The sequence below is a fragment of the Mesorhizobium sp. LjRoot246 genome (genome assembly GCF_964254115.1).
Lineage (GTDB): Bacteria > Pseudomonadota > Alphaproteobacteria > Rhizobiales > Rhizobiaceae > Mesorhizobium.
In genome coordinates this window covers 168,609-281,859 of the sequence record NZ_CAXUSN020000001.1, presented here as the reverse complement: position 1 = coordinate 281,859, position 113,251 = coordinate 168,609, and the positions used below count along the sequence as shown (strand labels likewise).

At 63.2% G+C, this 113,251-nt stretch carries 101 protein-coding genes and 2 pseudogenes (2 of these 103 only partly in view); 48 read left to right on the top strand and 55 right to left on the bottom strand.

The window, feature by feature from the left end; translation table 11 throughout:
• The 5 genes in view from ACSQ3L_RS01290 to ACSQ3L_RS01270 are tightly spaced (at most 39 nt apart) and all read left to right on the top strand, a layout consistent with a single transcriptional unit that may run on beyond the window.
• Positions 1-359: the end of an ABC transporter permease gene (locus tag ACSQ3L_RS01290; RefSeq protein WP_436158291.1), read on the top strand. Its footprint begins 655 nt before the window's first position; the window shows 359 of its 1,014 coding nt (coding positions 656-1,014); the start codon falls outside the window, past its left edge; the stop codon is at positions 357-359.
• The gene (locus ACSQ3L_RS01285; RefSeq protein ID WP_436158290.1) at positions 359-1,201 is read left to right on the top strand and encodes an ABC transporter permease; all 843 of its coding nucleotides are present in this window, start codon (positions 359-361) and stop codon (positions 1,199-1,201) included. Before ACSQ3L_RS01290 ends, ACSQ3L_RS01285 begins: the two co-directional genes overlap by 1 nt.
• 39 nt (positions 1,202-1,240) lie before the next feature.
• Complete coding sequence (locus tag ACSQ3L_RS01280) at positions 1,241-2,281, top strand: ABC transporter ATP-binding protein (RefSeq protein ID WP_436163358.1); 1,041 nt, start codon at positions 1,241-1,243, stop codon at positions 2,279-2,281.
• A 14-nt stretch (positions 2,282-2,295) separates the two neighbouring features.
• On the top strand, positions 2,296-3,306 hold the full coding sequence (locus ACSQ3L_RS01275) for an ABC transporter ATP-binding protein (RefSeq protein WP_436163357.1): 1,011 nt from the start codon (positions 2,296-2,298) through the stop codon (positions 3,304-3,306).
• A gap of 36 nt (positions 3,307-3,342) precedes the next feature.
• Positions 3,343-4,614: a CaiB/BaiF CoA transferase family protein gene (locus ACSQ3L_RS01270; RefSeq protein ID WP_436158289.1), complete on the top strand. Its 1,272-nt coding sequence runs from the start codon at positions 3,343-3,345 to the stop codon at positions 4,612-4,614.
• Positions 4,615-4,764: 150 nt separating this feature from the next.
• On the opposite strand, the gene ACSQ3L_RS01265 is transcribed toward ACSQ3L_RS01270, so the two are convergent.
• The gene (locus ACSQ3L_RS01265) at positions 4,765-5,403 is read right to left on the bottom strand and encodes a class II aldolase/adducin family protein (RefSeq protein ID WP_436163356.1); all 639 of its coding nucleotides are present in this window, start codon (positions 5,401-5,403) and stop codon (positions 4,765-4,767) included.
• Positions 5,403-6,767, bottom strand: coding sequence for a 3-oxo-tetronate kinase (gene otnK, locus ACSQ3L_RS01260; RefSeq protein ID WP_436158288.1), 1,365 nt, complete (start codon positions 6,765-6,767; stop codon positions 5,403-5,405). Before otnK ends, ACSQ3L_RS01265 begins: the two co-directional genes overlap by 1 nt.
• A 116-nt stretch (positions 6,768-6,883) precedes the next feature.
• Between otnK and ACSQ3L_RS01255 the strand changes: the two genes are divergently transcribed.
• Positions 6,884-7,621: a GntR family transcriptional regulator gene (locus ACSQ3L_RS01255; protein ID WP_436158287.1), complete on the top strand. Its 738-nt coding sequence runs from the start codon at positions 6,884-6,886 to the stop codon at positions 7,619-7,621.
• A gap of 34 nt (positions 7,622-7,655) precedes the next feature.
• Here the strand turns inward: ACSQ3L_RS01255 and ACSQ3L_RS01250 are convergent, their stop codons facing one another.
• From ACSQ3L_RS01250 to ACSQ3L_RS01240, 3 genes are all read right to left on the bottom strand, one after another.
• Complete coding sequence (locus ACSQ3L_RS01250; protein ID WP_436158286.1) at positions 7,656-8,885, bottom strand: aminotransferase class III-fold pyridoxal phosphate-dependent enzyme; 1,230 nt, start codon at positions 8,883-8,885, stop codon at positions 7,656-7,658.
• 118 nt (positions 8,886-9,003) lie between these two features.
• The gene (locus ACSQ3L_RS01245) at positions 9,004-10,566 is read right to left on the bottom strand and encodes an ABC transporter substrate-binding protein (RefSeq protein ID WP_436163355.1); all 1,563 of its coding nucleotides are present in this window, start codon (positions 10,564-10,566) and stop codon (positions 9,004-9,006) included.
• 89 nt (positions 10,567-10,655) lie between these two features.
• On the bottom strand, positions 10,656-12,830 hold the full coding sequence (locus ACSQ3L_RS01240) for a dehydrogenase E1 component subunit alpha/beta (RefSeq protein ID WP_436158285.1): 2,175 nt from the start codon (positions 12,828-12,830) through the stop codon (positions 10,656-10,658).
• A gap of 322 nt (positions 12,831-13,152) precedes the next feature.
• Between ACSQ3L_RS01240 and ACSQ3L_RS01235 the strand changes: the two are divergent.
• Both ACSQ3L_RS01235 and ACSQ3L_RS01230 read left to right on the top strand, forming a co-directional pair.
• Positions 13,153-13,447 (top strand): annotated as a pseudogene (locus ACSQ3L_RS01235) (SDR family oxidoreductase); the annotation flags it as partial.
• Between the two features lie 181 nt (positions 13,448-13,628).
• Positions 13,629-14,942 (top strand): O-antigen ligase family protein, encoded by a 1,314-nt coding sequence (locus tag ACSQ3L_RS01230; RefSeq protein WP_436158284.1) that lies wholly within the window; start codon positions 13,629-13,631, stop codon positions 14,940-14,942.
• Between the two features lie 304 nt (positions 14,943-15,246).
• Here the strand turns inward: ACSQ3L_RS01230 and ACSQ3L_RS01225 are convergent, their stop codons facing one another.
• Complete coding sequence (locus ACSQ3L_RS01225; RefSeq protein WP_436158283.1) at positions 15,247-16,512, bottom strand: polysaccharide biosynthesis/export family protein; 1,266 nt, start codon at positions 16,510-16,512, stop codon at positions 15,247-15,249.
• Positions 16,513-16,605: 93 nt separating this feature from the next.
• Positions 16,606-17,283, bottom strand: coding sequence for a sugar transferase (locus ACSQ3L_RS01220; protein WP_436158282.1), 678 nt, complete (start codon positions 17,281-17,283; stop codon positions 16,606-16,608).
• Between the two features lie 601 nt (positions 17,284-17,884).
• On the opposite strand from ACSQ3L_RS01220, the gene ACSQ3L_RS01215 reads away from it, so the two are divergent.
• The gene (locus tag ACSQ3L_RS01215; RefSeq protein ID WP_436158281.1) at positions 17,885-18,157 is read left to right on the top strand and encodes an exopolysaccharide production repressor exox; all 273 of its coding nucleotides are present in this window, start codon (positions 17,885-17,887) and stop codon (positions 18,155-18,157) included.
• A gap of 17 nt (positions 18,158-18,174) precedes the next feature.
• Here the strand turns inward: ACSQ3L_RS01215 and ACSQ3L_RS01210 are convergent, their stop codons facing one another.
• The 6 genes from ACSQ3L_RS01210 to ACSQ3L_RS01185 all read right to left on the bottom strand — a co-directional run bounded on the left by ACSQ3L_RS01210 (position 18,175) and on the right by ACSQ3L_RS01185 (position 24,042).
• Complete coding sequence (locus ACSQ3L_RS01210) at positions 18,175-20,019, bottom strand: ABC transporter ATP-binding protein (RefSeq protein WP_436158280.1); 1,845 nt, start codon at positions 20,017-20,019, stop codon at positions 18,175-18,177.
• An 8-nt stretch (positions 20,020-20,027) separates the two neighbouring features.
• The gene (locus ACSQ3L_RS01205; protein WP_436158279.1) at positions 20,028-21,029 is read right to left on the bottom strand and encodes a serine kinase; all 1,002 of its coding nucleotides are present in this window, start codon (positions 21,027-21,029) and stop codon (positions 20,028-20,030) included.
• Positions 21,026-22,942, bottom strand: a complete 1,917-nt coding sequence (locus ACSQ3L_RS01200) for a lasso peptide isopeptide bond-forming cyclase (RefSeq protein WP_436158278.1) — start codon at positions 22,940-22,942, stop codon at positions 21,026-21,028. The genes ACSQ3L_RS01205 and ACSQ3L_RS01200 overlap by 4 nt, the downstream gene beginning before the upstream one ends.
• Positions 22,939-23,346 carry a lasso peptide biosynthesis B2 protein gene (locus ACSQ3L_RS01195; protein WP_436158277.1) on the bottom strand — a complete coding sequence of 136 codons (408 nt, stop codon included), beginning with the start codon at positions 23,344-23,346 and terminating at the stop codon, positions 22,939-22,941. Before ACSQ3L_RS01195 ends, ACSQ3L_RS01200 begins: the two co-directional genes overlap by 4 nt.
• Before the next feature lie 91 nt (positions 23,347-23,437).
• Positions 23,438-23,752, bottom strand: coding sequence for a PqqD family protein (locus ACSQ3L_RS01190; RefSeq protein ID WP_436158276.1), 315 nt, complete (start codon positions 23,750-23,752; stop codon positions 23,438-23,440).
• Positions 23,753-23,889: 137 nt separating this feature from the next.
• Positions 23,890-24,042, bottom strand: a complete 153-nt coding sequence (locus tag ACSQ3L_RS01185; RefSeq protein ID WP_436158275.1) for a lasso peptide — start codon at positions 24,040-24,042, stop codon at positions 23,890-23,892.
• 518 nt (positions 24,043-24,560) lie between these two features.
• Here ACSQ3L_RS01185 and ACSQ3L_RS01180 point away from each other — a divergent pair.
• The 8 genes from ACSQ3L_RS01180 (at position 24,561) to ACSQ3L_RS01145 (ending at position 33,304) form a co-directional block, all read left to right on the top strand.
• Entirely contained in the window at positions 24,561-25,691 is a 1,131-nt protein-coding gene (locus ACSQ3L_RS01180) for a nucleotidyltransferase family protein (RefSeq protein WP_436158274.1), read from the top strand.
• Between the two features lie 73 nt (positions 25,692-25,764).
• Positions 25,765-26,787: a glycosyltransferase gene (locus ACSQ3L_RS01175; protein WP_436158273.1), complete on the top strand. Its 1,023-nt coding sequence runs from the start codon at positions 25,765-25,767 to the stop codon at positions 26,785-26,787.
• Between the two features lie 556 nt (positions 26,788-27,343).
• Complete coding sequence (locus ACSQ3L_RS01170; RefSeq protein ID WP_436158272.1) at positions 27,344-27,739, top strand: hypothetical protein; 396 nt, start codon at positions 27,344-27,346, stop codon at positions 27,737-27,739.
• A gap of 151 nt (positions 27,740-27,890) precedes the next feature.
• A complete protein-coding gene (locus tag ACSQ3L_RS01165) occupies positions 27,891-28,754 on the top strand; it encodes a family 16 glycosylhydrolase (RefSeq protein ID WP_436158271.1) in 864 nt (287 codons plus the stop codon).
• Between the two features lie 67 nt (positions 28,755-28,821).
• Positions 28,822-30,153 carry a UDP-glucose dehydrogenase family protein gene (locus tag ACSQ3L_RS01160; RefSeq protein ID WP_436158270.1) on the top strand — a complete coding sequence of 444 codons (1,332 nt, stop codon included), beginning with the start codon at positions 28,822-28,824 and terminating at the stop codon, positions 30,151-30,153.
• A gap of 92 nt (positions 30,154-30,245) precedes the next feature.
• Entirely contained in the window at positions 30,246-31,688 is a 1,443-nt protein-coding gene (locus ACSQ3L_RS01155; protein WP_436158269.1) for a GMC oxidoreductase, read from the top strand.
• A gap of 13 nt (positions 31,689-31,701) precedes the next feature.
• The gene (locus tag ACSQ3L_RS01150; RefSeq protein WP_436158268.1) at positions 31,702-32,151 is read left to right on the top strand and encodes a hypothetical protein; all 450 of its coding nucleotides are present in this window, start codon (positions 31,702-31,704) and stop codon (positions 32,149-32,151) included.
• Between the two features lie 73 nt (positions 32,152-32,224).
• Positions 32,225-33,304 carry a glycosyltransferase gene (locus tag ACSQ3L_RS01145; RefSeq protein ID WP_436158267.1) on the top strand — a complete coding sequence of 360 codons (1,080 nt, stop codon included), beginning with the start codon at positions 32,225-32,227 and terminating at the stop codon, positions 33,302-33,304.
• A gap of 18 nt (positions 33,305-33,322) precedes the next feature.
• Here ACSQ3L_RS01145 and ACSQ3L_RS01140 read toward each other — a convergent pair whose 3' ends face one another.
• Entirely contained in the window at positions 33,323-34,345 is a 1,023-nt protein-coding gene (locus tag ACSQ3L_RS01140) for a phosphoribosyltransferase (RefSeq protein WP_436158266.1), read from the bottom strand.
• Positions 34,346-34,397: 52 nt separating this feature from the next.
• Positions 34,398-35,894 (bottom strand): lipopolysaccharide biosynthesis protein, encoded by a 1,497-nt coding sequence (locus ACSQ3L_RS01135; protein ID WP_436158265.1) that lies wholly within the window; start codon positions 35,892-35,894, stop codon positions 34,398-34,400.
• A 185-nt stretch (positions 35,895-36,079) separates the two neighbouring features.
• Here ACSQ3L_RS01135 and ACSQ3L_RS01130 point away from each other — a divergent pair, with 185 nt between their 5' ends.
• The 6 genes from ACSQ3L_RS01130 (at position 36,080) to ACSQ3L_RS01105 (ending at position 43,790) form a co-directional block, all read left to right on the top strand.
• Complete coding sequence (locus ACSQ3L_RS01130) at positions 36,080-37,252, top strand: glycosyltransferase (protein ID WP_436158264.1); 1,173 nt, start codon at positions 36,080-36,082, stop codon at positions 37,250-37,252.
• A 40-nt stretch (positions 37,253-37,292) separates the two neighbouring features.
• Positions 37,293-38,288 (top strand): glycosyltransferase family 2 protein, encoded by a 996-nt coding sequence (locus ACSQ3L_RS01125; RefSeq protein ID WP_436158263.1) that lies wholly within the window; start codon positions 37,293-37,295, stop codon positions 38,286-38,288.
• Positions 38,288-39,238, top strand: a complete 951-nt coding sequence (locus ACSQ3L_RS01120) for a glycosyltransferase (RefSeq protein ID WP_436158262.1) — start codon at positions 38,288-38,290, stop codon at positions 39,236-39,238. The genes ACSQ3L_RS01125 and ACSQ3L_RS01120 overlap by 1 nt, the downstream gene beginning before the upstream one ends.
• Complete coding sequence (locus tag ACSQ3L_RS01115) at positions 39,228-40,196, top strand: glycosyltransferase family 2 protein (protein WP_436158261.1); 969 nt, start codon at positions 39,228-39,230, stop codon at positions 40,194-40,196. Before ACSQ3L_RS01120 ends, ACSQ3L_RS01115 begins: the two co-directional genes overlap by 11 nt.
• A 74-nt stretch (positions 40,197-40,270) precedes the next feature.
• Positions 40,271-41,167 (top strand): UTP--glucose-1-phosphate uridylyltransferase, encoded by an 897-nt coding sequence (locus ACSQ3L_RS01110; RefSeq protein ID WP_436158260.1) that lies wholly within the window; start codon positions 40,271-40,273, stop codon positions 41,165-41,167.
• 235 nt (positions 41,168-41,402) lie between these two features.
• Complete coding sequence (locus ACSQ3L_RS01105) at positions 41,403-43,790, top strand: polysaccharide biosynthesis tyrosine autokinase (RefSeq protein ID WP_436158259.1); 2,388 nt, start codon at positions 41,403-41,405, stop codon at positions 43,788-43,790.
• 103 nt (positions 43,791-43,893) lie between these two features.
• On the opposite strand, the gene ACSQ3L_RS01100 is transcribed toward ACSQ3L_RS01105, so the two are convergent.
• From ACSQ3L_RS01100 to ACSQ3L_RS01090, 3 genes are all read right to left on the bottom strand, one after another.
• Complete coding sequence (locus ACSQ3L_RS01100) at positions 43,894-44,214, bottom strand: putative quinol monooxygenase (protein WP_436158258.1); 321 nt, start codon at positions 44,212-44,214, stop codon at positions 43,894-43,896.
• A gap of 90 nt (positions 44,215-44,304) precedes the next feature.
• A complete protein-coding gene (locus ACSQ3L_RS01095; protein WP_436158257.1) occupies positions 44,305-45,387 on the bottom strand; it encodes an acyltransferase family protein in 1,083 nt (360 codons plus the stop codon).
• A 260-nt stretch (positions 45,388-45,647) separates the two neighbouring features.
• On the bottom strand, positions 45,648-47,555 hold the full coding sequence (locus ACSQ3L_RS01090; protein WP_436158256.1) for a propionyl-CoA synthetase: 1,908 nt from the start codon (positions 47,553-47,555) through the stop codon (positions 45,648-45,650).
• Between the two features lie 145 nt (positions 47,556-47,700).
• Here ACSQ3L_RS01090 and ACSQ3L_RS01085 point away from each other — a divergent pair, with 145 nt between their 5' ends.
• Positions 47,701-48,549, top strand: a complete 849-nt coding sequence (locus tag ACSQ3L_RS01085) for a DUF2259 domain-containing protein (RefSeq protein WP_436163354.1) — start codon at positions 47,701-47,703, stop codon at positions 48,547-48,549.
• A 401-nt stretch (positions 48,550-48,950) separates the two neighbouring features.
• Here ACSQ3L_RS01085 and dhaK read toward each other — a convergent pair whose 3' ends face one another.
• The 14 genes from dhaK to ACSQ3L_RS01015 form a co-directional block, all read right to left on the bottom strand.
• Entirely contained in the window at positions 48,951-49,937 is a 987-nt protein-coding gene (dhaK, locus tag ACSQ3L_RS01080) for a dihydroxyacetone kinase subunit DhaK (RefSeq protein WP_436158255.1), read from the bottom strand.
• A 93-nt stretch (positions 49,938-50,030) separates the two neighbouring features.
• Positions 50,031-50,453, bottom strand: coding sequence for a hypothetical protein (locus tag ACSQ3L_RS01075; protein ID WP_436158254.1), 423 nt, complete (start codon positions 50,451-50,453; stop codon positions 50,031-50,033).
• An 11-nt stretch (positions 50,454-50,464) separates the two neighbouring features.
• Positions 50,465-52,051: a phosphoenolpyruvate--protein phosphotransferase gene (gene ptsP, locus ACSQ3L_RS01070; protein ID WP_436158253.1), complete on the bottom strand. Its 1,587-nt coding sequence runs from the start codon at positions 52,049-52,051 to the stop codon at positions 50,465-50,467.
• The gene (locus ACSQ3L_RS01065; protein WP_436158252.1) at positions 52,035-52,337 is read right to left on the bottom strand and encodes an HPr family phosphocarrier protein; all 303 of its coding nucleotides are present in this window, start codon (positions 52,335-52,337) and stop codon (positions 52,035-52,037) included. The genes ptsP and ACSQ3L_RS01065 overlap by 17 nt, the downstream gene beginning before the upstream one ends.
• Positions 52,338-52,359: 22 nt before the next feature.
• Entirely contained in the window at positions 52,360-52,749 is a 390-nt protein-coding gene (gene dhaM / locus ACSQ3L_RS01060; RefSeq protein WP_436158251.1) for a dihydroxyacetone kinase phosphoryl donor subunit DhaM, read from the bottom strand.
• Entirely contained in the window at positions 52,746-53,348 is a 603-nt protein-coding gene (gene dhaL / locus ACSQ3L_RS01055; RefSeq protein ID WP_436158250.1) for a dihydroxyacetone kinase subunit DhaL, read from the bottom strand. The genes dhaM and dhaL overlap by 4 nt, the downstream gene beginning before the upstream one ends.
• Before the next feature lie 72 nt (positions 53,349-53,420).
• Complete coding sequence (locus tag ACSQ3L_RS01050) at positions 53,421-55,064, bottom strand: dihydroxyacetone kinase subunit DhaK (RefSeq protein WP_436158249.1); 1,644 nt, start codon at positions 55,062-55,064, stop codon at positions 53,421-53,423.
• A 73-nt stretch (positions 55,065-55,137) separates the two neighbouring features.
• Positions 55,138-56,151, bottom strand: a complete 1,014-nt coding sequence (locus ACSQ3L_RS01045; protein WP_436158248.1) for an ABC transporter ATP-binding protein — start codon at positions 56,149-56,151, stop codon at positions 55,138-55,140.
• On the bottom strand, positions 56,144-57,256 hold the full coding sequence (locus tag ACSQ3L_RS01040) for an ABC transporter ATP-binding protein (protein WP_436158247.1): 1,113 nt from the start codon (positions 57,254-57,256) through the stop codon (positions 56,144-56,146). The genes ACSQ3L_RS01045 and ACSQ3L_RS01040 overlap by 8 nt, the downstream gene beginning before the upstream one ends.
• A 2-nt stretch (positions 57,257-57,258) precedes the next feature.
• Positions 57,259-57,462 (bottom strand): hypothetical protein, encoded by a 204-nt coding sequence (locus ACSQ3L_RS01035; protein ID WP_436158246.1) that lies wholly within the window; start codon positions 57,460-57,462, stop codon positions 57,259-57,261.
• A gap of 346 nt (positions 57,463-57,808) precedes the next feature.
• Complete coding sequence (locus tag ACSQ3L_RS01030) at positions 57,809-58,759, bottom strand: carbohydrate ABC transporter permease (RefSeq protein WP_352551118.1); 951 nt, start codon at positions 58,757-58,759, stop codon at positions 57,809-57,811.
• Positions 58,756-59,703: a carbohydrate ABC transporter permease gene (locus ACSQ3L_RS01025; protein ID WP_436158245.1), complete on the bottom strand. Its 948-nt coding sequence runs from the start codon at positions 59,701-59,703 to the stop codon at positions 58,756-58,758. The genes ACSQ3L_RS01030 and ACSQ3L_RS01025 overlap by 4 nt, the downstream gene beginning before the upstream one ends.
• Positions 59,704-59,831: 128 nt before the next feature.
• Complete coding sequence (locus tag ACSQ3L_RS01020) at positions 59,832-61,163, bottom strand: ABC transporter substrate-binding protein (protein WP_436158244.1); 1,332 nt, start codon at positions 61,161-61,163, stop codon at positions 59,832-59,834.
• A gap of 538 nt (positions 61,164-61,701) precedes the next feature.
• Positions 61,702-62,391, bottom strand: a complete 690-nt coding sequence (locus ACSQ3L_RS01015) for a PIG-L deacetylase family protein (RefSeq protein WP_436158243.1) — start codon at positions 62,389-62,391, stop codon at positions 61,702-61,704.
• A 29-nt stretch (positions 62,392-62,420) separates the two neighbouring features.
• Here ACSQ3L_RS01015 and ACSQ3L_RS01010 point away from each other — a divergent pair, with 29 nt between their 5' ends.
• The 5 genes from ACSQ3L_RS01010 (at position 62,421) to nhaA (ending at position 69,370) form a co-directional block, all read left to right on the top strand.
• Positions 62,421-63,311, top strand: coding sequence for a DMT family transporter (locus tag ACSQ3L_RS01010; protein ID WP_436158242.1), 891 nt, complete (start codon positions 62,421-62,423; stop codon positions 63,309-63,311).
• A gap of 94 nt (positions 63,312-63,405) precedes the next feature.
• Entirely contained in the window at positions 63,406-65,985 is a 2,580-nt protein-coding gene (hrpB, locus tag ACSQ3L_RS01005) for an ATP-dependent helicase HrpB (RefSeq protein ID WP_436158241.1), read from the top strand.
• A 32-nt stretch (positions 65,986-66,017) separates the two neighbouring features.
• Positions 66,018-67,343, top strand: a complete 1,326-nt coding sequence (locus tag ACSQ3L_RS01000; protein WP_436158240.1) for an ActS/PrrB/RegB family redox-sensitive histidine kinase — start codon at positions 66,018-66,020, stop codon at positions 67,341-67,343.
• An 85-nt stretch (positions 67,344-67,428) separates the two neighbouring features.
• Positions 67,429-67,992, top strand: a complete 564-nt coding sequence (locus tag ACSQ3L_RS00995) for an ActR/PrrA/RegA family redox response regulator transcription factor (protein ID WP_183445738.1) — start codon at positions 67,429-67,431, stop codon at positions 67,990-67,992.
• Between the two features lie 184 nt (positions 67,993-68,176).
• Positions 68,177-69,370, top strand: a complete 1,194-nt coding sequence (gene nhaA, locus ACSQ3L_RS00990; RefSeq protein WP_436158239.1) for a Na+/H+ antiporter NhaA — start codon at positions 68,177-68,179, stop codon at positions 69,368-69,370.
• 9 nt (positions 69,371-69,379) lie between these two features.
• Here nhaA and ACSQ3L_RS00985 read toward each other — a convergent pair whose 3' ends face one another.
• The 4 genes from ACSQ3L_RS00985 to cueR all read right to left on the bottom strand — a co-directional run bounded on the left by ACSQ3L_RS00985 (position 69,380) and on the right by cueR (position 72,088).
• Positions 69,380-69,880 carry an MmcB family DNA repair protein gene (locus ACSQ3L_RS00985; RefSeq protein ID WP_436158238.1) on the bottom strand — a complete coding sequence of 167 codons (501 nt, stop codon included), beginning with the start codon at positions 69,878-69,880 and terminating at the stop codon, positions 69,380-69,382.
• A 313-nt stretch (positions 69,881-70,193) separates the two neighbouring features.
• Entirely contained in the window at positions 70,194-70,433 is a 240-nt protein-coding gene (locus ACSQ3L_RS00980) for a hypothetical protein (protein WP_436158237.1), read from the bottom strand.
• Positions 70,434-71,193: 760 nt separating this feature from the next.
• Positions 71,194-71,517 (bottom strand): protamine-2 (modular protein), encoded by a 324-nt coding sequence (locus ACSQ3L_RS00975; protein ID WP_436158236.1) that lies wholly within the window; start codon positions 71,515-71,517, stop codon positions 71,194-71,196.
• 148 nt (positions 71,518-71,665) lie between these two features.
• Positions 71,666-72,088, bottom strand: a complete 423-nt coding sequence (cueR, locus tag ACSQ3L_RS00970) for a Cu(I)-responsive transcriptional regulator (RefSeq protein ID WP_436158235.1) — start codon at positions 72,086-72,088, stop codon at positions 71,666-71,668.
• Positions 72,089-72,316: 228 nt separating this feature from the next.
• On the opposite strand from cueR, the gene ACSQ3L_RS00965 reads away from it, so the two are divergent.
• A complete protein-coding gene (locus ACSQ3L_RS00965; RefSeq protein WP_436158234.1) occupies positions 72,317-72,934 on the top strand; it encodes a L,D-transpeptidase in 618 nt (205 codons plus the stop codon).
• Positions 72,935-73,097: 163 nt separating this feature from the next.
• Here ACSQ3L_RS00965 and ACSQ3L_RS00960 read toward each other — a convergent pair whose 3' ends face one another.
• From ACSQ3L_RS00960 to trpS, 4 genes are all read right to left on the bottom strand, one after another.
• Positions 73,098-73,424 (bottom strand): NIPSNAP family protein, encoded by a 327-nt coding sequence (locus tag ACSQ3L_RS00960; RefSeq protein ID WP_027039720.1) that lies wholly within the window; start codon positions 73,422-73,424, stop codon positions 73,098-73,100.
• Positions 73,425-73,490: 66 nt separating this feature from the next.
• Positions 73,491-74,060, bottom strand: coding sequence for a NifU family protein (locus tag ACSQ3L_RS00955; protein ID WP_436158233.1), 570 nt, complete (start codon positions 74,058-74,060; stop codon positions 73,491-73,493).
• A 132-nt stretch (positions 74,061-74,192) separates the two neighbouring features.
• Positions 74,193-74,684, bottom strand: coding sequence for a universal stress protein (locus tag ACSQ3L_RS00950; protein ID WP_056590042.1), 492 nt, complete (start codon positions 74,682-74,684; stop codon positions 74,193-74,195).
• 108 nt (positions 74,685-74,792) lie between these two features.
• On the bottom strand, positions 74,793-75,860 hold the full coding sequence (trpS, locus tag ACSQ3L_RS00945; RefSeq protein WP_436158232.1) for a tryptophan--tRNA ligase: 1,068 nt from the start codon (positions 75,858-75,860) through the stop codon (positions 74,793-74,795).
• Positions 75,861-76,049: 189 nt separating this feature from the next.
• Between trpS and ACSQ3L_RS00940 the strand changes: the two genes are divergently transcribed.
• Positions 76,050-76,295 carry a type II toxin-antitoxin system VapB family antitoxin gene (locus tag ACSQ3L_RS00940; protein WP_127411347.1) on the top strand — a complete coding sequence of 82 codons (246 nt, stop codon included), beginning with the start codon at positions 76,050-76,052 and terminating at the stop codon, positions 76,293-76,295.
• On the top strand, positions 76,295-76,699 hold the full coding sequence (locus ACSQ3L_RS00935) for a type II toxin-antitoxin system VapC family toxin (RefSeq protein ID WP_436158231.1): 405 nt from the start codon (positions 76,295-76,297) through the stop codon (positions 76,697-76,699). The genes ACSQ3L_RS00940 and ACSQ3L_RS00935 overlap by 1 nt, the downstream gene beginning before the upstream one ends.
• Here ACSQ3L_RS00935 and murJ read toward each other — a convergent pair.
• On the bottom strand, positions 76,674-78,272 hold the full coding sequence (gene murJ / locus ACSQ3L_RS00930; protein ID WP_436158230.1) for a murein biosynthesis integral membrane protein MurJ: 1,599 nt from the start codon (positions 78,270-78,272) through the stop codon (positions 76,674-76,676). The two genes, ACSQ3L_RS00935 and murJ, sit on opposite strands and share 26 nt — an antisense overlap.
• A gap of 46 nt (positions 78,273-78,318) precedes the next feature.
• On the bottom strand, positions 78,319-81,123 hold the full coding sequence (locus tag ACSQ3L_RS00925) for a [protein-PII] uridylyltransferase (RefSeq protein ID WP_436158229.1): 2,805 nt from the start codon (positions 81,121-81,123) through the stop codon (positions 78,319-78,321).
• Between the two features lie 216 nt (positions 81,124-81,339).
• Here ACSQ3L_RS00925 and ACSQ3L_RS00920 point away from each other — a divergent pair, with 216 nt between their 5' ends.
• The 3 genes from ACSQ3L_RS00920 to ACSQ3L_RS00910 all read left to right on the top strand — a co-directional run bounded on the left by ACSQ3L_RS00920 (position 81,340) and on the right by ACSQ3L_RS00910 (position 85,211).
• Positions 81,340-83,844, top strand: coding sequence for a heavy metal translocating P-type ATPase (locus tag ACSQ3L_RS00920; protein WP_436158228.1), 2,505 nt, complete (start codon positions 81,340-81,342; stop codon positions 83,842-83,844).
• Positions 83,845-83,886: 42 nt separating this feature from the next.
• On the top strand, positions 83,887-84,279 hold the full coding sequence (copM, locus tag ACSQ3L_RS00915) for a CopM family metallochaperone (protein WP_436158227.1): 393 nt from the start codon (positions 83,887-83,889) through the stop codon (positions 84,277-84,279).
• A gap of 86 nt (positions 84,280-84,365) precedes the next feature.
• Positions 84,366-85,211 (top strand): aldo/keto reductase, encoded by an 846-nt coding sequence (locus ACSQ3L_RS00910; protein WP_436158226.1) that lies wholly within the window; start codon positions 84,366-84,368, stop codon positions 85,209-85,211.
• 216 nt (positions 85,212-85,427) lie between these two features.
• Here ACSQ3L_RS00910 and mutS read toward each other — a convergent pair whose 3' ends face one another.
• A complete protein-coding gene (mutS, locus tag ACSQ3L_RS00905) occupies positions 85,428-88,151 on the bottom strand; it encodes a DNA mismatch repair protein MutS (protein WP_436158225.1) in 2,724 nt (907 codons plus the stop codon).
• 214 nt (positions 88,152-88,365) lie between these two features.
• Here mutS and ACSQ3L_RS00900 point away from each other — a divergent pair, with 214 nt between their 5' ends.
• On the top strand, positions 88,366-90,645 hold the full coding sequence (locus ACSQ3L_RS00900; protein ID WP_436158224.1) for an NADP-dependent malic enzyme: 2,280 nt from the start codon (positions 88,366-88,368) through the stop codon (positions 90,643-90,645).
• Between the two features lie 71 nt (positions 90,646-90,716).
• Here the strand turns inward: ACSQ3L_RS00900 and ACSQ3L_RS00895 are convergent, their stop codons facing one another.
• Entirely contained in the window at positions 90,717-91,424 is a 708-nt protein-coding gene (locus ACSQ3L_RS00895; protein ID WP_436158223.1) for an antitoxin Xre/MbcA/ParS-like domain-containing protein, read from the bottom strand.
• Positions 91,425-91,871: 447 nt separating this feature from the next.
• Positions 91,872-92,864, bottom strand: coding sequence for an adenosine kinase (locus ACSQ3L_RS00890; protein WP_436158222.1), 993 nt, complete (start codon positions 92,862-92,864; stop codon positions 91,872-91,874).
• 271 nt (positions 92,865-93,135) lie between these two features.
• Here ACSQ3L_RS00890 and ACSQ3L_RS00885 point away from each other — a divergent pair, with 271 nt between their 5' ends.
• Entirely contained in the window at positions 93,136-94,038 is a 903-nt protein-coding gene (locus ACSQ3L_RS00885; RefSeq protein ID WP_436158221.1) for a DMT family transporter, read from the top strand.
• Positions 94,039-94,135: 97 nt separating this feature from the next.
• Positions 94,136-94,852, top strand: a complete 717-nt coding sequence (locus ACSQ3L_RS00880; protein WP_436158220.1) for a sulfate transporter family protein — start codon at positions 94,136-94,138, stop codon at positions 94,850-94,852.
• On the opposite strand, the gene ACSQ3L_RS00875 is transcribed toward ACSQ3L_RS00880, so the two are convergent.
• The 6 genes from ACSQ3L_RS00875 to dut all read right to left on the bottom strand — a co-directional run bounded on the left by ACSQ3L_RS00875 (position 94,849) and on the right by dut (position 98,823).
• Positions 94,849-95,847, bottom strand: a complete 999-nt coding sequence (locus tag ACSQ3L_RS00875; RefSeq protein ID WP_436158219.1) for a proline racemase family protein — start codon at positions 95,845-95,847, stop codon at positions 94,849-94,851. The two genes, ACSQ3L_RS00880 and ACSQ3L_RS00875, sit on opposite strands and share 4 nt — an antisense overlap.
• A gap of 14 nt (positions 95,848-95,861) precedes the next feature.
• A complete protein-coding gene (locus tag ACSQ3L_RS00870; protein ID WP_436158218.1) occupies positions 95,862-96,665 on the bottom strand; it encodes an isocitrate lyase/PEP mutase family protein in 804 nt (267 codons plus the stop codon).
• Positions 96,666-96,745: 80 nt separating this feature from the next.
• Positions 96,746-97,102 carry a hypothetical protein gene (locus ACSQ3L_RS00865; protein WP_436158217.1) on the bottom strand — a complete coding sequence of 119 codons (357 nt, stop codon included), beginning with the start codon at positions 97,100-97,102 and terminating at the stop codon, positions 96,746-96,748.
• A complete protein-coding gene (locus ACSQ3L_RS00860; RefSeq protein WP_436158216.1) occupies positions 97,099-97,599 on the bottom strand; it encodes a hypothetical protein in 501 nt (166 codons plus the stop codon). The genes ACSQ3L_RS00865 and ACSQ3L_RS00860 overlap by 4 nt, the downstream gene beginning before the upstream one ends.
• 73 nt (positions 97,600-97,672) lie before the next feature.
• A complete protein-coding gene (locus tag ACSQ3L_RS00855; protein WP_436158215.1) occupies positions 97,673-98,338 on the bottom strand; it encodes an HAD family hydrolase in 666 nt (221 codons plus the stop codon).
• On the bottom strand, positions 98,338-98,823 hold the full coding sequence (gene dut / locus ACSQ3L_RS00850) for a dUTP diphosphatase (RefSeq protein WP_436158214.1): 486 nt from the start codon (positions 98,821-98,823) through the stop codon (positions 98,338-98,340). The genes ACSQ3L_RS00855 and dut overlap by 1 nt, the downstream gene beginning before the upstream one ends.
• A gap of 291 nt (positions 98,824-99,114) precedes the next feature.
• Here dut and ACSQ3L_RS00845 point away from each other — a divergent pair, with 291 nt between their 5' ends.
• Entirely contained in the window at positions 99,115-100,137 is a 1,023-nt protein-coding gene (locus ACSQ3L_RS00845; RefSeq protein WP_436158213.1) for an IS110 family transposase, read from the top strand.
• Between the two features lie 353 nt (positions 100,138-100,490).
• On the opposite strand, the gene ACSQ3L_RS00840 is transcribed toward ACSQ3L_RS00845, so the two are convergent.
• Positions 100,491-100,961 (bottom strand): Lrp/AsnC family transcriptional regulator, encoded by a 471-nt coding sequence (locus tag ACSQ3L_RS00840; protein WP_436158212.1) that lies wholly within the window; start codon positions 100,959-100,961, stop codon positions 100,491-100,493.
• A 115-nt stretch (positions 100,962-101,076) separates the two neighbouring features.
• Here ACSQ3L_RS00840 and ACSQ3L_RS00835 point away from each other — a divergent pair, with 115 nt between their 5' ends.
• From ACSQ3L_RS00835 to ACSQ3L_RS00825, 3 genes are all read left to right on the top strand, one after another.
• Positions 101,077-101,325 carry a DUF6356 family protein gene (locus tag ACSQ3L_RS00835; protein ID WP_436158211.1) on the top strand — a complete coding sequence of 83 codons (249 nt, stop codon included), beginning with the start codon at positions 101,077-101,079 and terminating at the stop codon, positions 101,323-101,325.
• A 15-nt stretch (positions 101,326-101,340) separates the two neighbouring features.
• Complete coding sequence (locus ACSQ3L_RS00830; RefSeq protein WP_436158210.1) at positions 101,341-102,141, top strand: class II glutamine amidotransferase; 801 nt, start codon at positions 101,341-101,343, stop codon at positions 102,139-102,141.
• A 336-nt stretch (positions 102,142-102,477) separates the two neighbouring features.
• Entirely contained in the window at positions 102,478-103,851 is a 1,374-nt protein-coding gene (locus ACSQ3L_RS00825; RefSeq protein ID WP_436158209.1) for an amidase, read from the top strand.
• Here the strand turns inward: ACSQ3L_RS00825 and ACSQ3L_RS00820 are convergent.
• Positions 103,845-104,003: pseudogene (locus ACSQ3L_RS00820) on the bottom strand (NAD(P)/FAD-dependent oxidoreductase); the annotation flags it as partial. The gene ACSQ3L_RS00825 and the pseudogene ACSQ3L_RS00820 overlap by 7 nt on opposite strands.
• 189 nt (positions 104,004-104,192) lie before the next feature.
• Here ACSQ3L_RS00820 and ACSQ3L_RS00815 point away from each other — a divergent pair.
• The 3 genes from ACSQ3L_RS00815 to ACSQ3L_RS00805 all read left to right on the top strand — a co-directional run bounded on the left by ACSQ3L_RS00815 (position 104,193) and on the right by ACSQ3L_RS00805 (position 107,407).
• Entirely contained in the window at positions 104,193-104,816 is a 624-nt protein-coding gene (locus tag ACSQ3L_RS00815) for a TetR family transcriptional regulator C-terminal domain-containing protein (RefSeq protein ID WP_436158208.1), read from the top strand.
• On the top strand, positions 104,785-105,714 hold the full coding sequence (locus ACSQ3L_RS00810; RefSeq protein WP_436158207.1) for a haloalkane dehalogenase: 930 nt from the start codon (positions 104,785-104,787) through the stop codon (positions 105,712-105,714). Before ACSQ3L_RS00815 ends, ACSQ3L_RS00810 begins: the two co-directional genes overlap by 32 nt.
• A gap of 100 nt (positions 105,715-105,814) precedes the next feature.
• Positions 105,815-107,407, top strand: a complete 1,593-nt coding sequence (locus ACSQ3L_RS00805; protein WP_436158206.1) for a peptide chain release factor 3 — start codon at positions 105,815-105,817, stop codon at positions 107,405-107,407.
• A gap of 249 nt (positions 107,408-107,656) precedes the next feature.
• Here ACSQ3L_RS00805 and ACSQ3L_RS00800 read toward each other — a convergent pair whose 3' ends face one another.
• A complete protein-coding gene (locus ACSQ3L_RS00800; protein WP_436158205.1) occupies positions 107,657-108,124 on the bottom strand; it encodes a VOC family protein in 468 nt (155 codons plus the stop codon).
• Between the two features lie 271 nt (positions 108,125-108,395).
• Between ACSQ3L_RS00800 and ilvD the strand changes: the two genes are divergently transcribed.
• The 3 genes from ilvD (at position 108,396) to ACSQ3L_RS00785 (ending at position 112,756) form a co-directional block, all read left to right on the top strand.
• A complete protein-coding gene (ilvD, locus tag ACSQ3L_RS00795; protein ID WP_436158204.1) occupies positions 108,396-110,240 on the top strand; it encodes a dihydroxy-acid dehydratase in 1,845 nt (614 codons plus the stop codon).
• A gap of 203 nt (positions 110,241-110,443) precedes the next feature.
• On the top strand, positions 110,444-111,724 hold the full coding sequence (locus tag ACSQ3L_RS00790) for an amidohydrolase family protein (protein WP_436158203.1): 1,281 nt from the start codon (positions 110,444-110,446) through the stop codon (positions 111,722-111,724).
• Positions 111,725-111,832: 108 nt separating this feature from the next.
• Positions 111,833-112,756 carry a DMT family transporter gene (locus ACSQ3L_RS00785; protein WP_436158202.1) on the top strand — a complete coding sequence of 308 codons (924 nt, stop codon included), beginning with the start codon at positions 111,833-111,835 and terminating at the stop codon, positions 112,754-112,756.
• Positions 112,757-112,763: 7 nt separating this feature from the next.
• Here ACSQ3L_RS00785 and ACSQ3L_RS00780 read toward each other — a convergent pair whose 3' ends face one another.
• On the bottom strand, positions 112,764-113,251 hold the 3' portion of the coding sequence (locus ACSQ3L_RS00780) for a phosphotransferase (protein WP_436158201.1). 415 nt of this gene lie beyond the right edge of the window; the window shows 488 of its 903 coding nt (coding positions 416-903); its start codon lies beyond the right edge, outside the window; the stop codon is at positions 112,764-112,766.

The following is a 113,251-nucleotide window of genomic DNA, read 5'->3' as shown; positions in this document are numbered from 1 at the left end:
TATCGCGGCTGGTGCGCGCCAACATGCTGGATGTGATGAGCCGCGAGTTCGTGCTCACCGCGCGCGCCAAGGGGGCGAGCGAGTTCCGTGTCGTCATCGTGCACGCTCTGCGCAACACCATGGTGCCGACCTTGACCGTCATCGGCTATTCCTTTGCCTATCTGATCACCGGCGCGGTGCTGACCGAAACCATCTTTTCGTGGCCCGGCATGGGCTCCTACGCCGTCGAGGCGGCCCGCGCGCTCGACTTCCCGGCCATCATCGGCGTCACCATCGTCGGCGGCCTCGCCTTCCTGGTCACCAACCTCATCACCGACATACTCTACGTCGTGGCCAATCCGCGCGTGAGATTGAGCTGATGTTGGCGGTCGAAACCAAATCCCGTTCCGCCGCTGTTCCCGAATGGCTGACCGCGCCATTGGTCATCGGCACGGTCGTCATCCTGTTCTGGCTGTTCATGACCGTGTTCGCCAATCTTGTCGTGCAGTTCGATCCGCTCGAAATGGTGGCGCGCCGGTTGCAGCCGCCGAGCTGGGCGCACTGGCTGGGCACCGATGCGCTCGGCCGCGATGTCTTGAGCCGCACCTTGCACGGGGCGGCGCATTCGCTGCCGATCGCGGTTCTGGTCGTCGCCTCTGCCGTGATCATCGGTTCGCTGCTCGGCGCCATTTCGGGCTTTGTCGGCGGCCTGGCCGGTGCGGCGATCATGCGGCTTGTCGACGTGACATTGTCGTTCCCGCCGATGCTGCTGGCCATGGCCGTCGCGGCGTCGCTCGGGCCGGGGCTCGGCAATGCGGCCGTCGCCATGGTGCTGGTCTGGTGGCCCGTTTACGCCCGGCTGATGCGGGCGCAGGTGCTGGAGGTCAAGGAGCGCGAGCATGTCGAGGCGGCAATCGCCGCCGGCGCCAGGCCGCGCCGCGTGCTGTTCACACACATATTGCCGCTTTGCTGGACCCCGGTGCTGATCAGCGCGACGATGGATTTGGGCCAGGTCGTGCTGCTTGCCGCATCGCTCAGCTTCATTGGTCTCGGCGCCACGCCGCCGACGCCCGAATGGGGGTCGATGATCTCCGATGGCGCCGTCCATTTCTATCAGTGGTGGATCGCCTTCGGTCCCGGCGTCGCCATCCTCACCATCGTGCTCGGCTTCAACTTCATCGGTGACGGCCTACGCGACATTCTCGATCCAAGGTCGGACTAGGCGATGAGCGCACAGGCATCTTCAGCACGCTCCGGCGCAATCGATAAGGCAAGCGAGCGCAAGCCGCTGCTGTCCATACGCGGCCTGCGGGTCGGGTTCCGGCGGGCGGGCGATCAGTTCGAAGCGGTGCGCGGCATCGACCTCGACGTCGCCAAGGGCGAGGTGGTCGGCATTGTCGGCGAGTCCGGCTCAGGCAAATCCGTCGGCATGCTTGCCGCGCTCGGCCTCACGTCAAAGAACGCGGTGGTCACTGGTTCGGTTCGGTTCAACGGCGACGAACTGGTCGGCAAATCGGCGCGCGAGATGCGCAAGATCAGGGGCGCGCGCATCGCCATGATTTTTCAGGACCCGCTGTCCTCGCTGAACCCGGTGATGACCGTCGGCGCCCAGATCGCCGAAGCGGTCAGGCTGCATCAGCGCGTCACCCGCAAGCAGGCCATGGCCCGTGCGGTGGAATTGCTCCATCTGGTGGCGATCCCGCAGCCCGAACGCCGGGTCAATCAGTATCCGCACGAATTCTCCGGCGGCATGCGCCAACGCGCGGTCATCGCCATGGCAGTCGCCAACGATCCCGATCTGTTGATCGCCGACGAGCCGACCACGGCGCTCGACGTCACGGTACAGGCGCAGATCCTTTCGGTGTTGCGCTCGCTGCAGGAACGGCTCGGCCTGGGCCTAGTGCTGATCACCCATGACTTAGGCGTCGTCGCCGGCCATGCCGACCGTGTCGCGGTCGTCTATTCCGGCCGTGTCGTCGAACAAGCTGGCGTGTCCGAGCTGTTCGCCGACCCGCGCCATCCCTACACGCGCGGCCTCATCGCCTCGATCCCCAACCTCGCAGAAAGCCGCGAGCGGCTGTTCTCGATCGATGGTTCGCCGCCGGCACTTGGCCGCTTGCCAGGCGGCTGCGCCTTCCATCCGCGCTGCATCTACTCAGAGGCGCGCTGCCGGACCGAGGATCCGCCGCTGCATGACATTGGCGGCCGCTTCTCGGCCTGCCATTTCGCGACGACCTTGCCGCCCTTCCACAGCGCCGCGTTGGCGGCGGCAAGTCTGGACAGCGGAAGCGTGGCCCCATGAGCGTAGCGGAGCAAATTCAAGTCGAAACCAAGCCGGCAGCGCTTTCGGTACGCCATCTCGTCAAGGATTTTCCGGTTCGCGGCGGCCTCGTCTTCGACCGTGCTGTTGCCCATGTCCGTGCGGTCGCCGATGTTTCATTCGACGTAGCACCCGGCGAGACCCTGGGGTTGGTCGGCGAATCCGGTTGCGGCAAGTCGACCCTCGGGCGCTGCCTGATGCGGCTGATCGAGCCGACCAGCGGCGAAAGCTGGTTCCGTGGCCAGAACCTGCTCGCGCTCAATCACGAAGACATGCGCCTGATGCGGCGCTACATCCAGCTCGTCTTCCAGGACCCCTACGGGTCGCTGCATCCGCGCATGCGCATTGCCGACAACATCGCCGAGCCGCTGCGCATGAGCGACATGTCGGCGGCCGACCGCCGCGCACGGGTCGCCGAATTGCTCGAACTCGTCAGGCTCAATCCCGAGCATGGCAAGCGCTATCCGCACGAACTGTCCGGCGGCCAGCGCCAGCGTGTGGTTATCGCCCGCGCGCTTGCGCTGAACCCGCAAGTGGTGATCCTCGACGAGCCGGTGTCGGCACTCGACGTCTCGGTGCAGGCCGGCGTGCTCAATTTGCTCAAGGATATCCAACAGTCCTTCGGTGCATCCTATCTGTTCATCGCCCATGATCTGTCCGTCGTGCGTCACATCTCGCATCAGGTCGCGGTGATGTATCTCGGCAAGATCGTCGAGATCGCGCCGGCGGCCGAGCTCTATTCCCGGGCACTGCATCCCTACACCCAGGCGCTGCTGTCGGCGGTGCCGCTCGCCAATCCCGAGAAGGAGCGCAAGCGCGAGCGCATCGTGCTGACCGGCGATGTGCCGAGCCCGCTCAACCCGCCATCCGGCTGCCGCTTTCGCACGCGCTGCTTCAAGGCGCAGGCGATCTGCGCTGCCGTCGAACCGCCGCTCGATCCCGCTGGCGGTTCGCATCGGGTCGCCTGTCATTTCCCGGAGCCGGTCAACACTTTCAAGGCTGTCTGACAAGCCTGCCGAATCCACCGCGAAGGAATTTTGATCGTGACTGAGGACCATTCCGAAGATGCCGGCGCGGCAGGACCCACGCGCTTGCCGCTCGAAGGCATCAAGGTTCTCGATCTCTCGCGTGTGCTGGCCGGGCCGTGGGCGACGATGAGCCTGGCCGACCTCGGCGCAGAAGTCTGGAAGATCGAGAACATCGATGGAGGCGACGACACCAGGGCATGGTCGGTACCGAGCTACAAGGGTGTCTCGACCTATTATCTCTGCGCCAATCGCGGCAAGCAGAGCATCGCACTCGACATGAAGAGCCCCGAGGGCTTGGCGATCGTGCGCGAGCTGGCGGCGAAGGCCGACATCGTCGTCGAGAATTTCCGCTCCGGCACCGCCGACCGCCTTGGCGTTGGCTTCAAAGAGCTGAGCGCATCCAACCCGCGCCTGATCTACTGTTCGATCTCCGGCTACGGCCAGACCGGCCCCGATGCCGGACGGCCAGGCTACGATTTCGTCATGCAGGCCGAAAGCGGCCTGATGGCCATCACCGGCGAGAGCAATGGCGAACCGATGCGTGTCGGCGTCGCCATCACCGATATCGTCTGCGGCATGGTCGCCACGCAGTCGATCCTGGCAGCGCTTTTTGAACGCGCGACGACGGGCCAGGGACAGTTCCTCGACCTGTCGCTGATCGACTGCGCGCTCAGCCTGCTGATCAATGTCGGTAGCGGTTACCTCAACACCGGCCGCGAGGTCGCCCGCTACGGCAATGCGCATCCGACGGTTGTTCCCTATCAGATATTCGAGGCCGCCGATGGCGGCTTCGCACTGGCCGTCGGCAATGACCGCCAGTTCGCTGCGCTATGCGAGCAAGTCGTTCACTTACCGCATCTGGCCAGCGACGCGCGTTTCATCAAGGCAGGGGCGCGCGCCACCAACCGCGAGGCGCTGCTCCCGCAGCTTGCCGCGGTCTTCAAGACGCGGACGCGCGATCACTGGATGGCCGCCTGCGCCGCGGCCAGCGTGCCGGCCGGCACTGTGAAGTCGATACCGGAAGTCTTCGACAGCCCCAATGTGCGCGAGCGCGGCCTCGTCCACACCCTGCCGCATCCGCATCTTGGCACTGTCAGCATGGTGCGCCCGGCGCAAGGTCTGGCCGCACAACTGACGGCCGACTTCACCGCACCGCCGATGCTCGGCCAGGACACAGCTGCCGTGCTGGCTGGCGTTCTAGGCTACAGCACCGAGACCATCGGCCAGCTGATCGGCACCGGCGCCATAGGCGTCTATGCGCCGGCCACCGAGCCCGTTCCCGCCTGATCTTCCACGGAGCCTGTACAAGAACGTGCTGGTTCTTCGCTTCAAAAGCGCGAAGAGCCGTTCCTTGTTTTGGCGCAATTCCCAAGGGAAAGCGCTGTGCGTTTTTCCTGGGAAAACCGTTTCACACTTTTCCTGAAATTGCTCGGCCGGTTATTTCTGCTGGCCGTAATTCTTGTAGCGCCCGCGAATGGCGGCGAGCTCAGTGTCCTCGATCAGAACCGGCGTGCCGGCGCTGCGCGCCAAAAGATACTGCCGCGCCAGGGTTTCCAGCTTGATGGTTCGGATGAGCGCCGTGTCGAGATCGCCGCCGAAGGCGATCATGCCATGATTGGCGAGGAGGCAGGCCGTGCGATCCTTCAGCGCCGCCACGGCAACCCTGGCCAGTTCGCTTGACGCGAACAGCGCGTAGTCCGAGCAGCGCACATCGTCGCCGCCGAAGCCCGCCACCATGTAGTGGAACAGCGGCAGTCCTTCGCGCAGGCAGGACAGCGCCACGCAATGATCGGGATGGGCATGCACCACGGCGCCTGCTTCGGAGAAGGCCTTGTAGATTTCGGCGTGCATTTCCCATTCGCTCGACGGCCGGAATGCGCCCTCCCAGCTGCCATCGAGTTGCATCGGCACCATCTGCTCTGGCCGCAGGGCGCGTGTAGCTACTCCCGTCGGCGTGATCAGCATGCCGCTTGTCGTGCGCACGCTGATGTTGCCGGTGGTGCCGACATTCATCCCGCTCGCGTCCAGCGTCTGCGTCGCGGCGATCAAACTGGCGCGTGCGGTCTCGGTATTCATCACGATGCTTTCCCTGTCGTGGCCTTTGCCGGGGGCCATGTGTCGATTGCCGGCGCAATAGTGCTCGGCCGTGTCATATCTTGCAGGACGTCGGCGAAAATATCAGGGCCGCCGAGCTTTCCCGACTTCAGCATCAGCGCCAGTGGGGAGGGCTGACCGGGGAGGTAGGCGATGGCACGCGACAGGCCGGGGCCTTCATAGGCGCCCATGGCGATGCGGTCGATGTCGAGCGCCTTGACCACCGAACCGGCGGTCTCGCCGCCGGCGACAACGAGCCGCCGCACACCGAGATCGCGCACCAGAATCTGTGCAATCCCGGCCAGGAGTTCTTCTGCCTTTGCCGCCACCGCGTCGCGGCCGTGCGCCTGCTGCAGCGCCTCGACCGTCTCTTGCGAGGCCGTGGTGGCGATGGCGATCACTGTGTCTGGCAGATGGCGCTCGGCAAAGGCGCGCGCCTCGGCCATGACATCGGCGCCGGCGAAGGCGCTGGCCAAATCGATCGTCAGCAGCGGGTTATTCTCAGCGAAGCGTTCGAGCTGTTCGATGGTGCGATCGGCGACACTGCCGGCCAGTACCGCTGCCGGCCCTTCGACGGCCGGCAGGCTGGCGGCAACGAGGTCGTCTTCCTTCACCAGCCCATGCGCCAGCCAAGCCTGCGGCAGATGCGCCGCAACCGAGGAATTACCGGTCATCAGCGGCAGGTCGAAGGTCGCTTCCGCGATCGCCGCCAGGTCACGCTCGCGGATCGTGTCTGTGACCAGCAGCGTCTCGCCGCGCGCGCAGTGCTCTCGTATGGCGCTGCGGATGGCTTCAGCACCGGCATCGACAATGAGATAGGGCACCAATCCGACCTTGCCCTTGCCCTTGCTCTGCGCCTGCAGCACGCGAACCAGATTGGAATCGGTCATCGGCGTCAGCGGATCGAAACGCTTGGGCGATTCACCCAGCAACTGGGCGCCGCCGAACATATGCCCCTGATAGACGGTGCGACCGGTTTCACAGAGCGCCGGGGTGAACAGCGTCACGCCGCCGCCAAGCCTGTCGAGCAGCGCCTCGGCGCAAGGGCCGATATTGCCGGCGGGTGTGGAATCGAAGGTGGCGCAGTATTTGAAGAAGATCTGCCGTGCGCCTGCCTCGACCAGCCGGTCCGCGGCCTCCAGCACCTGGCGCACCGCATCGCTGGCCGCGATGACGCGGGTCTTCAGCAGGATCACATGGGCAAGATTGCCTGATGGGATCGGCGCGTTCAGTCCGACCGTACATCCCGTTGGAATGCCGCGCGCCACCAGCATCGACGCCAGTTCGGTGCCGCCGGTCAGATCGTCGGCTATGGCGCCGAACAGGAGCGAAGGCGACGCGGTCATGTGGCCCGTTTCTTGTCTACTTGTCTCATGTCGATGGTCACTTTGCCTGTGGTATCATATACACGGCGCGGCTGATGCGGATGCGGCATGCGGGACTTTAGAAACGGAGAGCGGATGTGACTGCTTCTATCGCGCCGATCGCGCGCGACAATCTGACGACGCGCGTCTACGAGGAGCTCCGCCGCGCTATGATGGAAGGCCGTTTCTGGCCGGGCCACCGCTTCAAGATCCGCGATCTCGCCGCCAGCCTTCAGGTCTCCGAAACGCCGGTGCGCGAGGCGCTGATGCAGCTGGTCCGCGAAAAGGGCTTGGAGATGGAGGCCGGCCGCTCGATCACCGTCGCTCAGCTTTCGCTGGCCCAGTATCTCGAACTGCGCAGCATCCGTCTGCATCTCGAAGGCATGGCGGGTGCGGCGGCAACGACGCGCATCGAGCCGCGCGAGATCGACCGTCTGGCGGCGGTGCATGAAAAGCTGATCGCCAATGAGGACGATGGCCACTGGTTCGAAGCTGTCCGCGACAATTGGGAATTCCACCATTCGATTTATCAGGCGGCCGGCATGCCGGAACTGCTGGCGATCATCGAGGGCATCTGGCTGCGCAACGGGCCGCTGGTGAACTATCAATACCCACACGCGAGGCCGACCTATGATGGCCGCCACCGGCACCTCGATATTCTCGACGCGCTGCGTGCACGCGACGAGAACGGCGTTCGCAAGGGCATTCAGCAGGACATGATCGAAGGCGGCCGCTTGCTGGTCAAGGTTCTCGAACGGCTGAACGACGGCGCGGTGACGCCCGAGGAACTGCGCCGAGCGGCGCAGAACGGGCGCCTGGTCTCGGCCGCCGGCTGAGCGATCTTTTCTTCTACGCCGCATCGGCGCCGGTTCACGCCACCTGCGCCGCGGCGGCCATACCGGCATCGGCAGCCTGCAGGGCAAGATCTATGTCTTTTGCGGTATGCGCGGCACTCAGGAACATGTTGTGCCGGGGGTGGAAATAGGCACCTTCGCGCAAGGCGGCCGAGCAGAAGGCATTGGCCAGCTTAAATTCGGCATCGTCGTCGAACAGCACCATTGGCATCGACACCGGGCCGGTCTGGCGCAGTGACAGGCCATGCTTCTTCGCTGCCGCATCGAGGCCTGAGCGCAGCCTGTCGCCCGCCGCAGTCATCCGGGCAATCGCATCGGTATCGCGCAGCGTGTTGATGGTGGCGATCGCGGCGGCCATGGCGACGGCGCCATACCAGAACGAACCCGTCACATAGACCTTGGTTGCGGCTTCGCGGAACCGGTCGGTACCCGTGATCGCGGCAAGCGGGTAGCCATTGGCGATCGCCTTCGAGAAGGCGGACAGGTCCGGCCGCACGCCGAGCGGCTCCCAACTGCCGGCGAGGTCGATGCGGAACCCGGCCCTGACATCGTCGACGATCAGTGCCGCGTCGGCGGCCGTGGTGAGCTCGCGCGCCCTTCTGGCAAAGGCGGCGGTCGGCAGTTCCTGGTCGCGGGCGATGTCGTGGCGGAAGGCGGTGACGATGACAGCGGCAAGATCGTTGCCAGCCTGCTCGACGGCTGCCTCAAGGCTGGCAACATCATTGTAGTCGAAATGGATCAGATGGGCGCGGTCCTCTGAGGTGACGCCGGCGAGCGAAGGCGTGCACCACGGCACGGCGCCGTGATAGGAGCCGCGCGCGACCAGCACCTTGCGCCTGCCGGTGCCGGCACGCGCGATCGTCACGCAGGCCGTGGTGGCGTCGGTGCCGTTCTTCTGCAGCATCGCCCAATCGGCATGCGCAACCGTTTTGACCAACAGCTCGGCCAGCTCGACCAGCACCTCGCCGGGGCCGTTCATCGCATCGCCGAGGCGACGCTGCCGCTCGGCCGCCGCCTCGACCGCCCGATGATGATGGCCGAGGATGTTGGGACCCCAGCTGCACATCAGATCGATGTATTCGCGCCCGTCGACGTCCCAGACCCGGCAGCCGTCGGCGCGCTCGAAGAACTGCGGATAGGCGGAGCCGAGATAGCGCGTCGCCATGTGTCCCCACATACCGCCCGGAATGACCGAGGCCGCACGCTCGCGCAGCAACTGGTCCTTGGAGTTGATCAGGGAAGGCATCGCGAAATCTCCGCTTATTGATATATCATATATTAGATTTACTGAAAGGACAGGATCTGCTGGTCTTCCACGGTGGAGAACAGGGGAGGCGGCTGTCCGCCTCCCTGGTATCTCCAGCTCAGTGGCTGAGTTCCGCCAGCGGCAGGTTGCAGCAGGCGCTGTAGCGCACGCCCTTGACGTCCGACTTGTAGGCCAGGATCAGGTTCGGGCTGATCAACGGCAGGATGATCCTGTCCTTGATCATTTCCTCGCCGGCCTGGTGCCACAGCTTGGCGGCCTCGTCGCCGCTTGCCGCAAGGGCTGCCTTGTAGATATCCGCCTCTTTCGGATTGAGCACCGACGGGTCGCGCTCCGCGCCGGCGCGGCGCGACCACGGGCTGCCCTTGGTCATGGCGAAATAGTCGACATATTGCGATGTGCCATAATAGTCCGGCGCGTAGAACACCGCCGTCATCGGGATGCCGTCGCCATTGACGCGCTCGCGCCAGTTGGCGAAGGGGATCGGCTGCAAATCGAGCTTGATGTTGATCTTGGCCAGATCCTGCTGAACCTTCTGCATCAAGAGCGAGAGATCCACGCCGTAGACGTTCATGCCCGGGAATGCCGCTTCCATCTCGAAGCCGTCGGCATGGCCGGCCTTGGCCAGAAGCTCCTTTGCCTTGGCAACGTCATAAGGCTGCGCCTCGAAGCCCGAACCGCCGGGGAAGCCGAGCGGGATCGGCGCGCTGATCAGCTGGCCCTCCGCGCCGATGGTGAAATCGAGGATACCAGGACGGTCGAGGCCGAGCGAGATGGCCTCGCGCACCTCGGGCGTCAGCGGAACCTTGTTGGCTTTGGCGCCCGGCGACAGCGCCACATAGATGAAGTTGTAGGACGGCACGGTCTCGATCTTCACGTCGCTGCCGGTCATCGTCTTGGCTGTGTCTGGGTCGATCTGCATGGCGATGTCGGCGGTGCCGCTCTGCAGCATCTGCGCCTGCGCCACCGCATCCTTTGTCTGGCGGATGACGACTTCGCTCAGCGCCGGCGCCGTGCGCCAGTACTTGTCGTTGCGCGCCAGCCGCAGTTCCGAATTGGGCTCATAGGATTTCAGCACGAACGGCGCGCTGCCCGCCGAATGCGCCAGGAACCAGGCCTCGGCATTGTCTGTCGTCGAGGCGTCCGCATCGGCCTTGGCGCCGGCTTCGGAAGCGACCTTGCTGTTGACGACCGCTGCGTAGGGCGCCGCCGCGATGTTGAGGAATTCGGAGCTCGGCGCGACCATCTTGACGACGACCGTATGCGCGTCCGGCGTCTCGATCGAGGCGACATTGTCCATCAGGAACGAGGCGCTGCCCTTGAGGTTCTTCAGCCGCTCCCAGGACCATTTCACGTCCTTGGCTTCGACCGGCGAACCGTCCGAGAATTTGGCGGCCGGGTCGAGCGTGAAGGTGAAGCTGGTCTGGTCGGCATTGCCTTCCCACTTCGAGGCAAGCAGCGGGATCAGCTTGTTGTCCTTGTCGAGCGTCAGCAGCGATTCATAGACGCTGGAATTGTAGATCTGGCAGGTGTCGCAGAAAGCGCGGTGCGGATCGAGCGAGTTGAGGTCGATGTTGCGCGCGATGACCAGCGGCTTGCTGTCCTGCGCGAACGTGGCCGGCGCCCAGAAGGCGCTGGTGGCCAGCAGCGCGGCCGCCAGCATCGTTGCTCTGGTCTTGGCTCTTGGTAGGATCGTCATGTTCATTTCATTCTCCCATTTTCTTGTCGGATCTTTGTGGCAATGCGTTCGCTCTATCCACCCACGGCAGCGAGGGATTGAAGCGCGGCCTTGAGCTTTTCAGCGCCGCCCAGTGCGGCGCGGTTGAGCGGGGCCGATACGACGGGAGCCGAGAGGCTTCCCGTCACATGCAGGATCTCGTGATCGAGATAATCGAACACGCGATCCTGAATCTCTTGTGTCAGTCGTCCGCCAAGCGACAGCCCACGCTGCACCTGTTCGACGACGGCCACCCGGTTGGTCTTGCGGATCGAGGCTTCCACCAGCGGCCAGTCGAGCCCGGTCGGATCGAGGCTGCGCAGGTCGATGATCTCGGCATCGACGCCGGTCTCCTCGACCACCTGGTTGGCGACGGCAACCATGCTGGCGCTGGCAAGCAAGGTGCAGGCGCGGCCCGGCCTGACGATCTTCGCCTTGCCGAGCCGCACGCAATAGTCGCGGTCATCGGTCGGAACAGGCCCTTCGCTGGGGAACAGTTCGACATGCTCGATGACGACGACCGGGTCGTCGCATTTCAAGGCGGAATTCATCAGTCCGATATAGTCGAAGGGCGTCGTTGGCGCGACGATGCGCCAGCCGGGAAACAGGGCGAACAGGCCGGAAGGATCGCCCGAATGCTGCGAGCCGTAGCCGGTGTGCGGCGAGACGCGCACCCTGACCACGATCGGCACCGGAAAGCCGCCGCCGAACATGTGGCGCACCTTGCTGACCGCGTTGAACAACTGGTCGGCCGCAACCAGGCAGAAGTCGCCGAACATGATCTCGACGATCGGCCGCAAGCCGCAAAGCGCTGCACCCAGCGCCACGCCGACAAAACCATTCTCGGCGATCGGCATCGCCAGCACGCGCTCCGGCCAGCGTTCCAGCGCACCCTTTGTAGCGCCCGAAACGCCGCCGCGCAGCCGGTGCACATCCTCGCCCATGATGATGATACGCGCATCCCTTTCCATGGCGCGTGCAATCACCTCGGAGGCGGCAACCATGAATTTGACCGGCTTGGTCCCGGCCGGCGGCACGTCCTCGATCTCGAGGAAACGCTCGTCCTTGAGTTCAGAAAGATCGCCGCGGATCTGATTGTCGACATCGTCTGGGTGCGGCCACAGATGGTCGGGAATGCGCAGCGCGTTGCCGCTCATCTCGGTCAGGGAATCGGCAGCGGTGTTGATGACCTCCATGACCCGTTCGTCGAGCGTGTCGAGATCGGAATCCTTGAGAATGCCCATCGTCTTCAGGCGTGCCGCCATCGTGGCCAGCGGATCACGCGCTTTCCAGACATCCTCTTCGGCGCGCGTGCGGTAGCCGAACTCGCTGCCCGGGCGGGCGCCACTCTGGTGCAGGAAGCGGTAGCAAAGCGCCTCGACCAGCACCGGGCCGCCATCTTCCTCGATCGTCCGGCGCGCTTCGCGCATGGCATGATGGACCGCCACCACATCCATTCCGTCGCATTCGATGCCACGAAAGCCAAGCATAGGCCCACGCGAGGCCAGCCGCGTCTCGCGCGTCTGCTCATTGATGTGCGTCGAGACGGCGTAAAGATTATTTTCGGCGAAGAAGATCACCGGCAGCCGGTAGAGCGCGGCGATGTTCATCGCTTCATACGCCGGCCCCGCCATCATCGTGCCGTCGCCGAAGAAGGCGACCGAAATATTGCCGGTGCCGAGCAGCTTGTCGGCCAGCGCGTAGCCGGCCGCATGCGGCAGGTTGCCGCCAATGATGGCGCTGGTGCCGGGTATGCCGGAAGCATCGTCGCGCATATGCATCGAGCCGCCATGGCCGCCGCAATAGCCGGCATTGAGGCCCATGACCTCGGCCATCAGGCCGCGCACCGATCCCTGCATGCCCGGGTTGAAAGCGTCGCGCAGCGGGTCGAAACCGCCGGGCGTCTGCGCGTTGACCAGCTTGGCCAGCACCTGGTGATGGGCGCGATGGGTGCCATTGATGCGGTCGCCGGTGCCGAGCACGGACATCGCGCCGACCGCCGTCGCCTCCTGGCCGATGCTGGCATGCGCCGGACCATGCACCAGCCCGGCATTGGCGAGATCGAGCACCTTTTCCTCGAAACGGCGGATGAGCAGCATCTGGTGATACCAGCGCACCAGGCTCGAAACCTCTGCGTCGTTCCAGTCCGAATCGTCGACCTCTAGCCGTAGCCAGGGCGCCGATGGCTGGATCGATGTCTGCTGGACCATGTCAGCTATTTCCGTTCTGGTAGATGATATATCAAATATTTTCGCAGTCGATTGGGCGGTTTATTTTCCTTGGCACGACGCTGGCTAGAAGGGCTCGCACGCAAATGGAATTAAATTTCATTTTTCGTGGCAATGCCGAGACTAAGCCGGGACGGCGCGGTTCCGCAAGAGGAATATGTCCGCCACCGAAAAACGCACCTTCAGCCCTGCCAGCAGAGCAGGCTGCTTTCATCGACCATCTCGTGAAATCGGGAACCTATGCGACCAGCAGTGAAGTGATCCGCGCCACCTTCACGCCCTACAGGGGCGACGCAGCCGTAGAGCGCTGCCAAGCGGCCTTCTCGGCCTCACCCGCTGCGTGGCGCTGGAAGGGGCAGCACACGGCGTCACCTGCGTCATGATCAGCCCGACCTGGGTCGAAACCGAATTGATGCGCCGCAATGTGGCGCAAGGGGTGCGCGGCGGAAGAGGCGATGGCCGAGATCGCTAGGGGCAACCCACAGCGGCGCATGCTGCAGCCGCAGGAAATCGCGGCACTAACGGTCTTCCGGTGTTCCGATCTGGCCAAGGGCATCACCATGGAAAACATACAAATCACCGGCGGAGCACTTTGGTAGCGCCACTCTCTGCGTTCGCTTGGCTGTAAGACAAGGTGACCGGATTTGCCATTGAGCGCAGGGCGCGATAGGTTATATTGCACTGCACAATGGAGACGCCGTTTATTGCACGCCCATGTTTGCGAAGATTCCGGCCGGCTCATGGCTTGCCGGCCTTGGGTGGTGTCGGCGGGACTCTGAGATGAAGATCCCAAAGTCCCTGCTGATCGATCCAGAAAAGAATTCGGTCTATGGCGCCTTTGCCGTAGCCGTCTCGATCTGGGCGTTTTCCTACTCCGTCATTTTCGGCCAGGTGCTGATCCTCGCCTACTACGCGGTTTGGCTTCCGCTTGTCCTGGTCGATTACCGGAGGTTCCTGCGCCAACTGTCCAGCGCCTGGCTGCCGCTGCTGTTTGCGGCTTATGTCTGCTTCTCCGTCGTCTGGTCGCAGGCGCCCGGCGTCACGGCGAGAACGGCGGTCCAGTACTTTTCCCACATTGCCTGCGCCTACGTCGCAGCGCGCACCGTCAGCGTACGCACGTTGACCATAGGGGCGCTGATCGGGATATTCGTCGTCCTTCTCTATTCGCTGAAGGTCGCGAACTATTCCGAGGACGTTCTCGACGGCACCGTCAACTTTGTCGGCGCCTTCGCTTCCAAGAACCAGATCGGCTTTGTCGGCTCACTCGGCATCTATTTCTGCGTCGTCTTCCTCGCCTTTTACAGGCGCGGCCGGCTGAGCCTCATTCTGACGGTGCCCATCGTGCTGCTATCGGCCTATGTGCTGGTCGTCTCGCATTCGGCGACCTCAATGGCCTCGATACCAGCGGTTCTGGCGCTGGTGGCGCTTCTTGCCATGAGCAAACTTTTGTCACGGCGCTATCGCCGCGTAATCTTCCTGATTGGCGCAGGCCTGCTGGTCGTGACTGCCTTCGTCGCCCTGAATCTCGGACTGATGGACTTCGTCCTCGGCTTCTTCGGCAAGGATTCGACGCTCACCGGGCGAACCTATCTGTGGGAGCAGGGCTGGAACACCGTGCAGAAATCGCCAATTCTCGGTGTTGGCTATGCCGCCTATTGGGTGCAGGGCTTCGCCGAAGCCGAGCGGCTGTGGAACGAATTCTACATCACCACCCGCACCGGATTCCACTTCCACAACACCTATATCGAAGCCCTCGTCGAGCTTGGCTTCGTCGGAGCGACGCTGGTCTCGTTGATCATGTTGCGCACGCTCTATGGCCACGTTGCGGCGGTAATCTTCCGGACATGGCAGGCGGATTCGGTGATCCTGGTCGGTGTGATGGTGCTGCTGCTGATCCGCTCTTTCGTCGAGGTCGAGATCCTCAATCCCTACATCATGGGTTCTTTCCTGCTGTATTTCAGCTTCTTCAAGCTGGCGCGGGTGCCGGTTACCCGCACGCGGCGGTCGCAGGCCCTGGCGCAGGCGGAGGCGGCGAAAAGAGAGGCTGACTGGCCTCGGCATCCCGGTCGTCCGGCGGTCGCCGACCCGTCATGAGCGGCTCGCAAGTCTGAAGGTGAGGCCCTCGCTCCAGCGGGACGTGCCTCAGACGGGGAAACCAATCCCTAGAGCATGATGCCGAAAAGTGCGAAGCAGTTTTCGGACGACATCATGCTCTATCTCTTTGTTCTAGAGGCAGATTCAGATTTCAGGTCGATTCGACCTGAAATCATGCGGCTCTAGCGGGATGGCGCACGATTCCGAAAGGGGTAGCGGCTTCCGCAGGATGCAAAAAAGCCTCATCCCGATTTCATCGGAATGAGGCTCTAGAATCGAAGCACCGGACCGTTGAAAGCCGGGCCTACTGGCTGGCCAGCGGCGCCAGCTTGACCTTGATCACGTCGCCGGGCAGCACCGGGGTTTCTTCCTTGGCGGCGATTTCGCTGGTCTTGCCGTCGAGGTTGCGCACCAGCGAATAGAGCAGGGTAGGTTGCTGATCATTTGTTATAGCGGCCGTCGTTGCGGGATCGCTGGCCTGCGCTATCAGGCCTTTCTGCATACTCGCCTTCAGCGCGGCCTCGTTCAGGTCGGCTTCGGTCTGCTGCCGGTCGGTGGCGAGCCTTGAACTCAAGGTGTTCTGGGCATCGATGGCGTCCTGCGTCGCTTTGCTGATCGCCTGCTTGGCGGTGAGGATGGCCGTTTCGTAGTCCAGGATCTTGCCCTGCAGGTCGGCGACGGATTGCCGCGAATCCAGCAGTCGGGCGTTGGCGATCAGGCCTTTTTGGGCCAGCGGGCCGATGCTGGTGAGCTGCTGCTGTGCCAGGTCGACCTGCTGCTGCTGGTTGACGATCTTCTTTTGTAGCGATTCGATCTCGGACTGCAAAACCCCTTTCAGATCGTTGAGCGCTTCGAGCTTCAGCTTCAGCGCCTTTTGGTCGGCCGTCAGGATCGTCATCTCATCCGCGACGATGGCCGGCAGTCTCGGATCGCCCTCGACCTCCTTCGGCACGTCGAAACTCGTCTTGCCGGCCATATCCGCGTCGATACGGGCACGCTTGACGATCAGCCGGATGCGCAGATCGTCAGAGATGTCGAAATTACCTTTGGCGGTGACAAGGTCCTTGCCGAGCTGAGGGCCGTAATCAGCGGTTCGCCTGATGCCACCGGCGACGCTGATCGCCTTCAGCACGGTCAGGTCGGGCACATAGGGAAATTGGCCGGGGTTCTGGACTTCGCCCGAAATGTAGAATGGCCGGAACTGCGCCATCTCTACCGAGGCTTCCGGTCTGTCCGACAAAGCGAGCTTTTTCTGCAGCGCCTCGCCGATCGCCGTAGCGACTTCGGACGTGGTCTTGCCGGACGCCGGCAGCTCGCCGACGAACGGCACCGACAGCGTGCCGGACGGGCCGACAGTGTACTCGCCATTCACCGCCGACCAGTCACGAAATGTGCCTTCGACGGTCTGCCATTCCGCGACGCGGATGGTGAGCTTGTCTTGCGATCCGAGGCGGTAGTCGCCGGCGGCGGCGATGTGGGGGATGACGAGCGACACGGCTAGGCATGTGGCCAGCAAACGCGCCCGCCGCAGCCGGCCGGAAACCGGGCCGCCGCGAAAGGCTTCGAACATATCTGTCTTCAATTGAACCTTCCGATCCGCTTTAGCCCCCATCGCCCGATGAGCTTGCCGTCGAATGCTTGGCCCAATGTCTGGCCCGGCCTGTCAGTAGGAGCCGCGCGACATCCAGACGGCCGGGACGGTCTTGATGATGATGCGAACGTCCTCGAACAGCGACCAGTTCTCGACATAGTGGCGGTCGAAGGCGACGCGGCTGTCGTAGGACACGTCGTTGCGGCCGCTGACCTGCCACAGGCCGGTCAGGCCCGGGCGGGATTTCAGGTAGTAGACGGCGGACGTGCCATAAATCTCCAGTTCGTCGCGCACGACTGGACGAGGGCCGACAAGGCTCATGTCGCCCTGCAGGATGTTGATGATCTGCGGCAGCTCATCGAGGCTGAGTTTCCTCAGCACCGCTCCGACACGCGTGACGCGCGGGTCGTTCTTCAGCTTGCGCGTCGCTATCCATTCGGCGTTGGCCTCCGGGTTGGTGGCGAGATAGGCAGCCAGCACCTTGTCGCCGTCCGGAACCATGGTGCGGAATTTCAGGCAAGGAAAAATCCGTCCGCCGCGCCCGATTCGCCTGTGGCCGTAGAAAATCGATCCGCCGTCGGAAAACTTGACGAGCAGCGCTATCATGACAAACAGCGGGCTGAGAGCGATCAAGCCAATCAGTGAACCGGTGATATCGAAGCTGCGTTTGAGCAGGCCGCCGATCGGCGGCGGAAAATCGATGTCAGCCTGCGAAAAGCTCGCGGTGGCCGACTTGGCAGCGTCCCTCATGCCGTAACTCCATGCGTTGAACGAATGGTTCGCCGCACGATACCAAAAAAATGTTGCAGCGCAACACACAATTTCCTACCCCGTTGAAATAGTCACGTCATGAATTGACTAAATAATAAGCTAGACATGCACAAATTTCGGTATGTTTAGCACATTTGTGACAATAAACGGGCAGCGTCGAAAAAATAAGGACCTTTTTGGGGCGGTTTTTAGGCAGGCCTACCTATCTGCCGGAATACGGCTCACGTTAGTGCTTTATCATGCCATGATGCTTGGGAAAAACCACATAAAATACTACTTAATATTGCCCATTCTACTGAAAATCGCGGATGACAGGAGATCGGCTTGAATCCGGTAGCGTGCATTGCACCATGGCAGAGTCGATCGCAAAAGCTCAATCAAAAATATCCGCGGTTGCCCTTGCCGCCTACTGCTCGCCTTAATAGAATTGCAAATTATACCTGTCAGAGTAGCGACAGGTAGAAAAGGCCGGAAGCAACCGGCCGAAAGTGGGCGACCTTAACAAGCCCACATGACAAGGGACGGCGCTCGGGTGGGGCAATCGTTATAAATACCCGAGCCGGTTTATGGGCTGTTGGGTATGGCACTTCCAAAATTCATCCTCGGGATGATTTTCGCTTTGGCGATCGTCGTCGGCTGGTCCTGGCTGGGCGGCGCGTCGATCGGCACAATACTGCTGCGCGTCATCATCTGCGCCGTGGTCATTCAGGCCGGCTATTTCGTGCTCGTCTATGCCATGGTCGCCAGGAGCCCGCCGACGCCGGCCGACATGGCTCGTGACGCCGAGCGAAAACTGAACGCGCCCGAGGTCGAAGGCGAGAAGCTGGGCAGCGCCAGGCGTAGCCTCCACTAGCCAGAAGCTTGCCGGCCTTACGCCACGTTGGCGGGTTCGGTCTCCGACTGCTCTCCTGACAGCATCCGCGACAACCGGCTGCCGGTTTTTTCCTTCAGCCGTTGATACTGGCCGACCTCGACGACACGGCCGTTTTCCATCGCCACCACCCAGTCGGCGAAGGCGATCATCGACGGCCGGTGTGCAATGGTCAGGATCGTCATCGTGCCGCGCAATCCGTCGATCGACCTGGCGATCAGCGACTGGTTCTGCCAGTCGAGCGCGCTGGTGGCCTCGTCCAGGATGAGCAGGGACGGCTTGCGCAGCAGCGCGCGTGCAAGCGCAATGCGCTGGCGTTCGCCGCCCGAGAGCCGCACGCCGCGGTCGCCGACCACCGTCTCGAGCCTGAGGTCGAGCCGTTCGACGAACTCTGCGGCATGCGCCGAGCGCAGCGCGGTCCACAGATCGTCATCGCTGGCCCGCGGCGCGGCAAGGCGCAGGTTCGCCGCGATCGTGTCATGCAGCAGGAACACGTCCTGCGGCACATAGGCCACCTGATCGCGCCAACGGCGGCGATTGCCGGCATCGATCTCGACGCCGTCGACGAGCATTTTGCCGGCGGTCGGTTCGAGCAGGCCAAGCAGCATGTCGGCGATTGTGCTCTTGCCCGATCCGGAGGGGCCGATCAGCGCGGTGACCTTACCGGCCGGCAGACCGAAGGTGATGCCGGCGACCACGGCCTTGGCAGCGTCGTCGCCATATCCGAACCAAACGTCCCTGATGTTGAGCCCGGTGGCAAGCGACAGCTTACCGGCTTCCCCAACGCCACCGTCATCCGGCTCGCGCTCGGCGTCGAACCGCGCCTGCAGGCTGCGCATCGCCGTATAGGCGGGCAGATTGATCAGCACCTGTTGAGCCTGCGTCTGCATGTCCATGAAGCGCGGTGCGATGCGCATGAAAACCAGGAGCAGGACGACGATCTCGGCCAGAGACAGGTTGAAGCGGACCAGCGCCACATAGATGAACAGGCTCAATCCAACGACGCTCGCCACCTGGAACACCGCGGTGCCGATCGTGCTGTTGCGCACATAATCGATGTTGTCGGCCTTCATCTTTTCAAGCGTCGACTGCAATTGCGCGAAATAGCTGGCTTCAACGTTCAGGCTCTTGGCCACCTTGATGCCGCCGAGAAACTCCGAGACGGTCCGGTACTGATCCTGGCGATTGGCGGTCAGCACCCGGCCAAAGGCCGTGGCTCGCGTCCGGAACGGCTGCAGCGCCAAGAACATCAGGATGCCGATGACGACGGCAAACAGCGTCATGACCGGCGAAATGAACATGGAAATCAGGAGATAACCGGCCAGAAGCACGGCGATCTGCACCAGCATCAACAGCGAGAAGGCAGCACCCTGGACGCGGTCGATGTCGCCGGTCAGGGCATGATCGAGGTCGGAACTCCGCATGCGCGTAAAAACGCCCCAGCGCGCCTTGCCGATGCTTTCGAACAGGTTCATGCGCACGCGGTTGATGAAATCGAACAGCAGTTTGGCCATGTAGACCGACTTGAAGCGGTTGAACGCGGCCTGCACGGCAACGAGTCCGACCAGCGCACAGAGCACCGTCGTCAGTTGCAGCGTACCGTCCGGCACCAGCCAGCGCACATATTCATTGTTCGGCAGCCTGACCGCGAAATCCTGGTCCGAGCGTCCGACCAGGTGCAGCAGCGGGATGAGCAGCAGGATGGAGATGCCTTCGGTCAGACTGCCGAGGATCAGGAAGAGCAGCGCCGTCCATGTTCGCCGACCGCCGATGTGGGCAATGGCGGCGCCGAATGCGGCAATTTCTCGAAAAAGCGACAGGCGAAGGATTGAGGACTTCGACATGGTTGCGCTCACGGCTGCCGGCTGTCGTCGGCCAGATCCCGGGTGATCAGTTCCACGGCCTCGCCGATCCTGCCGAGGCCCGTCGGAACTTCCAGCCGGCACACGCCGACATGGTTAGCAATCGCTGAACATTGGCGCAGGTGCATCGCCGCGAAATCCCCCGACAGGGCCGCGCGACCGAAACGCGCCACATAGGAGAATTTGATGATGGCCGGCAGGGCGGCGATGGCGGGCAACGGCGTGATATCGGCCTTTTCGCCACGCTCGAGGATATAGATCCTGGTCGCCGGCACCTTGTCGCCGGAAAAGTCACCGTTCAGGCGATGCTGCGTCTTGTCGATCGCCGGATGCACTTGCGGCCGCACTTCCGCTTGCCCGAGCGAGATCGCCGCCGCCGCGTCGGCCGCCAGCTTGATCTGCGGAAAGCCCGGAACGATCATCGGCTCGTTCGGATCGGCGAGGCCCAGCGCCACCACGTCGTCGGTAAGCAGTTGATGTCCGGCCCGGATCATCGCGCTTGCCGTCGTCGACTTGCCGGCGCCCTTGTCACCCATGAAGATGGCGCCTGTGAATGTGGCACTCGTGCCGGCGACGGCAATGGCGCTGGCATGCAGGACGAGCAGGCCGCGCCGGTGCAAGAGCAGCGCCATGACCGGACCCAACAGCGGAAACGCGATCAGCGCGTCGTCGACGCCGGGCGCAGGTTCGATGTCGATGCGGCATCCATCGCTGATCAGGAACGCGCCGACGGCATGCCAGGCCAGATATTGCCGGTCCGGCTCGAAGCGGAAGTCGGTCGCGGCCTGGGGCGAGGGCTTTGGAAGGTCGATCGCGCCGACGGCGATCACGATATCCGCAGCCCCCGGCGCCGCCGGCTCCAGCTCGGGCAACATCACCTCGGACGCGATGGTCAGGCCATAGGCCCGGTAGAAACGTCGTTTTTGCATGGACCGGTCATGCGGACGGGGGTGATCATCGTATGCGGCGAGCGGCTCGTTGCGAGGCATCATGCGGGGCTCCCGCCGTGCTGGAGTTGCCGCAGCCAGAGCGACAGCGAGGCCGAGCGCCAGACATACTGGACGTCCAGGGGCGCTGCCTGATCGGGCTGGCGCAGCAGCCGCGCATAGGCAGCACTCGCCTGAGGCAGATTGACGTAGGGCGCGATGCGGCTCGCATCCGAGACCAGCAGCTGTTCCAGGAGGTCGCGATGGTTGCGCAGCATGCCGTTGACGAGATTGGCGGTGAAATCGATCTTGTCACGCCGCCATTGCACCGCCGCTGGCAGGACGCCTTGCATGGCGCGGCGCAGCACATAGCGGCCAAAGCCGTGGCTCAGCTTCTCCTCACCCGGCAGTGCCAGGCAGAACTCGACCAGCGGCTTGTCCCAGAACGGGTAGCGCGGCTCGACGCCGAAATTGGCCGCGGCCTTGTCGAGAACCTCGAAAGCATGCGGGACATAGCCGTTCGACAGGATCCAGCGATGGCTCAAGGCGTCGCTGGCCTGGACGCCGGGCGGCATATAGCCGGCCCGGTGAAACCGGTCGACAAGCTCGGTGCGCCTGGCCAGATCCGGATTGATCAGGTCGCGCCAGCTTCGGCCGCGCGGTACCTGCTTGCGAAACCTGTTCAGCGCACGGTTCGCCAGATGTCGCAGCTTGGCGATGCGCCAGGCCGGCCCGTAGAGGGTCAGGAACTGGAAATACAGGCCAAGCGTGCTGTCGCCATAGGTGTTGGAGGCGCTGCGGATCTCGCGCCACAGATCCGTCCATCTGCCGGCATTGGCAAGCTCGTGCAGATGGCCGTGGCCTTGGGAAACGACCTCGTCGCCGCCATGACCGTCCAGCAGCACCTTGATGCCCTTGGCGCCGGCAGTCCGGTAGATGCCGCGGGTGAGCGTCAGGCCCGGCGCCAGGAACGTTCCTTCCTGTTCTTCCAGCACGCGTTCGAATTCAGCGAATGGCGCATAGTCGCCAACCGGGATCAGCGTCGCGTCGACGTTCTGCTGGTCGAGAACGGCATCGATGAAGAACCGCTCATCCATCGGCGAGCCTTTCTCGAAAATCAGCGAGAAGGTCGGCAGCTTCGGCCTGCGCGCGGCGGCGTTCTGCAGGCCGGCGACACAGGCGATCGACGAGGAATCGAGGCCGCCGCTCAGCATTGCGCCGACCGCCTGACTTCCCCTCATGCGGTTGCGCACCGATTGCGAGAACAGATGGGCGAATTCCTCCGATGCATCCGACCGCAAGGGCCGCGCCGATGGCTCGATCTGCCAGTACCGGCGCAGCACCACCTGTTGTGCGGTGACGGTGAGGCTGTGGCGGGCCGGCAGGCTGAAGATATCGCTGTAAGGCGTAGATTGCGGGTCGTCGGGAAGTCCGGCCAGAAAACCGGAAATCCGGTGCTCGCTGATACCTGTGCCGACCCCTTCGACGCCCAGGATCGGCCCGATCTCCGAAGCAAAGGAAAAACGCCGGTCCGCCGCATGGTAGTAGAATGGCTTGACCCCGAAATGATCGCGCGCGCAAAACAGCGATTGCCGTTCGCCATCCCAGATGGCGAACGCGAAATCGCCCTGCAGATGCTCCGGGCAGGCTTCGCCCCAGCGCAGATAGGCCCGCATCACCACGATCGCGTCGGCGACCGACTGGTCGCGGATGCCGAGCCTGGCCAGCAGCTCATCGCGGTTGTCCAGCCGGCAATCGGCGGTGATGGCGAGCTTGCCGCCAGCCATCGTCAGCGGACCGGGACCGGCTTCGTCTGTTGTGTTCAGCCAAGCGTGGCCAAGGACGATGTTGGCATCCAGCCACCACGAACTGCCGTCGGGACCACGATGGCGCATGCGCGCCAGCATTTGCTGAATGTCGGCCGCCGCGACCGCCCGTGCGGATTCTCCGCGCAGCAGAATCCCGGCGACGCCGCTCATCGGCTGCCGTGATCGACGAGATGGGCAAAACCGTCGATCGATCCGCCAAGCACGATATGGTTGTCGCTGACCAGCCAGGCATGTGCCTTTAGCTCGCCCGTGCCGCGCTCGATGCCGATGCGTATTGTCGATTCATTGCCCTGGCGGGCGAGAATGTACTGGCCCGAGAGCGCCTGGGTCAGGCAGGTGGCGTAAGGGACGAAACGGGCCGCGGCGGCAACGCCCCAGGCGACACGCCGCAACTCGCCCATTGAGGCACACCGACGCGTGTCGAGCCGTGTCACCGGGCTGCGGACACGGTTATAGGACAAGAGCGTCAGCCCCAGCCGAACCGCCGCGACCACCAGCAGGCAGCGGCCAAGGAAGATCATGTCCGAGCCGCTCAGCGAGAAAACCCTGACCAACCCGCGCCGGCTCCCCCGACGCCTCGTCGGCTTCGGCCTTCTTTCCGTCGCGGATTCCTGCCGCAAAACCATGGTCTTTTGCGGAACCGGCTTAGACAAGTGCCTCATGATGCAGCCTCGCAAGCCCGTTATCGGCCAGGCCTTTCAGCAATGCGTCGACGTCGGCCCGGCAGCGCTCCGGGTCGACATTGTAGCGCGCAAGCACGGCGCTGCGGATGTCGGCGATCGACCTGGGTTCCTGGATCAGCTCCCAGATGAAGGCGCCGACGCCATTCAGGCTGTAGTAGACGTTCGATTTGAGGTTGAGCAGCGCCAGGCCATTGCCGAACTCGCAAGCCACGGCATCCTTGGTCGCGCTCACCAAATCGTGGTCGGCCAAATCATGGCCGGATAGCTTCCAATTCATCCCAAAACCTCGCTAACAAAACGCTTCGACAGTTCCAGGTGGCAGAGGGGGAGTCGGAGGTTTTTGGCCCCCGACCCTCTTATATCTTTCGAATCCAGAGTCCCAACGCGTCACTCCGGACTGGAAATTGCTATAGCTCAGGAGAACGTCAGGTCGCCAATCGGCGTGTGCGCGGGGAACGATGCGTCGATCGCCGTGCTGCCGCCGCCGCCCTGGGTGATGGTTTCAATCGAACCATGCACCGTCAGGCTTGGTGTGTCATATTCATGCTTTTCAACATTCTGTTCCATTTTACTCTCCGATAAGGACTGGAAACGGCTTGTCGAGTGCCGTCAGCAATTAATGCTGCAATGCAATAGCTGCATAGCAGCATTTATGAGTCAAGCCTGATTTACCAAGCATTAATCAATTACGGGTTGCGGGCGTCACTATATGTGTGAGTCATGCCTAAAAGCCGACTTCTTTTGAGCCGATTTCCATGGGCACAAGGTCTATGGTGGTGTTGATTCTTTAAGCATTTGATTTTGCTTGCATAAAGTGTTCGCCGCGATGTCTGTTCTTTAGGTGGTGCTAATGGGATGAATTCTCTCCGCAAATCCACGCTCGGAGGCTGCTGAAACGCCTTGATGAGAGGCCGTTTGAACCGCGTTTTCCCACCGCCTTTTCACCGATATCGGTAATCGCAATGGTTGCAAAATTTCGCACGCAAAAGGAAAAGCTTTACGACATCGAGGTTTTTGGTGATGCTTGCTTCGCACTTGCAGCATAAGCATCGCGCAAATCGCTTTTTTTGGAGACTATGCGCTAAATGGCCTTGCCGGATGGTTCATTCGACCGATTGCGCGCCGCCGACTGTGCCGATGAGGTGGCCTATGTGCAGGCCTGCCTGCGGTTGTATTTCGCGGGGCCGCTCGCCGCCGCGGGCGACGTGTCGATGCGCGGTCTTGATGATGCCAAAATTGCCGACATTGCCAGGCTGAACAAGGTCGCCACCTTTGTCCTCAAGGCCCTTTCGCGCGCACCCGCGCAGGAGAGGCCGACTGAGCTTTTCCAATGGCTCGACACCTACCGCAGGAGAACGGTTTCGATGAACGCGTCCTGCATCATGGATTCGATGGCGATCCATGAGGTGCTGTGCGCAAGCGAGATCGATTTCGTTTTTCTGAAGGGTCCGTTCCAGCAGCATCTGCTTTATGGCGACTACTTCATGAAACCCTCGGGCGATGTCGACATTCTGGTTTCGCCGCTTGGATTTTTCAGGGCGCGCGACGCGCTTCGCACGATCGGCTACGAGGTATCAGGCAAGTCGCGCTCCGTCTGGTGGATACGCTTCCTCGGTGAACAGCACATGACCCGCGGCGACGGGCCAAAATCGTCCACGGTCGATCTTCACTACCGCCTCCAGCAGCCTGGCTCACCGAGCCCGCGCGACGCGGACGGCTTTCTGCGGCGTAAGCGACAGGTCGAAATCGCCGGTGCGACGGTGCCGTTCACCTCGGCTGCCGATACCTTGCTTTTGTCGTGCATCAGCGTCGCCAAGGCGCTTTTCAACCGGGAACCCTGTGCGGGTTACGTCTGCGATATCAGAGCCAGCGCCAGCGGCCTCGACGAGGAGGATCAGCAGCGTGTGCTCGATGCCGCAACCGCGCAAGGATTGGATGACACGCTGCTGCTCGGCCTGCGCGCCGCCGATGTGCTGCTCGGCGGCGGCGGCACGCTGCTGTCGGAGCGAGCGACCCGGATCCTGTCGCGCATCGGCAATGAGGATCTGCTGAACATGGTCATCGCGCCGTGGCTGCCGTCGCTGCGGTGGCCGCAGCGGCGAACGGTGCTATGGGAACTGTGTGGCCGCGCGCCGGTCCGCTATCTGGCCGAAGCCGGCTGGGCGGCGTCCGCCGACATCAGCCGCCGCATCTTTGAGCGGCCGGGCAGTCATTGATGGCGGTTCTGCCGGGCATCGAACGAGTACGGGGCGAGGGCAAATCGATATCACCTGTACGAGAGGTTAATCCATGTCGATGACGAAATCCGAGGTCTGCGTGATCATCGCGGCAAAAAACGCTGCGGCGACAATCGCCATCGCCATCGCGTCCGCGTTGCGCGAACCCGAAGTGGCGGAAGTCGTCGTCGTCGATGACGCTTCCACCGACGACACCGCCGATATCGCGCGATCCGCCGACGACGGCAGCGGGCGGCTCGCGGTGATGCGCCTCGACGTCAATCGCGGTCCGTCCTTTGCTCGCAACGCAGCGATCGCCGGCTCGAAATCGCCGTTCATCAGCATTCTCGACGCCGACGATTTCTTCCTCGAAGGCCGATTTCGCAACCTGTTTGCCGGCGCCGATTGGGATTTCGCGGCCGACAACATCATGCTGATCAGGGATGATGCGACCGGCGATGCGACGAAAATCGTCGCGCCGCAATTTGCCGCCGATCCGGAATTCCTCGACTTCGAGCGCTTCGTCGAAGGCAACATCTCCAGGCGCCGCGTGCAAAGGGGCGAGCTGGGCTTTTTGAAGCCGGTGATCAGCCGTGCCTTCCTCGACCGCCATGGGTTGCGGTACGACGAGAGCTTGCGGCTCGGCGAGGATTACGAGCTCTACGCCCGCGCGGTCGCTTGCGGGGCGCGGTTCAAGGTCATTCGCTCTTGCGGTTATGGCGCTATCGTCCGCGCCGATTCGCTGAGCGGCCGCCACAAGACGCAGGACCTGAAGCGTTTGGCCGATGCGGATCTGGCATTGCTGGCGATCGATAGCCTGCCGGAAGGCTCGAAAGCGGTGCTGCGGCGGCATGAGCGGCACGTGCGCGACAAGTATCGGCTGCGCAATTTCCTCGACGTCAAGGCCGAGCGGGGGCTGGCATCGGCTGCGGCTTACGCTTTCGCCAGCCAATCCAACCTCGTCCCCATCGTCCAGGGCGTGGCTTCCGACAAGCTGGAGGCGCTGTTTCGCCGTGTCGGCCTTGTGTCCAGGCAAAAGCATGTGCCACCGCTGCGTTTTCTGATGACCGGAACCAATACGGGCAGGGAGCGGTAAGAGGGTTGTCCGACGCCTGCGATTTGTCCGCCCGGGACACGCGGGGCTACGAACTCGGGTTAACGGTTCCTTCGGAGCCTTCGCCGGCGCGTTGGCTGACGGAGCATTACACGAAAAACCCGCCTGTGCGGCGGGTCACTGGCGCAAATCAGCACCATAGGCAAATATGTACTATAGCTGACGGCAGGGAGTCAAGAAAAAATTCCTATCGCGGGAAAGCTTCCGGCACAAAAGCTACCGGTACCGCCGAACTGGCTGTCGTCAGGTCTTTTGTTAGCCTAAGTTCGGAGCCCTATTGGGACACGTCCATCACGCAAACCATTTCGGCCGGATTTATGAGTTTACGAATTGGGTAGTTGCCTCGCGGCCCCGACGATGGCAGTCTATGTTGCGGTGCAGCATATTAGACGACCAGCCGAACTGGCCCCCGATCGGATTGGTCTGATGTCTCTGCTTCAAAGGAGCAGGACAATGCGACATGAGTTTTTAAGCCCCGGCTGCGGGGATCGGCCAGAAGCCCCGGCCCATAAGCCGGCGATGACAGGGACCTGAGTTCATGGCCTCGATATTCGGTTTCAGATCAAGGGATCCGGCCCGCGACCGGCAGACCGATGTGTCGCGTCTTGATCGTCTGGCAAAGCTGTTCGAGCAGATCGCGGCCGAGATCGAGGCCGAGAGAGCCGGGCTTGAGAATCGCTACCGGACGACGGCGACCAACGCCGCCTTCCTGGTCGAGGCGATGGAGAACGGCTCGGCCTCCGACAAACGGTCTTCGGAAGTTAGCGCACTGACGCAGTCGATCCTGAATTGCGAACGCCGCATCGCGGCGCTGTCGCGCCAGGACGGCATGATGAAAGAACTCCGTCATTCCCTGGATATGATCTTCGACGGGAATGCCGATTCGGCCGCCGCGGCGGAATTCGCCAGGCCGGCGGGCACCGGCAGAGGTTGAAAGTGAAGGCTCGGAACGGTTGCAACAGATTTGATACGAGGCAGGAAAAGCAATTCGAGAGGGTCACGAAGGAGGTCAAGGTTGGCCCGTGCAGGAGCGGTTCGAATGTCGACTTTGGGTTGGGGACGCGCAGCGCAAAGGTGAGTTTGGTATGAATTCGAATCCGAAACCTACGTCCACGACAGCAATTGATGCACTGCCGTTCGCGCACCGGGCCGGGCAAGCCGGCCGGCGGCGGTTGGGTTCGCTCAGTGCGCTGCTGCTGGCCGCTCTTGGCAGTTTCCTGGCAGCCCCTTCCTATGCCCAGGACATTCCGACATCGCCATCCTTTGTCGACGATTTCAAAAGCTTCGATCGCACACGCTGGTATGTTTCCGACGGCTGGAACAATGGCAGCCATCAGAATTGCACCTGGTCGAAAGGCATGGTCGAACTGTCGGACAGTGTGTTGTCGCTCGGCTTCGAAAAGCAGACGCTGAAGGATCGCGACTACGTCTGCGGCGAAATCCAGACCAAGCAGCGCTTCGGCTACGGCACCTATGAGGCGCGGCTGAAGACCGACACCGGCTCCGGCCTCAACGCGGCGTTCTTCAGCTATATCGGCCCCAGCGACAAGCAGCCCTGGGACGAGATCGACTTCGAGATACTCACCAAAGACACCTCCAAGGTGCAGGTCAATGCCTATATCGCCGGCAAGGGCAAGAACGAGAAGCTGGTCGACGTGCCGGGCGGCACCGAGAATGCCTTCAACGACTATGCCTTCGTCTGGCAGAAAGACAGCTTGCGCTGGTACGTCAACGGCCAACTGGTCAACACGATCACCGATCCGTCGAAGCTGCCAAGCCATGCACAGAAGATATTCTTCAGCTTTTGGGGCAGCGATACGATGACGGGTTGGCTGGGAGCGTTCGCCGATCCGGGCCGCAAGCTTTCGCTGCAGGTCGAGCGCGTTGCCTTCACCGCGCTCGGCGAACCCTGTCAGTTTCCGGAATCGCTGGCATGCAGCGTAAAGTAGTTGGGGAAGTCGAATTGAACTGGCCGGGCCGAAAGCGGTCCGCTGCCTTGCATGGGAATGAAACCGAATGAATTTGACGGTGTTTGGAATTGGTTATGTCGGCCTCGTGCAGGCGGCGGTGCTTGCCGAAGTCGGGCACCAGGTGGTGTGCGTCGACATCGACACCGCCAAGGTCGAGCGGCTCAATCAAGGCCTGGTTCCCATTTTCGAACCCGGACTGGAAAATCTCGTCAAGGAGAACCATGCCGCCGGCCGCATCAAGTTCACCACCGATGCCGCCGCCGCCGTCAGGCATGGCGAGATCCAGATGATCGCGGTCGGCACGCCGCCCGGCGAGGACGGCTCGGCCGACCTCAAATATGTGCTGGCCGTCGCCGAAACCATCGGCCGCGAGATGGACAAACCCAAGATCATCGTCGGCAAGTCGACTGTGCCGGTCGGCACCTGCGAAAAGGTCAAGGCCAGGATCGCCGAGACGTTGAAGAAAAGAGGCCGCGAGGACCTGAGCTTCGACGTCGCTTCCAATCCGGAGTTCCTCAAGGAAGGGTCCGCGGTCGCCGACTGCATGAAGCCGGACCGCATCATCGTCGGCACCGACAGCGAGGGCACCGAGGCGGTGATGCGCGAACTCTACGCGCCGTTCAACCGCAACCACGAGAAGATGATCGTGATGGACGTGCGCAGCGCCGAATTCACCAAATATGCCGCCAATTGCATGCTGGCGACCAAGATCAGCTTCATGAACGAGATGGCCAACCTGGCCGAGCAGCTCGGCGCCGACATCGAGGAGGTCCGCAAGGGCATCGGCAGCGATCCGCGCATCGGCTACCATTTCATTTATCCGGGCCTCGGGTATGGCGGCTCGTGCTTCCCGAAGGATGTGCGGGCGCTGATCAAGACCGCCGAAAGCGTCAAGTTCGACGCCAAGCTGTTGCGCGCCGTCGAGGAGCGCAATAATGCCCAGAAATCGGTGCTCTTCGACAAGGTGGACCGCTATTTCAAGGGCAATCTCAAAGGCAAGACCTTTGCGCTGTGGGGTCTCGCCTTCAAGCCCAACACCGACGACATGCGAGAGGCGCCGGCACGCGTCCTGATGGAAGCTCTGTGGAAGGCTGGTGCCAACGTGCAGGCCTATGATCCCGAGGCGATGCAGGAATGCCAGTCCATATATGGGCTGCGCGACGACCTGCTTCTGTGCGGCACCAAGGAGGCGGCGCTGCGCGGCGCCGATGCGCTGCTGATCGCCACCGAATGGAAGAATTTTCGCGCGCCGTCCTTCGATGCGGTGAAGGATGCGCTGACCACACCGGTCATCTTTGACGGCCGCAACCTCTATGACCCCAAGGTCATCGCCCGCCACGGCATCGAATATCACTCGATCGGCAGGATGGCGGCGTGAGAGCGGGCCGCGACAGACCGATGCAAGAACGGTCCGGACACGGCCTGCGAGCGCTGCGATTGAGCGTGTATTTCTGTGTGGAGTTGTAGCTGATGGTGCTGGACGTAAAGCCGGAGCAAATCACCAAGGATCATTTCGATCTCGTCGCGATCGGTTCCGGCTTCGGTTCGGCCTTCTTCCTGCATGAGTTCGCCAAGCGGCGAAAGGCACGTATTCTGGTGCTGGAGTGGGGGCGCCACAACACCCATGAATGGCAACTCGAACAGAACCTCAACACCGACATCGAAGACGAGACGACCTACAAGACCAATTCCGACAAGCCGTGGAACTATACGATCGGACTGGGCGGCGGAACGAACTGCTGGTTCGCGCAGACGCCAAGGTTCCACCCCAACGACTTCAGGCTGAAAAGCACCTACGGCATCGGCAATGACTGGCCGATCAGCTATGATGACGTCGAGCCGTTCTACTGCGACGCCGAAGACATCATGTCGATCTCCGGCGACCCCGACATGGCGGCGATGCTGCCGCGCTCGAAGCCGTTTCCGCAACCGCCGCATCGCATGTCGACACCGGACCGGATGATGAAGGCGGCGCAACCCGGCCAGCATTTCGTCATGCCCACGGCGCGCGCCCGCTTGCCGACCGCGCAACGCACCTCGTGCTGTGCCAATCTGCGCTGCTGGTTGTGTCCGGTCGACGCCAAATTCACCGTCAACAACGGGTTGATGCATGTCTTCGAGCATCCCGATATCTCGGTCTGCCTGGGTGCGGAAGTGCGGCGGCTCGATCATGTCGGCGGCGCCGTCCGTTCGGTCAATTTCATGCATGCCGGCAAGGAATACCAGGTCAGCGGCGATCTCTTCATCCTCGGCGCCAATGCCATCCAGAGCGCGGCGATCATGCTGCGATCCGGCCTGGGCGGCGAATTCGTCGGCCGCGGCTTGCACGAATCCTACGGCTGGAATTTCGAGGTCTATCTCGACGGCGTCGACAATTTCGACGGCAGCACCATCACCACCGGCCTGAATTTCGGCCTCTATGACGGCCCGCACCGATCGGAGCACGCGGCGGCGCTGGTCTATTTCGAGAACCGCTGGCAGCACGGAATGCGTGCTGAAAAGGGGCGGCTGCGCCAGGCGCTGCCGCTTGTCGTGGTCACCGAAAACCTGCTCGACCCCGAGAATTTCGTCACGCTTGACGAGGATGACAATGCCTTTGTCAGCTTCAAGGCGCCATCGGACTACGCGGTGAAGGGCATGGCTCGCGCGCTGGAGAAATTGCCCGACCTGCTGGCGCCGCTGCCGGTCGAAAAGCTCTTCGATCGTGGCATCCGGCCGACCGAATCGCATGTCCAGGGCACGCTGAGGATGGGTTCCGGCCCGGCCGATTCGGTGATCGACAGCGGCATGATCCACCACCAGCTCAGAAACCTGGTCGTCGTCGGCACCAGCACCTATCCGAGCTGCTCTTGCGCCAACCCAAGCCTGACCGCGGCGGCGCTGTCCTTGCGGGCGGCGGGCCGGATCGCGTGAAAGGAGGTATCGGATGATCGAGATTTCCAGACGTTCGGCCCTGGCCGTCATGGCTGGCGGGGTGGTTTCGACAGGGGTCGCCTACGCCGCTGTTTCCTCATTCTCGGACGAGGATCTGGTGCGCGTCACGCTCGAAAAATACCTCGGCAGGCTGAACATGCGCATCGAGCATCTGCAGCAGTTCGTGCTGGAGTTCCGCAACCGGAATCCGTGGATATTTCCGAGCCAGAAGCTGAGCGATGCCGTCACTCTGGTGGAGGAGCTCAAATTGGGTGCTGCGCGCCGCTTGCTGCCCCAGCAGAAGCGGGACGATCTGGTGCATTTCGACCGCTGGGTCATTGCTGAGTTCCATATGCTGACGGACTACGCATGGCGCAGTTCGCCCAACGACCCGATCCGGTTTACCGGCTGGCAATCCTGCACCAATCCCTTTGCGAATCTAGAGCCGCCGAAACTTGCCTGACGTCGAAAGCGGGGCGGCGGGCTTTGCCTGTTGCCTCTGAGCGAAGATACGAGATGCGACAAGGAGCCCGATCATGAAAGTTCTTTTTGCAGGCGGCAATGGCTACACGCCCGAGTTCAGTGGCGGCGTGCAGTCGAGCACGCATCATCTGGCCGAACAGCTGATCGAACATGGGCATGAAGCCGCGGTGCTCGCCGCTTTGTTCGGCGATGGTGTCTTCGGCTTCAAGGCGCGCGCCAAGATGAAGCTGTTGCGGCAGCCGGCGGTCATCGACAGCTATCCTGGCTATCCGGTGGTGCGGGCCTGGTTTCCCTGGGAAGCGGCGACCTTTGCCGTCGACAGGTTGAAGCCGGATGTGGCCGTGGTCCAGTGTCACAAATCGGTTCCGATCGGCAAGGCATTGCAGGCGGAGGGCGTGCCTCTGGTCGTCTATCTCAGGAATGTCGAGTTCCACGAACTGGGCGGCGATCTGCGCGAATTGCATTCGGCGCTTTACATTGCCAATTCGGAATTCACCGCGCGTACCTACAAAAAAGAGTTCGGCATCGAGGCGGCGGTGATCCCGCCGACCATCAACCCGGCGCATTACTCGACGCCGACGACGGGCCAATTTGTCACGCTGATCAATCCTTATGAGGAAAAGGGTTTTGAGCTTGCGGTGCGCATCGCCGGCGCTTGCCGCGAAATCCCATTCCTGTTCGTCGAAAGCTGGAAGCTGGAGGACGATCATCGGGCACGGATCGAACAGACGATCGCGCCTTTGGGCAATGTCGTGCTGGAAAGCCGCACCAGCGACATGAAGACGGTCTATGGCCGCACCAAGATACTGCTCGCTCCCAGCAAGTGGGAAGAGGCCTGGGGCCGCGTCGCGTCGGAGGCCCATTGCAGCGGGATTCCCGTTGTCGGCTCCCGGCGCGGTGGTCTGCCCGAGGCGATCGGCTCGGGTGGCGTTGTGCTCGATTACGATGCCCCGCTTGCCGACTGGGCCGCGGCCGTCAGGCGGCTGTGGAACGACAACCAGGAATATGACCGTCTCTCAAGCCTCGCGCGCAGCTCCGCCGTGCGCCCGGAACTCGATCCCGATCGCCAGTTCATGACCTTCTTCTCGATACTGGACAGGGCCATGCAGCAGCGGGCGCGGCAAGCGGCGTAAAGACGCCGCCGGAGCAGGTCAGGCCAGGCGTTTGACCCGGCTTTTCAACGTCTCGTAGCCGCGGGCGCCAAGCAGGGCGCGGGCAATGGTCTTGGCGGCGCTCTTGCGGCCCTCTTGCGACTTGATCTGCCGCAGCCTTGCGGGCAGGTTGCGGGCTGCATGGCCAAGTGCCGGCAGCGACAGCGCGCCGGGAAAGCTGACCATATGCGTTTCGACGCACAGCACCGGCTTGCCGGACAGTTCGGTGATCCTCAGCGCCTGTTCGTGTTCGCTCTCGATGAACAGGATGGCATCGGACTTGCGATAGAAATCAGCCTTGAAACTGCCATGCGCGCCAAGCCGCTGCCGTTCCGCCTTGCTTGGCAGGTCGAGCATGATCAGCTGGTCGTATTTGATCTCGTGCTTGGCGAGCCATGCCTCGGTAAGCGCACGGTATTTCTCCAGCCGGCTGGTGACCAGCCAGCCGATCTTGTGGGTCGCAACATGGAGCGGCCGGGCTTCGCTGAGGAATTTCTCATAGGCCGGGCCGTCGTCGTTTTCCGCCTCGGTCGGATCGAGGCACAGCACGCCGTCGATGTCGACGCAGCATTGCGCCAGGAATTTGTGGTGCATGAAGTTCCACTGGAACATGCGCGGATGCGGCACGACTTCGAAGACGAGGTCGGTTTCCTGGTGCTGCGGCTCAAGGCCGAACACCGCGGCGAAGGTGAAATCCGCCTCGATGCCGGCAGCCTGGATGCGGGCGCGTGCGTCGCGCATGGCGTTGCCGCCGGAAACGCTGTCGTCGATCACCAGCACCTTGCGCATCTCGGAGACCTTGCGGTCGAGAGCGGCCCGGCGCTTGGTGATGCCAGATGTGTAGATCCGCCCGGTCAGGAAGCTGTCGAGATCGGTCATCGGGATGTTCGCCGACAGGCTCACCAGCGTCGCCGCCAATATGCCGCTTCTGGGCACGCCGACGACCAGGTCGATGTCGCGCGGCAGCCGGTGAAGGTTCCTGACGATGGCGTCGTTCATGTCGGAGATCGAGCGGTAGTGCATGGTTCAGACCTGGTCCTGTAGGAGATGTCAGTAGCTGTCGAAAGCGCCTAAATTATTGCGCTTCGCGCGGCGCAGCCGTTGGCAGCCTTGCCGGCAGCATCTTGAGAGCCTCGCGCAAGGCTTCGCGGCCGGAAGCGAATGCCAGTGCGATGACGATGGTGATGAGGTAAGCGAGCACAGCGCCGCTGGCCAGGGCAACGACATGCTGTTGCGGCAGCAACGGCTTGATGAACCAGATGGCGGCCAACGCCAGATGGGCGCCAAGCACGAACGGCGCTGCCGCGCGAAGCACATGGTGCGCCTGCAGCGGTCCGCTCTTGCCGACATAGAGCCACAGGAACGGCGTTCTCAGATACTCGCTGATCGCATAGGCAATAGCGACGCCCAGTGCGCCATAGGGCAGGCCGAGCATGAAGGCCAGCACCGATGTCACGGCCGTTATGATACCCCAGCGCATGAAGTCGCCAGAGCGGCCCTGGCTGACGAAAAGCCACCCCGCCGGGTTGTTGAGCGGCTGCAGCAGCCCGGCAAAGCCGAGCGCCAGGAAAATCGAGGCGCTTGCGCGCCATTGCTCCCCGAGCACGAAGGGGATGAGCACATCCGACATCGCGGTGGCGAAGGCGACGCCGGGAAGCGCCACCAGCAGGATCAGCGGCATGACACGCAAATAGGCGCTGCGGTAGCGATCCGGCTCGTCCTTCAGCCTGGAAAGCGCTGGAACCATCACCTTCGACAGTGGGTTGGTGATCTGGCTCAGCGGAAACAGAAGCAGCTTGTAGGCGCGGTCATAGAGGCCGAGTTGCGCCTCGCCCCAATATTTGCCGATCAGCACATTGTCGAGGTTGCGGGCAAAGAAATTGGCGAAATTGAAGCCGGTGATGCCGGCGCCGAAATTGATCAGCTCGCTGATACCGGCTACCTTGCGCGGCAGGCCCGGACGCCAGCGCGAACTCGCCCAGTAGCAGAGCGTCGGCAGCACGGCACCGGTCAGCGTGCCGGCAAACAGAGCCCAGTACGAGCGGTCGATGAAGGTCCAGGCGATCGAGACGGTGAGCCCGGCGATAGCGCTGGCGACGTCGATGACGGCGAGGCGGCCGAACTGCATGCGGCGCGTCAAAAGCGCCAGATGCTGCGCGCCCAGCCCATAGGCCATGATCTGCAAGCCGAATGCGGCCACCAGACCGGTCACGCGCGGCTCGCCGTAGAAGGCAGCGACCAACGGGGCTGCGCCAGCAAGCACGCAAGCCAGGATCGCGCTGACGGCGACATTAATCCAGAAGAGGTAGTTCACCTCCTCATGCCGGATGCCTGATTTCTGGATCGTCGCCTGGGTCAGGCCGAAATCCTGGAACAGCGCGATGAAGGCCAGCACCGGCGCGCACATCGCCACGACACCGAAATCCTGTGGCGACAACAGCCGCGACAAGACGATGACGGACAGGATCTGTGTCGCGACCCGCACCGATTGCGCCATGGCGGTAACGATCGCGCCGCGGCCGACCGATTTGCGCAAGGAGCCTTCTGGCGGATCGAATGCATTGGCTTCCAAATTCAGGATTCCTGATTTTTTACGCGGATTTCCAAGCCCGAAAATCCACGACCGCCGCCAACGACAAACTACGGCAATAATTTTGCAGTGCAACAGAAAACGTCGGTCGCCGCACCAAAAATGTTGCGATGCAGCAAGACCTGTACTAGGATTCCCATGGGTGGGCCAACAGCGGTCGAGTTTTCATGCTGCATGTCTTGTACCTTGTGCACGACGTTTCCGACCCGGCCGTGCGCCGGCGGATCACGATGCTCAGGGCAGGTGGAGCCCAGGTCACCCTGGTCGGTTTCCGCCGCACAGCCGTTCCGATTGCGGACATCGAGGGATTGCGGCCGATCGACCTCGGTGCGACGCGTGACGGGCGATTCGGCCAACGCCTTGCTGCGGTCGCCAAGGCTGCCCTATCGATAGGCTCGAAGCTTGGCGGCGTGCCAAGGCCCGACCTCGTCATCGCGCGCAACCTGGAAATGTTGGCGCTTGCCCGCCGCGCCAGGTCAGCCTTCGCCGCATCGGTTCCGATCGTGTACGAGTGCCTCGACATTCATCGCCTTGTGCTGCGCAACGATGTCCTGGGCAAGGCGCTGCGCGCCACCGAGCGCTTTCTGGCCAGGGACGTGAAGCTGCTGGTGACCAGTTCGCCGGCCTTCATCGCCAATTACTTCGAGCCGTTCGGCCAGGTCTCGGCACCCATCGAACTGGTCGAGAACAAATATTTCGAAGCGGCGGCGATCTTGCCCAGCGCCTCCGCGGCGATGGACAGTCCGGCCGGCCCACCATGGCGAATCGGCTGGTTCGGCGCGTTGCGCTGCCGCCGCTCGCTCGAGTTGCTGGCCGATTTCTCCCGCCGCATGGAGGGACGTTTCGAGATCGTGCTGCGCGGCCGTCCGGCTTTGTCCGAATTCCCTGACTTTCACGGCTTCGTCGAAGCCGAACCATGGCTGTCGTTTCGCGGCCCCTACCGCAACCCAGAAGACATGGCGGCGATCTACAACGACGTCCATTTTTCCTGGGCGATCGACTTCTTCGAGGCGGGGCAGAACTCCGAATGGCTTCTGCCCAACCGGCTCTATGAAGGCTGCCGTTTCGGCGCGGTGCCGATCTCGATGGGCAATACAGAGACCGGGCGGTTCCTCAAGCAGCAGGATATTGGCGTCCTGTTGCCGCAAGCTTCCCCCGAGGCGCTCGAAGCCGCGCTCGGCAAGATGGAAGAGCATCGCTTCGCCAGGCTGAAGGGGCGTGTTCTGGCCCGCAACCCGAGGACCTGGAGCTACGATCGCAGCGATTGCCGGGCGCTTGTCGAGCGGCTGCGCAGCCTGACTGCGGTGCCCGGCTCCTTCACAGCCGAGGCATTGGCATAGGATGGCCAGAGATGGACAGAGGCAAGATGGACAGAGGCTGATGACGCAGACCGAAAAACCCTCATCCAGCCTGATCGTCATTCCGTGCCTGAACGAAGCCGCTCATATCGGCGCACTGCTCGATCAATTGCGACCAGCGGCCGCCAGGCTTGGCGCCAGGATCATCATTGCCGACGGCGGCAGCACCGATGGCACGCTGGCCATCGTCGAGGGCATCGTGGCGAAAGACCAGCGCGTTATCCTGCTGCACAACGAGCGGCGCATCCAGAGCGCGGCGATCAATCTCGCCGTCGGCACCTTCGGCGAGGGTACCGACTATCTCATCCGCATCGACGCGCATGGCGGCTATCCCGACGACTATTGCGACCGGCTGGTCGAGGAGGCATTGGCCACCGGGGCCGATTCGGTTGTCGTTTCGATGCTGACCAGCGGCAGCGGCACTGTGCAGAAGGCCGCCGCCGCGGCACAGAACTCCAAGCTCGGCACCGGCGGCTCGAAGCATCGGCACCTTTCGGGAGGAGAGTGGATCGACCACGGCCATCATGCGCTGATGCGGATATCGGCCTTCGGGGCAGTCGGTGGCTATGACGAGACGTTCAGCCACAACGAGGATGCCGAACTCGATTACCGGCTGAGAAAAGCCGGCTACAAGATCTGGATGAGTGGCAAGACTCAGATGGTCTACTATCCGCGCGCCTCGCTCAGCGGCCTCTATTTCCAATATCTCGGCTACGGTCGCGGTCGCGCCAAGAATGTGCTGAAACACCGCGTCATCCCGAAGATCCGGCAGATGGTGCCGCTGCTGGTGTTTCCGGTCGTGCTGCTAGCGGCTTTCTCTTTCGTGCTTTGGCTGGCGGCGGTGCCGCTTCTGCTGTGGGCGTCGGTGTGCCTGGGTTATGGCCTGTGGACGGCCATCCGCCAGCGCAATGCCGACATCGCGCTTGCCGGCGTGTCGGCGATGGTCATGCATCTTGGCTGGTCGGTGGGCTTCTGGCTGCAGCTTCTCGGCCTTGGGTCGCGGCGCGGGGTGGCGTGATGGCGGCGCAGGCCAAGAACCGCAGCATCGACATCGGTGTCTGCACGTTCCGCCGGCCGGAACTGGCCGACACCCTGCGTTCGCTCGACACCATGCAGCTGCCTGCGGGTTTCGATGTCCGCATCATCGTCGCCGACAATGACGACACCCCGACCGCCCGCGACCTGGTGACGGCACTGTCGCGGGAATTGACGGTGCCGATCCACTATCAGCATGCCCCGGCGCGCAACATTTCGATCGCCCGCAACGCCTGCCTCGACGCCAGCACGGCGGATTTCGTCGCCTTCATCGACGATGACGAGACGGCCACACCCTCATGGCTCGCCGAGCTGGTTGCGATGGCGCAGCAAAGCGGTGCGGCCGCCGTGCTCGGCCCGGTCAGGGCTCGCTATCGCCCGGATGCGCCGGACTGGATGCGGCGCGGCGATTTTCACTCGACCTTGCCCGTCTGGGTGCGCGGCGAAATCCAGACCGGCTACACCTGCAACGTTCTGCTGCGGATGGGGTCGGACAGCCTGCGCGGCCGTCGTTTCAGCCTGGCGCGCGGCCAGACAGGCGGCGAGGACACCGAGTTCTTCGACCAGATGCACAAAACGGGCGGCCGTATCGCTTTTGCACCAGAAGCCTGGGTGGACGAGGTGGTGCCGCGCTCCAGGGCGGCATTCGATTGGCTCGGCCGCCGCCGCTTCCGCGTCGGACAGACGCATGGCCATCTTCTGGGCAGTAGCACCAGCGGCATCGGCCTGATCAAGCAGGTCGGCCTGGCCTCGGCAAAGGCGATCTATTGCTTCGCCTCGGTGCTTCCGGTGGTCATCAGTCCGGTTCGCAGGAACCGAAGCGTGCTGCGCGGCATTATGCATGTCGGCGTCGTCAGCGGCCTCGTCGGCATCCGCGAAATCCGCCTCTACGGCCAGCCTTCGCCACGGGAGGGAGATAAGCGTGCGGCCTGACGTCGGCTTTGTCCCTGATGTTTCCTTTGTCATTGCCGCCTACAACGCCGAGGCGACTCTCGACCGGGCGATCGCCAGCGCCATGGCCCAGAAAGACATCAGCGTCGAAATCGTTGTCGTCGATGACAAGTCACGCGACGCGACGCTCGACGTGGCGCGGGCCTACCCCAGGGATATCGTCCGCGTCGTCGCCCTGGCCAGCAACCGCGGCCCTGGCGGCGCCAGGAATGCGGGCTTCGACGCCGCCCGCGGCAGATGGATCGCGGTTCTCGATTCCGACGACGCGGTCTTTCCCAACCGGCTCGCCAAGATGATCGCCCGTGCCGAAGCGGCCGATGCCCAGATCGCCGTCGACAATCTGCAGGTCATTCGCGAGGACGGTGTCGTCGAGGACGCGATGTTCCCGCGGCAGTATCTGGAAGGCTTGCGCGAGATTTCGCTGGCCACCTACATTGCCGGCAACGTCGTCTTCGAATCGAAGTTCAACCTCGGTTATCTCAAACCAATCTTCCAGCGCGAATTCCTGAACGAAAACAGGCTTCGCTATGACGAGAAACTGAGGATCGGCGAAGACTACATCCTGTTTGCCGACGCCCTGGCCAAGGGCGGCAAATGCGTTGTCGAGCCTGATATCGGCTATGCCTACCATATCCGCAGCGGCTCCATCTCGCGCGTGCTCGAGCTTCACCACGTCGAAGCGATGCGCAAGGCGGATGCGGTGTTCGCTCAAACCCATCGGATGGATGACGCAGCCCTGGCGGCGTTCGCCCGGCGCGGTCGCAGCCTGCGCAAGGCCGCCTCGTTCCTGTCGATGGTTCAGCACATCAAGGCGCGGTCCCCGCTCAAGGCGATCTGGACAGCGCTCGGCGACCCGGCGGCGGTCAGGCATATGGGCATGCCGATCGCCGTGCGGTTGCGAAGAATGGCGGCGCAGTTTGCCGTTGGGGTGGGGAGGTGAAGATGCAGGCACATGAAGGGATTTTTCGTGGCCTGTGAATGGACTGAAGTCGATCTCCTCAGAAGGAATTTGCGATGAAGAAAATCAGGAAGGCCGTAATACCGGTGGCGGGTCTTGGAACACGGTTCCTGCCGGCGACCAAGTCGATGCCGAAGGAGATGCTTCCCGTCGTCGACAGGCCTGTCGTGCAATATGCGGTGGACGAGGCCTTCGAAGCCGGCATCGAGCACATCGTGTTCGTGACCGGCCGCAACAAGGCAGTGATCGAGGACTATTTCGACCTCCATCCGGAACTGATCGGAACCCTGGAGCAGACCGGCAAGAAGGCGCAATTGCAGTCGCTGGAAAGCCTCTTGCCGGTGGCCGGTGCCACCAGCTTCATCCGCCAGCAATCGCCGCAAGGCCTCGGCCATGCCGTTTGGTGCGCACGCGAAGTCATCGGCAACGAGCCCTTTGCCTTGCTGCTGCCGGACATGGTGTCGTTCGGCGGGCGGGGATGCCTGGCCGAAACCGTCGACCTCTATGAGCGCACTGGCGGCAATGTCATCGCTGTCGAGCGTTGTGAACCGACCGAGACCAACAAATACGGCATCGTTGGCCGCGGCGCCGAGATCGGCGGCGGCTTCGAGGTGACCGCCATGGTCGAAAAGCCGGCGCCGGCCAATGCGCCATCGAACTTCTACATCAACGGCCGCTACATCCTGCAGCCCGAGATCTTCGCGCTTCTGGGCAATCAGCAGCGCGGCGCCGGCAACGAGATCCAGCTCACGGACGCCATGGTCCGTCTGTCGAAGGATCAGCCGTTCTTTGCCCAACCTTTCAAGGGCCGCATGTTCGACTGTGGTTCCAAGGAAGGGTTCATCCAGGCCAACATTGCCTTCGCGCTGGCGCGCGAGGACATGAAGGGTCCGGTTTTCGAAATGCTTCAGGAGTTCGTGCGGTCGCATGAACGCCAGGAAGAAGCCGCATAATGCCCATGTTTCGGGGGCATTTTCGAATGGCCGAGGGCGCGGGGCGGTAGCCCCGCGCTGTCTGGCACGAAGCTTGCGTCGTTTGCGCAAATGCCCCCGATCCTGGCGACGCCTGCAAGCCAAAGCATGATCCCGGAAAGTGGATCCCGGTTTCCGGAAAAGATCATGTTCGAACAGTGAGATAGAGCCCATTGCGATCGATCGGAATGGGACAGGCTCAAGAATTGGACCGAAGATGAATTATGCCAACTTTCCTCTCGACAAGAGGATGCCATTGCCGAATTCGGACGCGGGAGACGGCGAAGACTTCATCGATATCGAGCGGCTGCTTGGCATGGCTGCGCGGCAGGCCAAGGTCGTTGCCGTGTGCGCTGTCATCGGTCTCTTTCTGGGGCTGCTCTATTTGCAGACGACGCCGCCCAAATATCAATCGGTCGCCAGCGTGCTGATCGACGAAGGTTTGAACAAGATCGTCGACGACATCTCGGCGGCGTCGACAACCATGCAGACCGATTCCGCGATCCTGAGCCAGATCGAGATCCTGACCTCGACACGGCTTGCCTCTGTGGTCGTCGACAAGCTGAAGCTCGACCAGAACGATACGTTCATGAATCCGCCCCAATCGGCGCTTGCCCAAGGCATAGGCCTCATCCGCGGCCTGATCCAGTATGTCCGCCCCAGCTCTTCCGTGCCGGGTGGCGCTGACTTCAGCAAGCTCGACCCGGCCGCCCGCGATGCGCTTATCGCCACGTCGCGCCGCGACTACGCGATCCTCAAGCTGCAGAACGAGATCCGGGCGGAACGCATCGGCCGAAGCTATGTCATCGCGCTCGGCTATCAGGCGACGGATCCGGCCTTGGCAAACGCCATCACCAAGGCCTATGCCGATGCCTATCTCGCCGATCAGCTCGATGCCAGCTTCGATGCCACCGAGCGGGCTGCGGTCTGGCTGCAGGGCCGGTTGACGGAGCTGCGCCAGAGCTCGCAGGCAGCTTCGCTCGCGGTCGAGAAATTCAGGGCCGAACATGGGCTGGCCGCCAACAGCGATGGCCAGCTGATGAGCGACAAGCAGCTTTCCGATCTCAACGCCCAGCTCATCGTGGCGCAGGCCGACACCGCACGCGCCAGCGCCCGCTACCAGCAGTACAAGGCGATTGTCGACAGCGGCTCCGACAACGCCTTCAAGGATGCTGCCATATCGAGCGACCAGCCGAGCAGTTCGGTCATCTCGGCACTCAAGACCCGCTACCTCACGGTCGCCAAGCGGCTGCAGGACGTCGAGGCGAATTTCGGCGCCGAACATCCGCAGGCGGTGGCGCTTGCCAAGGAGAAGGCCGACATATCGACCCAGATTTTCGGCGAACTGAAGCAACTGACCGAAAGCTATCGCAACGAATATGAAGTTGCGCAGGCGCGTGAGACCGCGCTCCGGGCCAATGTCGCCGCCGCGCAAGGCAAGAGTTCCGTCGACAACCAGACGCAGGTCAAGCTGCGTGAACTCGATCAGCAGGCGACGGCGCTCACCACGCTCTATCAGACATTCCTCGGCCGCTACGAGGAAGCCGCTCAGCAGCAGTCCTTCCCGGTCGGCAAGATTCGCATCATCTCGGACGCCTCGATGCCGCTTACCGCGTCAAGCCCGCGCACAATCATCGTGCTTGGACTTTCGCTGGTGCTTGGCATGCTGATGGGTGCCGGCTTTGGCGGCTTGAACGAGTTCAACGAACGCTTCTTCAGGACCGGCGAAGATGTGCGCGATCGCGTCGGCCTGAAATTCCTTGGCTATCTGCCGAGGATCGGCGGCAAGCTCGGCAAGGAAGAAAAGCCGGGCGAGGCCCAGGTGGATGCCAAGGCCGGCCAATCGCTGTCGGCGGCGGAAAAACGGGCACGCATGCGGGTGAGCATCGATTCGCCAGCGTCGATGTTCGCCGAAACGCTGCGCAGCGCCAAGATCGCCTTCGACGTCGTCCTGGAAGGGCAAGGCAGCCGCGTCATCGGCGTCATCTCGGTGCTTCCCGGCGAGGGCAAGTCGACGGTGGCGGCCAATCTCGCCGGCTTGCTTGCCGCCAACGGCGCCAAGACGCTGCTGATCGACGGCGATCTGCGCAATCCCGGGCTCAGCCGTGGCCTTGGCATGGAAGCCGAGCAAGGCCTGATGGAAGCCGTGGTCAACGGCCAGACCTGGCAGTCCGTCGGCAAGATCGACCGGCAGACGAAGCTGGCAATCATCCCGGCGGTGCTGCGCGGTCACTTCTCGCATACCAGCGAACTTCTCTCCTCGGCCGGCATGCGGCGCTTCATCGAGAACGCCAAGGAGACGTTCGAATACATCGTCGTCGATCTGCCGCCGCTCGGACCGGTGGTCGACGCCAAGGCCTTCGCGCCGCTGGTCGACGGTTTTGTGCTCGTCACCGAATGGGGGCGCACGCCGCGCGCGATGGTCAGGTCGATGCTGGAATCCGAACCCTATGTCGCCAACAAGATCGTCGGCGCGGTGCTGAACAAGGTCGAATTGAAGAAGCTGGCCAAATACGGATCGCTCGGCGGCTCGGAGAAGTTTTTCGATAAATACTCGAGCTACTATTTGGAAAAGTCGGAGGTGCGCGGCAAGGCGCCCGTCTGATATCGGCCCTTGCTCGGGCAGGTTCTTTCGAAAACGCATCGCGTTGAGACGGAGTCGACCGCTCTGGATGAACGGCGGTGTCGAGCCGGGTCTCGGTGGTGGGTCAGTTTGAAATCTGGCCGGGTTTCGCTGCCAGTGTGATCGGGTCGGTTTCGATGAGCCGAAGTGACCGCACCATATGCGCCGTTTGCGTCTTGTATTTGAGAAAATGCGGCGTGGTCAGATGGGCTTCGTAGGCCGCCTGATCAGCGTAGCATTCGATCACGCGCACCTTTTCAGCTGCGCCTTTTTCCGACACGGCATGAAGGAAAAGCACACCCGGCTCGATTCGCACGGAGGCCTCGATCTCTTCGGCAAGCAGGGTTTTATAGCTGTCGATCTGGTCAGGATCGATTTCCAGTTCCGCCATCCTGACAATCAGCATCAATCGGTCTCTTGCTTTTTGTACCGGCCGCGAACCATCGGCGTCCGGCTCCTGCGCAAACTGGGCACACCGAGGTGCCCACTGGCTAATTTACGCTGCCTTGAGCCGATAGCGGAAGACGGTGTGATCGAGCAGTAGCCGGATGCGCGGCTCGGCCTCGGTCGCCACCAGCCAGCTTGCCGCGATCATCGTCGTGCCGACGACCACCATTGACAAGAGATGCGGCAGCCCGGCGCGGACCAGGACGCCGAGCAGGGCCGCCCCGACGACGTCGTGGAGCAGGTAGAGCGGATAGGTCATCAGTCCGATTCGTCGCCAGCCGCTCCAGGACAGGTCGAGCCGTAGCGACCATGCCATGAAGGCGATGGCGATGAGGAAGATGAGGATCGGCGGCGCGAACGGCATCTCCCGCCCGACCTTCAGGATATGGACGTCGACCGAACTGGCGATCTGCAGCACGCCGCCGCCCAGGAACAGGGCGCAGAAGGCAAGGCGGGCGGCTGTCACCGCCTTGAAGCGCATCAGCCACAGCATGACGCCGGTCGCGAAGAAAACGCCGTGATGCACCAGCAGCAGGTCGAGCGTGCGTGTTTCGGCAAGATCGGCCCAGTCGAGCGGGTAATACAGGCACCAGAACAGAGTGCTGACCAGACCGATGGCGATGGCCACCATTTCCATCTGATGGAAGCGGCTAAGCCGCAGCAAGGTCCAGACGACGGCATAGAAGGCGATCTCGATGCCCAGCGTCCAGTAGACGCTGTCCACCCAAGGGCCATAGGGACCGAACAGGCCGGTGCGAACCAGCCGGACGACCGCGTCGGTCGGCCAACTAAGCCCGACGGCCAAAAGCACGGCAGCGGTGACGGGTGCACAGATCCAGACCGCCGGCGCCAGCCGTTTCACTCGTGCTTCGAAAAACCGCAAGGGCGTCGACCTTTCGGCGCTGAAGGCGATGACGAAGCCGCTGATGACGAAGAAGATCTGGACGCCGACCCAGCCGGATTCGACCCAGGCGCCTATTGCCGACTGCGGGGGAACGCCGCCCGTGGCGCGCGCCGAAACACCATCCGGATACGCCCACACCCAGAAGCCATAGTGGTAGACCATGACCATGACGGCGGCGAGGAAGCGCAGTATATCGACGCCGCCAAATGTAATCTTCTGCTGAGCCATGCGACCCCTGTCGATGGCCCCCCTGCAAAGCACTGTAAGGAGGATTGCTGCGTTGCACAATAAAAGATTGACTGCCACTCGACAAACATGCCGGCGCGAGACATGCACAACCAGGTGAGTAAGAAAACTCAGGCAAGCGGTAGTCAGGCGGAAGCATTGCTTCGATGAAAGATCGACCCCACTCCGTCGAGCTTCGCTCGACACCTCTCCCTCGATCGACGAGGGAGAGGAAAGGCGCTGCCATACGCGATTGGCCGCCGCTAAACCCCGATTCCACGCTCCGTCAGCGCCACGGTGATCTCGTCGAGGATCACCGGATCGTCGATCGTCGCCGGCATGATCCATTCTTCCTTGTCGGCGATCTTCTGCATGGTGCCGCGCAAGATCTTGCCCGACCGTGTCTTGGGCAGGCGCTTGATCGTCACCACCGTCTTGAAAGCTGCGACCGGGCCGATGCGTTCGCGCACCAGGCCGACCACTTCGCTCTCGATCAAGCCGGCGTCGCGCGTCACACCTGCGTTCAGCACCACGAAGCCAAGCGGAACCTGGCCCTTCATGGCGTCGGCAATGCCGATGACCGCGCATTCGGCGACATCGGGATGGGCCGAGAGCACCTCCTCCATGGCACCGGTCGACAGCCGGTGGCCGGCCACATTGATGATGTCGTCGGTGCGGGCCATGACATAGAGATAGCCGTCCTCATCGACCATGCCGGCATCCGCCGTCTTGTAGAAGCCGGGAAACTCATCGAGATAGGCTTGGCGGAACCGCGCGTCGGCATTCCACAGCGTCGGCAGGCAGCCGGCCGGCAGCGGCAGCTTGACCACCACATTGCCCAGCGTGCCGCGCTTCACCTCATGGCCACCATCGTCGAGCACGCGGATGTCGTAACCGGGCATCGGCACGCCCGGCGAGCCGTATTTCACCGGCAGCAGGCCAAGGCCGGCAGGATTGATCGTCATCGGCGAGCCGGTCTCGGTCTGCCACCAATGGTCGACCACCGGCACATTGAGCTTCTGCTCCGCCCATTTGATGGTTTCCGGGTCGGCGCGCTCGCCGGCAAGGAACAGCGTGCGGAATTTCGAGAGGTCGTGTTTCGCGATGAACTCGCCCTTCGGGTCCTGCCCCTTGATGGCGCGGAACGCGGTCGGCGCGGTGAACAGCGCTACGACGCCATGCTCCGATATCACCCGCCAGTAGGTGCCGGCATCGGGCGTGCCGACAGGCTTGCCCTCGAACAGGATGCTGGTGCAGCCATGCAGCAGCGGCCCGTAGACGATATAGGAATGGCCGACCACCCAGCCGACATCCGATGCCGCCCAGAACACCTCGCCCGGCTTGACGCCGAACTCGTTTTCCATCGTCCATTTCAGCGCGACCATGTGGCCGCCATTGTCGCGCACGATGCCCTTGGGCTGGCCGGTCGTGCCGGATGTGTAGATGATGTAGAGCGGGTCGGTGGCAAGCACCGGCACGCAATCGACATTGGCGCCGGCCGCCCGTTCGCGGGCAACAGCATCGGCGTAGTCGATGTCGAAATGCTCCTTCAGTTCGCAGCGCAATTGGTCGCGCTGCAGGATCAGGCAGGCGTCCGGCTTATGGCGGGAGATCTCGATCGCCTTGTCGAGCAGCGGCTTGTAGGCGACGACGCGGCCCGGCTCCAGGCCGCAGGACGCGGAAATGATCAACTTCGGCTTGGCATCGTCGATGCGGGTGGCAAGCTCATGCGAGGCAAAACCGCCGAAGACCACCGAATGCACGGCGCCGATACGGGCGCAGGCCAGCATGGCGATGGCCGCCTCGGCTACCATCGGCATGTAGATGATGACGCGGTCGCCCTTGCCGATGCCGCGGTTCTTCAGCACCGAGGTCAGCGCGACGACCTCGCGCTTCAACTCGGCATAGGTGAATTTTTTCACAGTTCCGGCAATCGCGCTGTCATGGATCAGCGCGATCTGATCGGCGCGGCCGCCGGCGACGTGGCGATCGATGGCATTGTAGCAGGTGTTGCAGGTGGCGCCCGTGAACCAGCGGCCATAGACGCCGGCATTGGCGTCGAACACCTTGTCCCAGGGCGAATACCAGTCGATGGCGCCGGCCGCATCCGCCCAGAATTGTTCCGGGTCGCGTTTCCAGCCCTCATAGACCTCATGATAGCGTGAAGTCATCCGTACCCTCCCCAGGAACGATTTTCTTCCTTCCAGATAGCGCGCTCTACCCTTGGCCGCAAATGCGCGCCATTGTGCTGATCACATCGACCTGGCGCCTTGGGGGCCAGCAGTTATGAAATTGCGATACGGGATTGGGGTGGTGATGTTTGCTGCTGGGCGGATCATCGGGCGCTTTGTGCTCCCATCGGTTGTGGGCGCGGCGCTTGCGATCTCCACAGGAATCGCCCAGGCCGGCGATGCCGCGGCACGGCGTATCATCGGCTTTTCGCCCGATGGAGCCTATTTCGCCTTCGAGCAATATGGAACGCTCGACGCCGGCGCCTCGGATTCCGGCTGGTCGCAGATCGACATCATCGACACTCGCACCGATGAATTTGTCGGCGGCAAGCCGATTCTCGTCGTCGACGCAACGGAGGAAGCGACACTGACGCTGGAGCAGGCGAGGGCGCAGGCCGGCGTCAGGGCGGCGCCCATTCTTGCCAGATATGCCATCGCATCACTGGGCGAGCAGACAGCCTCCGACAAGTTCACCTTTCCGGGTGAAATGGTTGCCTACAACGACATTTCCCGCCTCGAGCAAGTGTCGCAGAAATGGCTATCTCCGCTCTATGACGAAACGGGCATTTCGACCATCCAGCTCGACCAGATCCTGGCAGCCAGCACGGGCGATTGTTCGGCGAGTTTCGATGCGACGCAGCAAGGCGACCAGGCACTTCAAAGTGAGAAGACACTTCAAGGTGAGAAGGCCGGCAAGGCGCTCGGCTTCCGCCTGACGCTGCAAGGGCAGGACGGCAAGCCGTTCAAGATATTGCACGAGGACAAGACCGTGCCGGGCTCGAGAAACTGCCCGACCTCCTACAGCCTGTCGGAATCCTACGAATACACCCCGGCCGGCAAACCGGCGGTAATCGTCGTGCTGGTGCAGCGTTTCAGCCAAGGTTTTGAGGGGCGCGACCGGCGCTTCCTTGCCGTCACCGGGCAGCCGCGCTGACTGGGTCACGCCAGGCGCCCTGACAGCCTGCATCGGTTCGATCTGCAGCTTGTTTAGATCGGCAGGGCCACAAGCATGAGGCCAATGCCGCCAGCGATCAAAATAGCCGTCGCCAGCGCTTTTCTGTGACGTTCGAAGCTCGTCGGAGCCCGCTCCCAATTGTAACGCATACGCTATCTCCCCAACTCCCAGGCGGGTTTTTACCTTACTTAGGGGAAGAAATGCAATGTCTCCAGCCGGCTGCTCCGCTGCTTGTCACGTCGTGATGACGACTATTTCTGGGACGATTCCGGCCGGGAACAGGCAACCGAACCGTTTTTCGAGCCTGTCGGAGCGCAGCGTCGTGCGGGACGGCGCGCGGTTCCTCAAGGGATGGCAGCATCAACGTGGTGGAATCCAGGTTACATACCCCAGCGCAGCGCTGCCGTGCGCACCGGCGCATCCCAGAATGCGGTCGTCTCGTCGTCGAGCATGGTCAGCGTGATCGAGCAGCCGGCCATGTCGAGCGAGGTGACATAGGAGCCGACCAGTGAACGGGTCACCGTCACGCCGTGCTTCTCGAAGATCGCCCGCGCGCTGTTGTACATCAGATAGAGTTCCATCAGCGGCGTGCCGCCGAAGCCGTTGACGAACAGCAGCGCCGGGCCGTTCGCCCTGTCGCCGAGATCGCCCAGGATCGCGGCGCAAATCTCCTGCGCAATCGCATCGGCGCTTTTCAGCGTGTCGCGCCGGCGGCCGGGCTCGCCATGGATGCCGACGCCGAACTCCATCTCGCCATCGCCGATGTCGAAAGTCGGCTTGCCCGCCGCCGGCACGGTGCAACTGGTCAGCGCCACGCCCATCGAGCGGGTAGCAGCGTTGACCCGGTCGCCCAGCGCCTTCAGCGGCGCCAGCGCCAGGCCATGTTCGGCAGCGGCGCCGACGATCTTCTCCACCACCAGCGTGCCGGCGACGCCGCGCCGGCCCGTCGTATAGGAGGAATTCTCGACGGCGACGTCGTCATTGGTCACGATCTGCAGGATGCCTTCCGACATTTCGGCCGCCATCTCGAAGTTCATGACGTCGCCTTCATAGTTCTTGACGATGAACAGGCAACCGGCGCCGGTGTCGACGGCCTCCGCTGCCGCCAGCATCTGGTCCGGCGTCGGCGAGGTGAACACCTGGCCGGGGCAGGCGGCGTCGAGCATGCCGTGCCCGACAAAGCCGCCATGCAGTGGCTCATGGCCGGAACCGCCGCCGGAGATCAACGCCACTTTGCCCGGCCGCAAGGCCTTGCGGCGGATGAATTTGTGCTCTTCGCCAAGCACGAGGATGTCGGCATGGGCGGCGACGAAGCCGTCGAGGCTTTCGGTCAGCACCGTGTCCACCGAATTGATAAATTTCTTCACGGCCGTCTCCTTCCGAAATAGGCCTTCCAAAGCAATTCCAGGAAAAGTGTGTCGCGGTTTTCCGTCCGGAATTGCGTAAAACAAAGAGTTCGATCAGCCACCCTTGCCGGTGATGCTGGTGATCTTCTGGATAAAATCGTTCACCGCTCTGTCGAGCGCGGCGTTCTGCTTGTCGTCGCCGAAATCCGGCACGACAAGCGAGACATGGCGCGTCTTGCGCATGCCTGCCGCGACAGTCATTTTTCCGGGATGCGCCTGATGGTAGGCGGCGAGAAACTGATCGCGCTCGGCCGGACTGAAATGGCAGACCGAAAATATAGCCGGCAAATGTTTTGACGGAATCGGGATCGAATAGACTGGGCTCGAAATCTGCGTGACGAAGCTGCGGTGCTTGCCAAGCGCGTCGGCGAGGCGCTGGCGCATGCCGGACGGGCGCTGGTCGATGACGTGCGACAGGATCGTCTTGTAGGCGCGGATCGCCTCTTCGGAACCAGGTTCGGGTGTCTTCTCGACCATGCCAGCCGCGCCTAGACAGAAACGTCCGCGATGGCCGCCTTGGCCATGGCGAGTTGCGCCGGAGCGACGGAAAGATCGCGCAGGCCAGCCTTGAGCAGCGCCGGGATCGAGGCTGGATCGCCGCCGGCATCGCCGCACAGGCTGACCGGGGTTCTTTCACGTTCGCCAAACGCGGTCACGGCAGCGATCAGCCGCAGCACGACCGGATGACGGACCGAATTGAGATGGGCCACGGCGGCGTTGTCGCGGGCCGCCGCCATGACATATTGGGTGAGGTCGTTGGAGCCGATCGAGAAGAAGGCGGCCTCGGCAAAGGCTTCCGGTGCGATCGCCACTGACGGAACTTCGACCATGATGCCGAGCGGCGGCATCTTGTGCGCGATGCCGCGCGTAGCAAGCGTCGCCTGTTCCTCGGCGAACATCGCCGCTGCCTGCCTGTACTCCTCGACAACGGCGATCATCGGAAACATCACTTTCAGGCTGCCGTGGACGGCGGCGCGCAGCAGCGCCCGGATCTGTACACGAAACACCTCCGGTCTTGCCAGTGACAGCCTGATTCCGCGCAGGCCGAGGAACGGATTGCTCTCCTCGACCGTGAAGCCTGGCACCGGCTTGTCGCCGCCGGCATCGACGGTGCGGATCGTTACCGGTTTCTCGCCGGCCCATTCCAGCACTTTGCGGTAAGCACGATACTGCGTCTCCTCATCCGGCAATGTCTTGCCGAACAGGAATTCGGTGCGCATCAGCCCGACGCCGTCGCAGGTCGCGATGTCGATGCCGTCGACCTCGGACGGATCGGCGATGTTGACCTGCACTCGCACCGCCGTGCCGGCCTTGGTGACCGCCGGCCGCGCGAGGAAAGATCCGGCCCGCTTGCGGCGCGCCGAGAACGATGCTGAGGATTGCCTAAAAGCAGCGATTTCGGTCTTGGACGGCGACAGCACGATGCCGCCATGTTCGGCGTCGATCAGGGCGATGCCGGCAAGATGAGCCGGCAAAGCACCCAGGCCGACGACCATGGGTACGCCGCGCGACCGCGCCAGCATGGCGACATGGCTGGCAGTGCTGCCCGCCTTCAACGCGATGCCGCCGCCACAACTCCAGTCGGTTTCGAGAAAACGCGTCGGTGCGATGTCCTGGCCGTAGAGGATGGCGCCGGCCGGTGCTTGGACGTCGCCATCCTCGGTCAGCGCCCGCAGCACCTGGTCCCTAATGTCTCGGATGTCGGCGGCCCGCGCGCGAAAGTAATCCTGGTCGGAAGCATCATAGCCGGCGATTTCGGCGTCGAGCGCCTGCCGCCAGGCCTTGTCAGCCGGCAGGCCGGCGCGGATCGCGGCAAAGGCCGGGCTGCTTAGCGCATCGTCCCCCAGCATGGCGATCTGGAACTCGAGAATGTCGGCGGCGTCACCGTCGGCCGTCTCGAACAATGCAGAGAGACGGCCCGCCGCAATGGCGATTGCGGTATCGAGCGCGGCCTTTTCGTCGGCGACACTTGCCTTACCGACATAGGATGCGGCAATCCGGTCGAGATCGAACAACGGCCCTTCGGCATAACCGGCCGAGGCCGAAATGCCTTGCAACCTAAGCGGTCCGGACATGGTCCGCGCCTTCGTCGAAATCGCGCCGTACCAGTTCGACCAGCGCGTCGACGGCATCATTGGCGCCGTCGCCGCTGGCCCTGATGTGCAGCACGGTACCTTTCGGCGCCTTGGCCGCCATTACCTTGACGATGCTCTTGGCGTCGAACCATGGCCCGTTGGCGGCAAGCGCGATTTCCACCTCGGCGGCAAAGCTCTTGGCCAGCTTGGTGAACTTCACCGAAGGACGCGCGTGCAGGCCCACATCGTGGGTGATCACAACGGTCGCTTCGGCGAATGCGGACATGTCTTTCAAGCTTCCCGTTCGTTCACGACGGCGACAATTCATGCGCCGTCGCCACCACTTCCCTAAGCGTAGCGCCGCCGGAGGCTTCGGTCGCCGCCATCACCGCGCCTTCGACGATCGGCGCGTTGCAGACGATGATCTTTTGCGACCGCGGCTCGCCGATCATCTCCACCGCCATTTCCGAATTGGTCTCGGCGCCGCCGAGATCGACCAGGATGGCGACACCGGCTTCCGACCAGGCCTTTTCGATGGCGCCCATGATCGCCTCGACATTGGTGCCGAGCCCGCCATGGCCGTTTCCGCCGCACCATGCAAGTGGCACTTCATCGCCCACCATCTGGCGCACCATGTCGGCTGTGCCCTCGGCGACCAGCGGCGAATGCGAGACGATGACAATGCCGACATTGCTCATGCACTTTCCCCGACGGTTTGCGCCACAGTCCGCACCAGCAGGGCGGTCGAGCGCGCGCCGGCATCCATATGGCCGATCGATCGGTCGCCAAGGAACGAGGCGCGGCCGCGCAGGGCCTTCATAGGCACGGTCGCTTCGGCGGCCGCGTCGGCGGCATCGGCTACTTCCGCCCCGGTCTTTCCCTCGGTCAATGCGTCATGCACCGGCTGCAGCACGTCGAGCATGGTTTTTTGGCCGACCTGCGATTTGCCGCGTGCGGCCACGGCTTCGATGGCCTTGCCGAAGGCCGCCGTCAGATTGGCGCGATCGGGCTCCGCCGAAATCTCCTTGCCGAGCGCCATGAACAGGGTGCCGAACAGCGGACCGGAGGCGCCACCAACCGTCATCACCAGCTTGGTGCCGATCGCCTTCAGGGCCTCGGGCAGCGGCTTGGCAGCAAACGCCTCGGCCTCACTACGCACGGCCTCAAAACCGCGCTTCATGTTCAGTCCATGGTCGCCATCGCCGATCGCCTGGTCGAGCGCGGTCAATTCCTCGGCGTGCGCGGCAATCGTATCCGCAGCGGCCGCGATCAGCCTGGCAAGGTTCAACGCTGCCATGTCACCCGCATTCCCGGTTTCCATGTCGCCCGCAGTATCGAAAGAACGGTCATTCGACAACTCAGGCATGCGTCAGGCCGCTTCGTGCAGTGCGACTGCGGCCGCGAAGACCTCGGCCACCGCATAGGCACCGGGGTCGACCACGCCTTGCAGCTTGCTGCCGACATAGGCCGACCGTCCGGCCTTTGCCTTGTCCATGGCGGACGTGGCCTCGGCACCACGTAGGGCCGCGATAGCCGCTTCGTCCAGGCCCTTGGCATCGAGCGCCTTGAGCGCCGGCTCCAGGGCATCGACCATGGTGCGATCCCCCATCCCGGCACCGCCGTAAAAAGTCATTCGTTCGAGGCCGGCAAGCAGCGCCTTGGCCAGGCTCGCGCCGCCGTCCAGAGCCTGCGCCGCGGCCGTGAAGAAGATCGACAGCAGCACACCGCTGGAGCCGCCCATTGACGCGCTCAGAATGTCGCCTATCGCGCCAAGGGCCGCTGAGGACTCGGCAAGCGGCAGCGTGTCAAGCCTCTCCAGCACACTGCGCGCGCCGGTCGCCACCGTCGAGCCGGTGTCGCCGTCGCCCGCCTTGGCATCCAGTCCGTTCAAAGTGGCTTCGAGCGCGATCAGCCTTTCGCAGACCGTGACGACAAGACGCCTGGTACGAGCATCCTGACTGGGTTTGCGTGCCGCGCTCTGTCCTGCCGCTTTCGCCATAGGAACGACGGCAGGCGGCACAACGGGCTTTGCCGGCATCCACGCATGCGGCCCGACCGGCGCCAGCAATGCGGTTTCGCGCGCTGCGTCGAGCCGGACCAGCGACAGCGAGAAGCCATTCATGTTGAGCGCCGTCATCAGCGGTCCGGGGCCGATCGTCAGCTTGATCGTCTTGGCGAGCGGCGACGCCAGCACCGCGTTGGCGATAACGGACATTTCGAGCGGCGGCACCGAGCCGAGATTGTTGATCAGCAAGGCGTGGCTGGCTGCCGGATCGAGCTGTCCGGAGAGGCGCTCCGCCATGATCGCGACCAGCCGGTCGGCGCTTTGCACGGCAATCCGCTCGACGCCCGGCTCGCCATGAATGCCGAGGCCGAGTTCACCGTCATTTTCGCCAAACCTGTCCTCATGCGGCTGGCCGGGGATCGAGCAGGACGACAGCGACATGCCGAGCGAAACAATATCCTTCGCCGCCGCGCGAGCGGCTGCCGCAACGGCTGCCAGATCATGGCCGGTCTCCGACAAATGGCCTGCGATCTTGTGCACGAACAGCGTGCCGGCAACGCCGCGCGGCTGGTTGATATCAGGCAAAGCGATATCGTCGGCGACGATCACCATCTCGACGCGGAAACCCTCGGCGCGCGCCTTCTCAGCTGCCAGGCCGAAATTGAGACGGTCGCCTGTGTAGTTCTTGACGATCAGCAGACAGCCGGCCGGACCGGTGACGGCCCGGATGGCCGCCAGCACGGCCTCGACGCTTGGCGAGGCAAAGATCTCGCCCGAAACCGCCGCTGTCAGCATGCCCTTGCCGACGAAGCCGGCATGCGAAGGCTCGTGCCCGGCGCCGCCGCCGGAAACGACGCTGACTTTCGTCTTGTCCCAGTCGGCGCGCAGGATGACCTTGATCTCGGGATAGCCGTCGAGGCGCGCGAGATCGCCTGATCCAACGGTCCGCAACAGGCCGTCCAGCGCCTCGGTGACGATCGTTTCCCTGCGATTGAAAAAGTGCTTCATCGAATTCGTCCCGTACTCGCAATCGTCAATCAATAGCCGGCGTTGAACCCTGTGATGGAAACGCCGTCACCCGTTACATCAGCCTTTGTCCATCGGCGCCGAAATAGAGCGGCGACCGGTAGCGGATCATCACCCTGTCGCCCTGCGCCAGATCCGTGTCGGGATCGGTCAGTGTCACCAGTTTCTTGGTCCCCACCGTCACATGCAAATGGTTCTGGTCGCCAAGATGCTCGACCCAGTCGACGACGCCGTCGGCATGGCCGTTCGCTGCTTTCGCGATCGTCAGATGCTCGGTGCGTGCGCCGATGGTCTTGGTCCCGGTCGGCGCGCCGCCATCGGGCAGCAGCCCGGTCGGCAGAAGATTGATCGCCGGCTGGCCGAGCCTTGCCGCGACATGCAGGTTTGCCGGCTCCGAATAGATCGTCCGTGGCGAGCCGATCTGCACCAGCACGCCGTCGGCAAGGATGCCGATGCGGTCGGCCATCGTCATCGCCTCGATCTGATCGTGGGTGACATAAAGCATGGTGGCGCCAAGCTCGGTCTGGATGCGCTTCAGCTCGAGCCTGAGATCCGCCCGCAGCTTGGCGTCGAGCGACGACAGCGGCTCGTCCATCAGATAGATCGAAGGCTTGCGCACCAGCGCGCGGCCGATGGCAACGCGCTGCATTTCGCCGCCCGAAAGCTTGGTCGAGCGGTTGGCGAGCTTGTGATGGATGCGCACCATCCTGGCCACCTCCTCGACCCGGCGGCGGATCTGGTCTTCCGGCATTTTCCGCGCCGGCGAGCGCAGCGGGAAGGCGAGATTGTCGAACACCGACAGATGCGGGTAGAGCGAATATTGCTGGAAGACGAAGGCCGTGTCGCGTTCGGCGGGCGACAGCGTCGTGGCATTGTGACCGCCGATTTCGATCGTGCCGGAATCCGGTCGCTCCAGCCCGGCGATGAGCCGCAGCGTCGTCGTCTTGCCGGCTCCCGTCGGCCCGAGCAGCACGACGAATTCGCTATCTGATATATGCAGGTCGAGGCCGTTGACGGCGACATGGTCGCTGAAACTCTTGGTCACGTTCTTGATGTGCACGTCAGCCATGCTGGGTCCTCCGCTCGGAGGCGACATCGTGGATCGCGGTTCTCACCGCGCGGCCGGATCCTTTCTCGAACAGCGACAGGCGCGCGCTGCTCAGCGTCAGCCCGACATGGTCGCCGGTGGAGAGCCGGATTTCGGCCGGCACGCGTGCCTTGATGATGCCGTCCGCCGTCTGCACAGCGACGATCTGGGTGGTGCCGAGATATTCGGTGCCGTAGACGGCGCCGCGCAGCTTCGAATTGTCATCGAAGCGGATGTGTTCCGGGCGGATGCCCAGCGCCATGTCGGCCGGCGCGATGTCCTCGCGCACTTCCGGCACCGCCACTTTCGCGCCTTGCACGACGATCTCCCTGGCGCCCTTGGCGAGACCGCCGCCAAAGCCCAAAAAATTCATCGGCGGCGAGCCGATGAAGTCGGCGACGAACATGGTCGCCGGGCGGTCGTAGATTTCGCGTGGGCTACCGAACTGTTCGATGACGCCATGGTTCATCACGGCGATCTTGTCGGCCATCGACATCGCTTCCATCTGGTCGTGCGTGACATAGACCGTCGTGGCGTGGATGCGGTTGTGCAGTTCGCGCAGCTCATGGACCATCAAATCGCGGAATTCCGTGTCGAGCGTGCCGAGCGGCTCATCCATCAGGAAGCATTTGGGCCGCCGCACGATGGCGCGGCCGAGCGCCACCCGCTGGCGGTCGCCACCGGCAAGGCCGGAGACGGATTTGTTGAGCAGATGGTCGATGCGCAGAAGCTTTGCCGTTTCCTCGACGCGCGTGCGGATTTCGGCCGACGGCATGCCTTGCGCCAACAGCGGAAAGCCGATGTTCTTGCGCACATTCATGTGCGGATAGAGCGCGAAGAGCTGGAAGACGAAGGCGATGTCGCGCTCGCGTGCCCGCAGCATGGTGACATCGTCGCCCCCAAGCAGGATCTGGCCTCCGGTCGGCAACTCAAGCCCGGCGATCATGCGCAAGGTCGTCGTCTTGCCGCAGCCCGACGGCCCGAGCATGACGAAGAACTCGCCATCCTCGACGACGAAGTTGGAATCCTGCACGGCGACGAAATCGCCGAAGGCCTTTCTCAGGTGCTGGACGCGGATTTCGGCCATGATTATTCCGGGAACTTCGAGACGATGATGAACATCACGGTGCCGGCGAGCATGGTGATGAAGGAATAGGTGTAGAGCGACAGCGCGAAGGGCTGGAACAGCATCAGGAAGCCGATCGCGATCAGTGCCGTCGCGATGTTTTCCATCAACCCGCGCCTGGCCCAGACCGGCCATGATGATTTCTTGGAGACGGCTGGGCGCGTCATGGGTAGCTCCCTTCCTTCTCCCTGTTCACGGGGAGAGATGGTTGCCAGGTGGTTCCCCCACTCCGCCGCTGCTTCGCAGCGCCACCTCTCCCCCCTCCGGAGGGAGAGGTGGGGAGTCTGGCTGAATTAAGTTCGCGCCCTTCCTCTACCCCGTCGATCGGGGGAGAGGTGTCGAGCGAAGCTCGACGGAGTGGGGGTCGACCCGGCGCGGCGCGAGACGATGCATGCGCCTGCTTGCCATGCACGCTATCGCTAAACGCTAAGCGTTCGCAAATGTGTCGATCCCGTAGCCGTGAACGAGGAGAAGGGAAACGGTGGCATCGTCGGTTTCTTATTCCCACATCAATCATTTGCGCACCGCGCCGAAGGTGATGCCGCGCAGCAACTGCTTGCGAAGCAGGATGGTGAAGACCAGGATCGGCACCAGGAAGATCGTCGTTCCGGCCGCGACCGCCGGCCAGTCCTGGCCGCCTTCGCCGATGATGGTCGGGATGAAGGGCGGCGCGGTCTGCGCCGTGCCGGAGGTCAGGAGTGCCGCGAACGCATATTCGTTCCAGGCGAAGATCAGGCAAAAAATCGCGGTCGCGGCAATGCCTGTGGTCGCCTGCGGCAGCACGGTGCGCCAGAAGGCTTGCAGCCGCGTATAGCCGTCAATCATCGCTGCTTCTTCATATTCACGCGGGATCTCGTCGATGAAGCCTTTCAGCAGCCACACCGCCAGCGACACATTGACCGCCGTGTAGAGCAGGATCATGCCGAGCGCCGTGTCCGACAGGCCAAGCTCGCGGTACATCAGGTAGATCGGAATGGCGACGGCGATCGGCGGCATGAAGCGCGTCGACAGGATGAAGAACAAAAGGTCGTCGGCGAGCGGCACCTTGAAGCGCGAGAAGCCGTAGGCCGACAGCGTGCCGAGGAAGACCGCGCAGAAGGTCGAACCGAAGGCGATGATCAGCGAATTAACGAAGCGCGGCAGGAAGTTGGATGGACCGGCAATCACCATGTTGCGCTTGCGCGTGGTCTCGTCGCAGAAGCCCGTCGCCGGTCCCAGCGAGTTGATGTATTCCGGCGTCTGTCGCGTCCGCGTCGTGAACAGATTGCAGTAGCCTTCGAGACTGGGCTGGAACAGGATCTTGGGCGGATAGGCGATCGAGTCCGGCGGCGTCTTGAAGCTGGTGGCGAAGATCCACAGCAGCGGCACGATCGAGATCAGCGCATAGGCAATGATGATCGCGCCGGCGATGCGCTTCGAGTTGCTGCTCGGTGCTACGACCGAATGGGCTGTGGTCAGGCTCATCTCTGCTTCACCTTGTTGAGCGCCTTGACGTAGATGTTGGCGAGGCCGAACACCGCGACGAACAGGATGATGGCGAAGGCCGAGGAATAGCCGGTGCGCCAGCTCTCAAAAGCCTGCCGTTTCAGCGTGATCGAGGCGACCTCGGTGGTCGAGCCCGGCCCGCCGCCGGTCAACAGATTGACCATGTCGAACATCTTGAAGTTCTCGATGCCGCGAAACAGCACCGCCAGCATGATGAAGGGCAGCGCCATCGGCAGCGTGATCGACCAGAACTGCCGCCAGGTGGAGGCGCGGTCGACCTCGGCCGCCTCATAGATGTATTCGGGGATCGAGCGTAAGCCCGCGAGGCAGATCAGCATCACGTAGGGCGTCCACATCCAGGTATCGACGATGATGATCGACCATGGCGCCAGCGACACGTTGGAGAGCATCTGGATATCCGTTGGCGGGATCCGGGTGACGAAGGAGATGGCATAGGCGAACAGGCCGATCTGTGGCTCGTAGAGGAAGCGCCAGAAATTGCCGACCACCGCCGGCGACAGCATCATCGGCACCAGGATCAGCGTCGTCCAGAAGGCATGGCCGCGGAACTTGCGGTCGATCAGCCAGGCCAGCGTGAAGCCGATCAGCGTCTGCAAAAGGATGGTCCAGAACACGAAATGCGCCGTGGTTTGCATGGCGATCCAGATATCCTTGTCGCCAAGGATGCGCTGGTAGTTGGCGAGCCCGAGATTCTTCACCACCTCGTTCGGCCGGTTGGCGCGGTAGTTGGTGAACGACAGATAGATCGCCCAGAACAGCGGGAAGATGTTGATGGCCAACAGCAACAGGATCGTCGGCGAGATGAACAGCCAGGCGAGGCCCTTGTCGCTGATGCCCCGGACCTTGCGGGCCAACGGTTCCGGGGTCGCCCGGGCAACGTTCTCCGCGGTCCGATTGAGCATGGTGAGTCCTGCTTCGGTCACTTTAAGCCGTCTCTGTCATGGAATTTATCTGAACCGCGTCCCGTGCCAAGGGCGGCACGGGACGCGTCGGGCCTAGCTCGGGAGGAGCTGGTTACATCTTGCCCCAGTTACATCTTGCCGTCGTCCTGGAAGACCTGCGTCCAGTCCTTGACCAGGCCGTCCAGCGCATCCTTGGCCGAGCCCTGGCCGGCGACGACATAGTCATGGAAGCGCTTCTGCGAGGCCTGCAGCAGCGGCGCGTAGCTCGGCTCGGCCCAGAAGTCCTTCACGACGGCCATCGAGTCGAGGAAGGTCTGCGCGTAGGGCTGGCTGGCCGGGAAGGCCGGATCCTTGACCACCGCGTTAAGGCAGGAATAGCCGCCGAGCGACCACCATTTGGCCTGCACGTCCTTGTTGGCGAACCATTTGATGTATTTCAGCGCCGCTTCCTGCTTGTCGGAATAGGACACCACCGAAATACCCTGGCCGCCGAGTTGGGCGAACTGCTCGCCGTCCGGACCCTTGGGATTGACGAAGTAGCCGATCTTGTCGCCGCCGACATTCTCGTCCTTCTGCAAGCCGGGCCATGTGAAGGCAAAGTTCATGTGCATCGCCACCTGGCCAGATTTGAAGGCATCGACGCCTTCGCCCATGTAGCTGTTCGACGCTCCAGGCGGCGTGCAGCAATCATAGAGCGCCTTGTAGAACTCCAGGCCCTTCACCGATTTGTCGGAATTGACGAAGCCTTCCATCTCGTAGGGCTTCTTGGGGTTCTCGTACTGGAAGCCGTAGCTGTAGAGCACGTCCATGGCGCCCATGGTGATGCCTTCAGAGCCGCGCTCGGTGTAGATCGAGGCGCCATAGACGGTCTTGCCGTCGATCTCGCGCTTCTGGAAGAATTCGGCGACCTGCTTCAACTGGTCGAAGGTGGTCGGCGGGCCGAGATCCCAGCCATACTTCTCCTTGAACTCTTTCTGCAGCTCCGGCTTGGAGAACCAGTCCTTGCGATAGGTCCAGCCGACGACGTCGCCCATGGCCGGCAGCGCCCAGTAGTTCGGCGTGTTCTTCGGCCATTCCGAATAGCCGACGACGGTTGCCGGCACGAAATCGTCCATGCTGATCTTCTCCTTGTCGAAGAAGTCGTTCAGCTTGACATAGTGGCCGTTCTCGGCGGCGCCGCCGATCCACTGGCTGTCGCCGATGATCAGGTCGCACAATTTGCCGTGCGAGTTGAGCTCGTTGAGGAAACGGTCGGCATAGTTGGTCCACGGCACGAACTCGAATTTCATGCCGATGCCGGTTTCCTTGGTAAAATCCTTGGACAGTTCGACAAGCGCGTTGGCCGGGTCCCAGGCGGCCCAGCACAGCGTCAGGTCTTCAGCGTGCGCGACGTTCGAGACGGCTGTCGACGCTGTGATCGCCGAGGTCAGTCCCAACGCCAGTTTCAAGCTCGATTTCATGACTTCCTCCCATTTGCGAAACGCGCCCGGATGACGGTTTCAAGAGCCCTCAACCCCTCTCCTCAGGGGGCCTAAACATGGCGGCGCGGCGGCGCCGCAGATGTTTAGTAATTTGTTTAGTGATGCAATTTTTACTAAACAAGGCAAGCGAATTCGTTGCTGCGCCGCAGCATGCCGGGGGTGGGCTCTGAAAACGTTGGGAAAAAGCATCGGCTGTTACGCGCATGGGCACGGATCTATGAAACGAATTGGTGAACGGGTGCTTTGAGTGCCAGTGGGCTGTGTCGCCGCCATCGTGGCTTGTCGACCCCCACTCCGTCGCCGCTCCGCGGCGCCACCTCTCCCCCGATCGACGGGGTAGAGGAAGGGCAAGAGCTCGCCGTCCTTGGCTCCTTCCTCTCCCTCCGGAGGGGGGAGAGGTGGCGCCGCGAAGCGGCGACGGAGTGGGGGAAGCCATTGCCCAGGCGCGATGGCGTTGCCCAGGAAAAATCAATATGGCTCACTGGGCATCAGGAACATTCACAGGACGTCTCTCGGTTCAGCCGACGCGTTTGGTGCTCACCATGACCTTCCGGATCGGCGGCGCCGGAGGCAGCAGTTCGCGGATGTCGGCGAAGGGGAATGTCGGTTCGAAGCGGAAGGCTTCGGCCAATGACCCCTGAGCGCCGTTGCACTGGCCGGCGCGAAAAAGGTTCTGCGTTCGCGCGCCTTCGACAAAGCGGTCGGGATCCTGCGACTGGTGCATGCGGATCGCCTTCGCCTTGATGTCGGCATGGGCGGAAATGTCGACATAGTGCGTCGGCGAAAAACCAGTGCCGCCCATCGTGTCGGCATGCAGCACCGGTACCGCGAACGACGCCGCGATGCGCACGCCGTCCGACAGCGCGCGGTGGTCGGCGTGATAGTCGTTGGGTGCATGCGTGATCGCCAGGTCCGGTCCGATCTCGCGAATCAGCGTTTTCAGCGCCCCGATCAGCGCTGCATCGGCCACCAGTTCGCCGTCGGGAAAATCGAGGAAACGTAGCGTCGCCCCGAGCAGCGCGGCCGCGGCCGTCGCTTCCTCGCGACGGAAACGAGCGAGAACAACGGGATCACTCTTGCCGCCCTTGGCACCATCCGTGGCTATGGCAAAAGTGAGTTCTGCGCCTTGCGCGGCATAGGCGGCCATCGTACCGAACATGAAGATCTCGATGTCGTCCGGATGCGCACCGAGCGCTAGGATTTTCAAACCACTCTCTCCCCCGGAAATGGAACAACGTGACGAACGGAATCCTGCTCGCCCTGATCGCCTATGCAAGCTATTCGGGCAGCGATGCCGTTGTCAAAAGCCTGGGCGGTCAGCTCACGATCTTCGAGATCGGCTTTTTCATAACCTTGTTTGCCGGCTTCTTCCTCTTCTTCACGCGGCCGGCGGGCGAGCGCTGGCGCGATTTCTGGCGCGCCAAAAGGCCTTGGGCAGTGCAGGCGCGGGCTTGGGCGGGTATCGCTTCCGGCGTGCTCAGCGTCTATGCCTTCACCACCATTCCGCTGGCCGAGGTCTATGCGCTGATCTTCCTGGCGCCGCTCTGCGTCACCATCCTCTCCACGCTGATCCTCAAGGAGAAGGTCGGCCCCTGGCGCTGGCTGGCGGTGGTCGCCGGTTTTGCCGGGGTCATGCTGGTGGTGCGGCCAGGGTTTCGCGAACTCAGTCTTGGTCACCTTGCCGCCTTCGGCGTTGCCTTCCTCGCCGCCACCAGCGTCATCCTGATGCGTTCGCTGGCGAAGCAGGAAAAACGCACCACGATGCTCGGCGTGCTGGTCGGCTACGGCCTGTTGTTCAACGGCGTCGGTGCCGCCGCCACCTCATTCACCGTTCCGGACGGTAAGCAACTGATGTGGCTGGCGATGGCCGGTGCCTTCACGGCAGCAGGACAATTCCTGCAGCTTCTGGCCATGAAATACGCGCCCGCCAACCGGGTCGCGCCGACGCATTATTCGCAGATCGTCTGGGCGGTGATCCTCGGCGCCTTGTTCTTCCAGGAATATCCGGACGGCCTGTCGCTGATTGGCCTGGCGGTCGTCGGTGGCGCCGGCCTGCTGACCATGGTGCGCGAGGAAGCCCGGCTGGGCACGGTACGCTGGAATCCGTTTTCCCGCACCCGGCTTTGAATGGCTTCAGCCCATAAGTTGCATGGCCCCCGCGACCACTGATATGCGGACGTAAGCGCGCTTGCCACGATTGGACGAACGCATTCCTGGACCGATGATCACAAACCCCCTGCCGGAGCTTCCGGTATCCGCCGTGCTGCCGGCGCTGGGCGACGCGCTCGGCCATGGCAACAGCGCCGTGCTGGTGGCGCCGCCCGGTGCCGGCAAGACGACGCTGGTGCCGCTGGCGCTGCTTGACGCGTCCTGGCTTGGTGCCGGCAAGATCGTGCTCCTCGAGCCGCGCCGGCTCGCCGCCCGAGCCGCCGCCCGCCGCATGGCGCAATTGCTTGATGAGGAACCCGGCGCCACCGTCGGCTATGCCATGCGCATGGAAAACCGCATTTCGGCAAAGACAAGGATATTGGTCGTCACCGAAGGCGTGCTGGCGCGCATGATCCTCGACGATCCCGAATTGCCCGGTGTCTCGGCTGTCATTTTCGATGAATTCCACGAGCGTTCGCTCGACGGCGATTTCGGTCTCGCTCTGGCGCTCGACGTGCAAGGGGCGCTGCGGCCGGACCTGCGTTTGCTGGTGATGTCGGCGACGCTTGACGGTGCGCGTGTCGCGAAACTGCTGTCGGGCGCGCCGGTCATCGAGAGCGAAGGCCGCGCCTTCCCTGTCGACATCCGCTATGACGAGCGCCCCGCCGGCACCACCATCGAGGACGCCATGGCCAAGTCGATCCGCGCCACCCTTGCCGACGAAAGCGGCAGCGTGCTCGCCTTCCTGCCCGGCCAGCGCGAGATCGAGCGCACCGCCGAGCGGCTGGCCGGCAAGGTCGGCGCCGATACCGACATCGTGCCGCTTTACGGCATGCTCGACGGCAAGGCGCAGGACGCGGCGATCAAGCCGCCGCCGGCCGGTCGCCGCAAGGTGGTGCTGGCCACCTCGATTGCCGAAACGTCGATCACCATCGACGGCGTGCGCGTCGTCATCGATTCCGGCCTGTCGCGGCTGCCGCGCTATGAGCCGGCCAGTGGCTTGACCCGACTGGAGACCGTGCGCGTCAGCAAGGCTTCCGCCGACCAGCGCGCCGGCCGTGCCGGACGCACGCAGCCTGGCGTCGCCATCCGGCTGTGGCGAGCCGAGCAGACGGCTGCACTTCCTGCCTTCACGCCGCCGGAAATCCTTGAGGCCGACCTGTCGGGCATGCTGCTCGATTGCGCCGCCTTCGGCGTTGCCGATCCGACAGGGCTCGCCTTTCTCGATCCGCCGCCCGGGCCGGCCCTCAATGAGGCAAGAGCGCTGCTGCGCGCGCTGGATGCCATCGACGAGGCTGGGCGCCTGACGGATGCGGGTGCTGCGATGCGCAAGCTCGCTCTCCCGGTGCGGTTGGCGCATATGGTCGCCGAGGCAGCGAAGAGCGGCCATGCCTTCGAGGCAGCGATGCTTGCCGTGCTGCTCACCGAGCGCGGCCTTGGTGGCGACGGCGCCGATCTGGAACGACGGTTGATGCGCTTTCGCTCCGATCGATCGCCGCGCGCGACGGCTGCGCGGCAGCTAGCCGAACGGCTGGCGCGGCAGGCTGGCACCTCTTCACCCTCCCCCTTGTGGGGAGGGTCGATCCGCGAAGCGGAGCGGGGTGGGGGTAGGCCGGGCGCGGCTCCCCCACCCCGTCTCCCTCGCCTTGCTGCGCAAGGCGCGCTCGCCGACCCTCCCCACAAGGGGGAGGGTGCCGGCGCTCTTCTGATCCACGCCTGGCCTGACCGCGTCGCCAAGGCGCGCGGCGAGCGCGGCCGTTTCGTGCTGGCCAATGGCTCGGGCGCGATGGTGGACGCGGCCGACTCGCTGGCCGGCGAGCCGTTTCTGGTCGTCGCCGACCTGCAGGGCAAGGCACAGAATGCGCGCATCACATCGGCAGCGGCCATCAGCGAGGACGATGTCCGTGCCACGCTCGCCGACAGGATCGAGACTCGCCGTGAAACGAGCTTCGACCGCGACAAACGCGCCGTGCGCGTGCGCGAAACCGTGCGCCTGGGCGCCATCACGCTTGCCGAGCGCATGCTGCCGCCGCCAACCGGCGCTGACGCCGACCACGCCATAACAGATGCGGTGCGTGAGCATGGCCTGTCGCTGCTGAGCTGGAGCAAGGAGGCGCAAACGCTGCGCCAGCGGCTTGGCTGGCTGCATCGCGGCCTTGGTGCGCCATGGCCCGATATGGCGGATGCCGCCCTCATCGAGCGCCTCGACGACTGGCTGCTGCCTTACCTGTCCGGCGCGGCATCGTTTGCCGCCATCGATGCGGGCGTTGTCTCGGCGGGACTGGCCAGCCTCGTGCCGCACGATCTGCAGCGCAGGATCGATACGCTGGCGCCGACCCATTTCGATGCTCCGTCGGGCAGCCATGTGCCGATCCGCTATGACGGCGAATGGCCGGTGCTGGCGGTTCGCGTGCAGGAGCTGTTTGGCCTCGACCGCCATCCTTCGATCGCCAATGGCACTGTGCCGCTGACGCTCGAACTCCTGTCGCCGGCGCATCGGCCGATCCAGACGACGCGCGACCTGCCCGGCTTCTGGCGCGGTTCCTGGGCCGATGTCCGCGCCGACATGCGCGGCCGCTACCCCAAGCATGTCTGGCCGGAAAACCCGCTGCTCGCCACCGCCACCGCCCGGGCCAAACCCAGAGGTACCTAGCCTTCGCGGCCGCACGGCTGTAATCCATTGCGATGATCAACGTTTTGCGTTCGCCCGATTTCCAGCAGAGCCAGAGACTGCGCCTCAACACGCTGATCCGGTTGCGCTGGCTTGCCATCGTCGGTCAGAGCGTTGCGGTTCTCGTCGTTGCCTATGGCCTGAAGTTTCCGCTGCCGGTCAGCCTCTGCTTCGCCCTGATCGCCTGTTCGGCCTGGATGAACCTGTTTCTCGCCTTCCGGTTTCCGGCGGCGCACCGGCTCACGCCGCTGGCAGCCTTCGGCATCCTCATCTTCGACAGCTTGCAGCTGGCAGGCCTGCTCTACATGACCGGCGGCCTGACCAACCCGTTCTCGCTGCTGATGACCGTGCCTGTCGTCATTTCGGCGACATCGCTGCCCCTGCGCCTGACCGCCATCCTCGGCGGGCTGGTGATGTCTGCGGCGACCTTGCTGGTCTTTGTCCATCTGCCGCTGCCCTGGCATGAGGATGCGCCGCTGGCGATGCCCTTCATCTATGTCGCCGGCATGTGGATGGCGTTGCTATCCTCGATCGCCTTCACCGCCATATATGCCTTCCGGGTGGCCGCCGAAGCCCGGCTTCTGGCCAATGCGCTTGCCGCCACCGAACTGGTGCTGCAGCGCGAGCAGCATCTTTCGGCGCTCGACGGGCTGGCCGCCGCGGCCGCGCACGAGCTTGGCACGCCGCTCGCCACCATCGCGCTTGTCGCCAAGGAGATGGAAAAGGCGCTCGGCAAGGATCCGAAATACGGGGAAGACGTGACGCTGTTGCGCTCGCAGAGCGAGCGTTGCCGCGAGATCCTCAAGCGGCTGACCAGCCTGTCCTCCGAGGGCGAGGCGCATCTTTCGCGGCTGCCGCTGACCTCGCTGGTCGAAGAAGTCACCGCCCCGCACCGCGATTTCGGCATCTCGATCAAGCTTCGGCCCGGCGAACGCATCGGCCCCGAGCCGGTCGGGCGACGCAATCCGGGCGTCATCTACGGCCTCGGCAACCTGGTCGAGAACGCCGTCGATTTCGCCCGCAAAAGCGTCACCGTGCGCTGGAGCTGGGACGACGCCACCGTCACCTTCTCGATCATCGATGACGGCCCCGGCTTTCCGGCCGAGATCATCGACCGCATCGGCGAGCCCTATATGTCGACGCGCCAGGGCAATGAAACCGGCGGCGGGCTGGGGCTTGGCCTGTTCATCGCCAAGACCCTGCTCGAACGCTCGGGTGCCACGCTCGATTTCCGCAATTCGAGCGGCCTGGGCGAAGGCGCCGTGGTACGGATATCGTGGCCGCGCGGTGTGTTCCTCAACCCGGAAATCACTTCGGCCAGCATGTTCGACACCGCCTGAGAGCCTTGAAGCAGCTCTAAAAATTGGACAATGAGGCTCAGGAACTATATCTGCGTAAAATTAAGGCAGCAGGAATTTTGAGACTATGACAGGCGACGAAAATATTGGCGCAATGGTTGAAGGCGAGGACACCTCGCTGCTCATCGTCGACGACGACAAGCCGTTTCTCACGCGTCTGGCCCGCGCCATGGAAACCAGGGGCTTCGTGGTCGAGACGGCCGAGAGTGTCGAGGAGGCGGTTGCCAAGGCGCGCGCCAATCCACCCGCCTATGCCGTGGTCGATATGCGGCTCGGCGACGGCAACGGCCTCGACGTGGTCGCGGCGATCCGCGAAAAGCGTCAGGATTCCCGCACCATCATCCTGACCGGCTATGGCAACATCGCCACCGCGGTGACCGCGGTGAAGCTCGGCGCCGTCGACTACCTCTCCAAGCCCGCCGATGCCGACGATATCTTCGCGGCACTCACCCGCACCGCCGGCGAGCGCGCGGCGCCGCCGGAAAACCCGATGTCGGCCGACCGCGTCCGCTGGGAACATATCCAGCGCGTCTACGAAATGTGCGAGCGCAATGTCTCCGAGACCGCGCGCCGGCTCAACATGCATCGCCGCACCTTGCAGCGGATACTGGCCAAGCGCGCGCCGCGTTAACCAGAGCTTCGTCATCCTATGGTCTGCGCCGCGTCGCTTCGCTCCTTGCTCCGCCATAGGATGACGAAGCGATGGGCGTTTCGGCCAATCTCCGAGGTATGCGATCTTAGGCGTCTTGCATAGTCGGCAACGGCTGCGCATCATTCATAGGAGCCTGGCACCCAGACCCGGCGACGGAGGCAACATGGACTTGAAGCAGCGGCCGGTTTCCGTCTTCCGCGAATTTCTCGATAGCGAAGCGGCCGGCGGCATCGTCCTGATGGCGGCGGCGGCGCTTGCCCTGATCGTCGCCAATTCGCCGCTCGCCGAAACCTACTTTTCCGCGCTCCACGCCTATCTCGGCCCGCTCAGCCTGTCGCATTGGGTCAATGACGGACTGATGGCGGTGTTCTTCCTGCTCGTCGGGCTGGAGATCAAGCGCGAGATGCTGGACGGCCAGCTTTCCACCTGGCCCCGGCGCATGCTGCCCGGCATCGCCGCAGCCGGTGGCATGCTGGTTCCGGCACTCGTCTATGTCGCCATCAACCGCAACAATGCGGCGGCACTCTCCGGCTGGGCGATTCCGACCGCCACCGACATCGCTTTCGCCCTCGGCGTGCTGTCGCTGCTCGGCAGCCGCGTGCCGGCCTCGCTGAAGGTGTTCCTCACCGCGCTTGCCATCATCGACGATCTCGGTGCCGTCATCATCATCGCCATCTTCTACACCAGCGGCCTGTCGCTGGCTTATCTGGGTGCTGCCTTCGCCGTCATTGCCGCGCTTGTCGTGCTCAACCGCATGCGGGTGATGACGCTGCTGCCCTATCTTGTGCTGGGCGTCATCCTGTGGGTGCTGGTGCTGAAGTCCGGCGTCCATGCCACGCTTGCCGGCGTCGCGTTGGCGCTGACCATCCCGCTTGAACGCTCCGCCGGGATCGGCCATGATCTCGACCATTCGCCGCTGCACCGGCTCGAGCATGGCTTGCACAAGATAGTGGCCTTCGTCGTCATCCCGATCTTCGGCTTTGCCAATGCTGGCGTCTCGCTCGCTGGGCTGAGTTTTGGCGCGCTGATCGAGCCGTTGACGCTGGGTGTCGCCGCCGGCCTGGTGGTCGGCAAACTGGTCGGTGTGTTCGGCTCCTCGGCACTTGCCATCCGGTTCGGCCTTGCCGACCTGCCCGCCAATGCCGGCTGGACGCACATGATCGGCATCTCGCTGCTGTGCGGCATCGGCTTCACCATGAGCCTGTTCATCGGCCTGCTCGCCTTTGCCAGCGACGTGGCGCTGCAGGACGCGGTCAAGGTCGGCATCCTCGCCGGCTCCTTCATCGCGGCCATCCTGGGTGCCGCCGTGCTGCTCATGGCGCCGGCGGTTGGTGGGGTGCAAGAGAGCGAAGAGTAAGGCGAAAACCTACTCGCTCTCACCCTCCAGCGCCGGCACCGGCACGCCGGCAAGTTCCGCCGCCAGCAGCCGCGAAGCCCCGGCTCGCGCGATCCGCAGCATCAGCGCCTTGCGTGTGGCCGCCGCCATGCGGTGTTCGGGCGCATCGCGCAGGATTTCTGCGCCATAGCCATCGGAGAGGATGAAACCACACTCCTCGGGAAAGATCTCCGAAGGCACGCCGGGATGGGTGGCGAAGAAGAAGCGGTCGGAGTGCAGCCGGTAATCGGGCCATTTGCGGTCGACCCTGAAATCCTCGATCGAGGATTTGATCTCGATGATCCAGATGTCGCCCTGCCGGGTCAGCGCGACGAGGTCGGCCCGGCGGCCGGTGGCCAGCGACAATTCGGGCAGCACATGCGCGCCCATTTCCATCAGCAGCCGCTGCACGCCGCGCCGCACCAGCATGGCGCGTTCGGACTGGCGACCGTCGATGAGAGGGTTGATTGGGATGGGAGAGATGATTGGCATGGCGGCACCATGCCAGATTTTGTTCACGGTTTGAACATGTTTTATGCGGGCGATTTGACAAACCCGCCCTCATAAAAGGTTCATGAACGACAGCTAACATGCTCCCTTGAGGGAGGGTATTTTTGTTGTTGGATGATGAAAATCCGGGGCGCCGTTACGCCTTTCGCCTTGAGCGCGTCGAAGAGGGGCATACCCTAACAATTGTAATTTTCTACTCGCCGACCGAGGCAAAGACCCTGATAAACCATTTGGATGGGCGCTATCGCTTGATGCTTGGCGATATACAAGTATGGCCCAACAGGGCATCAATCCACTAGCGGCTCTCGACCAATTCGAGTTTAGACCGAATTGCATTGATGGCGTTTATGATGGCATCGGCTGTCTGGCGGTCGAGCGCGACATCAACGCGGCCCTCCGTTGTCTGGAGGGAAAGAATTCCAAAAGCGCCGCGCTTGTCCGTGACCGTGCAAACGTGAATTTCGGTCGGCACGAAAGGCGCTTTTCCCATCCGGTCCATCAGATTGCTCGCGTCACATTGGCGGAGCTGGGACAATCGCGCAATCCGGCAGCGCGTTCAAGCGGGCTTAGGTTGTACCGGCCCTGTCCCTTTCCACCGGATGCACTGCGCATCCTTTGGCGGGCGCTACCCAGCCGTAGATGGCTAGAAGATCGCCCCGGCTGGCGGCTCGATATTCGGCCATTGGTAAAGCGATAGCGCTGCAAGCGGCCTTCATAGTGGCACTCGTTTGCCACCTCGGCCACGAACATTGAATTGCGGTGATCGCCATTAAATTAGCTAAAGCTCATATAAGGTGGTATTTTGGAAAGCAGCCGGAGCTCCCCCACTACACCCCGCTCCGGTCAGGCCCGATAGCAGTCCACCCAAGGGAAAGGCTACCGGGCCGCCCCTTCTATCAAGTCTGCTTGCTCATTGCAGGCAGCGCCCGTCAACGGGACGACAACTCGGCCTCGCGCCTCAAACATATAATCGCTGCCAAAATGGCCGACGCGGCTGCCGGTGAGGCAACGTTGCCCAAGTCGCGTCGGCCATCTGCGGCGAATTTGCCGCTCGCCAAATTTAGCGCTCCGCAAGGGGTGGACAACGTATCCTGGCGGGTTGGTCAGAAACGTACAGTTGGCTCGGTATTCTGCTTGCAACCAACCCCTGGCTCACCCGTTGACCCAATGCTGGGTTGATCCCCCGGCACTCCAGAGCCTGCCCGCTGCCCGACGGCGGCGGGCCTTTTTTGCCCGGTTGCAATCTAGAGGGAAGGCTCCGCCGACGCCGAGCCTTCGCGTTTTGCCGGATCTCCTCAGAAGCGGATCCAGAAGGATCTGCGGAAACATCTGCGGCGCCAGTAGCCGTTGCGCCAATAGCGGCGGCAAACCCGTCTCCACCCGCGACGGCGGCGGTGCCACCCGCGATGCCACCTGCGATGCCGCACGAACTCGATGCCGTCTTGGACATCAGGACCATCCTGGTCGAGGACAGCGTCGGACGGTTTGTCGAGTTCATCGAGAATGCCGGGTCCCGTATTCGGGATGCCGGCCAATGCGGTGGCAGGACGCGCAAGTGCGATCACGGTCGTAGCCCCGGCCAGCCCAAGCATTCCAGTCAGAAACAATCGCCGATCCATGCCAACCTCCATCGTTGATCATTGCGACAACAAAGACATAGAGCGTCAGGTTAACGCGGCCAGACGCCGAAGAAAATTGGTTCAGTCGAACCTGCGTGCCGCATCCGTTTCGACGCTCACCGGCACGCCCTGGCGCAGGGGACGGTCGTTATGCGGGCGCCGAGGCGCCCTTGTCTCTGGGTAACGCAGCTCCCGCCATGTCATCAAGGATCGGACAATCAGGTCTCTCGTCGCCATGGCAGGCGTGGATCAGTTTCTGCAGGGTCGAGCGCATCGACTGCAGTTCGCGGACCTTCTCTTCGATCGCCGTGACATGGGAAGCGGCGATCTCACGCACGTCATGGCTGGCGCGGCTGCGATCGCGGTAAAGCGCCATCAGCTGGCGGCAATCGTCGATGGAAAAACCGAGGTTGCGCGCGCGGCGCAGAAAGGCCAGCCGGTGGACATCGTCTCCGGAATAATCGCGGTAGCCGTTGGCGGCGCGCGCCGGGGCGATCAGGCCGATCTCTTCATAGTAGCGGATAGTCTTGGCGGGCAGGCCGGAGCGGTGGGCGGCGTCACCGACGTTCATGACCGATTCTCCTCGATTTCCGGGAGCCCGCGGGGATGGCCCCTTGAATTTGCTTCACAATCCTGTGGGTGCTGTTGCCGAAATGCCATAGTGATACGCTTACCAGCACGTCAGCACAGGCATATAGGCATCGCGCGCTTGGCAAGCAAAGCAAATGCCAGCATGAATGATTTTGAGAAAGCGGCCGACTCGTGCCGCCGAAGTTGGGGCGGGGCACCGGATCACCTGATGCGCATGAAGTCGTTTGCAATCGTCGCCGCCTTGGCGCTGTCTTCTGCCGTCGCCGGTTGCAGCAGCATCGGCATGCAGGTGTTCTCCAACGATTACGGTGGCGTGACCGACGCCGGCTACCAGCTGCCGCGCATCCCGATCGAGAAGGTGCCGATGAAGTACCATCGGCAGGAAGTGAACTACGACAGCCCGGAAAAGCCGGGCACCATCATCGTCGATACGCAGAACAAGTTCCTGTATTTCATCGAAGGCGACGGCAGGGCGATTCGCTACGGCATCGGCGTCGGCCGCGAAGGCTTCGAGTGGCACGGCACCGCCCACATTGCGCTGAAGCGCGAATGGCCGACCTGGACGCCGCCGAGGCAGATGATCCAGCGCCAGCCGGAACTGGCCAAGTTCGCCAGCGGCATGGAGCCGGGACTAAAGAACCCGCTCGGCGCCCGCGCCATGTACTTGTTCAACAAGGGCGGTGACTCAGGCTATCGCCTGCATGGCAGCCCGGAATGGAATTCGATCGGCAAGGCAATGTCATCAGGCTGCATTCGCTTGATGAATCAGGACATTATCGACCTCTATGACCGCGCCTCGGTCGGCGCCAAGGTCATTGTTCTTTAGGTCATGATCCCGATAAACCGGTATCGGTTTTCGGAAAAGTCATGATCGATAGAGGCAGTTTTCGTAAGCGGACCGTCTAGGCAACAACGGACGTCCCAAACAGAAAACCGGGCAATTCGGCCCGGTTTTTTGTTGTTTGCGCGATGCGACGCCTGCTCGGCGGTCAGGACACCGCCGAGAACGAGGTGGGAACCAAAATTTGGTTGGTGATTGTCTCGGTGATCTGGCCATCACGCTCGGAATCTTCCCGCGCCTGCGTCCAGGCAGGGTCCTTCACGAACGCCGTCCAGCGCTCTTCGCGTTCGGCCAGCGATTCCCATGCCAGCATGTAGGTCAGTTCGTTGTTCGAAGCACCGATCAGCGTGGTAAAAAAACCCGCTTGGCGGATACCGTGCTTTTCCCATAATTTGAGGGTGATCTTGTCGAAGCGATCAAGAAGCGCCGGCAAGCGTCCCGGCAAAGCCCGGTAAACCCGAAGTTCGTAGATCATTTTGGAGTTCCGGAAGCGAAGAAAATCGGACCAGATGGTCAGCAGGGTAGAATTATCAAAGGGACGTCAGGAGACCTGCTCGACCTGCTGCACCTCCGGCACGAAATGGCGCAGAAGGTTCTGGATGCCATGCTTCAGCGTCGCCGTCGATGACGGGCAGCCGGCGCAGGCGCCCTTCATGTGCAGGAACACCGTGCCGTTCTCGAAGCCGCGGAAGGTGATATCGCCGCCATCCTGGGCGACCGCCGGGCGCACCCGCGTGTCGAGCAGTTCCTTGATGGTGATGACCAGCTCCTCGTCGGCCTTGTCATAGAACTCGCCGGTTTGGCTGGTCTCGGCAGCCGGACCGGCCTTGGCCATGACAGGCACACCGGACATGAAATGTTCCATGATGGCGCCAAGGATCGCCGGCTTCAAATGCTGCCAGTCGGGGCCATCCTTGGTCACGGTGATGAAGTCATAACCGAAGAAAACACCGGTGACGCCGGCAATTTCGAACAGTCGGCCAGCCAGCGGCGAGGCGACTGCGGCGCTGTCGGCATCGCGGAAATCGGCGGTGCCTTCCAGGAGCACTTCCTTGCCGGGCAGGAATTTCAGCGTCGTCGGGTTTGGCGTCGATTCGGTCTGGATGAACATGGCCATCTCCGTGCCCGTCTCGGGCAGCTAGTTTGGAACAATTCTAAATAGGCTCTATTGGCTGGACATTCAAGCGAAACGCATCGCCGGAACGGCTGGCTGGCGGAATGTTTTTTCGGCGCTCAACACATCTCACGCGAGGCTGTCGATTTCCTCGTCCGACAGATTCTGAGGCACGACGGTCACCGGGATCGGGAAGGCGGCACCCTTGCCGGCCACGGCGCCGACCAGCGGTCCGGGACCTTCCTTGCCGGCGCCGGCGGCCAGCACCAGGATGGCGATGTCCTGATCCTCCTCGATCAGCTTGTGGATCTCTTCTGTCGGCTTGCCTTCGCGCACCACCATTTCAGGCTCGATACCGAGCTTCTGGCGCACCTTGTTGGCATAAGTATCGAGTGCCGCGCGCGCCGTGGCGGTCGCCTCCTCGCGCATGATCTTCTCGACACCCAGCCAGTGCTGGAAATCGTCCGGCTCGATGACATAGAGCAGCACCAGCGTGCCGCTGGTGCTCTGCGCCCGCTTCGAGGCATAGGCGACGGCGCGCTCACACTCCGGCGTGTCATCGATGATCGCCAGGAATTTCCTGCGATGGCCGGCTTCGCGGCTGAGGCGTTTGGAGACCATGTTTATCTATCTACTCGGTGTCATTTCGGGCGCAATCTGCCACTGCCATCGACCGGCGGCAAGCCGCCGGCCTTGGACCAGTATGGTGCGGTGCACCCGAACCTGGGATCAGCCCTGCAGCAGCCCGATAATGTCGCGCACCGTCTTCATCGTTGCTTCAGCCAGCACGCCGGCGCGCTCGCCGCCATCCTTGAGCACCGCGTCGACATAGGCGCGGTCGTCGGAAATACGGCGCATCTCGCTGGCGATCGGCGCCAGTCTTTCCACGGCAAGGTCGGCCAGCGCCGGCTTGAACACGGAGAACTGCTGGCCGGCGAATTCCTTCAGCACCTCTGCCTTCGACATCTCGGCGAGACCCGCATAGATGCCGACCAGGTTTTCCGCCTCGGGCCGGCCGGCCAGGCCGTCCAACTCGCTCGGCAACGCTTCCGGGTCGGTCTTGGCCTTGCGGATCTTCTTCGAGATGGCGTCGGCGTCGTCGGTCAGATTGATGCGCGACAGATCCGACGGGTCCGACTTCGACATCTTCTTGGAACCGTCGCGCAACGACATGATGCGCGCCGCCGGCCCGCCGATCACCGGCTCGGTCAGCGGGAAATAGCCGTTCACGGTCTCTTCGCCGACCTGCATCTCGACGCCTACGCCAAGGGCGGCGATGCGGTCGGAGAAGTCGTTGTTGAACTTCTGCGCGATGTCGCGGGTCAGCTCCAGATGCTGCTTCTGGTCCTCCCCCACCGGCACGTGCGTGGCGCGATAGAGCAGAATGTCGGCGGCCATCAGGGAGGGATAGGCCAGCAGGCCGAGCGACGCGTTCTCACGGTCCTTGCCGGCCTTGTCCTTGAACTGCGTCATGCGGTTCATCCAGCCGATGCGCGCCACGCAATTGAAGATCCAGGCGAGCTCTGCGTGCTGCATGACCCGCGACTGGTTGAAGACGATGTGCTTTTTCGGGTCGATGCCCGAAGCGAGGAAGGCAGCCGTGATCGACCGCGTCTGGTCGGCGAGGTCTTCATAGACGAGTTGGGCTGTCAGCGAATGCAGGTCGACGACGCAATAGATGCAGTCGGAGGTATCCTGCAGGGCGACGAATTTCTTGATGGCGCCGAGATAGTTGCCGAGATGCAGATTGCCGGTCGGCTGGACACCGGAAAAGACAAGTGGCTTGAAGGCGGTCATGATTGTCCTCATGGCTTGTGGAGGGCCGTTTCGCGCGCGGCGAAAGTCTTGCGACGGCGCGCTTATGGACGAAGGCGTTGAGAGGATCAAGAGGCTGCTGGGAGCGCCGAAAAAAGCCACCATCATGTTGACATAGTCATGTAGATTACTACATACATGTTGCTATATTTTTCGGTAGGCAGGGCTGTGATGACGATCAACATCAACAACAAGGAGGCCGACAGCTTGACGCGCGCCTTCGCGAAGGTCGAGGGCGTCGGCATAACCGAGGCGATTGTGATCGCGATGCGTGAGGCACTCGAGCGCCGGCGCAACCGCGAGACGCCGCTGGAGACAGCGGCACGGCTCCGCGCCGAGTTCGGAATCGAGCTTAGCGACCGGGCGCGCAACCCGCTGCCGCGCTCGATCTATGATGAATTGTCGGGCGAAGACTGATGTTTGTCGACGCCGCCGCTATTGTTGCGATGCTGAGCCAAGAGGCCGAAGCTGAGCGCTGTGCGCAAGCGATTATCGAAGCATCGGCTCCGTTCACCTCGGCGATCGCTGTCTGGGAGGCCGCGATGGCGCTCTCACGATCGGAAAAGCTGGCCATACCGGTCGACGTAAGCCTGAAGATAGTCAGTCGTTTTCTCGAAGAGCGGGCAATTGCCTTGCGGGAGCTTCCGCCAGCTTCAGACGCAACATCGTTGTCCGTTGAGGCCGCGTCGCGGTTTCGCAACAACGCTATCCGCCTGAACTTGGCTGACTGTTTTCACTACGCTTGCGCGCGCTACTACGGCGTTCCGATGCTTTCGACTGCGGACGAATTCCGTCTCACGGATCTGGAGACTGTTCCTTAGTCGGCGGAGATCCTTTCCGTCCAACATTGCGCCTGATCATGCCGAAATCCGCGCCGCCGGTGACAAACGCGGTGATGAAGTAGAGCAGCGCTCCACCGGCAACGAGCGCCAGGAGCGTCGTCGCCTTGACGACCAGCGGCGAACCCGGGCCGAGCCTTACGGCGAACCAGTGTTCGGCAAAATAGAGCGCCGCTCCCATCACCACCGCCGACAGCACCAGACGTGGGATGCGCTTCATCAGCGGCACGTCGCGACCCCAATGACCGCGCCGGATCAGGACGCCGAGCAGCATCAGCGCATTGACCCACCCAGCGACGGCCGAGGCCACCGCAATGCCGGGCGCGCCCATCCGTGGAAACAGTGTCAGCGCGGTGGTTACGTTGACCGCCACTGAGATGGCGGCAAAGATCATCGGCGTGCGGGTGTCCTCGCGGGCAAAATAGCCTGGCGTGAACGCCTTGATCAGCACGAAGGCCGGCAAGCCGAGGCCGAATATGGCCAGGATCGCCGCCACTGTCGGCGTCGATCCATTGGCGGCGAACGCACCTCGCTCATAGACCAGCCGCACGATCGGCTCCGACATGATCCAGAGTGCTGCTGCTGCCGGCAGCGTCAGGAACAACGTGAACTCGACCGAGCGGTTCTGCAGATTGGCCGCTTCGATCAGATTGCCCGACTTCAGCGCCCGCGACAGTTCGGGCAAAAGCACGATCGCCACCGCGACGCCGACCACGCCGAGCGGCAGCTGGTAGATGCGGTCGGCATAGGCGAGCGAGGATACCGCGCTGTTTTGCGCCGAGGCGATCGCCGTGCCGATCAGCTGGTTGATCTGGGTGATGCCGCCGGTGATTGCCGCCGGCAGCGCCAGGATCAGCAGCCGCTTGACGGCTGGCGTCATCTTCGGACGGCGGAAGCCGATCGAGATGCCTGCATGGCGCACCGCCACCCAGACGATTGCCAGTTGCACCAATCCGGCGGCAAGCACGCCCCAGGATAGCCCGTAGCCGACCGTGAGTGCGTCGGATCCCTTGTACCAGGCATAGGCGAGCACGCCGATCAGGATGATGTTGAGGAACACCGGGGCCACGGCGGCGGCGAAGTAGCGGCGCAGCGAATTCAGCATGCCCGCCATCATGGCGCCCAGCGACATGCAGATCAGATAGGGGAACATGATCGTCGCCAGCGTCACCGTGGTGTCGAATTTCCCCGGTATGCTGGCAAAACCCGGCGCCACCAGATAGCGCACGATCAGTGGCATCGACAGTTCCATGACGATGGTCAGCGCCAGCAGCGCCGTGAACAGCACGCCGAACACTTCCTCGGAAAAGCGCTTGGCGCCATCGGTGCCGTGGGTCTCGATCTCCTTGGCGAACAGCGGCACGAAAGCGGCGTTGAACGCGCCTTCGGCAAACAGCCGGCGAAAGGTGTTGGGAAACTGGAAGGCGGCGTTGAAGGCGTCGGCGACCGGTCCGGTGCCGAGTGCTGCCGCCATCAGCATCTCGCGGCCGAAGCCGAGCGCGCGGCTCATCAGCGTGCCGGAAGCAACCGTTGCGAATTTCTTGACGAGGCTCATGCGTTTGGAGACTGCCTACAGGATGAGGACAAAGTGATGGTGGCGGTCACTCGGCGGCCGCCGCCCTGGCCTTGCCGCCGCGTTCGGGCACGATGCCTTCGAGCGTTGCCATCAGCCGGTTGCGAATGGTGGTGATGCGGGCCGGGCTGTCGATCTTCTGGCCGGTGAGATCGGTGACATAGAAGGTGTCGATGACCTTTTCGCCGAAGGTGGTGATGTGGGCCGATGCGATGTCGAGCGAAAGGTCGGACAGTGTTCCGGTGATCTCCGACAGCAGACCTGGCCGATCCAGACCCTCGACCTCGATGACCGAAAAACGGTTCGACAGCGTGTTGCGGATCTCGGCGCGTGGCGGGATTTTGAACACCTTGGAGCCGCGCCGTGGCTTGGTGCGCTTCTCGATCATCTCCGGCAGCCAGCTCTTGCCCGACAGCACATCCTCGATCAGCCGGCCGACACGCTCGGCGCGCCGGCGCTCGTCTTCGTCGCGGTCGAATTCCCGCGAGATCAGGATGGTGTCGAGGGCGCGGCCGTCCGACGTTGTGAAGATCTGTGCGTCGACGATGTTGCCGCCGGCTCCAGCACAGGCCCCGGCGATGACCGAGAGCAGGCGCGGATGGTCCTGCGCCAGCACGGTGATTTCGGTCACTGCCTCGAACTGGTGGGTCTTGACCATGGTGGCGAGCTTGTTGCCCGACGCGTCCGCTTCGCGGATGAACTCGGCGTGGCGCAACTGGTCGGCGAGATCCACGGTCAAAAGGTAATTCTCGTAGTGCTGGCCGACATAGCGCTTGCGGGCCTTGTCCGGCCAGTCGGCAAGCGCCTCGGCCAGAAGCTCGCGCGCCGCCGCCGTGCGCTGGGCGCGCGATACTTCCGAAAACCCGCCGGTCAACAGCAATTCGGTCTCGTAATAGAGCGTGCGCAGCAACTGGCCCTTCCAGCCGTTCCAGACACCGGGTCCAACGCCCCTGATGTCGCAGACGGTCAGGATCAAAAGCAGCTTCAGCCGCTCGACCGATTGCACGATCGCGGCGAAATCCTCGATGGTCTTGCGGTCGTTGAGGTCGCGGGTCTGCGCCGTCATCGACATCACGAGGTGGTTCTCGACCAGCCAGGCAACGGTTTCGGTGTCGGCTGGCGACAGCCCCATATGCGGGCAGATACGGCGCGCGATCCTGGCGCCGGCTTCCGAATGGTCCTCGGGCCTGCCCTTGGCGATGTCGTGCAGCAGCACGGCGACATAGAGCGCCTCGCGGCTCTTCTTCAGGCCCGGCATCAGCGTGTGCGACAGGGGATGGAGTTTTTCGCCGTCGCCGCGCTCTATCTCGGCCAGCACGCCGATGCAGCGGATCAGGTGTTCGTCCACCGTGTAGTGGTGGTACATCGAGAACTGCATCATGGCGACGATCTTGCCGAAATCCGGGATCAGTCTGCCGAGCAGCCCGGCCTCGTTCATGCGCCGCAGGTTGAGTTCGGCATTGCGGTCCGAAGTCAGAATGTCGAGGAACAGCCGGTTGGCCTCCTCGTCGCGCCGCAGCGACTTGTTGACCAGGCCGAGCGAGCGGGTCAGCAGCTTCAGCGCATCGGGGTGGAATTCCAGGCCGTGCTTGTCGGCGAACCAGAACAGCCGCAGCAGGTTGACCGGATCGCGCTCGAACACCTGGTCGTCGGCGATGTTGATGCGGTGGTTGTCGACAATGAAGTCGGAGGTGCCGGCCAGCTTGCGCTTGCGCCGCGAGAAGGTCAGGAAGATGCGGTTGAAGCCCGGCACGTGCTTGGCCTGCTCTTCCTCGAGCGCGGCGCAGAAGATGCGGGTCAGGTCGCCGACATCCTTGGCGACCAGGAAATAGTGCTTCATGAAGCGCTCGACCGCCGACAGGCCGGGGTGCGTGGTGTAGCCGAGCCGTTCGGCGATCTCACGCTGGATGTCGAAATGCAGCCGTTCCTCGGCCTTGCCGGTGAGGAAATGCATGTGGCAGCGTACCGCCCACAGGAAGTCTTCGGCTTTCTGGAACTCGCGGTATTCGCCCTCCGTGAAGACGCCCTTGTCGACCAGCTCCTCGCCGGTACGCACGCGGTAGAAATATTTGCCGATCCAGAACAGCGTCTGCAGGTCGCGCAGGCCGCCCTTGCCATCCTTGACGTTGGGTTCGACGAGATAGCGGCTTTCGCCCGCCTTGGCATGGCGGTCGTCGCGTTCGGCAAGCTTGGCCTGGACATATTCGGGGCCGGTCGTGCGTACCACCTCATGGTCGAAGCGCAGCATCAGTTCGTCATAGAGCTTTTCCTCGCCCCACAGGAAACGTGCTTCGAGGATCGATGTGCGGATGGTGACGTCGGTGCGTGACAGGCGCAGGCATTCATCGATGTTGCGGGTGGCGTGGCCGACCTTCAGCCCCAAATCCCACAGCATGTAGAGCATGTATTCGACGGTCTGTTCGCCCCACGGCGTCTGTTTGTAGGGCAGCAGGAACAACAGGTCGATATCGGACCCCGGCGCCAGCGTGCCGCGGCCATAGCCGCCGACGGCGACGACGGCCATGCGCTCCGCCGAAGACGGGTTCTTAACCCGGTAGACATGGGTGACGGCGAAATCGTAAAGCGCCCGGATGATCTCATCCATGAGATGCGACAGCCGCGCCGCGCAGGCGCTGCCGCTGCCGTCGTCCCTCAGCATGCGTTCGGCAATGGCGCGCCCCTCTGTGAGCCGCCCCTTGAGCAGCTGGAGCACGCCGCTGCGCGCGGCCTGTCCGGAGCCGTCACCTGCCGTAGCCGCGGTCAGCGCGGTCATTTCGCGGCGCAAGGCTTCGCCGTCGATGAGTTCGTCGAGCTTCAGGGAGATTCTTGCCATATTTCCAGGTCGGCCTTGCCGTTTCGGCGGCGTCTATAGCGCGTTTTCGCGGCGCTGGGTATGGGGCGGGCTGACACGTTCCCCACAAGTGCCTGACAGTCGCTGCCAACAAGAAAAGTCGAAACCAGCTCTTGACCTTCCAGTAACTGGAAGCCCTACCTCCGCTTTGGAATTCAGACACCAAGGCATTTTTGCCAGACATCAAGGCTTTTTCGAATGACGCATTCCGATCACGATCATCACGCGCATGGCAGCTGCTGTTCGGCGAAGGGCGCCGCGCCTGCCGCGAAGAGCGTCGTCCGCGACCCGGTTTGCGGCATGATCGTCGATCCCGCCGCCGGCAAGCCCACGGCCGGGCATGATGGCCATCTCTATCATTTCTGCAGCCAGGGCTGCCGCACGAAATTCGCCGCCGAGCCGGAAAGATTCCTGACGGCCACCGATCCCGTCTGCGGCATGAGTGTCGACCGCGCAACCGCAAAGCATTTTGTCCGCCACGAAGGTCAGGGCTTCTATTTCTGCTCCGCCGCTTGCCAGGCGAAATTCGAGGCCGAGCCGCAAAAATATCTCGGCGACGGGCCGGCATCGCAGCCGATGCCCAAGGGCACGCAATACACCTGCCCGATGCATCCCGAAATCATCCGAGACAAGCCAGGATCCTGCCCGAAATGCGGCATGGCGCTTGAGCCAATGGGCGTACCCACCGGTGACGAAGGACCGAACCCGGAATTGGTCGATTTCACCAGGCGGTTCTGGGTCAGCGCCGTGCTGTCGGTTCCTTTGCTGATCGTCGCCATGGCGCCGATGCTGGGCCTAACGTTTTCGTCCCTTATCGATGAGCGGATCATGGTCTGGCTGGAACTGGCATTGGCCAGTCCCGTCGTGCTGTGGGCGGCGCTGCCCTTCTTCCATCGCGGCTGGGACTCGATCGTCAACCGCAGCCCCAACATGTGGACGCTGATCTCGCTCGGCGTTGGTGCTGCCTATCTCTACAGCGTCGTCGCCACGCTGTTTCCGGATATCTTTCCGCATCAGTTCCGCGGCCATGGCGGTGCGGTGCCGGTCTATTTCGAGGCTGCCGCCGTCATCGTCGCGCTGGTCTTCCTTGGCCAGGTGCTGGAGCTGCACGCCCGTGAAAAGACCGGCTCGGCGATCCGCGCCTTGCTTGATCTCGCGCCGAAGACCGCGCGGCTGATCGCCGCCGACGGTTCCGAAAACGACGTGCCGCTCGACGCGGTCAAGGCCGGCGATCGTCTGCGCATACGCCCCGGCGACGCCGTGCCGGTCGATGGCACGGTGCTGGAGGGCCGCTCCTCGATCGACGAATCGATGATCACGGGCGAGCCGTTGCCGGTCGAGAAGGCCGAGGGCGATGCACTGACCGGAGGCACGCTCAATAAGAATGGTTCGCTGATCATGCGCGCTGAGAAGGTCGGCGCCGAGACGACGCTGGCGCGCATCGTCGATCTCGTCGCCAAGGCGCAGCGCTCGCGTGCCCCGATTCAGGGGTTGGCCGATCGCGTTTCCTTCTACTTTGTCCCGGCCGTCGTTCTCGTTGCGATTGCCGCTTTCATTGCCTGGGCCATGTTCGGACCCGAGCCCAGCCTGATCTTTGCCATCGTCTCGGCGGTATCGGTGCTGATCATCGCTTGCCCCTGTGCGCTCGGCCTCGCCACGCCGATGTCGATCATGACCGCCACCGGGCGGGGCGCTCATGCCGGCGTGCTGATCAAGGAAGCCGCCGCGCTCGAACGCTTCGCCTCCGTCGACACGCTGATCGTCGACAAGACGGGAACGCTGACCGAAGGCCGTCCGAAACTGACCGATGTCGTTGCGGCAAACGGTTTTTCCGAGGACGAATTGCTGGTGCTTGCCGCGAGCCTGGAGAAGGGGTCGGAGCATCCGCTGGCCGAGGCGATCGTCGACGGCGCCGCCACGCGCGGCGTGACCGTTGCCGAGGCCAGCGGCTTCGAGGCGGTCACCGGCAAGGGTGTGTCGGGGATCGTGTCGGGAAAGAAGGTCGCGCTCGGCAACGCCACGATGATGGCCGATCTTGGCATCGATGTCGCATCCATCTCGGCCAAGGCCGAGGCGCTGCAGTTCGAAGGCAAGACGGCGATGTTCGTCGCTATCGGCAACAGACTGGCCGGCATCGTCGCCGTCGCCGACCCGGTCAAGGCGACCACCGCAGAGGCGATCAAGGCGCTGCATGACAGTGGCTTGAGGATCATCATGGCGACCGGCGACAATGAACGCACAGCCAACGCCATCGCCAGAAGCCTTGGCATCGATGAGGTTCGCGCCGGCCTGCTGCCGGAACAGAAGGCAGCGCTCATCGATGAGCTGCGCGCCAAAGGCGCTGCTGTCGCCATGGCCGGCGACGGCGTCAACGATGCACCGGCCCTTGCTGCCTCCGATGTCGGCATCGCCATGGGCACCGGCGCCGATGTCGCCGTCGAAAGCGCTGGCATTACCTTGGTCAAGGGCGACCTCAACGGCATCGTCCGCGCCCGCACCCTGGCGCAGGCGACGATCCGCAACATTCGCCAGAACCTGTTCTTTGCCTTCCTCTACAACGTGCTTGGCGTGCCGGTCGCCGCCGGCGTGCTCTATCCGCTCACCGGCACGCTTCTGTCGCCGATGCTGGCGGCGGCGGCGATGAGCCTGTCGTCGGTGTCGGTAATCGCCAATGCATTGCGGCTGAGAACATTGAAACTCTGATCGAAGCCCCCAAATACGAAACCATTCAACAGGAGACCATGAATGACCTTGGCTAAAAAAATCGTGCTGCTCCTGATGGCGGCCGGAATGCTGGTTGCCGTCTTCCTCGAAAGCGTTCCGGCGCAGAGCGAAGAGATGAAACACGACATGGGCGCCATGGCGACGGACGCCACCAGTCCTTCGACCGAAGGCTACAAGGCAGCGATGGACAAGATGCATGCCGACATGATGGCATCTGAATACACCGGCAATGCCGACGTCGATTTCGTCCGCGGCATGATCCCGCACCATCAGGGTGCGATCGATATGGCCAAGGTCGAGCTTGCCAACGGCAAGGATCCGGAAATCCGCAAGCTGGCCGAAGGCGTCATCGCCGCGCAGGAAGCCGAGATCAAGCAGATGCAGGCCTGGCTCGCCGCCCATCCGGTCAAGTAAGCTTTCGGCAATTGGCAAGGCGACGAGAACGCCTCTGGATTTCTCGCCCAGCCTGTGATGCGATCCGGTCTCAATCGGAGCCCGCTATGCCATCGACCATCAGAACCACCAAACTGCCGTCTGGCGAAGCCGTTCAGGTGCTTGGTCAGGGGACATGGAAGATGGGCGAAGATGCCCGTCGCCGCGCCGATGAGGTCAATGCTCTCAAGCTCGGCCTCGACCTTGGCATCACGCTAATCGACACCGCCGAAATGTATGCCGACGGCGGCGCCGAGGAGGTGGTGGCCGAGGCCATTGCCGGGCGCCGCGACGAGACCTTCCTCGTTTCGAAAGTGCTGCCGTCCAACGCTTCGCGCGCGGGCGTGCAGCGCGCCTGCGAAAACAGCCTGAAACGCCTGCGCACTGACCGCATCGATCTTTATCTGCTGCATTGGCCCGGCAGCGTGCCGTTGGCGGAAACCGTCGCGGCCTTCGAGGCTCTGAAAAAGGCAGGCAAGATCCGCCACTGGGGCGTCAGCAATTTCGACACCGACGAGATGGAAGAGCTGGCCGGCTTGTCCGACGGCAACAATGTCCAGACCAACCAGGTGCTCTACAATCTGGTCCGGCGCGGCCTCGAATTCGACCTGGCGCCCTGGAGCCGGCAGCGCGGCATTCCGCTGATGGCCTATTCGCCGGTCGAGCAGGGTGCGTTGGCCCGCAATGCTCGGCTCGACGCCGTCGCCGCCCGCTACAACGCGACCCCGGCGCAAATCGCTTTAGCCTGGGTGATGCACCAGGACGGCGTCATCGCCATCCCGAAGGCCAGCAGCCAGGAGCACGTCCGCCAGAACGTCGCCGCACTCGACATCAAGCTTACGCCACAGGACATCGCCGATCTCGACCGTGCCTTCCCGCCGCCAGCGCGCAAGCGCGGGTTGGAGATGATTTAGGAGGGCTGATAGCGCAGGCCGCATTCCGTCACACCCCCTCTGTCCTGCAGGACATCTCCCCCGCAAGGGGGGAGATCGGACGTCACCTTGGCTTTCGCCAATCACCAACTATGCAGGGCAGCGGAGCGCGGAAGCTGCCAATCTCCCCCCTTGCGGCCTTGCGGGGGAGATGCCCGGTAGGGCAGAGGGGGGTGCTGTCCCGCCGACCTTTGCCGGCTATATCATCCCCTTCAGCCTATACAATGCCTCGAGCGCCTCCCTCGGCGTCATCTCGTCCGGATTGATCTCGCCCAGCGCCACACCCAGTGCGTCGCTCTTGACCGGCTTCGGCGCTTCCCGCTTCACCGCCACCGAAAACAGTGGCAAATCGTCGACGAGGCGATTCGTCTTGCCCGAAACCTCGCCCTCTTCCAGTTGGTGCAGAACCTCCTTGGCTCGGTCGACCACCGCTTCCGGCAGGCCGGCCAGCCGCGCCACCTGCACCCCGTAGGAGCGGTCGGCGGCACCCTTGCCGACTTCGTGCAGGAAGACGACGTCGTTTTCCCATTCCTTGACCCGCATGGTGACATTGTGCAGCCGCGCCAGCTTGCCGGCCAGCGAAGTCATTTCGTGGAAATGAGTGGCGAAGATCGCCCGGCAGCGGTTCTTTTCGTGCAGATATTCTACCGCCGCCCAGGCGATCGACAGACCGTCGAAAGTGGCGGTGCCGCGACCGATCTCGTCGAGGATCACCAGCGCCCGTTCGCCGGCCTGGTTGAGGATTGCCGCCGTCTCGACCATTTCGACCATGAAGGTCGAGCGGCCGCGCGCCAGATCGTCCGAGGCGCCGACGCGCGAGAACAGCCGGTCGACGACGCCGATATGGGCCGATGTTGCCGGCACGAACGAACCGGTCTGGGCCAGAATGGCGATCAGCGCGTTCTGCCTAAGGAATGTCGACTTGCCGCCCATGTTCGGGCCAGTCAGGAGCCAGATCGCGCCGTTCTTGGCGCTGCCTTCCGGCGACAGGTCGCAATCATTGGCGACGAAAGGGCCTTCGCCCGAACGGCGCAAGGCCTGCTCGACCACTGGATGCCGGCCGCCCGCAATCTCGAAGGCGAGGCTGGAATCCACCACCGGCCGGCACCAGGCCTCGCTCTCCGACAGAAGCGCGAGTGCCGCCGACACGTCGAGCACGGCCAGCGCATCCGCACCGGCGCGGATATTCTTCGCTTCGCCGACCGCTTCCGCCGTCAGCGCGTCGAAGGCGGCCAGCTCGATGCTGAGTGCGCGGTCGGCGGCATTGGCGATCTTGGTCTCGAGCTCGGCCAGCTCGGTCGTGGTGAAGCGCATGGCGTTGGCCATGGTCTGGCGGTGGATGAAGCGCGCCTTGGCGCCATCGCTGCCGGTCATGACCGCATGGTGGTTGGCCGTCACCTCGATGTAATAGCCAAGCACATTGTTGTGCCGGATTTTTAGCGAGCGGATGCCGGTCTCGTCGATCAGCGAGCGCTCCAGCCCGGCGATCACCTTTCGCGATTCGTCGCGCAGCGCCCGCATCTCGTCGAGATCGGCATGGTAGCCGCCGCGAACGAAACCGCCATCGCGCTTGAGCAGCGGCATTTCGTCGCCAAGCGCCTGCGTCAGATGCTGGGCCAGCGCCTGGGGCAGCGCATGGATGGCGGCGAGTGCGGCCGCGAGTTCCCCGGACAGGGCGGTCGCGGCAAAGATTTCAGCGATCGCGCCGGCCGCTTCGAAACCGGCGCGCAGCGCGCCGAGGTCGCGCGGCCCACCCCGGTTGAGCGCCAGCCTGGACAAAGCGCGCGGCATGTCGGCGACGCGCTTCAGGCTCGACCGCACCGCCTGGCAGAGCCGCGTTTCAGAGCGGAAGAACGACACGGAATCCAGGCGCGCGCCGATCGCCACCGGATCGGTCAGCGGGGCCATCAGCCGGTCGGCGAGCAGCCTTGCGCCGCCGCCCGTGACCGTGCGGTCGATCGCCTTGAACAGCGAACCTTCGCGGCTGCCCGACAGCGTGCGCAGCAGCTCGAGATTGCCGCGTGTCGCCGGATCGATGAACAGGGTCGAGCCCTGCTCCTCGCGCTCGGGCCGCGACAGCGGCGGGCGCTCGGCCTTCTGCGTCTTTTCAACATAGGCGATGGCGCCCGAGATCGCCGACAGTTCGGCACGCGAAAAGGCGCCAAACGAGTCCGGCGTCGCCACATCGAAGAAGCGGGCGATGCGCCCGGTGGCCGAGGCCGAATCGAACAGCGAGGGCGGCTGCGGGCTGGCGACGCGGCCGAGCACGTCGAACACTGGCTTCAACTCCGGATCATGGAACACCGGCTCGGCGACGATCAATTCGCGCGGATCGACACGGAAAATGTCGGCCAGCAGCCGGTCGGCGGTGGTGTCAGTGACGCGGAAGGCGCCGGTCGAGATGTCGATCCAGGCCAAGGCGAAGGAGTGGTCCGCTCCGCCCTTCACCCGCCCCAACGCCATCAGGAAACTCGATTCCGAGGGCGCCAGCAATTTGTCCTCGGTGATGGTACCCGGCGTCACCAGCCGTACCACGTCGCGGCGCACCACCGATTTGCCGCCGCGTTTCTTGGCTTCGGCCGGATCCTCGATCTGCTCGCAGACGGCAACGCGAAAACCCTGGCCGATCAGCTTCTGCAGATAGTCGTCGGCCGCATGCACCGGCACGCCGCACATCGGGATGTCGAGCCCTTGATACTTACCGCGTTTGGTCAAGACGATGCCTAGCGCCCGGCTTGCCTTCTCGGCATCGTCGAAGAACAGCTCGTAGAAATCGCCCATGCGATAGAACAGCAGCGAATCCGGGTTTGCCGCCTTGATCTCGATGAACTGCTCTATCATCGGCGTGGCGCCGGCGTGGACAGTCGGCGCCGGCGTCATCGCGTCGGGAGCATCCGGCTCGTTCGGGCTGTGCATATTCATGCGCGGCACGCTAGCAGATGTGATCGCGTGGTTTAATGCCGGGGCGTCGAAAAACAGGGGACGACCGAGACGGCCGATTGCCCGCAATCACTCGCACCAACCGCGATTCCCGCGCGCTGGCGGTTTACACGCGGCGGCGCGTGGTCTTAATTCGGACCGACACAAAGCACCCGCTTCAACGAGGTGCTGCACCGGCGAGGAAATCAAGAACATCATGGCCAAGAAAACCGAGAACAGCGGGCCGTCCGTCAGCGCGCAGGAAGCGCTAGAATTCCATGCCATGGGTCGGCCGGGCAAGCTGGAGGTCGTCGCCACCAAGCCGATGGCAACGCAACGCGACCTGAGCCTCGCCTATTCGCCTGGTGTCGCGGTTCCGGTTCTGGCCATCGCCGAAGACCCCTCGCGCGCCTTCGACTACACGACGCGCGGCAACATGGTCGCCGTCATCTCCAACGGCACCGCCATTCTCGGCCTCGGCAATCTCGGCGCGCTGGCCTCGAAACCGGTGATGGAGGGCAAGGCGGTGCTGTTCAAGCGCTTTGCCGATGTCGATTCCATCGATCTCGAGGTCGACACCGAGGACGCCGACGAGTTCATCAACTGCGTGCGCTTCCTCGGCCCGTCTTTCGGCGGCATCAACCTCGAGGACATCAAGGCGCCGGAGTGCTTCATCATCGAGCAGCGTCTGCGCGAATTGATGGACATTCCCGTCTTCCACGACGACCAGCACGGCACCGCCATCATCTCGTCCGCCGGCCTGATCAACGCACTGGAAATCACCGGCCGCGACATGAAGACCACGAAAATGGTCTGCAACGGCGCCGGTGCCGCAGGGATCGCCTGCATCGAGCTGATGAAGGCGATGGGCTTCGCGCCCGAAAACATCACTTTGTGCGACACCAAGGGCGTGGTTTTCCAAGGCCGCACCGAAGGCATGAACCAGTGGAAATCGGCGCATGCGGTCAAGACCGAGGCGCGCAGCCTCGCCGAGGCGCTCGACGGCGCCGACGTTTTCCTCGGCCTCTCGGCCAAGGGCGCGCTGACCACCGCCATGGTGCAGTCGATGGCCAAGAACCCGATCATCTTCGCCATGGCCAACCCAGACCCGGAAATCACGCCGGAGGAATTGGCCGAGATCCGCACCGACGCCATTATGGCCACCGGACGGTCGGACTATCCGAACCAGGTCAACAATGTGCTCGGCTTCCCCTACATCTTCCGCGGCGCGCTGGATGTGCGTGCCACCACCATCAACGACGACATGAAGATCGCCGCCGCCCAGGCGCTGGCGGCACTGGCGCGCCAGGACGTACCTGACGACGTCGCCGCCGCTTATCAGGGCAACAGGCCGAAATTCGGCCCCAACTACATCATCCCGGTGCCGTTCGACCCGCGCCTGATCTCGGCCATCCCGATTGCGGTGGCCAAGGCGGCGATGGATTCAGGCGTCGCCCGCAAGCCGATCCTCGACCTCGACCGCTACGCGCAGGAGCTGTCCGCCCGCCGCGATCCGATTGCCTCGACCCTGCAGCGCATCTACGACCGTGTGCGCCGCCAGCCCAAGCGCATCGTCTTTGCCGAGGGCGAGGAGGAGCAGGTCATGCGCGCCGCCGTCTCCTACGTGAACCAGAAGCTCGGCACCGCCATCCTGCTCGGTCGCGACGACGTCATCAAGGAAAACGCCAAGCACGCCGGCATCGACCTCAACAAGCAAGGCATCGAGATCATCAACGCCCGGCTGTCGCGCCGCAACGGCATCTACACCGACTATCTCTACGAACGCATGCAGCGCAAAGGCTTCCTGTTCCGCGACTGCCAGCGCCTGATCAACAACGACCGCAACCACTTTGCCGCCTGCATGGTGGCGCTGGGCGACGCCGACGGCATCGTCACCGGCGTCACCCGCAACTATTCGACCGCGCTCGAAGACATCCGCCGCGTCATCGACGCCAAGCCCGGCCACCGCGTCATCGGCGTCTCGATCGTGCTGGCGCGGGGCAAGACCGTGCTCGTCGCCGACACCGCCGTGCACGACATGCCCAATGCCGAGCAGATCGCCGACATCGCCGAGGAGGCCGCAGGCTTTGCCCGCCGCATGGGCTACGAGCCACGGCTCGCCATGCTCGCCTATTCGACCTTCGGCCATCCGCAGGGCGAGCGCTCCGAACGGGTCCAGGAAGCGGTGCGCATCCTCGACAAGCGCCGCGTCGATTTCGAATATGACGGCGAAATGGCCGCCGACGTCGCCCTCAACGCCCGCGCCATGGCGCAATATCCCTTCATCCGGCTGACCGGCCCGGCCAACGTGCTGATCATGCCGGCGTTCCACTCAGCCTCGATCTCGACCAAGATGCTGCAGGAACTCGGCGGCTCGACGGTGATCGGCCCGCTGCTGGTCGGCTTGAACAAGCCGGTTCAGATTGTGTCGCTGAACGCCAAGGACAGCGATATCGTGAACATGGCGGCGATAGCGGCCTATACAGCGGGGACTTGAGGAGCGGGTCACGCTGCGGGACGAAAGAAAAGAGGCGAAGCTAGTAGTCGTCTGGCAATTCCGCGAAACCCTCAGCCCGGCGCGAACACTCGCGCCGCCTCGACGACCTCGTCGACCTGATCCTGCCGCAGCAGGTCGATCGGGATGCGGCCGTCGAGCTGCGCCGCGGGGCGCGTCAGCCATAGCCAGGCGAGCCTCGGATTGCTGATCAGGGACAGCACGTCGCGGACACCCGCCACCGGCCTGCCGTCGACGAACTGCGCCAGCGGGAAGACGTGCTTGCGGCCACCCTTGCGCAAGGCGATGACCTCGCCTCGCCGCTGCCAGCGATGCAGGGTCGAGCGGGCGATGCGCAAATTCTCTTCCAGATAGGTCGATCCGGCGACGCGGCCCGCCCAGTCCTCGATCAGCATCGATTCGAGGTCGTCGGACTTTGGCAGCGACGGAAGCGTTTGCCCGGCATCGGCCACCAGGATCGTCGTTGGATTTGTGGCGCCGGCAATACCGGCTTCGCTGCGGCGCGCGGCTTCCGCCGCCAGCGCGCGCACGAATTTCGAGGCCAGGCCGGGCAGGTCGGCATGGATGGCGTCGATGGCGCGCTGGTGCTTCGGCGACAGCAAGGTGACGGCGGACGCTATGCTGCCGGCGATCTTGCCGACCGAGACCATGGTCGGCTTGTTGATGGCCTCGTCATAGTGGGCAAGCGCGCGTTCGACATCCTCCGCGACCATCTCCGCGAAGTCGTCCTGCTTGATGGCGGTTGTCTGAAATCTGTTCATGCTTCTGTCTTCCGGGCCGCGCGCTCCTCCCACAGCCGCGGCCGGTTGCCGAATTTCTAGTGCGGAAAACGGAAATCACGGCGGCAACAGGTCCGGCCGCCCGACAGCTTGCTGTCTTGCATGTCTTGACACCCCAACTGGCTATTGGCACCCTGAAATGTCAGTCGCGGGACGCCCAGATTGCGTGTAGGTGCGATGTGTGACAGCCGCGCGACGCTGCCAATCTCCCCCCTCGTGGGGGAGATGCCCGGCAGGGCAGAGGTGGGCGCCGTAGAGCGCTACGGAGTGATGTTTGCGCCCGCGCTTCGGCCGACGCCACGCCATGGAATTCATGCCGTCTATTTTTGGGCTGATGGCAATGTAAAGCCTTGGAGATGCCGGCGGGACAGCGCCCCCCTCTGGCCTGCCGGCCATCTCCCCCACGAGGGGGGAGATCGGCAGTTGTCCCTACAGCAACCCAGCCTGCTCAGCCTCGCGGCGCAAATTCTGACGGGGTCTGGGGCCGATCTGCTGGATCACCAATCCGGCGGCCAGTGAGCCAAGGTCGCCGCAGGTCTGCAGGTCGCGGCCTTGCGTGTAGCCGTGCAGGAAGCCGGCGGCATAGAGATCGCCGGCACCCGTCGTGTCGACCAGCTCCTTGATCGCGGTCGCCTTGATTACCACGGTCTCGTCGCCGCGCACGATCACCGAGCCTTTTTCCGAGCGGGTCACGGCGGCGATGCGGCAATCCTTGCGGATCTGCGCCAGCGCTTCGTCGAATGATGCCGTCTGGTAAAGCGACTTGATCTCGTGGCTGTTGGCAAAGACGATGTCGACGGTACCCGAACGCATCAGCTCGAGGAACTCGTCGCGGTAGCGGTCGACGCAGAACGAATCCGACAGGGTCATCGACACTTCGCGGCCTGCCGCGTGCGCCAGCATCGCCGTCTGGCGGATTGCTTCCTTGGCGCGCGGCGGATCCCACAGATAGCCTTCGAAATAGGTGACCCTGGCGCCAGAGGCCTTGTCGGCCTCGACATCCTCCGGCCCGAGCTCGACGCAGGCGCCGAGATAGGTGTTCATCGAGCGCTCGCCGTCAGGGGTGACGAAGATCATCGAGCGCGCCGTCGGCGGCTCGCCCTTGAGCGGCCTGGTATCGAAGGCGACGCCCTGCGCATGGATGTCGTGGGCATAGATTTCGCCCAGCGCATCGTTGGAGACCTTGCCGAAGAAAGCGGCGCGGCCGCCGAAGCTGGCGACGCCGGCCGCCGTGTTGCCGGCGCTGCCGCCGGACGCCTCGATCGCCGGACCCATGCGGCTGTAGAGCAACTCGGCGCGCCTTGTGTCGATGAGGTTCATCGCGCCCTTGATGATGCCGTTGGTCTCGAGGAACGCCTCGTCGCACTGGGCGATGATGTCGACAATGGCATTGCCGATGCAGAGCACGTCATAATCCGGCATCAAAATCTCCGCCAAAAACCCGAGCTGGCTTCTTGCCACGCCGGCCCGGCGCGGGTCTAGCGATTTGAAACAGGTTTGCCTAGGGCGTCATACGCAACTTTGGCGGATCAGGCCGGAACAAGCCAAAGGCGCATCGGCACCGAGGCGCTATGACAATTCGACCGTGGCCGAAGCATTTCGCCGCCGCACCGCTTACAAGCCTGGCTCAGCCGATCCCGTTTCGAAGACGAGCCAGCCCCCCATGTCTACAAAGAGCATGTCTACAAAGAGCATGTCGACTAAGAACGATATGACGACCGACCTGGCGCTGCTCGTCGTGCTGGCGCTGCTTTGGGGTGCTTCCTACACCTTCATCAAGATCGGCGTCGAGACAATCCCGCCGGTCACCTTCATTGCCGCCCGCACGCTGATCGCCGGTGGCATCCTGTTCGCCATCATCCGCTGGCGCGGGCTCGCTATGCCGGGCGATCCGATAAGCTGGCGCCGCTTCGCCCTCCAGGCCTGCCTCAACAGCGTCATTCCGTTCACCCTGATTGCGGCGGCCGAGCGCTCGGTCGATGCCGGCCTCGCCACCATTTTGAACGCGACCTCGCCGATCTTCACCTTCCTGCTCACCGCGCTCATTACCCGCCACGAGCCGGTTACTTTGCGCAAACTGATTGGCGTCGGCGCCGGCATTGCCGGCATCTGCCTCATCATCGGCACCGAAGCGCTGGGTGGTCTCGGTCACGAACTGTGGGCGCAGTTGGCAATTGTCGCGGCAACGATCTGCTATGCCGGTGCGGCGATTTTCGGCCGCGGTTTCAAGGGCCTCGACCCGATGCTGCCCGCCGCCGGCTCGATGCTGTGCGGCGCAATCATACTGGTGCCGCTCAGTCTTGTGTTCGACCAGCCATGGACGCTGGCGCCATCGAGCGCGTCGATCCTGGCCTTGCTCGGCCTATCGGTGTTTTCGACGGCGCTGGCCTTCGTTATCTATTTCCGCCTCATCCACACGCTGGGCTCGGTCGGCACCACCTCGCAGGCCTATCTGCGCGTGCCGATCGGCGTCGGCATCGGCGCTCTTTTCCTCGGCGAAAGCCTCGGTTCGACGGCATGGCTGGGCATGGGCTTTGTCGTGGCTGGGGTCGCTGCCATGACCATCCCGGTTCGCAAGCCGGCGCTTGCGCGGTAGAGCAATTCCAGAACTATCCGCGCTTGTGCTCGCGCCCCGCGCTGCCTATCTCGGAAGCGTCCGCCTTTTCGGTCCGCTAGGCTGGGGGTAAAGCACGGTGATTTTGGACGCTGCCCGCACTGCGGCCCTTGAGCTGCTCTCGCCTCCGTTTCGTGCCGTGTTCGTGAAGACGCTTGGGCTGACCTTGCTGGCGCTGGTGGCCTTGTGGTTCGGCCTGACCAGCCTCATCGAGTGGCTGGCGCTGCCGTGGCTGCAGTCGCTGTTGCCCGGCATGCCGTCCTGGGCCGGGTGGCTTGGCGGCATCATCGCGGCAATAGCGCTTGCCTTCGGCATGGCGTTGCTCATCGCGCCGGTGACGGCTGTTGTCGCCGGCCTGTTTCTCGACGATATCGCCGAAGTGGTCGAGCGCACCGATTATCCCGGCGATCCGACCGGCCGCGCCATGCCGGCGCTGCGCTCGCTGGTGCTGTCGATGCGGTTTCTCGGCGTTGTCATACTTGGCAATATCGTCGCCCTGCTGCTTCTGCTGGTGCCGGGCATCAACATCGCCGCCTTCTTCATCGTCAACGGCTATCTGCTCGGGCGCGAGTTCTTCGAGTTCGCCGCCATGCGCTTTCGCGGGGAAGAAGAGGCCAGGGCCTTGCGCAGGCACTATGCCGGCACCGTGTTTCTCGCCGGGCTGCTCATCGCGGCCTTCCTCGCCGTGCCGCTGCTCAACCTGGTGACGCCGCTGTTCGCCGCCGCCATGATGGTGCATCTGCACAAGGCGATATCGGTGCGGGAAGCTGCTCGATCAGGATATCGGCGCGCTTAACGCAGGAGAAACCCGCGCCCGAGTTCGTCGTCCGCCTCGACGATGAACTCAGCCCGCCCGGAATAATAGGCACGGCCGCCGACGCGGGCGATGATCGCTTCGTGCGGGCCAGCCTTCGCTGTCCGCACCACGGCTCCGGAAAAACGCGAACCGGTAATGCTCTCGAACAGGCGCGTCTGCCCGATCACGATTTCGCCCTTGGCATGCATGGCCGCCAGCCGCGCGGTGACACCGGAGCCGGTTGGTGAGCGGTCGACCTCGGCTTCGGCGAAGACGCAGATGTTTTTGGTCGCCTCGTCGGCAAACGCATCGCGGCCATCGGTCAGGATGGTGCCGTAGAGGAATGCAAGGTCGGCGTGGTCGGGATGCGACAGCGGCAGCTCGGTCTTGAGCCGGTTCGTCAGTGTCGTCGCGGCATCGACGAAATCACGCACACGGCTGCTGCCGAATTCGAGCCCGAACTGATGGCAATCGGCCAGCGCGTAGAATGCGCCGCCGTAGGCGAGGTCGAAGCCGATCGTGCCATGGCCGGGCAGTTCGATCGTCTGGCTACCGGCAAACAGGAATGCCGGCACACTTTCGAACGATACCGCGCCGGCCTTGCCGTCCCTGACCTCGACCGAGGCGACGACCAGCCCGCATGGCGCCTCGATGTTGACGGTCGTGATCGGCTCCTGTTTCGCCACCAGCCCTTCATCGACGGCATAGCGGCCGAGCGCGACGATGGCGTGGCCGCACATGGTCGAATAGCCCTCATTGTGCATGAACAGCACGGCGAGGTCGGCACCGGGCAGATCCGGTTCGACCAGCAAGGCGCCATACATGTCGTAATGGCCGCGCGGCTCGAACATCAGGATTTTCCGGAGATGATCGAGATGGTCGCGCACATAGGCGCGCTTTTCCAGGATGGTGCCCTTTGGAATACTGGGATAGCCGCCGGTGACGATCCTGAGCGGCTCGCCGCCAGTATGCATATCGACGACGGTAAGCGTCATGCGATGGGTCCCACCTAAGCTGAAGGTTTGCCGAACAGCGCCTGTAATTTGCCGAACGGCATCGCGGCGCGGGTGAAGCCGAAGGTGCCGTCCTGCTGGATTTCGCGCGCCGCCGTCTCCAGCATGCCATAGGCGAAATTGGTCAACCACGGCCCGAGCGAGATACGCTTGACGCCGGCCATGGCGAGATCGGCGATGGTGAAGCCCGGTACCGCCATGACGTTGACCGGCTTGCTGACCGCCGAGCAGACCGTGCGGATCATTTCGACGTCGCCAATGCCCGGTGCATAGAGCACGTCGGCCCCGGCCTTCTCGAACGCCTGCAGCCGCTTGATCGTGTCGTCGAGGTCGGATTTGCCCCACAGGAAATTTTCCGCTCGCGCGGTGAAGACGAAATCGCGCTTCAGCGCCCGGGCCGCTTCCACCGCTGCCGCAACACGCTCGACGGCGTGGGAGAAATCATAGATTGGCTTGTCCGGATCGCCGGTGTGGTCCTCGATCGAGCAGCCGGCAAGGCCGGCAGCCTCCGCCGCGAAAATGGTTTCGGCGGCCTGCTCGGCGCTGTCGCCCTTGCCTTTCTCGAGGTCGGCGGAGACAGGCAGGCTGGTCGCCGCCGTCACTTCGCGGCAATGGTGGATCATCTGGTCGAAGGTCACCGAACCATCCGGCAGGCCGCGCGAGAAGGCAAAGCCGGCGCTGGTCGTCGCCAGCGCCGTGAAGCCGAACGAGCCAAGCAGCTTCGTCGTGCCGATGTCCCAGGGATTGGGCATGACGAAGGTCGAGGCATGCAGGTCGCGAAAGATCTTGCCCTTGTCCATGGTAGTTCCCCCATCATGTGTGGTGTGGCTAAGCGGATTTTATCCTGCTCCATTTGGCCGGGCAAACGAATGCGGTTGGTTCAGAAGCGTTTGGCGTTCTCTCCTGCCAATTTGTCCAGCGCGTCGGAATCCTTGGCGTAACGCGATGCCTTCTCGTCCCAGTGATAGGTGACGGAAATCTCATGGGACTCTGGTTTTGGCGGCGCGTCGTCGCAGCTTTCGCCGTTCAGCACAGTAGAGTCGGTGACCGTGACCTTGATGGCGGCATAGGGCTGGCCGTCGGTGATGGTTTGGAAAGCCACGTCCTGCTTGCGGCTGTAGGCGCACAGGTTCTCATCGAATGTATAGATCATGTCGATCAGCTCGAATTTGTCGTCGCGGACCATGATCAGCGGCGTGATGACATAGTTCTGGCTCGAATTGAAATGCGCGCTCATGGTGATGAGGACGTCATCGCTGGCGCCGACGGAAGCTTGCCCGGTTCGCGGAAATAGGTGCCGCGGTCGAGCGCGACATTGACGGCGTCGAGCAGCGCAGGCTTGGCCGTGATGTCGTAGAGCGCCAGCACCGCATAGCCTTCGGCGCTGTCGGGAGAATCGCCAAGGTCGAACAGCATGGTCAGCCGGTCCTTGCCGCTAGCCTTGATGGCAAGCACCGCGGCATTGGAAAAGCCCGACGTCTCGGGCGGCGAGCCGCCGCTGTTCGGTCCCTTGATATGCCGCATCTCGATCGGCAATCCGCCCCTATAAAGGCCGTCCTTGTCCGCGGTCAGGTCGGGGATGACCATCCTCGCCAGATCGAGATAGGTCACGTCAGTGCGGCTGGGCAGCGTGCTGCCGAGTTCCGGGAAGCTGACGGCCTGCGCGCCGGCCGGGGTCCAAAAAAACGGCAGCAGCGTCAAGGCGAGGATGAAGCGGAGCAGGCTGGGTTTCATGCGTGGCGCCTCGAGTTGGCGGCGCCAAGCTAGCACGGACAATCGAGGCGTACAGCCGCGGGCTGAGATCAGATCAGTGGATCGGCACCAGCCCGGCCAGTTCGCGCATGTCGTCGAACAGGATGCCGCCGGCCTGGACCAGGCCGTCGCGGTCGGAATAGGGATCGGCATGATAGGAAAACACCCGCATGCCGGCGGCGATGCCGGCCTGCGTACCGGCGACACTGTCCTCGATGACGATGCAGTCGGCGGGCGCGAAGCCCATCGTCTTGGCCGCATGCAGGAACAGGTCGGGAAACGGCTTGCCGCGCGCGACCATGGTCGAAGAAAACATCGCATGTTCGAACAGTGGCAACAGCCCGGTCTGGCCAAGCGTGATGTGCATTTTCGACACCCGGGCCGAGGTGGCGACGCAATAGGCGATGCCGGCTGCACGCACGGCTTCGACGAACTCGCGCACGTAAGGGATGGCCTCGACGCCATGGGCGAACAGATCCGGCAGGCCGGCATTCCAGCGATCGACAAAATCAGCGCCGAGCCTGACGCTGGTCTCCTCTTCGATCTGTTTTTGCACCGACGCCATGCTGCGGCCGGAGAAATTCTTGCGGCAATATTCGAAGCTCGTCGGGTAGCCGGCAGCGGTCAGCCATTCGGCAAGGCGTCGATTGGCCAAGTTCTCGGTGTCGACCAGAATGCCGTCGCAGTCGAAAATAACAAGTTTGGGTAGGACCCCGGACATCAGGCTGTGCCGGTCGATCCGAACCCACCCGCGCCGCGCGCCGTTCCGCCGGCCAGGCTGCGCTCTTCCACGACCGCCTGCGTCACTGCGGCGAAGACGATCTGGGCAATGCGCATGCCGCGCGTTACCGCAAAATCCTCGTCGCCGAGATTGACCAGCAGCACCTTCACCTCGCCGCGGTAGTCGCTGTCGATGGTGCCGGGCGTGTTGAGGACAGTTAGGCCATGTTTGAAGGCGAGGCCCGAGCGCGGCCGCACCTGACCTTCCATGCCTTCCGGAATCTCCAGGATCAGCCCGGTCGGCACCAAAGCGCGCTTTCCCGGAAGGATCAGCAGCGGCCGATCTTCGGGCACGGCGGCGCGCAGATCCATGCCGGCCGCACCGGTGCTTTCATAGGCGGGAAGGGGAAGTCCTTCCCCGTGCGGCAACCTGACGAAGCCGACGGTCGGACCGATGACGGAAGGGGTTTGAAGGGCTGCGCGCATAAAATCGATCCTATCGGCGCGAACGGCGATTCGGTCAACTCGACCGCAATGCTATCAACGGCTTTCTTTTGGGCGGCACTGTGACCCGGTTTCGAAGTTTTAATAGATCGCTACATGGACGAACCGCATGCCTTGGCGATTGGCAGAAACATCGATCACTTCGTCATCTACGGGTTCTCCGCAACGGAGCTTCGCTCCTGCTCCGCCCGTGGATGATGGGTGGACGGCCCCTTGCGGCATCGAATGTGCCAAACTGGTCGTGTTGAACCCAGCGGAAGGAGACCGTCCGTCATGCAAGTTATCAGATTTGGAATCGATTTGGCCAAGAATGTGTTCCAGGTGCACGGGGTGGATGCGACCGAGCGAGTGGTCGTGCAGCGCCAATTGCGCCGCGCGCAGGTGGTGAAGTTTTTTGCCGCGCAGCCGCCGGCGCTGATCGGCATGGAGGCCTGCGGTTCGGCCCATCATTGGGGCCGCACGCTCAGCGCGCTCGGCCATCAGGTCAAGCTGATGCCGCCGACCTATGTGAAGCCCTACGTCAAGCGCAACAAGAACGATACCCGCGATGCGCAAGCCTGTTGCGAGGCGGTGAGCCGGCCCGACATGCGCTTCGTGCCGATCAAGACGGTCGAACAGCAATATGCCCGCGCGCTGCATCGTGCGCGTGACCTTCTGGTACGCCAACGCACGCAGCTGGCCAATGCCATTCGCGGCCATCTCTACGAAATGGGTCTCGCGAACGCCAAGGGGGCGGCGGGCATCGAGGGCCTGCTGCAGCTCATCGAAACGGCCGATGAAGCCATCCCCGCGGCGTTGTTGATCTGCCTGCTGCCGCTGGCCGGGCAATGGCGGGCGCTGGATGGCGAGATCGGCAAGCTGGACAAGCAGATCCTGGCTCAGGTCAGGCAGCAGCGGGCGGCCTTGCGGCTGATGACGATCCCGAGCGTCGGCCCGATCATCGCGCATGCGACGATCGCCGCCATCGGCGATGGCCGCCAGTTCGCCTCGGCCAGGGACTTCGCCGCCTGGGTCGGCCTGACCCGCAAGAACCACGACACCGGCGGCAAGCACAGATTGACAGGCCATATCAGCCGCGCCGGCGATGGCGGCTTGCGAAGGCTGCTCATTCTCGGCGCCAGTTCCTGGTTGCGGCAGGTCAGGGCCAAGCCCGACAGAGGCTCGCCCTGGATACGCGGCCTGCTGGCCAGGCGGCCGGTCAAGGTCGCCGTCGTCGCCCAGGCAGCCAAGACCGCCCGCATCATCTGGGCAATGCTGAACTCGGGACAGGAATACAGGGCACCGGCTGCGGCATAAACCGCAAAGCAAGGCCCTTAACAGCGTAAGGAGCAAAAGGCAGCACGGCAAAATGGTCAGGACCTGGGTCGGGACACTCCGCCTTCGTCATCGCGATACAAGAGCGCGTGTGGATGATTGGAACCCGATCCGCGTAACCCTTGAGGGCCAGCGGTCCAAATTCGACCGCATCAAAAGGCCGAATACATGACCGCTCCAGACTATCTGCCGAATATGCCAATTGCACCTTGCCAACAGGGGGCCGTCCATACATGACGAAGGCGGGGAGGCTTTGGTTAATCTCGAACGTCTGAGATGATTGGCCCGGAAATGACGAGATGTTGGCGGCTGACAGCGTCCCGGTACGCCGCATACTAACGCAGTTCCATAGGAACGACCGTCGTCTCCTTGATCTCCTCCATCACGAACGACGCGGAAACGTCAGACAGCGCCACCTTGGCGATCAGCCGCTGGTAGAGCCGGTCATAGGCCTTCACGTCGGCGACGCGGGCGCGCAAGACGTAGTCGAGGTCGCCGGACATGCGGTAGACGCCGGTGATCTCGGGAAAGCCGGTCACCGCCGCCCGGAATTTCTGCAGCCAGTCCGGATCGTGGTTGGACGTGCGGATCAGGATGAAGACGGAAAGGCCAAGCCCGAGCTTTTCGGCATCGACCAGCGCCACCCGGCCGGTGATGACGCCATCTTCCTCCAGCCGCTTCACCCGGCGCCAGCAGGCATTGCGCGAAAGCGCCACCCTTTCCGACAGCTGATCGACCGACAGCGTGCCGTCGCGTTGCAATTCGGCCAGCAATTTTCGGTCGACTTCGTCGATTTGGAGTACCACGTGGGATGTTTGTCCCAAGAATCAGCAAAATGCAAGGACATTTTGAGACCGATGAACCGGCAAAGCGTGTCAGGATACTCATATCAGGAACTTCAAGCGCTGAAGGGGAACCAGCATGTCGGTCGCAAGGATTTTCACCTCTCATCCGGCCAAGGTCGGCGAAACCTATTTCAGCCATATGGCTTTTGCCGCCTGGTTCTCGTCGCGGCTACTGCTGGCCGCTTGCGCCGCGATTGTTCACGCTTTCTTGCCATTTCTGTTTGAAACTACCGCCAGCCGAATCGTTCGCGAGCTTTACGAGCGGACGCACAACAGAGGCACACATGCGATCAAGGAGCCTGAGGCTCTTATGGATCGCGGCTAGAGGACGACAGAAGCGATGTGCCGGTGGGCGGCCTATCTCGGTGAAGCGGTCTTTCTCGAAGACATCCTCACCGCGCCCTGTCACTCGCTGATCGCCCAGAGCCATTGCGCCCAGGAAGCGAAATCGCCGACCAATGGCGACGGTTTCGGCCTTGCCTGGTATGGCGACCGCCCGGAACCCGGCCTCTATCGCGATATCCTGCCGGCCTGGTCGGATCCCAATCTGAAAAGTCTGTGCCGGCAGATCAAATCCGGCTTGTTCCTCGCCCATGTGCGGGCCTCCACCGGCGGTGCCACCAGCCGCATGAACTGCCATCCGTTCATTTCAGGTTCCTGGTCGTTCATGCACAACGGCCAGATCGGCGGCTTCGAGAAAATCCGCCGCGCGCTGGAGAACTCGCTGTCCGACACCGTCTTTGACCAGCGTGAAGGCACCACCGATTCCGAACTGTTTTTCCTGCTGATGATCGACGAAGGATTGGTCACCGATCCGCAAGGCGCCGTCTCCCGCGCCACCAGCCGCGTGCTCGAAGCCTCGCGCCGCGCCGGTCTCGAGCCGGCGCTGAAACTCACCGCTGCCTTCTCCGACGGGCAGGCGCTGCATGCCGTGCGCTATGCCACAGACGCCCATGCCCCGACGCTTTACACTTCGATACTGCGCAAGGGCGGCGGCCGCTGCATCGTTTCCGAACCTTTCGATCGCGAAGGCGGCGACTGGCAGGCGATCCCGCCATCGAGTTTTGTGACGATCACCGACGATGGCATGGCCATTCGTCCCTTTGCTCCGGCGGGGGCAAAGCTGGCGCTGGTCGGGTAGTCCTTCGCCGGATCGCAAATGCCGCAAAGTCGCGGGCGAGCGCCCCCCTCTGTCCTGCCGGACATCTCCCCCTCAGGTGGGGAGATTGGATCGCGTCACGGCTTTCGCCAATCTTCAATGTTGCAAGAACGCACGGTCGGCGAAGCTGCCAATCTCCCCACTTGAGGGGGAGATGGCCGGCAGGCCAGAGGGGGGCGCCGTAGAACACCAACCTCAACAGACTATCGGCACAATTCCGATCAAGCACGGCCAATCCTCGAATGCTCAACTCCGCTTGAAGTCGCACCGCTGTCCGCCATCTTCACGGACACGCGCGGCCAAGCCGGAGCATTCCTCATGGACATCGCCTTCTCCTCAACCGTCGAACTGGCCGCCGCCATCGCCGCGCGGGAAATCTCGGCCGTGGAGGCGCTCGATGCGCATCTGGCGCAGATCGATGCGCACAACGAGGCCGTCAACGCCGTCATTTCGCTCGACAAGGAAGGGGCTCACAGCCAAGCCAAAGAGGCCGACGCGGCATTGGCGCGCGGCGAAGCACCTGGGCCGCTGCACGGCGTCCCCTTCACGCTGAAGGATACGCACGACACCTCTGGCATGAAGACCACGGTCGGCTTTCCGCCCTTCGCCGACTATGTCGCGCGGCAGGACAGCCCAGTCGTCGCGCGGCTGAAGGCAGCCGGCGGCGTGCTGACGGCCAAGACCAATGTCGCGACCATGCTGTCGGACTGGCAATCGAACAATCCACTGTTCGGCCGCACCAGCAATCCCTGGAATCTCCAGCGCACGGCGGGCGGTTCCAGCGGCGGCGCGGCGGCGGCGCTTTGCTCGGGGATGACGCCGTTCGATGTCGGCACCGACATGCAGGATTCGATCCGCCTGCCGGCCAGTTTCTGCGGGGTTTATGGGTTGAAGCCGACGGAACACCGTGTCTCGCTAGCCGGCGCCTTCCCGAACCCAGGCGATGCTGCGCGCAGCGTCCGGCTGATGTCCTGCCTCGGGCCGCTGGCGCGCAGCGTGGAAGATTTGTCGCTGATCTATCGAATCATCGCCGGTCCCGACGGAAGCGACACCGATCTTGCTTCCGTGCCGGTCGAAGACATTCCAAGGCTCGACCTCAAGACATTGCGCGTCGCCTTCGCGCCGTTCTTTCCCGGGTTTCCGGTAGCCAGCGAGATCAGCGCCGCGGTTGAAAATCTCGCAAGGCGGCTGCAATCGGCAGGCGCGATCGTCGAGGAAGCAAAACTGCCAAAGCTCGATCTGCATGACGATCTTGAGCAAGGCGGCGCGCTGATCGGCATGATGATGGAGGCCGCCCAGCCGGAACCGCCACAGGAACCGACGCCGGTATCGCGTTGGTTCGAGGCGCTCGCCAGCCGCGACAGGTCCATTCTCGCTTGGGACCGGTTTTTCGAGACCTGGGACGCGCTGCTCTCTCCGGTCGCCATGACCACGGCTTTCCCGCATTGCGAGCCGGGCACGCCGATCGAGGTCGATGGCAAGCAGCAAAGCTATTGGATGCTGCCGGCATGTGGCGCCGTCTTCAATTACAGCGGCCACCCAGCGCTTTCGATGCCGTGCGGACTGGACAGCGCCAGCCTGCCGATCGGCCTGCAACTGGTCGGCAGGCGCTGGTCGGAATCGCGGTTGCTCGGCATTGCCAAGGCGATCGAACCGCTCACCGGCGGCTTTCGTCGTCCGCCAGGCTATTGAGCGAAGCGCGACAATCCATAGGGCGCAAGCAGCGGGTCGCGCTCGCCGCCGAGAATTTCCCTTGTGGCGAACAGGCCGACGGCCGGCGCCAGCGTGATGCTTGAATGCATGACGGCGACGTAGACGCCGTCCATGCCCTCGGCGCGGCCGATGGAAAGCCGTCGCGATGGAGGCTCCGCTGATACCGCGCCGATGACGATCACTTGTTTCGCGGCGCGCATGCCTGCTCCTTCTGCTCTCGTTGATCCCCGAGGGACGCTCATTCCAGTTGCCGCTTGCCAACGCCATGCAGATCGAAATACGCCACTTGACAATAATACGTACGTACGTATTATATCGCAATGGCTAGGCACTCACTCCGCGAAAAACTTCTCGACGCCGGCTTCCGGACCATCTGGAATTCAGGTTATTCCGCCGCCGGTGTGCGCGACATCGTTGCCGCGGCCGACGCCAGGCCGGGCTCGTTCACCAACCATTTCGCCTCCAAGGAGGAATTCGCCGGCGAGGTGCTGGACCGCTACTTCGCCTATGTCAGTGGCCTGGTCGAAGCAGCCCTTGCGCAAGACGGCACGCCGCCCATCGGCAGGCTGCGCCGGTACCTCGACGTCATCACTTCGAAGCTCGAAGCGCATGATTGGGCGCGTGGCTGCATGATCGGCAATCTCAGCCTCGAGACGGCTGTGCACAGCGAGCCGCTGCGCCTGCAACTCGTCGCCATCTTCGAGCGCTGGCGCCAGCCATTCGCGGCCTGCATCGCCGAAGGCCAGGCGGCCGGCGACATCACCCGGGCGTTCGACGCCGAGGACCTCGCCGACTTCCTGCTGTCGTCGTGGCAAGGCGCCATGCTGCGCATGAAGGTCGAGCGCGGCCCCGCACCGCTCGAGCGTTTCAAGAGAATCATCTTCAGCACAGTCTTTGCAAAGGAGCCGACCAATGAGTTTGAACACCGACAAGCCCAAAGCTAGCTCCGCCGCATTGCGGCGCGAGGAAATCGCCGTGCTCGATTCGACCATATCGTATGTCGAGGCCGGAGCGGCCGGCCCGACCGTGCTGTTCCTGCACGGCAACCCGACCTCATCCTACATCTGGCGCAACATCATCCCGCATGTCGCGCCGCTCGGCCGCTGCATCGCGCCGGACCTGATCGGCTACGGCCAGTCCGGCAAGCCAGATATCGACTATCGCTTCTTCGATCATGTCCGCTATCTCGACGCGTTTCTCGAAACGCTCGACATCAGCGCTATGGTGGTGGTCGCACAGGACTGGGGCACGGCACTGGCCTTCCATCTCGCGGCGCGACGGCCGCGCAACATTCTCGGCCTCGCCTTCATGGAATTCATCCGGCCCTTCGAGCGCTGGGAGGATTTTCACCTGCGCCCGCAAGCCCGGGAGCTGTTCAAGGCGCTACGCACGCCCGGCGTTGGCGAAAAGCTGGTTCTGGAAGACAATGTCTTCGTCGAGAAAGTGCTGCCGGCCTCTGTGTTGCGCACAATGAGCGACGAGGAGATGGCGGCCTACCGGGCACCATTCCCGACACCGCAATCGCGCAAGCCGGTGCTGCGCCTGCCCCGGGAAATACCGATCGAGGGCCAGCCTGCCGATGTCGCTGCCCTCAGTGAACACGACCATCGGGCGCTGCGGCTTTCCACCTATCCGAAACTGCTGTTCACGGGCGATCCCGGTGCGCTTGTTTCGCCGCTGGCCGCAAGCGAATTCGCCGCCAGGTTGAAGAACTGCCGCCTCGTCAATCTCGGCCCCGGCGCGCACTATCTGCAGGAGGATCATGCCGACGCGATCGGCAGCGCCATCGCTGGCTGGCTTCCGGAGCTCGCTCTGGCGAGCCGCAGGAGCGAGTTGGCCTGAGCCCGCCGCGGCACCCGGCGGGCATCCGCGCCGCCGGACCGGTCGACAGCCCGGCACTGCGCTGCTAGAAGCCCGGCCTGTCACACGGAAATCCCAGAGAATGCCCGAAGCAATAGAAGAAGAAGTGGCGCGCCGCCGCACCTTCGCGATCATCGCGCACCCGGACGCCGGCAAGACCACGCTCACCGAAAAGCTGCTGCTGTTCGGCGGCGCCATCCAGCTTGCCGGCGAGGTCAAGGCTAAGAAAGACAGGATCCAGACGCGGTCCGACTGGATGAAGATCGAGCGTGAGCGCGGCATTTCGGTCGTCACCTCGGTGATGACCTTCGAGTATGAGGACAATGTCTTCAACCTGCTCGACACGCCCGGACACGAGGACTTCGCCGACGACACCTACCGCACGCTGTCGGCGGTCGACTCGGCCGTCATGGTCATCGACGCCGCCAAGGGCATCGAGCCGCGCACGCTGAAACTGTTCGAGGTCTGCCGGCTGCGCGACATCCCGATCATCACCTTCGTCAACAAGATGGACCGCGAAAGCCGCGACCCGTTCGAGATTTTGGACGAGATCGAGCAGAAGCTGGCGCTGGACACGGCACCCATCACCTGGCCGATCGGCCGGGGAAGGACCTTTTCCGGCACCTACCATCTGGCGCTGAACGCCGTGCGCAAGGGCGACGACGAGAAGGAACGCACCCCCGTCAACGGTCCCGATTCCAACCGCGTTGCCGGCCTGCTGCCGGAGAACGAACGCGAGGCGTTCATCGAGGAGCTGGAGCTCGCGCGAGAGGCTTGCCGGCCGCTCGACATCGACGCTTTTCGTGAGGGTCATCTGACGCCGGTCTATTTCGGCTCGGCACTGCGCAACTATGGCGTCCGCGACCTGATCGAGGCCCTCGGCGCCTTTGGACCGCCGCCGCGCGCGCAGGAGGCCGACACCCGCAAGGTCGAGGCGACCGAGGAGAAGATGACGTCCTTCGTCTTCAAGATCCAGGCCAACATGGACCCCAACCATCGCGACCGCATCGCTTTCGTGCGCGTCTGCTCCGGCAAGCTCGAGCGCGGCATGAAGGCCAAGCTGGTGCGCACGGGAAAGCCGATGTCGCTGTCGGCACCGCAGTTCTTCTTCGCCCGCACCCGCGTCACCGCCGACGAGGCGTTTGCCGGCGATGTCGTAGGCATTCCCAACCACGGCACGCTGCGTATCGGCGACACGCTGACCGAGGGCGAGGAGATCCTGTTTCGCGGCGTGCCGAATTTCGCGCCGGAAATCCTGCGCCGCGTCCGCTTGGGCGACGCGATGAAAGCCAAGAAGCTCAAGGAAGCGCTGCACCAGATGGCCGAGGAAGGCGTCGTGCAGCTGTTTTCGCCAGAGGACGGCTCGCCGGCCATCGTCGGCGTCGTTGGCGCGCTGCAGCTCGACGTACTGAAGGAACGGCTGAACTTCGAATACACGCTGCCGGTCGAATTCGAGATGTCGCGGTTTTCCGTCTGCCGCTGGATATCGGCCGACGACAAGGCCGAGGTACACCGCTTCATCGAGGCGCATCGCGGCGACATCGCCCGCGATCTCGACAACGACCCGGTGTTTTTGGCCCAGCACGCCTTCTCGCTGAACTACGAAGCCGAACGCTGGAAGGCGATCCGCTTCGCCACGATCAAGGATTATCAGGTCCGCGACAGAGCGGCATAGGCGCTGATTTTTCCTTCTCCCCGTTCACGGGGAGAAGGTGCCCGAAGGGCGGATGAGGGGCAGCGCCGACCTGGGGACTAATAGACTCCAATGTCCCCAGCCCGTCGCAGGCTCCCAGCCCTTCGGGCGTTCAGCCCCTTCAAAACGTCCACTGGACCTTTTGATCCGCCCGAAGGCGGACCGGGTCTTCACCGTTCGAAGCTCGAAAAGCCAAGCAATTGGCTTTTCGTCCGCTACGCGGACCGCTTCTCACCCCTTCGCCGCTTCTTCGATCTTGGCCACGTCGATCTTGCCCATCTTCATCATCGCCGACATGACCCGGCCGGCCTTGGCCCTGTCTGGATCCAGAAGCAATTTCGGCAATTGCTCCGGCACGACCTGCCAGGAGACGCCGAACTTGTCTTTCAGCCAGCTGCAGACGCCGGGCTCGCCGCCTTCCGTGAGCCTCTCCCAGAAATAATCGACCTCTTCCTGCGTCTTGCAGTCGATCGACTGTGACATCGCTTCGTTGAACTTGAATTGCGGTCCGCCGTTGAGCGCCTGGAACGGCACGCCGTCGAGCTCGAATGTGGTCATCAGCACTTTGCCTTCATCGGCGTGACCCTTGGGCCAACGCAGAACGCTCAGCACCTTCGAATTCTTGAAGATGGAGATATAGAAATTCATGGCCTCTTCGGCCTGGCCATCGAACCAAAGGCAGGTGGTGATCTTTTGCATGTCGTGCTCCTCGGGGCTGTTTCGGTTGCTGTTGCGGTGAAACGGCTGCCTCCGGGAATGGTGCCATTCCCTTGCCGCTCGCCCAAGGACGGCCATGCGGCCCACAATCCGACAGTAGCCCGCAGTTTTTTCAAGGAATCTCGCTTTCGCGTAGAATCTGGCGCATTGCAAAATTGTGGCCAGACCATGCTTGCGCGTCTATAAGGCCTGCGGTCCGAATTCAGCTTCGCCGCGCCAGCTTCGGGCTGCGGCCAGCCACCAAGGAAAAAACATGCCTGCCTATCGCTCCCGCACCACCACCCATGGCCGCAACATGGCCGGCGCCCGCGGCCTCTGGCGCGCCACCGGCATGAAGGACAGCGATTTCGGCAAGCCGATCATCGCGGTGGTCAACTCCTTCACCCAGTTCGTGCCGGGCCATGTCCATCTGAAGGACCTCGGCCAGCTGGTGGCGCGCGAGATCGAGAAGGCCGGCGGCGTCGCCAAGGAATTCAACACCATCGCCGTCGACGACGGCATCGCAATGGGACATGACGGCATGCTCTATTCGCTGCCGTCACGCGAGCTGATCGCCGATTCCGTCGAATACATGGTCAACGCCCATTGCGCCGACGCCATGGTCTGCATCTCCAATTGCGACAAGATCACGCCCGGCATGCTGATGGCCTCGCTGCGCCTCAATATCCCGACGGTCTTCGTCTCCGGCGGTCCGATGGAGGCCGGCAAGGTGGTGCTCGCTGGCAAGACGCAGGCGCTCGACCTGGTCGACGCCATGGTCGCGGCCGCCGACGACAAGGTTTCCGACGAGGACGTCAAGGTCATCGAGCGCTCGGCCTGCCCGACCTGCGGCTCCTGCTCGGGCATGTTCACCGCCAATTCGATGAACTGTTTGACCGAGGCGCTTGGCCTGTCGCTGCCCGGCAACGGCTCGACGCTGGCCACGCACGCCGACCGCAAGCGGCTTTTCGTCGAGGCCGGCCATCTGATCGTCGATCTCGCCCAGCGTTACTACGAGCAGGATGACGAGACGGCGCTGCCGCGCAACATCGCCTCGAAGGGCGCCTTCGAGAACGCCATGACGCTCGACATCGCCATGGGCGGTTCGACCAACACCGTGCTGCACATCCTGGCCGCCGCGCATGAGGGCGAGATCGACTTCGATCAGGACGACATCGACGCGCTGTCGCGCAAGGTGCCGGTGCTGTGCAAGGTGGCTCCCGCTAAGGCGGACGTACACATGGAAGACGTCCACCGCGCCGGCGGTATCATGGCCATCCTCGGCCAGCTCGACAATGCCGGCCTGATCAACCGTGACCTTCCAACGGTCCATACGTCAACACTCGGCGAAGCGCTCGATCATTGGGATGTTTCGCGTTCGACTAGCCAGAGCGTGCGCGACTTCTTCCTCGCCGCACCCGGCGGCGTGCCGACGCAGGTCGCCTTCAGCCAGGATCGCCGCTGGGACGAACTCGATCTCGACCGCGAGAAAGGCGTCATCCGCTCGGCTGAACATCCCTTTTCCAAGGACGGCGGCCTTGCCGTGCTGAAAGGCAATCTGGCACTCGACGGCTGCATCGTGAAGACGGCGGGCGTCGACGAGTCGATCCTGAAATTCACCGGCCCCGCGCGCGTGTTCGAAAGCCAGGACGCCAGCGTCAAGGCGATCCTCTCCAACGAGATCAAGGCCGGTGATGTCGTCGTCATCCGCTATGAAGGACCGCGCGGCGGCCCCGGCATGCAGGAGATGCTCTATCCGACCAGCTATCTGAAGTCGAAGGGCCTCGGCAAGGCCTGCGCGCTGGTCACCGACGGCCGCTTCTCCGGCGGCACGTCGGGTCTGTCGATCGGCCATGCGTCGCCGGAAGCCGCTGAAGGCGGTTTGATCGGCTTGGTCAGGGAAGGCGATACGATCGAGATCGACATCCCGAACCGCAGCATTCGCCTCGCTGTCGATGACGCGGAAATCGCTGCCCGCCGGGCGGCGATGGAGGCCAAGGGCGCCTTGGCCTGGAAGCCCGAGGAAAAGCGCAAGCGCAAGGTGACGACCGCCTTGCGCGCCTATGCCGCCATGGCCACCAGCGCGGCCAAGGGTGCGGTGAGGCACGTGCCGGAGTGACGCGCACTTCCCCTTCTCCCCTTGTGGGAGAAGGTGGATCGGCGCGCAGCGCCGAGACGGTTGAGGGGTGGGTGACAGATCGTCGTCATTGCCAAGCTGGAGCACCCCTCATCCGGCCGAGCTTCGCTCGGCCACCTTCTCCCACAAGGGGAGAAGGGAAGCCGCGGCCACTTCAGATGATTCTTTTGACGGGATGAAGACAGATGGATTTCGATCTTATCGTTCGCGGCGGCACACTGCCTGATGGCAGGGTCGCCGACATCGGCATCAGCGGCGAGACCATCGCGGCGATCGAGCCCACTCTGCAAGGTTCGGCGCGAACCGAGGTTGACGCCAGCGGCAATCTGGTCTCGGCGCCCTTCGTCGATCCGCATTTCCACATGGACGCGACGCTCTCCCTGGGCATTCCGCGCATCAACGCGTCGGGCACGCTGCTCGAAGGCATTTCGCTGTGGGGCGAACTGAAGCCGCTCTTGACGCATGAAGCGGTGCGCGACCGCGCGCTTGCCTATTGCGACTGGGCTGTGTCGATGGGCCTGCTCGCCATCCGCACCCATGTCGATGTCTGCGACGATCGTCTGCTGGCGGTCGAGGCGTTGCTCGAGGTCAAGAAGACAGTCGCCCCCTACATCGATCTGCAACTGGTCGCCTTCCCGCAGGACGGGTTCTATCGCTCGCCGACGGCCCGTGAAAACACCATCCGCGCGCTCGATTTGGGTGTCGACATCGTCGGCGGCATCCCGCATTTCGAACGCACCATGGCCGACGGCACGCGCTCGGTAACGGAGCTGTGCGAGATCGCGGCCAGACGCGGCCTGATGGTCGACCTGCATTGCGACGAGACCGATGATCCGCTGTCGCGTCATATCGAACAGCTTGCCTATGAGACGCAGCGCCTCGGGCTGCACGGCAAGGTCGCCGGCTCGCACCTCACCTCGATGCATTCGATGGACAATTACTATGTCTCGAAGCTGCTGCCACTGATCGCCGAAGCCGGTGTCTCGGCCATCCCCAACCCGTTGATCAACATCATGCTGCAGGGCCGCCACGACACCTTCCCGAAGCGCCGGGGTATGACTCGGGTCAAGGAGATGCTGGCGCTCGGCATTCGCGTCGGCTGGGGCCAGGATTGCGTGCTCGATCCCTGGTATTCGCTGGGCACCGCCGACATGCTCGACGTCGCCTTCATGGGCCTGCACGTAGCGCAAATGTCGAGCCCAGCCGAGATGGCGCGCTGCTTTGACATGGTCACCAACGTCAATGCCGCGATCATGGGGCTCGATCATCTCGGCCTGGCGGTCGGCAAGCGCGCCAGCCTTGTTGTCCTCGATGCCGGCAATCCGGTCGAGGCCCTGCGCCTGCGCGCCGAGCGCCTGTGCGTCATCGCCAGGGGCAAGGTGGTGGCGGAGCGGACGAAGCAGGAGACCAGGCTGTCCATCGATGGAAGGCCGGGAATGGTGAACCGGCGGCACATATCCGCTTAGATACAGCCGATTCCCGGCGCTGGTCTTACCCATTGCCCGAATTCTCCTCGTCAAAGCCGCCGCTTCCGTCTACGACGCGGCTTACAAGGGGGAGGAATCGGGACCGGCATGACGCAGCCCGTGGCGCAGAATTCGACGATCAGGAACGTGCTTCTGGCCGGCATTCTGCTGATGCTGGCCGGCGACTTCCTGTTTGCGCTGAACGACGCCATGGGCAAATGGCTGGTCGCCAGCTTCTCCGTCGGCCAGGTCGTGCTGATCCGCTCTATCGGCGCCTTCTTCGTGCTTGGCCCTATGATCGCCCATCAGGGCACCGCCAAGCTGTTTCGCATGGAACGCCTCGAGCTGCAGTTGCTTCGCGTGGTGATGACCACGCTCGACACCGCGCTCTTCTATGCCGCCGTCGTGTATCTGCCGCTCGCCGATGTGATGAGTTTCTACATGGCCGGGCCGATCTATGTCGCGGCACTCTCGCACCTGTTGCTCGGCGAAAAGGTCGGCTGGCGCCGTTGGATGGCTATCCTGCTCGGCTTCTGCGGCGTTCTGATCATGCTGAAACCGTCCTCGGCGGCGTTCTCGCTGTCATCGGGCTTCGCGCTCGCCGGCAGCATTGCCTTCGCCTTCGCCATCATCCTCAACCGGCGGCTGCGCGGCACCAGCGACACCAATCTGGTGACATGGCAGACCATCGGCACGCTGCTGGTCGGCGGGGTGCTGACCATCGGCGCCTGGCAGACCCCGTCGGCGCTCGATTTTGGTGCCATGCTGCTGCTCGGCATCGTCTCCTGCGGCGCGCATCTGATGATCACCAGGGCGCTCAAGCTGGCGCCGGCCTCGACGCTGGCGCCGCTGCACTACACGCTGCTGCTGTGGGCCGTGGTGTTCGGGCTGGCGTTCTTCGGCGACGTTCCCGGCCCGCGCATCCTGATCGGCTCGGGCATCGTCGTTCTGGCCGGTCTGTTCATCTTCCACCGCCAGAAAGTGGTCGAGACCACGGTGCCGCCGGAAAACGTGCCGAAGGGCGTGAATTAGTCCAAGCTCAGCCCTGACGTATAGCCGCCAGATGCCGTGAAAACTCCGGCGTCTCCATCAGTGCCTTGCAGCGCGCGAATCGCCCATCGGCATAGGCGCGAAAGTCGTCGACCGGGTTGTTATTGGCGAGCTGGATCAGCCCCCACAGCGTCCACAACAGGTCGCACATCGCCTTGTAGATGACGATGCGGCCGCGCTCCGCCGGCCTCGCCTCGCCGCCGAAATAGGGGCGCATCATCTCTTCGTCCTGCGCCGTGTCGAATTTGCCTTCCACGCTGAGGTCGCCAAGGTCCCAGAGCGGATCGTTCATGCCCGAATATTCCCAGTCGACGATCCACATCCGCTCGCCTGTATCGAGAAAATTCTCGCACAGCGGATCGCAGTGGCAGGCAACGAGCGGCAGCGGATGGGCGGCAAGCGCCGAGCGCACGGTTTCCGCCTCGCGCACGACGTCATGATAGCCGGCGGGCAGGGCGACATCCCTGGTCGACAGCA

Coding starts and splice junctions, on each gene's coding strand:
- ACSQ3L_RS01285 (WP_436158290.1), top strand. CDS start 359: ATGTTGGCGGTCGAAACCAAATCCCGTTCCGCCGCTGTTCCCGAATGG.
- ACSQ3L_RS01265 (WP_436163356.1), bottom strand. CDS start 5,403: ATGAATACCGAGACCGCACGCGCCAGTTTGATCGCCGCGACGCAGACG.
- otnK (WP_436158288.1), bottom strand. CDS start 6,767: ATGACCGCGTCGCCTTCGCTCCTGTTCGGCGCCATAGCCGACGATCTG.
- ACSQ3L_RS01250 (WP_436158286.1), bottom strand. CDS start 8,885: ATGCCTTCCCTGATCAACTCCAAGGACCAGTTGCTGCGCGAGCGTGCG.
- ACSQ3L_RS01245 (WP_436163355.1), bottom strand. CDS start 10,566: ATGCTGGCGGCCGCGCTGCTGGCCACCAGCGCCTTCTGGGCGCCGGCC.
- ACSQ3L_RS01240 (WP_436158285.1), bottom strand. CDS start 12,830: ATGGTCCAGCAGACATCGATCCAGCCATCGGCGCCCTGGCTACGGCTA.
- ACSQ3L_RS01230 (WP_436158284.1), top strand. CDS start 13,629: ATGAAGATCCCAAAGTCCCTGCTGATCGATCCAGAAAAGAATTCGGTC.
- ACSQ3L_RS01225 (WP_436158283.1), bottom strand. CDS start 16,512: ATGTTCGAAGCCTTTCGCGGCGGCCCGGTTTCCGGCCGGCTGCGGCGG.
- ACSQ3L_RS01220 (WP_436158282.1), bottom strand. CDS start 17,283: ATGAGGGACGCTGCCAAGTCGGCCACCGCGAGCTTTTCGCAGGCTGAC.
- ACSQ3L_RS01215 (WP_436158281.1), top strand. CDS start 17,885: ATGGCACTTCCAAAATTCATCCTCGGGATGATTTTCGCTTTGGCGATC.
- ACSQ3L_RS01210 (WP_436158280.1), bottom strand. CDS start 20,019: ATGTCGAAGTCCTCAATCCTTCGCCTGTCGCTTTTTCGAGAAATTGCC.
- ACSQ3L_RS01205 (WP_436158279.1), bottom strand. CDS start 21,029: ATGATGCCTCGCAACGAGCCGCTCGCCGCATACGATGATCACCCCCGT.
- ACSQ3L_RS01200 (WP_436158278.1), bottom strand. CDS start 22,942: ATGAGCGGCGTCGCCGGGATTCTGCTGCGCGGAGAATCCGCACGGGCG.
- ACSQ3L_RS01190 (WP_436158276.1), bottom strand. CDS start 23,752: ATGAATTGGAAGCTATCCGGCCATGATTTGGCCGACCACGATTTGGTG.
- ACSQ3L_RS01185 (WP_436158275.1), bottom strand. CDS start 24,042: ATGGAACAGAATGTTGAAAAGCATGAATATGACACACCAAGCCTGACG.
- ACSQ3L_RS01180 (WP_436158274.1), top strand. CDS start 24,561: ATGGCCTTGCCGGATGGTTCATTCGACCGATTGCGCGCCGCCGACTGT.
- ACSQ3L_RS01175 (WP_436158273.1), top strand. CDS start 25,765: ATGTCGATGACGAAATCCGAGGTCTGCGTGATCATCGCGGCAAAAAAC.
- ACSQ3L_RS01170 (WP_436158272.1), top strand. CDS start 27,344: ATGGCCTCGATATTCGGTTTCAGATCAAGGGATCCGGCCCGCGACCGG.
- ACSQ3L_RS01165 (WP_436158271.1), top strand. CDS start 27,891: ATGAATTCGAATCCGAAACCTACGTCCACGACAGCAATTGATGCACTG.
- ACSQ3L_RS01160 (WP_436158270.1), top strand. CDS start 28,822: ATGAATTTGACGGTGTTTGGAATTGGTTATGTCGGCCTCGTGCAGGCG.
- ACSQ3L_RS01155 (WP_436158269.1), top strand. CDS start 30,246: ATGGTGCTGGACGTAAAGCCGGAGCAAATCACCAAGGATCATTTCGAT.
- ACSQ3L_RS01150 (WP_436158268.1), top strand. CDS start 31,702: ATGATCGAGATTTCCAGACGTTCGGCCCTGGCCGTCATGGCTGGCGGG.
- ACSQ3L_RS01145 (WP_436158267.1), top strand. CDS start 32,225: ATGAAAGTTCTTTTTGCAGGCGGCAATGGCTACACGCCCGAGTTCAGT.
- ACSQ3L_RS01140 (WP_436158266.1), bottom strand. CDS start 34,345: ATGCACTACCGCTCGATCTCCGACATGAACGACGCCATCGTCAGGAAC.
- ACSQ3L_RS01130 (WP_436158264.1), top strand. CDS start 36,080: ATGCTGCATGTCTTGTACCTTGTGCACGACGTTTCCGACCCGGCCGTG.
- ACSQ3L_RS01125 (WP_436158263.1), top strand. CDS start 37,293: ATGACGCAGACCGAAAAACCCTCATCCAGCCTGATCGTCATTCCGTGC.
- ACSQ3L_RS01120 (WP_436158262.1), top strand. CDS start 38,288: ATGGCGGCGCAGGCCAAGAACCGCAGCATCGACATCGGTGTCTGCACG.
- ACSQ3L_RS01110 (WP_436158260.1), top strand. CDS start 40,271: ATGAAGAAAATCAGGAAGGCCGTAATACCGGTGGCGGGTCTTGGAACA.
- ACSQ3L_RS01105 (WP_436158259.1), top strand. CDS start 41,403: ATGAATTATGCCAACTTTCCTCTCGACAAGAGGATGCCATTGCCGAAT.
- ACSQ3L_RS01100 (WP_436158258.1), bottom strand. CDS start 44,214: ATGCTGATTGTCAGGATGGCGGAACTGGAAATCGATCCTGACCAGATC.
- ACSQ3L_RS01095 (WP_436158257.1), bottom strand. CDS start 45,387: ATGGCTCAGCAGAAGATTACATTTGGCGGCGTCGATATACTGCGCTTC.
- ACSQ3L_RS01090 (WP_436158256.1), bottom strand. CDS start 47,555: ATGACTTCACGCTATCATGAGGTCTATGAGGGCTGGAAACGCGACCCG.
- ACSQ3L_RS01085 (WP_436163354.1), top strand. CDS start 47,701: ATGTTTGCTGCTGGGCGGATCATCGGGCGCTTTGTGCTCCCATCGGTT.
- ACSQ3L_RS01075 (WP_436158254.1), bottom strand. CDS start 50,453: ATGGTCGAGAAGACACCCGAACCTGGTTCCGAAGAGGCGATCCGCGCC.
- ptsP (WP_436158253.1), bottom strand. CDS start 52,051: ATGTCCGGACCGCTTAGGTTGCAAGGCATTTCGGCCTCGGCCGGTTAT.
- ACSQ3L_RS01065 (WP_436158252.1), bottom strand. CDS start 52,337: ATGTCCGCATTCGCCGAAGCGACCGTTGTGATCACCCACGATGTGGGC.
- dhaM (WP_436158251.1), bottom strand. CDS start 52,749: ATGAGCAATGTCGGCATTGTCATCGTCTCGCATTCGCCGCTGGTCGCC.
- dhaL (WP_436158250.1), bottom strand. CDS start 53,348: ATGGCAGCGTTGAACCTTGCCAGGCTGATCGCGGCCGCTGCGGATACG.
- ACSQ3L_RS01050 (WP_436158249.1), bottom strand. CDS start 55,064: ATGAAGCACTTTTTCAATCGCAGGGAAACGATCGTCACCGAGGCGCTG.
- ACSQ3L_RS01045 (WP_436158248.1), bottom strand. CDS start 56,151: ATGGCTGACGTGCACATCAAGAACGTGACCAAGAGTTTCAGCGACCAT.
- ACSQ3L_RS01040 (WP_436158247.1), bottom strand. CDS start 57,256: ATGGCCGAAATCCGCGTCCAGCACCTGAGAAAGGCCTTCGGCGATTTC.
- ACSQ3L_RS01035 (WP_436158246.1), bottom strand. CDS start 57,462: ATGACGCGCCCAGCCGTCTCCAAGAAATCATCATGGCCGGTCTGGGCC.
- ACSQ3L_RS01030 (WP_352551118.1), bottom strand. CDS start 58,759: ATGAGCCTGACCACAGCCCATTCGGTCGTAGCACCGAGCAGCAACTCG.
- ACSQ3L_RS01025 (WP_436158245.1), bottom strand. CDS start 59,703: ATGCTCAATCGGACCGCGGAGAACGTTGCCCGGGCGACCCCGGAACCG.
- ACSQ3L_RS01020 (WP_436158244.1), bottom strand. CDS start 61,163: ATGAAATCGAGCTTGAAACTGGCGTTGGGACTGACCTCGGCGATCACA.
- hrpB (WP_436158241.1), top strand. CDS start 63,406: ATGATCACAAACCCCCTGCCGGAGCTTCCGGTATCCGCCGTGCTGCCG.
- ACSQ3L_RS01000 (WP_436158240.1), top strand. CDS start 66,018: ATGATCAACGTTTTGCGTTCGCCCGATTTCCAGCAGAGCCAGAGACTG.
- ACSQ3L_RS00995 (WP_183445738.1), top strand. CDS start 67,429: ATGACAGGCGACGAAAATATTGGCGCAATGGTTGAAGGCGAGGACACC.
- nhaA (WP_436158239.1), top strand. CDS start 68,177: ATGGACTTGAAGCAGCGGCCGGTTTCCGTCTTCCGCGAATTTCTCGAT.
- ACSQ3L_RS00985 (WP_436158238.1), bottom strand. CDS start 69,880: ATGCCAATCATCTCTCCCATCCCAATCAACCCTCTCATCGACGGTCGC.
- ACSQ3L_RS00975 (WP_436158236.1), bottom strand. CDS start 71,517: ATGGATCGGCGATTGTTTCTGACTGGAATGCTTGGGCTGGCCGGGGCT.
- cueR (WP_436158235.1), bottom strand. CDS start 72,088: ATGAACGTCGGTGACGCCGCCCACCGCTCCGGCCTGCCCGCCAAGACT.
- ACSQ3L_RS00965 (WP_436158234.1), top strand. CDS start 72,317: ATGCGCATGAAGTCGTTTGCAATCGTCGCCGCCTTGGCGCTGTCTTCT.
- ACSQ3L_RS00960 (WP_027039720.1), bottom strand. CDS start 73,424: ATGATCTACGAACTTCGGGTTTACCGGGCTTTGCCGGGACGCTTGCCG.
- ACSQ3L_RS00955 (WP_436158233.1), bottom strand. CDS start 74,060: ATGTTCATCCAGACCGAATCGACGCCAAACCCGACGACGCTGAAATTC.
- ACSQ3L_RS00950 (WP_056590042.1), bottom strand. CDS start 74,684: ATGGTCTCCAAACGCCTCAGCCGCGAAGCCGGCCATCGCAGGAAATTC.
- trpS (WP_436158232.1), bottom strand. CDS start 75,860: ATGACCGCCTTCAAGCCACTTGTCTTTTCCGGTGTCCAGCCGACCGGC.
- ACSQ3L_RS00940 (WP_127411347.1), top strand. CDS start 76,050: ATGACGATCAACATCAACAACAAGGAGGCCGACAGCTTGACGCGCGCC.
- ACSQ3L_RS00935 (WP_436158231.1), top strand. CDS start 76,295: ATGTTTGTCGACGCCGCCGCTATTGTTGCGATGCTGAGCCAAGAGGCC.
- murJ (WP_436158230.1), bottom strand. CDS start 78,272: ATGAGCCTCGTCAAGAAATTCGCAACGGTTGCTTCCGGCACGCTGATG.
- ACSQ3L_RS00925 (WP_436158229.1), bottom strand. CDS start 81,123: ATGGCAAGAATCTCCCTGAAGCTCGACGAACTCATCGACGGCGAAGCC.
- ACSQ3L_RS00920 (WP_436158228.1), top strand. CDS start 81,340: ATGACGCATTCCGATCACGATCATCACGCGCATGGCAGCTGCTGTTCG.
- copM (WP_436158227.1), top strand. CDS start 83,887: ATGACCTTGGCTAAAAAAATCGTGCTGCTCCTGATGGCGGCCGGAATG.
- ACSQ3L_RS00910 (WP_436158226.1), top strand. CDS start 84,366: ATGCCATCGACCATCAGAACCACCAAACTGCCGTCTGGCGAAGCCGTT.
- mutS (WP_436158225.1), bottom strand. CDS start 88,151: ATGAATATGCACAGCCCGAACGAGCCGGATGCTCCCGACGCGATGACG.
- ACSQ3L_RS00900 (WP_436158224.1), top strand. CDS start 88,366: ATGGCCAAGAAAACCGAGAACAGCGGGCCGTCCGTCAGCGCGCAGGAA.
- ACSQ3L_RS00895 (WP_436158223.1), bottom strand. CDS start 91,424: ATGAACAGATTTCAGACAACCGCCATCAAGCAGGACGACTTCGCGGAG.
- ACSQ3L_RS00890 (WP_436158222.1), bottom strand. CDS start 92,864: ATGCCGGATTATGACGTGCTCTGCATCGGCAATGCCATTGTCGACATC.
- ACSQ3L_RS00885 (WP_436158221.1), top strand. CDS start 93,136: ATGTCGACTAAGAACGATATGACGACCGACCTGGCGCTGCTCGTCGTG.
- ACSQ3L_RS00875 (WP_436158219.1), bottom strand. CDS start 95,847: ATGACGCTTACCGTCGTCGATATGCATACTGGCGGCGAGCCGCTCAGG.
- ACSQ3L_RS00870 (WP_436158218.1), bottom strand. CDS start 96,665: ATGGACAAGGGCAAGATCTTTCGCGACCTGCATGCCTCGACCTTCGTC.
- ACSQ3L_RS00865 (WP_436158217.1), bottom strand. CDS start 97,102: ATGAGCGCGCATTTCAATTCGAGCCAGAACTATGTCATCACGCCGCTG.
- ACSQ3L_RS00860 (WP_436158216.1), bottom strand. CDS start 97,599: ATGAAACCCAGCCTGCTCCGCTTCATCCTCGCCTTGACGCTGCTGCCG.
- ACSQ3L_RS00855 (WP_436158215.1), bottom strand. CDS start 98,338: ATGTCCGGGGTCCTACCCAAACTTGTTATTTTCGACTGCGACGGCATT.
- dut (WP_436158214.1), bottom strand. CDS start 98,823: ATGCGCGCAGCCCTTCAAACCCCTTCCGTCATCGGTCCGACCGTCGGC.
- ACSQ3L_RS00845 (WP_436158213.1), top strand. CDS start 99,115: ATGCAAGTTATCAGATTTGGAATCGATTTGGCCAAGAATGTGTTCCAG.
- ACSQ3L_RS00835 (WP_436158211.1), top strand. CDS start 101,077: ATGTCGGTCGCAAGGATTTTCACCTCTCATCCGGCCAAGGTCGGCGAA.
- ACSQ3L_RS00830 (WP_436158210.1), top strand. CDS start 101,341: ATGTGCCGGTGGGCGGCCTATCTCGGTGAAGCGGTCTTTCTCGAAGAC.
- ACSQ3L_RS00825 (WP_436158209.1), top strand. CDS start 102,478: ATGGACATCGCCTTCTCCTCAACCGTCGAACTGGCCGCCGCCATCGCC.
- ACSQ3L_RS00815 (WP_436158208.1), top strand. CDS start 104,193: ATGGCTAGGCACTCACTCCGCGAAAAACTTCTCGACGCCGGCTTCCGG.
- ACSQ3L_RS00810 (WP_436158207.1), top strand. CDS start 104,785: ATGAGTTTGAACACCGACAAGCCCAAAGCTAGCTCCGCCGCATTGCGG.
- ACSQ3L_RS00805 (WP_436158206.1), top strand. CDS start 105,815: ATGCCCGAAGCAATAGAAGAAGAAGTGGCGCGCCGCCGCACCTTCGCG.
- ACSQ3L_RS00800 (WP_436158205.1), bottom strand. CDS start 108,124: ATGCAAAAGATCACCACCTGCCTTTGGTTCGATGGCCAGGCCGAAGAG.
- ilvD (WP_436158204.1), top strand. CDS start 108,396: ATGCCTGCCTATCGCTCCCGCACCACCACCCATGGCCGCAACATGGCC.
- ACSQ3L_RS00790 (WP_436158203.1), top strand. CDS start 110,444: ATGGATTTCGATCTTATCGTTCGCGGCGGCACACTGCCTGATGGCAGG.
- ACSQ3L_RS00785 (WP_436158202.1), top strand. CDS start 111,833: ATGACGCAGCCCGTGGCGCAGAATTCGACGATCAGGAACGTGCTTCTG.